The organism is Micromonospora siamensis, from assembly GCF_900090305.1.
Classification (GTDB): Bacteria; Actinomycetota; Actinomycetes; order Mycobacteriales; family Micromonosporaceae; genus Micromonospora; species Micromonospora siamensis.
The window spans coordinates 2263803-2376838 of record NZ_LT607751.1; the positions used below are offsets into that span (position 1 = coordinate 2263803).

Genomic DNA, 113036 nt, shown 5'->3' on the forward strand with positions numbered 1-113036 from the left:
TGGTTCGGCGGCCCGGTACCGGCCGAGGAGATCACCGCGCGGTTGCGCGGCGACGACGGCAACGGACGGGAGCGGGCGTGGGGTTGACGGATTCGCAGGCGGCGGTGTCGTTGGTGGCGGCGCTGGCCATCCTGGCCGGGCTGGCCGGGGTGCTGGTGCCGGGGCTGCCGGCGCTGCCGTTGTGCTGGGGCGGCGTGCTGGTCTGGGCGGTCTTCGGCGGCGCCGGGCCGGGCCGCTGGGCGGTGCTGGCCGCCGCGACGGTGGTTGCCGCCGGTGGCACGATCGTCAAGTACGCCTGGCCGGGCCGGAACCTGAAGCGGACCGGCGTGCCCACCTCGTCGCTGCTCGCCGGTGGCCTGCTGGGACTGGTCGGCTTCTTCGTGATCCCGGTGGTCGGTCTGATCCTCGGCTTCGTCGCCGGGGTGTGGGGCGCCGAGCGGCTGCGGCTGGGCAGCAACCAGCTGGCCTGGCCGGCGACCCGGCAGGCGCTGGGCGCGGCGGGACTGGCCCTGCTGGTCGAGTTCACCGCGGGCGTGGTGGTCGGCACCATCTGGGTCTTCGGCCTGCTCTTCACCTGAGCGGGACGGCGGCACGGGGTGTCCGGGTGGTACGGCGGACCGCCGTACCCGAGAGAGAGGTGGACGCCCCGCGCCGCCGCGCACCGGGCGGTGCCGAGCGCCCGGGGGAGGGCCCGTCGCGATCGGGCCTGGTCACGGCTTCAAGCATGCGTCCGACGGGACGTCGCGGCAACGCAATTAGCGAGCCCGGTACGGGCGACGGATTGACCATCGTCAGCGGCGGGAGCAGACTCGGGCCACTCGTACCGGGGACCACCTCCAGGAGGTGTGCAGTGGCCACGACGCCCGCGCCGACCGCCGAGCAACCGATGGACGACGACGCCCGACGGCTCGCCGAACTCGGTTACCGACAGGAGTTGCACCGCAAGTGGAGCGGCTTCTCCAACTTCGCCATCTCGTTCTCGATCATCTCGATCCTGGCCGGCTGCTTCACCACGTTCGGCCAGGCGTGGAACAACGGCGGCCCGGTCGCCATCTCCTGGGGCTGGCCGTTGATCTCACTGTTCATCCTGATCATCGGCTTCTGCCTGGCGGAGCTGGTGTCGGCGTACCCGACGGCGGGCGGGATCTACTGGTGGGCGGCGACCATGGGTCGCCCGGTGCACGGCTGGTTCACCGGCTGGCTCAACCTGATCGGCCTGGTGGCGGTCACCGCGTCGGTCGACTACGGCTGCGCCACCTTCCTCAACCTGACCCTGTCGGCGCTCTTCGACGGCTGGGCCGGGACACTCACCCAGACCTTCGGGCTCTTCGTCGTCATCCTGGCCCTGCACGGGCTGATCAACATCTTCGGGCACCGGATCATCGACGTACTCCAGAACGTCTCGGTCTGGTGGCACGTGGCCGGCGCGGCGGCCGTGGTGGCGATCCTGCTGCTGGTCCCGGACGACCACCAGAGCTTCCGCTTCGTGTTCACCGAGCGGTTCAACAACTCGGGCTTCGGCGACGGCGACACCGGCGGGCTGACCTTCTGGTTCTACGTCCTGCCGCTGGGCTTCCTGCTCACCCAGTACACGATCACCGGCTTCGACGCCTGCGCGCACGTCTCCGAGGAGACCCGGGGCGCCTCCAAGACCGCCGCCCAGGGGCTCTGGCGGTCGATCGCCTACTCCGCGGTCGGCGGCTGGATCCTGTTGCTGGCGTTCCTCTTCGCCGCCACCGACGTGGACGCGATCAACGACGCGGGCGGCTTCTCCGGGGCGATCTTCGAATCCGCGCTGACCCCGTTCTTCTTCAAGACGGTCATCATCATCTCGACGATCGGGCAGTTCTTCTGCGGGATGAGCTGCGTGACCTCGATGAGCCGGATGGCGTACGCGTTCAGCCGCGACCGGGCGGTGCCCGGCTGGCGGCTCTGGTCCAGGGTGGACCGCAACGGCACCCCGGTCAACGCCATCATCGGCGCGACCCTGGCCGGGCTGGTGCTCACTGTGCCCGCGCTGTACCAGTCCGGCGGCGTGCCGGTCGCCTTCTACGCGGTGGTCTCGGTGGCGGTGATCGGGCTCTACCTGTCCTTCCTGATCCCGATCTTCCTGCGGCTGCGGATGGGCGACCGGTTCGTCCCCGGGCCGTGGACGCTGGGCCGGCGCTACCAGTTGCTCGGCTGGATCGCGGTGATCGAGATTGTGGTCATCTCCGTCTACTTCGTGCTGCCGATCGTGCCGGCCGGGGTGCCCGGGCACGCCGACTTCAGCTGGACGGCGGTGAACTACGCGCCGCTGGCCGTGGGCGGGGTGCTGCTCGGGGTGGCGGTGTGGTGGTGGGCGTCGGCGCGGAGGTGGTTCACCGGACCGCGTCGTACCGTCGACGCCCCGCCGTCATGACGGGGTGTGCGGGAGCAGCCCACGCTCGGCCATGAAGGCGCGCAGCGTCTCGGCGTCCTCGGTGGACATCAGGTCGCGGGGGATCACGGTGGCCGGCATCCGGCCCACGTACACGATCCAGAAGCCGGGGGTGTCGCGGACCTCGGTGACCCCGTCCCAGGCGATGCCGCTGGACTCCGAGCCGCTGCGCATCATGATGTTGTGTTCGGTGATCTCGTAGCCGCCCTCGACGGCGTAGTCACCGGAGCGGCGCCGGGCGCGCCAGCGTACCCACGTCGGATAGAACATCGACAGCACGCCGGCCACGAGCAGCGTCGTCCACAGCGACGAGAACCGGCCGCCGGGCGCGAACGCGAAGCCGACGACGCCGGCCGCGGCCAGTGCCGCGCCGATCCGGGCGAACCGGCGCAACCGGACGGCGCTGAGAGCGGCGGCCACCCGGCCCGGATAGGCGGGATCGGCGGGTACGTCGAAACGGATCTGCACGCCGCAACGGTAGTGCCCGCGCCGCGCCCCGGGTGGCGAAGGTGCCGACTACGGCGTCTGTGCGGGTCGGGCCTTCTGCGGGTGGATGGTCTCCTGGCGGGCCAGCATGGCGACGAACTCGGCGATCTTCCGTTCCCGGGTCTCGGCCCGCTTGACGGCGTTGAGGCGGTGGATGAGGGAGAACCGGTTGGTCCTGGTGAGTACGTCGAACATGGCCTGGGCGGCCGGGTTCGCGGCGATGGCGGCCAGGAGATCCGCCGGCACCACCGCCTCCGACGGCGGCGCGTAGGCCGCCGCCCACCGCCCGTCCGCCTTGGCGGCCTCCACCGCGGCCCGGCCCGCCGGCCGCATCCGGCCCTGCTCCTCCAGCCGGGCCACGTGGGTGACGTTGCGCTGGGACCAGGAGCTGCCGGGCCGGCGGGGGGTGAACCGGATCCAGGAGGTCTCCTCGTCCCGCTTGCGGGCCTGCCCGTCGATCCAGCCGAAGCACAGCGCCTCGTCGACCGCCTGCTGCCAGGTCAGCGTGGTGACCGTGCCACCCTTCTTCGTCAGGGCCAGCCACACTCCGGGGGAGGTGGCGTGGTTGGCCGACAGCCAGTCGCGCAGCGCGGCGGCGTCCGCGACGATCAACTCATCCAGCTCGGCGCTCGGCATGACGGCAGGCTATCGCCACCCCACGACAGCGGAGCGACGGACGGGTGCGGGTGGTGTCAGCTGTGCTGGTCCACGACCTGGCGCAGCCTGGCCGCGAAGGCCTCCGGCTGGCCCGGGTAGCCCGAGTCGGCCCCGAGGAACCCGCCGTGGTGGCTGGGGAACACCGTCGTCTCCTGTCCGAGCAGCGCCGCCATGGCCGCCGCCGTACGCGCGGTGAAGGTGCCGGCGGACTCCTCACCGACGGCTATCACGATGCGGGTCGGCGCGGCGGTCAGGGCGTCGACCCAGGGGTGGTAACCGCTGACAGTCCGGGACCGGTCGGAGAGCAGCGGATCGTCCCGGGAGCCGTCGTCCTCGCGGGGCATGCCGAACTGGGTCGGGTCCGGCACGGGCGCGGCGAAGTACTCCTCGGTGAACTCGCCCGGCCACGACGTCATGGCGATGAAGGCGGCCATGCCGGCGTTTGCCCCGCCGGCCTGGTAGGCGCTCCGGACGCGGCCGAAGGCCCGCTCGGCGGCCTCGGCGTCCGGGAGCACGGGGATCAGTGGCGGCTCGTGCGCCACCAGGGTGCTCACGTCGTGCGGATGCGCCGTCACCAGCGCCAGTGCGGTCACCGCACCACCGCTGCTGGCGAACATCTCCACCGGTCCGCCGCCGAGCGCCTCGACGAGGGCGTGGACGTCGGTCGCCTGGACCTCGGGATCGTGGTCGTCCCGGCCGTCCTTGCGGACGCTGCGGCCGAGGCCGCGGGGGTCGTACGTGACCACAGTGCGGTCGGGCAGCTGCGCGGCCAGGGCGGCGAAGCCGTCGGCGGTCATCGGCTGCGCGATCAGGAACAGCGGTGGCCGCCCGTCGACGGTGGGCAGCGGGCCGCGCACGTCGTACACGATGTCGGCGCCGGCGGTCTCCAGGATGTGCGTCCTCGTCATGACCGGGTCGACTTCTCCGGGACGCGGAACTCATCGCCCTCATCCGAAAATCCGCGCAGGCTGGGGCGGCGGGATCGTCACGACCAGCTTGCCGGTGACCCGGCCGCTGTCCGAGTGGGCGTGCGCGGCCGCCAGGTCCGACAGCGGATAGGTCCGCTGCACGTGGACGGTGAGCCGGCCGGCGTCCACGAGGTCGCGCACCACGTCGAGGGGGCGGACGGTCCGCACCTCGCCCAGCCACCGGTACCGCCGGCCCCGCAGGTCGGCCTCCTCCCCGGTCACGCCCGGGTCGAGGGTCGCGCCGATCAGCAGGCCGCCCGGCCGCAGACAGTCCAGGGACCGCCGCCCGTACCCGCCGCCGACCAGGTCGAGCACGACGTCGACCTCCCCCGCCACGGTGCGGAAGTCCACCCTGGTGTAGTCGACCGGCTCGTGCACCCCGAGGCGGCGCAGGAACGCATGGTGCACGGCCCGGCCCGTGCCGATGACGTACGCGCCCCGGTGCCGGGCGAGCTGCACGGCGAGGTGGCCGACGCCGCCGGCCGCGGCGTGGACCAGGATCCGCTGGCCGGCGCGCAGGTCGGCGTACTCGACGACGGCGGCGAGCGCGGTACGCGCCGCGACCGGCAGTGCCGCCGCGGCCACGTGGTCCACGGATCGCGGTTTGGTGGCCAGGGCCGCCTCGGGCACCGAGACGTACTCGGCGTAGGTGCCGATGAAGTGGATGCCGTAGACCTCGTCGCCGGCGCGGAACCGGCCACCCGGATCGGCCTGCACGACGGTGCCGGAGAGGTCCGAGCCGAGCACCAGCGGCGGCGGCCCGAGCTCCGGTACGAGGCCGCGCCGGATCTTCGTCTCCCCGTGGTTGACCGACGCCGCGTGCACCCGCACCAGGACGTGGCCGGCCGCGCGCACCGGTCGGGGAATCCGGACGGTACGCAGCACCTCCGGGCCGCCGAACCGTTCGACGACACCGGCGCGGATCAGGTCGGGCAGGGGCGCGCTGGTCGTCACGGCCGTACCCCGCCGGCCGTGGCGGCGTCGGCGCGGCTGTCCCGGCGGCCGGTGACCAGGAGCCAGCCGGTGGCGACGGCGATGGTGGCGGCGGCGACGGCGGGCAGGGCTTGGGCCTGCCAACGGTCGAGCACCTCCCCGCCGAGCGTCGCCCCGCCCGCGATACCGAGGTTGAGCACGGTGATGCCGATCGCCCCGGAGACCGCTTCCCGGCCGGGTGGGGCGATCCGCAGCAGGTGGGTCTGGAAGACCGGTGGCAGCAGGCCGATGAGCACACCCCAGCCGGCGACGACGACGATCGCCACGGCGAGGTGCGCGGCGAGCAGCAGTAGCGCGGCGGCGGCAGCGGCCAGGCCGGCGCAGATCCAGCTGAGCGCCTGCCGTGGGTACCGGTCGGAGAGCGCCCCGGCCCCGGCGGTGCCGGCCACCCCGGCCACCCCGAAGACGAGCAGCAGCAGGCCGGTGGTGGTGACGTCGTAGCCACCGAACTGGCGCAACAGCGGCGCGATGTAGGTGTAGAGCAGGAAGTGTCCGGTGAGGACGAGACCGCCGGCGAGCGCCACGGCGAGCACGGCCCGCAGCGCCGGGTCCGGGCCGTCCCGTCGTACGGCCGGCCCGGTCGCGTCGGGCAGCGGCAGGCTCGCGATGCCCAGGGCCGCCACCGCGAGCAGACCGGCGAGCGCGGCGACGCAGACCCGCCAGCCGAGCGCGGCGCCGACGGTGGCGCCGGCCGGGATGCCGACGATTCCGGCCAGCGCCGGGCCGGCCAGCACCACGGAGACCGCCCGGCCGACCCGCGCCGGCGGGACGAGCATGGCCACCAGGGGCACGAGCAGGGACCAGAAGAGACCGTGCGCGACGGCGGCGGTGATCCGGCCGGTGAGGGCCCAGCCGTACGAGGGGGCGAGGGCGGTGCCGGCGGTCGCCAGGGCGAGCAGCAGCAGGACGCCGGGGACGAGCCGTCGGCGGGGCGTCCGGCTGGTCAGCCGGGTCAGCGGGACGCTGGCGACGGCGATCGTCAACGCCCACGCCCCGACCAGCCGCCCGGCGGCGGCAGGGGTGACGTCGAGGTCGTCGCCGATCTGGAGCAGCAGGCTCGCCGGCAGCAGTTCGGTGGTCACGGTGGCGAAGGCGGCGCCGGCGAGCAGCAGGAGCGTCCGCCAGGGCAGGCGGTACGCCACCTCCTCGACGGTCGCGGTGGGTTGAGGGCTCATGGCGGGAACCGTAAAGTCTCACACTGATGTGAGAGTCAAGGAGCGGCGGATGCGGATCGGTGAGCTGTCCCGGCGTACCCGGATCCCGGTACGGATGCTGAGGTACTACGAGGAGCGCGGGCTGCTGACGCCGCAGCGCACCGCGAGCGGCTACCGGACGTACCAGGAGTCGGATGTCGGGCGGGCGACGCTGGTCAGCAGCCTGGTCAGGTCGGGGCTGCCCACCAGGCTGATCCTGCCGCTGCTCGCCGACCTGCGGTCTGAGCCGGCGGAGGCGACCGACGCCGCCGACCGGGACGAGTTGGTCGACCTGTTCGCCGCCGAGTTCGCGCGGCTCGACAGCCAGGTCCGGTGTCTGAGCCTCAGCCGCGACGTCGTCGAGCGGCACCTGCGCCGGTTGCGCGCCGCCCGGGGCTGTCATACCCCTGTGTGAGGCTGCGGTGCATGGCCACTTTCGTTCTGATCCACGGAGGCGGGGGCAGCGCCTGGGACTGGCACCTGCTGGCCGCCGAGCTGACCGCCCGCGGGCACGACGTGGTCGTGCCGGAGCTGCCCATCGACGACGAGGCGGCGGGGTTGACCGAGTTCCGCGACACGGTCGTCGAGGCGATCGGCAACCGCCGCGACCTGGTGGTCGTCGGCCAGTCGTACGGCGCGTTCACCGCGCCTCTGGTCGCCGACCGGCTGCCGGTGCGGCTGCTGGTCCTGCTCACCCCGATGATCCCGCGACCGGGCGAGAAGCCGGGGGACTGGTGGGACGCCACCGGCTACCGCGGTCCGGAGGGGCTCAGCGAGGAGGAGCAGTTCTACACCGGCGTGCCGGCCGAGCTGGTCGCGCAGGCCCCGGCGCACGTCCGCCAGCAGGTCAGCGCGGAGTGGGACGAACCGTGGCCGCTGGCCGCCTGGCCGGACGTGCCGACGAAGGTGCTCATCGCCCGCGACGACAGGTTCTTCCCGGCCGACTTCCTGCGCGGGGTGGCCGCCGACCGGCTCGGCCTCGTGCCGGACGAGGTCGACGGCGGCCACACCGTGGCGCTCAGCCACCCGCGTCAGCTCGCCGACCGGCTCACCGGCTACCTGACCGGTGACTCCTAGGGGCGAGCGGCTGGGCCGGCCCGTCACTACGGTGCGGAGGATGGACGGTTCTCATCCGCCGGTGGCCGGCATCGTGCACGAGGTGCCCGGCTCGACCGGGCCGGCTTTCGGGACGCCGCCGCGCCGGCCCGCCGCAGGCCCTAGTCGAGGCAGAACTCGTTGCCCTCGACGTCCTGCATGACCAGGCAGGACTCGTTCTCCTCGTCGGCGAGCATGAGTCGTACGCGCCTCGCGCCGATGGCTTCCAGGCGGGCGGATTCGGACTCGAGCACGGCCAGGCGCTCCTCGCCCACCAACCCGGTGACCACCCGGACGTCAAGGTGCAGCCGGTTCTTGGTGACCTTGCTCTCCGGGACGCGCTGGAAGTACAGGCGGGGGCCGGCTCCGGTGGGGTCCTGGGCCACCGCCCAGGCCCCGCGCTGCTCCTGCGGCAGCGTGAGCTCGTAGTCGTCCCAGGAGTCGAACCCCTCCGGCGACGGCGGCGGGACGTACCCGAGCGCCGCACACCAGAAGCGGGCGACGCGCCGGGGGTCGGCGCAGTCGAAGGTGATCTGGACCTGCTTGATCGGGCTAGCCATGGCGCCACCGTAGGTGAAGATCCTTTGCCGTCGCCAGATCATTTCGGAGTGCCGGTCTCAGCCCGGCTGACTCAGCCGCTTCATCGGCTCGGCGCCGGCCCGGAGCGGCTCGACGGTCGGGATGACCCGGCGGCGGTAGCGGACCTCGACGTAGGGGAAGCCCCGGGAGTCGTCGGTCTTCCGCGAGCCGTCGGCGCGCCAGCCGTCGGCCTCGTAGAAGCGTCGGGCGCGGTCGTTCGTCTCCAGCACCCACAGGACGAGCTCCCGGTAGCCGGCGTTCGCCAGCCGGCGCACCCCGGCCGCCATCAGGAGCCGGCCGGCGCCCCGTCCCCAGTGCTCCGGCAGCAGATAGAGGGCCTGGATCTCGCCCACCAGGTCGGGATCCGTGTCGGGGTCGCGGCTCGGTGAGACGTTGACCAACCCGATCACGCCGTCGGTGTCGTGGACGAGCACCAGGGTGCCGGCCGGTGGACGGTCCTCGCGGATCCAGTCCCGCCAGCCCTGCCGGCGCTGGGTCGGGTCCAGCTGGTCGAGGTAGTCCTGCGGGACCTTGCCCCGGTACGCCTCCTGCCAGCTGCGGATGTGGACGACGGCCAGTGCCTCGGCGTCCCGCTCGGTGGCGGTTCGGACGATCATGCCCCGACACGATGCCAGGTCCTGCTCTCGTCGTCGTCCCGAAAAGCCGCTGGCTGGGCTTTCAACATTCTGGTTGACAGCGCCGGGCGGCGCGAATACGGTCCTTTTCAACCGAATGGTAGAAAGTGGGGGAGATGGCGGTGGACACCCTGTCGCGGGTCTTCGCGGCGCTCGCGGACCCGACCAGGCGGGACATGGTGGCCCGGCTCGCATCCGGGGACGCCACCGTGGGCCAGCTCGCCGAGCCCTACCCGATGACCCTCCAGGCGATCTACAAGCACCTCAAGGTGCTGGAGGACGCCGGCGTGGTGAGCCGACCGGCGGGGCCGCAGCCCCGACCGGTGCGGCTGGAGGCGGAGGTCTTCGACCTGATGGACACGTGGATCGAGCGCTACCGGCGCGAGGCCGAGGCACGCTACCGCCGCCTCGACGCCGTGCTGGCGCGGATGGACCAGGACCCGGCCAACGACCGGACCGAGGAGGAAGGCGCGGCATGAGCACCAGCAAACAGGCCACCATCGAGGCCGACCCCAAGCTGCCGATCATCCGGATCAGCCGGGAGTTCGACGCCACCCCCGCGCAGCTGTTCCGGGCGCACACCGACCCGCAGCTGTTCGCCCAGTGGATCGGCCCCGACCGGATGGCCAACCGGATCGAGGAGTGGGACGCCCGCCCGGGCGGCAGCTGGCGCTACGTCGCCACCCGCGACGGCCAGGAGTACGCGTTCCGCGGCTGCTTCCACGACGTACGACCGGACCGGATCGTGCAGACGTTCACCTTCGAGGGGCAACCCGACGGCGTGGCGCTGGAGACGCTCTGGTTCGACGACCTCGGCGACGGCCGTACGCTGCTGCGCACCCAGTCGCTGGTCGACAGCTTCGAGGCCCGGGACGCGTGGCTGGCCAGCGGCATGGAGACCGGGGTCGACCAGGGCTACGCCAAACTCGACGGGATGCTCGCCGATGGCACTGTCTGAACACCCCGCGCAGCGGCACCGGCAGGTCAGCGGCGCCTTCACCGACCGGGTCCGGGGCGTCCGGGCGTGGGACGTCCCCGCACCTGTCCCGGGGTGGACCGCCCGCGACGTCGTACGCCATCTGGTCGAGTGGTTGCCGCCGTTCCTGGCCGGCGGCGCCGGCGTGCGGCTGCCCGCCGGGCCGTCGGTCGACGACGACCCGGTGGCCGCGTGGCAGGTGCACTGCGAAGGCGTTCAGGCCCTGCTCGACGATCCGGCCACCGCCGGTCGCCTGCTGACGGACCGGCACGTCGGCGAACTGCCGCTGGACCGGGCGATCGACCAGTTCTACACCAGCGACGTGTTCATGCACACCTGGGACCTGGCCCGCGCCACCGGCCAGGACGAACGTCTCGACCAGGATTTCTGCGCGCAGCTGCTGGCCGGCATGGAGCCGATGGAGGAGCTGATCCGCTCCTCCGGGCAGTACGGTCCCCGGGTGCCGGTGAAGGAGGACGCCGACCCGCAGACCCGGCTGCTGGGCTTCATCGGCCGCGATCCGGCCGCCCGGGTCAGCTAGCCGGCGACCGCCGGCCACCGTGCGAGGCGACCAGGGCGTCGGCCACGATCGCGGCGTCCGCCTCGGCGACGTCGGCGGGATATTCCGGCAGCAGGTCGTCCCAGACGGGCAGCCACGAACCGAAGAACTGGGCCTGGCCCTCGGGCCGGGCGAAGAACCAGATGTGCAGGTGGGCCGCCCCGTCGCCGACGCGGTAGACGTGGGCGCGGGAGATGTGCGGCAGGGCCTGCACGTGGCGGGCGATGCGGGTGGTCAGCAGCCCCAGCTCGGCGGCGAGCTCGTCCGGCAGGTCCGCCAGGTCGTGGTGGTCCAGGGGGTAGAGCATCAGCACCAGCGGGACACCCACCCCCGCAACCCGCGCCAGCCGCCACCGGTCGTTGAACCAGATGCCCTTGTCGCGGCCCCGGCACGGCCCGCAGTCCGCCGGGTCCTCGCCGTGCCGGGCGCCCTCGGGCAGCACCGGCGGGCGCAGCGGCGTGACCCTCAGCCCCTGCTGCTCGAACGGGCTGATCTCCCAGGCCGTCATCCGGGCCAGGGGAAGCCGCCGCTCGTCGTCCGCGGCGGAGAGCGCGTGCTGGTGGAACTCTTCGGGACTCAAGGCCATGCCGGGCAGGCTAGTACGACCAAGATCTCTTCGTTGCCCCGCCGACTAGGGTGCGGTGCATGGGCGACCGTGACTGGCTCGACGACACCCGCACCTCCTACGACACCGTGGCGGCGAGCTACGCCGACCTGCTGCGCGACGCGCTCGCCGACGCACCGTTCGAGCGGGGCGTCCTCGGGCTCTTCGCCGAGCTGGTCCGGGCCCAGGGGATCGGGGAGGTGGCCGACGTCGGCTGCGGTCCGGGCCGGCTCACCGCGTACCTGCACGGCCTCGGACTGGACGCGTTCGGCGTGGACCTGTCGCCCGCGATGGTCGACGTGGCCCGGCGGGACCACCCGGACCTGCGGTTCGAGGTGGGCTCCATGACCCGCCTGGAGATCGCCGACGGGAGCCTGAGCGGGCTGCTGGCCTGGTTCTCGCTGATCCACGTCCCCGACGAGGAGGTGCCGGCGGTCCTCGCCGAGTTCCGCCGGGTGCTGCGACCCGGCGGGGTGGCGCTGCTCGGCTTCTTCGCCGGTGACGGCAGCAGGCTGAAGACGCAGGGCTACGGCGGCCACCCCATGCACGTGTACGTCCACCGCCGTCCGCCGGCCCGGGTGGCGGCCTGGCTGGAGGCCGCCGGGCTCACCGTCGACGCGGAGATGACGCACCGGCCGTCCCCGGACGTCGAGGGCGGGTTCGTCTTCGCCCACCGCTGACGCCCTCGGTCCCGCCCTGTCGCGGGACCACGGGCGAGGGGCGGTTGGGGAAGACTGGCGGCCATGGCAGACATGACCGATCCGAAGACCGCACTGCTCCACTACCTCCGTGGGAACCGCGACGACCTCATCGCCAAGCTGGACGGGCTGACCGAACGCGAGGCCCGGCTCCCCGGCACCCCGACGGGCACCAACCTGCTGGGCATCGTCAAGCACTGCCTGAACGTCGAGGCCGGCTACTTCGGACCGACCTTCGGGCGTCGCTTCCCCACGCCCGAGGAACTGGTCAGCGACGAGGAGTTCGAGGCCGACCCGCAGGCGGACTGGTACGCCCGGGAGGACGAGACCAAGGACGGGCTGATCGACCTGTACCGCCGGGTCGCGGCATTCGCGGACGAGACGATCGAGCAGCTGCCGCTGGACGCGCCGGGGCAGGTGCCGTGGTGGCGGCCGGGTTCACCGCCGGTGACCCTGCACCGGGTCATCGTCCACGTGATCACCGACGTCGCCCGGCACGCCGGTCACGCCGACATCGTGCGCGAGCAGCGCGACGGCGCGGTCGGCTGGCAGGGCGCGAACGGCAGCCTCCCGGACGGCTACGACTGGCCGGCGTACGTGGCGCGGCTGACGAAGCTCGCGGACCGGTTCAGCTGACGGCAGGGTGACGCGGGACCCTGGTGAAGGCACGGCGGCGACGAGGATGCGTCGGCGGTCGTGCCGACGGTGTTGAGCAGTGCACATCGCGCTCCTCCCCATCATGACCTGGCGCCTCCGTTGGCGCCCGACCCGTCTCGCCCGCTTGCCATCGACGAACATCAAGAGAAGAAGTGCGCGGCGTCGATCGGGTTTGCCGACGTGTCGACCAGGGGCATTGACGGTGATCGGGTCCGGCCAGTAGACCTTGGTGATGGAGGCGCACCCATGAGGAAAGCTCCGCTCACGCTGGAACAGCTCCGCGTCGCCGTCGCCGAGGGCGAGATCGACACGGTGGTGCTGGCCCTGACCGACATGCAGGGCCGTCTGCAGGGCAAACGCATCCACGCGCCGTACTTCCTCGACCAGGTGGTCGCCAACGGCAGCGAGGGCTGCAACTACCTGCTCGCCGTCGACGTCGACATGAACACCGTCGACGGGTACGCGATGTCCAGCTGGGAACGCGGCTACGGCGACTTCGCCATGAAGCCCGACTTCGCCACGCTGCGCCGCACGCCCTGGCAACCGGGCAGCGCGCTGGTCCTGGCCGACCTGGAGTGGCTGGACGGCTCCGGTCCGGTGGTCGCCTCGCCCCGGCAGATCCTGCGCCGGCAGCTCGACCGGCTCGCCGCCCACGGGCTGACCGCGTACGCGGGCACCGAGCTGGAGTTCGTCCTCTACCGCGACTCGTACGAGGACGCCTGGCGGCGCGGCTACCGGGACCTCACCCCGGCCAACCAGTACAACGTCGACTACTCGCTGCTCGGCACCGCCCGGGTGGAGCCGCTGCTGCGGCGCATTCGCACCGAGATGGCCGGCGCGGGGCTCACCCCGGAGAGCGCCAAGGGGGAGTGCAACCTCGGTCAGCACGAGATCGCCTTCCGGTACGACGAGGCGGTGGCCTGCGCCGACCACCACGTCATCTACAAGAACGGGGCCAAGGAGATCGCCGCCCAGGAGGGCATGTCGATCACCTTCATGGCCAAGCCGAACGCCCGCGAGGGCAACTCCTGCCACATCCACTTCTCGCTGCGCGACGCCGACGGCCGCTCGGCGATGCTCGGCGACGGGCCGGCGCACCTGTCGGTCACGGGGCAGCGGGTGCTGGCCGGGCTGCTCGCCTCGATGCGCGAGTTCAGCCTCCTGTTCGCGCCGAACATCAACTCCTACAAGCGCTACCAGCCGGGTTCCTTCGCGCCCACCGCGCTGCGCTGGGGCACCGACAACCGCACCTGCGCCCTGCGCCTGGTCGGCCACGGCCAGGGGATGCGGGTGGAGAACCGGGTGCCCGGGGCGGACGTGAATCCCTACCTGGCGATCGCGGCGCTGGTCGCCGGGGCGGTGCACGGCATCGAGGCGGAGCTGGAGCTGGCCGACGAGTGCACCGGCAACGCGTACGACGACCCGGCCGCCGAGCGGGTCCCGGCCACCCTGCGCGACGCCCTCACCCTCTGGGAGGGCTCGTCGGTGGCCCGGGAGGCGTTCGGCGACGAGGTGGCCGCCCACTACGCCAACCAGGCGAAGGTCGAGCTGGCCGCGTTCGACGCCGCCGTGACCGACTGGGAACTGGTCCGTGGCTTCGAACGCCTCTGACCGGCAGGCTGGGCACATGACGAACGTGGTGGACCCGGCGACGGGCACGGTGCTGACCGAGGTCGCGGCGACGTCGGCGGCCCAGACGGACGCGGCGATCGAGCGGGCGGCCCGGGCGTACGAGTCGTGGCGGCACGTCGCGCCGGGGGACCGGGCGCGACTGCTGCGACGGTTCGCCGCCGTGGTCGACGACCACCGGGAGGAGCTGGCCTGGCTGGAGGTGCGCAACTCCGGGCACACCATCGGCAACGCCCGGTGGGAGGCCGGCAACGTCCGGGACGTGCTCGACTACTACGCGGGCGCGCCGGAGCGGCTGACCGGCCGGCAGATCCCGGTGCCGGGCGGGCTGGACGTCACCTTCCACGAGCCGCTCGGCGTGGTCGGGGTGATCGTGCCGTGGAACTTCCCGATGCCGATCGCCGGCTGGGGGTTCGCCCCCGCGCTGGCCGCGGGCAACACGGTGGTGCTCAAGCCCGCCGAGCTGACCCCGCTCACCGCCCTGCGCCTGGCCGAGCTGGCCCTCGACGCGGGCCTGCCGGAGGGCGTGTTCACCGTGCTGCCCGGCAGTGGCAGCGTGGTCGGCGAGCGGTTCGTCACCCATCCGGCGGTGCGTAAGGTCTGCTTCACCGGCTCCACCGAGGTCGGGACCCGGATCATGGCCGGCTGCGCCGAGCAGGTGAAGCGGGTGACGCTGGAGCTGGGCGGCAAGTCGGCCAACCTGGTCTTCGCCGACGCCGACCTGGAGCGGGCCGCCGCCACCGCGCCGTACGCGGTCTTCGACAACGCCGGCCAGGACTGCTGCGCCCGCTCGCGGATCCTGGTGCAACGCCCGGTGTACGACCGCTTCCTGGAACTGCTCGAACCGGCCGTCCGCGCCTTCCGGGTGCAGGACCCGGCCACCGAGAACGCCGAGATGGGCCCGCTGATCTCCGCCGGCCACCGGGACCGGGTCGCCGGCTACGTCGACGGGTCGAAGGTCGCCTTCACCGGCAGCCGCCCCGACGGGCCCGGCTTCTGGTACCCGCCGACCGTGCTGCTCGCCGACTCCCCGGCCGACCGGCACTGGCGGGAGGAGGTCTTCGGCCCGGTGGTGTCGGTGCTGCCGTTCGACGACGAGGCCGACGCGGTCCGGCTGGCCAACGACACCGAGTACGGCCTCTCCGGCTCGATCTGGACCCGGGACGTCGGTCGGGCGCTGCGGCTGGCCCGGGCGGTGGAGTCGGGCAACCTCAGCGTCAACTCGCACTCCTCGGTGCGCTACTGGACGCCGTTCGGCGGGATGAAGCGCTCCGGCCTCGGCCGTGAGCTGGGCCCGGACGCGCTGCACGCCTTCACCGACGTCAAGAACGTGTTCATCAGCACCGAGGAGTGAACAGCATGCAGGGACGACTGACGGACCGGGTCGCCGTGGTCACCGGGGCGGGCAGCGGGATCGGCCTGGCGACCGTACGCCGGTTCGCCGCCGAGGGGGCGACGGTGGTCTGCGTCGACATCGACGCCGAGGCGGGGAAGCGGGCCGCCGACGAGGTGGCCGGCGACTTCGTCGCCTGCGACGTGGCCGACGAGGCGTCGGTCCGGGACCTCTTCGACGGGGTGGTCGACCGGCACGGGCGGGTGGACGTGGCGTTCAACAACGCCGGCATCTCCCCGCCGGACGACGACTCGATCCTGGAGACCGGGCTGGACGCCTGGGAGCGGGTGCTCCGGGTCAACACCACGAGCGTCTATCTCTGCTGCAAGCACGCCATCCCGCACATGCGGCGGCAGGGGAAGGGCTCGATCATCAACACCGCCTCGTTCGTGGCGTTGATGGGCGCGGCCACCTCGCAGATCGCGTACACGGCGAGCAAGGGCGGGGTGCTGGCGATGACCCGGGAGCTGGGCGTGCAGTTCGCTCGGGAGGGGATCCGGGTCAACGCGCTCTGTCCCGGTCCGGTCGCCACCCCGCTGCTGCTGGAGCTGTTCGCCAAGGACCCCGAGCGGGCCGCCCGCCGGCTGGTGCACGTGCCGATGGGCCGGTTCGGCCGGCCGGAGGAGATCGCCGCCGCGGTGGCCTTCCTGGCCAGCGACGACTCCTCCTTCATGACCGCCAGCCAGTTCGTGGTCGACGGCGGGATCACCGGGGCGTACGTGACCCCCCTATGACCAGGCCGGTGATCGGGGTCACCGCGTACGTCGAGCCGGCCGGCTGGGCGGTCTGGCGGGACGTGCCCGCGGTGCTGGTGCCGCAGGCGTACACCCGGGCGGTCACCGCAGCCGGCGGCCGGGCGGTGGTGCTGCCCCCGGACGACGTGGACGCCCACGTGGTGGAGCTGCTCGACGGGCTGCTCGTGGCCGGCGGCGCCGACGTCGGTCCGGAGCGGTACGGCCAGCCGCCCGACCCGCGCACCGAGTCCCGGCCGGACCGGGACGCCGGCGAGCTGACCCTGCTCACCGCGGCGCTCGCCGCCGACCTGCCGGTGCTCGGCGTGTGCCGGGGGATGCAACTGCTCGCCGTCGCGGCCGGCGGGGCGCTGCACCAGCACCTGCCCGACGTGGTGGGCCACGACCGGCACCGCCCGGCACCCGGCCGGTACGGCAGCCACGGCGTCCGGTTCGCTCCGGGCAGTCTCGCCGCCGCGGTGATGGGCGAGGTGGACCGGGTCAACTCCTACCACCACCAGGCGGTCGCCGACCCGGGCCGGCTCACCGTGACCGGCTGGGCGGACGACGGGGTGATCGAGGCGGTCGAGGATTCCGGCCGCCGGTTCGTCCTCGGGGTGCAGTGGCATCCGGAGAACGAGCCCGATCCACGCCCGGTGACCGCCCTGGTACGCGCCGCTCGCTCCGACGCGCTCTCACCACACCCGTTCCCACCTGCCCGGGAGCCGCCGGCCCGGCCGGTGACGCCGAAGTGAGGCGCAGGTAACCAGCGCGCACCCGACTGAATGCGTTACGTTGCTGGTCCGTCGGGGTACATGGGCGGACGCGGCGAGCGGATCATCCTTGCTCGCCGTCGACGAGGCCGGAGCGGGAGGCTGCATGAGCTCGGCCCTGGGGGGCGCGGACGGGGGACGACTGTCCCCGGAGGCCGGCCGGTCCGGCGCTGCCACGCTCCCGCCGCTGCTCACCGCCGCCTTCGCCGCCGGTGGCGAGATGGGGCGGCGGCTGGCCGACCTCGACTGGTCCGGCACCCCGATGGGTCACCCCGCCGACTGGTCCTCCGCGCTGCGGCACGCGGTGAGCATGATGCTCGGCTCGCGGGCGCAGATCGCCATGTTCTGGGGCGACGAGCACCGCGCCTTCTACAACGACGCCTACCTGCCCACGATCGGCACCAAGCACCCGCAGGCGATCGGGCAGCCCGCCCGCGAACACTGGCCGGAGACCTGGGACGTACTGGAGCCGCTGCTGGAGGGAGTGCACCGCACCGGCGAGCCCTACCGTGGCCAGGACCACCCCTTCGTCATCTACCGGCACGGCTTCCTGGAGGACGTCTTCTTCGACGTCTCCTACGACCCCGTCCGCGACGACGACGGCACCATCACCGGGGTCTTCTGCCTGGTGACGGAGACCACCGGTCGGGTCGTCGGCGAGCGCCGGCTGCGCGCCCTCGCCGAGCTCGGCTCCGAGCTCGGCGACGCGGTCAGCAGCGAGGAGCTGGGCCGGGCCGCCGCCCGGGTCCTCGACGGCCATCGCGCCGACGTGCCGTTCGCGCTGTTCTACCTGCGGGACGCCGACGGCGGGCTGACCCTGGCCGGTCGCAGCGGTGTCACCGACGGTCAGGTCGTTTCGCAGCCACCGGCCGTCGTGGACGACGTCGCCGCCGGCCGGGTCGACGGCGGCACCGTGGCGGTGGCCGACCTGGTCGGCGACCTCCCGCCGGACGCCGCCGCGCAGGCGGTCGTGGTGCCGGTCACCGCGACCAGTGCACCGGCCGGGGCACTGGTGCTCGGCGTCTCCCGCCGGCTGCCGTTCACCAACGAGTACCGCAACTTCCACGAGCTGGTCGCGGCACAGGTCTCCCGGGCCGTCGGCCGGCAGCAGGCGTACGAGCAGGAGATGGCCCGGGCCGCGGAACTGGCCGCCCTGGACCGGGCCAAGACCAACTTCTTCGCCAACGTCAGCCACGAGTTCCGCACCCCGCTGACCCTGGTCCTCGGCCCGCTGGAGGACATGCTGGCCGATCCGCAGCTCCCGCCGCAGCTGACCGACCGGTTGGCCATGATGCACCGCAACGCGCTGCGGCTGCTGAAGCTGGTCAACACCGTCCTCGACTTCTCCCGGCTGGAGTCGGGCCGGCTGGCCGCCCGCTACCGCCCGACCGACCTGGCCGACTACTCCGCCCGGCTGGCCAGCACCTTCCGCTCGGCCACCGAGCGGGCCGGGCTGCGCCTGGTGGTGGACTGCCCGCCGCTGCCCGCGCCCGTCTTCGTCGACCGGGACATGTGGGAGAAGATCGTCCTCAACCTGGTCTCCAACGCCGTGAAGTTCACCTTCGACGGCGAGATCCGGGTCCGGGTCCGGGCGGTGGACGGCACCGCCCGGCTGGAGGTCAGCGACACCGGCGTCGGCATCGCCGCCGACGAGCTGCCGCACGTCTTCGAACGGTTCCACCGGGTGGCGGGCGTCCGGTCGCGTACCCACGAGGGCACCGGCATCGGGCTGGCGCTGGTCCGTGAGCTGGTCGAGATGCACGGCGGCCGGGTCGAGGCGCACAGTCAGGTGGAGCGGGGCAGCACGTTCACGGTGACGGTGCCGTTCGGCTCCGGCCACCTGCCGCCCGACCGGGTGGAAGCCGGCGCCGAGGTGGCCCTGGCCGAGCCGGAGCAGGCCCGGCTCTGGGTCGCCGAGACGGCGCTGTGGACCGACGGCGACACCCACACCATGGAGTCCTCCCGGCCGGGGGACGCGGCCGGCGGGTCCGGCCGGATCCTGCTCGCCGACGACAACGCCGACCTGCGCGAGCACGTCACCCGGCTGCTCGCCCCCTCGTACGAGGTGGTCGCCGTACCGGACGGCCTGGAGGCGCTGCGGCTGGCCGTCGAGTCCCCGTTCGACCTGGTGCTGACCGACGTGATGATGCCCCGGCTGGACGGGTTCGGCCTGGTCACCGCGCTGCGCGCCGACCCGGGCACCCGGCACGTGCCGATCGTGCTGCTCTCCGCCCGGGCCGGTTCCGCCGAGGCGGTCGCCGGCCTGGCCGTGGGCGCCGACGACTACCTCACCAAGCCGTTCTCCGGGCAGGAGCTGATCGCCCGGGTCCGGGCCAACGTGGAGCTGGGCCAGCTGCGCGGGCAGATCATCCGCCGGCTCAGCGGGCTGGCCGACGCCGCCGTCGCGGTGAACACCGCCCGGTCCACGACCGAGGTGGTGCGGGTGGCCGCCCAGCACGCCCTGCACCTCGCCGAGGCCGCCCGGGTCGTGGTCACCGCGACCGGGGCGCGGCACGAGGCGGACGCCGGCGGCGACAGCGGCGCCGAACCGTCGTTCGTGCTGCCGCTGACCGGGACCACCGGCGAGCGGCTGGGCGAGCTGCGGGTGTGGCGCCGCGACGGTGACGGCACCGAGCAGGCCGCCCTCACCCAGCTCGCCCGCCTGGTCGGGGTGCGGCTGGAGAACGCCCAGCTCTACGAGGCCGAGCACCGCATCGCCACCACGTTGCAGCACAGCCTGCTGCCCCGCACACTCCCGCAGCTGCCCGGCGCGGTGGTCGCCAGCCGCTACCTCCCCGGCAGCGCCGACGTCGAGGTCGGCGGCGACTGGTACGACGTGATCGGCCTGGACGACGACGAGCTGGTGCTGGTCATCGGCGACGTGGTCGGCAAGGGCGTGCGCGCGGCCGCGGCCATGGGCCAGCTGCGCAACGCGCTGCGCGCGTACGTGATGGAGGGCTTCGACCCCGGCCTGTCGCTGACCCGGTTGAACCGGCTGGTCGGCTCCACCGAGAGCCGCTCCTTCGCCACCGTGGTCTGCCTGCACTTCAGCCCCCGCACCGGCCGGCTGCGCTACGCCAGCGCCGGGCATCCGTCCCCCCTGCTGATCCGAGGAGACGACGTGGTGTTCCTGCACGACCGTGCGCTCGGGCCGCCCGTCGGGGCGATTCCGGACGCGACGTACCGGACCGTGCAGGCGGAGCTGACTCCGGGCAGCCGGCTGCTGCTCTACACCGACGGCCTGATCGAGGACCGGCGGCTCGGCATCGACGCCGCCCTGGACCAGCTGCGGGTCGACGCCGCCATCCCCGCCGAGCACGTGGCGGACGTGGTCGACGCCGTCGTCGAGCGGGTCGCCGGGCGGCCCCGGCACGACGACGTGGCGGTGCTCGCCCTGGAGGCGGCCGAGCTCAACCGGTTCGCGCTGCGGCTGCCCGCCGACCCGACCCGGTTGAGCGTGCTGCGCAAGCGGCTGGAGGACTTCCTCACGGCTCACCACGTCGGTGAGACGGACCTGTTCGACCTCACCGTCGCGGTCTCCGAGGCGGCGGCGAACGCCATCGAGCATCCGGTCGAGCCGACCGAGCCGACCATCGACGTCGAGGTGCGGCTCGAGGACCGCACCGTGGTGGCCACCGTCACCGACAGCGGCCGGTGGCGGGAGTCGACCGGCGCCGGGTTCCGGGGACGCGGACTGTCGTTGATCCGGGCGCTGGGTGAGTTGTCCGTGACCCGCACCGGGCGGGGCACCGAGGTGACGTTGCGCCGGCGCCTGGCGGACTGAGCGGGGGCTAGAGCGGGCGCAGCCACTTCTGGTCGCCGAGACCGGAGATCTCCAGCACCCGGCCGACCTGGCGGGAGGGCAGGACGTCCAGCCGGTCCGGGAAGCGTTCGGCGAGCCGCACCACCGCGTGGATCGCGGCCGAGTCGAAGAAGGTCACCGCCCGCAGGTCGAGCAGGACGTGCCCGGCCGGCTCGCGCAGGGCGCTCTGAAGCATCGCGTCGGCAGTCGCCATGTCGACCTCGCCGGTCACCACCACCCGGAGCCGGTCGCCGTCCCGCTCCGAGCTGACGGAGAAGACGGGAGTTTCGCCCCCTAGATCCACGCTGAAACAATGGCACAGGCGTTCTGCCACGGCAACAACCCGGCCGGGTCGACGGTGGCGGGGGTCACGCGGGGCCCGGCGATAGGCTGTGGGCATGACCGTCCGTCCGCCGCTGACCCCGGGCACGCTGTCTGCGTGGCGACCGGTGCCCGCGCACATCCGCCGCCCCGAGTACGTGGGGAAGAAGAGCCCCCAGGAGTGGCGCGGCTCGCACGTGCAGACGCCCGGGACGATCGAGCGGATGCGGGTCGCCGGCCGCCTCGCGGCGCAGGCCACCCAGCTCGCCGGTGAGCACGCCAAGCCCGGGGTGACCACGGACGAGATCGACCGGGTGGTGCACGAGTTCCTCTGCGACCACGACGCCTACCCGTCGACGTTGGGTTACCGGGGCTTCCCGAAGTCCTGCTGCACCAGCCTCAACGAGGTCATCTGCCATGGCATCCCGGACTCGACGGTCCTGCAGGACGGCGACATCCTCAACGTGGACGTCACGGCGTACCTCGACGGGGTGCACGGGGACACCAACGCGACGTTCCTCGTTGGCGAGGTGGGCGAGGAGGCCCGGCTGCTGGTGGAGCGGACCCGCGAGGCCACCATGCGGGGGATCAGGGCGGTCCGGCCGGGCCGGCAGATCAACGTGATCGGTCGGGTCATCGAGTCGTACGCCAAGCGGTTCGGCTACGGGGTGGTACGCGACTTCACCGGTCACGGCATCGGCGAGTCCTTCCACAGCGGCCTCTACGTGCCGCACTACGACAGCCCGCGGCCGACCGACGTGATGGAGCCGGGCATGACGTTCACCATCGAGCCGATGATCACCCTCGGCACCTACCAGTACGACATGTGGGACGACGGCTGGACGGTCGTCACCAAGGACCGGCGCTGGACGGCCCAGTTCGAGCACACCGTCGTCGTGACCGACGACGGCCACGAGATCCTGACCCTGCCGTGAGCGCGAGGAACACAGCGAAGCGGAGTCCCGCAGTCGCGAACGAAAGGCAGGCCCCGTGACCGACACCCCGGCGGCGCTGCGCGAGGCGCACCACGCGGACGTGTCCGGCGGCTGGCTGCGGCCGGCCGTGTTCGGCGCGATGGACGGCCTGGTCACCAACATCGCCCTGATCGCCGGCGTGGGCGGCGGCGGGGTCTCGCCGCGCAGCGTCGTGCTGACCGGCGCGGCCGGCCTGGTCGCCGGCGCCATCTCGATGGGGCTGGGCGAGTACACCAGCGTCCGGTCGGCCAACGAGCAGGTGGCCGCCGAGGTGGCCAAGGAGCGCCGGGAGCTGGAACGGCACCCGGAGGCGGAGGCCCGCGAGCTGGCCGACGCGTGGGTGGCCCGGGGCCTGCCCCGGGACCTGGCCATGCAGGTCGCCGACGCGGTCCGGCGCAACCCCGAGGAGGCGCTGCGGGTGCACGTCCGCGAGGAGTTGGGCGTCGACCCGGACGAGCAGCCCAGCCCCTGGGCCGCGGCGGTGTCGTCGTTCGTCTGCTTCTCCATCGGGGCGCTGGTGCCGCTGCTGACCTACCTGCTCGGCTTCACCAGCCTCTGGCTGGCGCTCGCCGTGGGCGGGGTCGGGCTCTTCCTGGCCGGGGCGATCGTCGCCCGCTTCACCTACCGGCCCTGGTGGTCCAGCGGCCTGCGGCAGCTGCTGCTGGGCGCGGCCGCGGCCGGCGCGACGTATCTGGTGGGCTCCCTGATCGGCATCCAGGGCGGGCTGGGCTGACGAGGCCGCCCGGCCGGCGCGCGCCGGCCGGACCCCGGTCACCGGTCCGGGGCGCCGCCGTCCGGGGGGCCGCCGGGCACCGGCACCAGCCGGAAGATGCGGATCTCCCGGCCGCCGGCCCGCTCGACGTACGTCCGGTACGCCGGCCACTCGGTCACCAGCAGCTGCCACAGCCGGTCCCGCTCGGCGCCGGTGGCCACCTCGGCGCGCACCCTCGTCCGGCGGCCCTTGACGTCGACCTCGGCGGCCGGGTCGGCGAGCAGGTTCATCGCCCAGCCGGGCTGGTGCTGCTGCCCCCAGTTCGATCCGATCACCACGTACGCGTCGCCGTCCGGCACGTACAGCAGGGGGTTGCTGCGGGGTTTGCCGGAGCGCCGGCCGGTGGTGGTGATGACCAGGGAGGGAATCAGCCCGAGCGCGACCACCCGCCCCCGGGTGAGCCGGCCGACCAGCCGGTCGGCGGGCACGAGCAGGCGGGCGGCGGCGCCGAACCAGCGGTGGTGGCCGACCCGGCGGGTGAGGCTTCCCAACACGGACACGCCCTCCAGTCTGCCCGTTCCCGGCCCGCCGCGGCACCCCCCGATCGATCGATGCCGGTCAGTCGAGTCGCCGTTCGACGGGCAGCCGGGAGCGGGTGAACAAGCCGGCGCCGAGCATCGCCACCAGGGGCACCACCACCGCGACGGCGGCGACCGAGCCCGGCACCACCAGCGGATACGGCGGCTCCACCGGCCACGACTCGGCGTACCGGCGGTTGACGGCGGTGAGGATGATCACGGCGGTGCCGAGGCCGGCCGCGATGCCCAGCACCGAGCCGGTTCCGGCGATCACCCCGGCCTGGCAGAGCGAGAGCAGCCGGCGTACGCCTGGGCTGGCCCCGACCGCGGCCAGGGTGGACAGGTCGGCGCGGCCCTCGGCGGCGGCGAGCCCGGTGGCGATCGCCGACGCGCCCACGGTGACCACCCCGGCGGCCAGGGCCAGCAGGAGCAGCTGCGGGGAGCGGTCCTCTTCGGACGGTCCGCGCTCCACGTCCACCTGGACCCGCAGGTGCGCCCGCAGCGCCCGGGTGAACCGGTCCTGCTCGCCCCGGTTCGGTGTGCGGTCGGTGGCGACGACCCAGCCGGACTGCCGACCGACCAGCCCCACCCGGGCGGCCGCGGCGGGGGAGAGGATCAGCCGGTCGGCCGGGACGCCGTTGGTCAGCGCGTACCCGGGCACCGTGGCGGTGGTCGTGGCGACCGGTTCCGGCCGGTCGTCGGTCCGGTTCGCGACCAGGGTGACCCGCCCGGCCACGACCTGGCGCGGGTCCCCGACCACCACCCCGCCGGCCCGCAGCACCGCGGTGGCCGCCGCCACCGCCTCCGGGCCGGCCCCGGTGAGGCCGGGCAGGGCGCTCCCGTCGTCGACGACGGCCGTCCCCGCCGACGGCCCGGAGTAGTAACCGTCGGACCGGTCGCAGCGCGGGTCGGCCAGGGCGGCGTGCTGCTCGGCCCGGCTCAGCGGCGGGCCCAGGGCGTACGGGCAGGCCCGGCCCGGCGGCAGCGGCGCGGAGACGTAGCAGTTGCCGGTGCCGTCGGCGCAGACCGGGTAGGCGAGCGGGGCCGGGTGGCCGCCCGGCAGCTCGGTGCGGGCCAGCTCGGCGACCAGGGACAGCGGCGGTAGCGGGCCGGTGTCGTCGATCCGGGTGACCAGGACGTGCCCGGGCGGCAGCGCGGGCCGGTACCGGCCCGCGTCCCGCTCGACGCCACCGGCCAGGTAGACCCCGACGGCGACGCTCCCGGCCACGGCGGCCATCACCGCGGAGATGGCCGGCGCCGCCGACGAGCGGTTGCGGCTGGCGTCGCGCAGCGCGATCCGGGGTGCCAGCGGAAGGAGCCGGCCGGCCCGGGCCAGCGCGCCGAGCAGGGCCGGGGTGGCGAAGACCAGGCCCAGCTCGCCGAGAACGAGGCCGGCCAGGACTCCGGTCGAATTGATCCGGGCCGCGCCGAGCGCGGCCAGGCCGGTGCCGGCGAGGGTGAGGGCCGCCCCGATCAGCAACCACCGGCGGCGGTGCGGCGGCGCCGACCGGCGACCGGCCAGCCCCGCCACCACGTCGTGGCGGGCCGCCGTCCAGGCCGGGGCCAGTGCCGCCAGCACGCCGGCCACCACCGCCACCAGCGCGATGGTGGCCAGCGCCGCCGGGAAGCAGCGGTACCCGCCGGATCGGGCCTGCATCAGGTACTGCTCGACCAGTGGCCGCCCGGCGAAGGCCGCCGTCACACCCAGCGCCAGGCCGGCCGCGGCCCCGAGGGCGCCCAGCACCACGCCGTCGGCGAGCACCACCCGGCGTAGCTGGGCGGCGTCCCCGCCGGCGACCGCCACCAGCGCCAGGTCCCGGCGTCGACGCCGGACGCCGACGGCGAAGGCGGGCCCGACCAGCAGCACCACCTCCAGCAGTCCCAACCCGCCGACCAGCACTCCGTTGCCCCAGTCGGTGGCGTCCGATCCGGCGTCGGTACGCGGCAGCGGGGCGCCCGGCACCGGGGCCCGGGCGGCGACCAGGACGCCGTGGGCGTTGAGCCGCCGGACCAGGTCGTCGTCGACGCCGCCGGGCAGGTCGACCAGCCAGCCGGCCTCGCCGTCGAGCCCGACCCGGCCGACGGCCGACGGGTGCAGCGCGATCACCACGCCCAGGTCGTCGGGGAACTCGACGGTGCCCACCACCCGGTAGGAGCGGGAGCCGTCGGCCACCGTCACCCGGCCGCCGATCCGGGTGGGCAGGTCGGTCAGGGCGGCCCGGCTGACCGCGATCTCGTCGGCGCCGGCCGGCGCGCGACCGGACAGCAGCCGGGCGTGCGCCCGGGCGAGCGGGTCGGTCAGGTCCAGGGCCCGGGCGCGGATCGTCTCGTCGCGGTCGCCGCGGCGGACGTCGAACGGCACCCACCGGTGCACCGGCACCGCACGGCTCCCCGGCGGGAGCAGCGCGGTCACCTCCTCGACGGTGCCGGGCCGATCGACCCGCCGCTCCCGGTCGCCGATGTCCGCCGGGCCGGTGCCCCAGGCGTCCTGTCGGATCGCCCGGTCGGCGATCGGCCGCAGCTCCACGTCGGCGACCCCCAGCCGGCGATCCAGCTCCTCGTCCCGGGTCAGCCGGGCCATGTCGTAGCTGACCGCGACGAAGGTCAGCGCCAGCACCGGCAACGCGATCATCGCGAGCACCAGCGCGGTCCGTCCCCGCGCCCGGTGGGCCTCCCGGCGGGCGATCCGCAACGCGGCCCGCCAGGAGCCGAACCACGCGGCGAGGCGCGGCCTCCGGCGGCCCTCGACGAGCCGCCGGCTCGCGGCGGACGGGCGGTCCACCGGGGAACGCGCGGCTGCCGGTCGGCTCACCGGTGGCTGCCGGACAGCAGCTGCTCGACGCTGCCCAGCGGGGCGGTCGAGTCGACCAGCACCCCGTCCCGCAGGAAGACCACCCGGTCGGCCCAGCCGGCGTGCCGCGCCTCGTGGGTGACCAGCACGCCGGCCGCCCCGGCGTCGACCCGTCGCCGCAGCAGGTGCAGCACCGCCTCCCCGGTACGCGAGTCCAGCGCGCCGGTCGGCTCGTCGGCCAGCACCAACCGGCGCTCACCGACCAGCGCCCGGGCGATCGCCACCCGCTGCTGCTGGCCGCCGGAGAGCTGGTCGGGGAAGCGGTCGCCCAGCCCGTCCAGCTCCACCTCGGCCAGGGCGACCCGGGCCTGCCGCCGGGCCGTCCGGACGCCCACGCCGTCCAGCTCCAGGGGAAGGGCCACGTTCTCCGCCGCGGTCAGGCTGCCCAGCAGGTTCAGCTCCTGGAAGATGTAGCCGATCCGGCGGCGGCGGACCCGGGCCAGCTGCCGGCGGTCCAGCGCGCCGAGGCACTCGCCCTCGACGCGTACCTCGCCGGCCGTCGGGCCGTCCAGGCCGCCGGCCAGCGCCAGCAGCGTCGACTTGCCGGAGCCGGAGGGCCCCATCACGGCGACCAGCTCACCGGGTGCGACGGTGAGACTCACCCCACGCAGCGCGCGTACCGCCGCCGGGCCGGCGCCGTGGGTGCGGTGCACGTCGCGGACGTCGAGCACCGGTTCGGCCGTACCGCTCACCGTCGGGCCTCCTGGTCTGCGCGGTCCACCGCCTCGTCCACCCCGGGGCCGGGCGCCGGACGCCCCGGAGCCGGCCGGTACCGGACCAGGCTCGTCTCGCAGTGGTCCAGCCAGCGGATCTCGGCCTCCGACTGGAACACCATCGCGTCCAGCACCAGCCGCCAGGGCAGGTCCTCCGGGCGGTCGCTGGCGAACTTCAACCGGGTCAACTCCTGCAGGGTCCGCATGGTGGCGGTGCGCTGCGCCTGGACCACCGAGCGCACGTCGACACCCGGGGTGGTCAGCGCGAGGGCCAGCTTGATCGCCAGCTCGTCGCGGGGCCGGTCGGTACGGCTGATCGGGGTCGCGAACCAGAGCGCGAGGTCGGCCCGGCCGGCGTCGGTGATCTCGTACGGCCGCTGGCCGCCCTCGCCCTCGGGCAGCGGTCGGACCAGGCCGTCGCGCTCCAGCCGGGCGAGGGTGGTGTAGACCTGCCCGATGTTCAGCGGCCAGGTCGAGCCGGTGGACTCCTCGAACGCGGCGCGGAGCTGGTAGCCGTACATGTGGCCGCGTTCGAGCAGGGCGAGCAGGCCGTGTCGGATGGACATGGCCCGGAGTATGCATACCTGGTATGGGACCCGCAACCGGGCCGGCGACAGTCCGGCCCGGCCGGCGTCAGGTGGAGCGGCCGGGGAACGGCACCGTGAGCGGGGTCACCCCCGCGACCCGGCGCCAGCGGGTGGCCCGCAACGCGCAGTCGGTGAGGGCGGCCAGCGCCCGGTTCCGGTCGGCGCCCTCCGTCTCGGCCAACGCCGCCCGCCAGAACCCGGCCGTCCGGTCCTCGATCTCGACGGCCAGCCGCAGGGCGCTCGCCCGGTCGGTCACCGGGAAGGGCAGGGCGTAGCCGGCGTGGTCCGCCGGCACCTCGGCCCCGCCGGCGCTGAGCTGGAGGACCAGGGCGTCGCGGCGGTTGCGGTGGGCCGCCTCGGCGGCGCGGGCGGCGGACCGGGCGGCGTCGCTGAGGCGTACCCCGATCGGGCCGTAGGCGTAGATGGCCGCGTACTCGGCGGTCAGCGCGGCGGTCAGCGCCGGCGTGGGCCCGGCGGCGGGCGCGCGGCGGGTCATGCCAGCACCTCCACGTGGGTGGCCCGGGCGGCGGTGATCGAGCCGAGCAGCGCGGCCCGCTCGCCGGGCGCGGCGGCGCACGCCTTCGCGGCCGCGACCTGCCCGGCGCGCTCGGCCGCGCGCAGCTCGGCGACCAGGGCCGCGCCGGTTGCGGTCGGCGCGCTCGCGCCGGGTGTGGGGGACGGCGACCCCGACGGCGGGGTACGCCCGATCACCCGGCGCAGCTCGGCGGCGTGCGCCTCGTGGGCCTCGGCGATCGGGGTGAGCCGTTCGGTCAGGCTCGGATCGGCGGCGAGCGCCGCGCGATGCCGGCCGGCCAGCTCCTCCGCCCCGGCGGCGAGCGGTTCCAGCGGGTCCGGCGGGGGTGGCGGGTCGTCGCCCCGGTCGAAAAGATCACAACCGGCCAGCGGCGCGGTCGCCCCGCCGAGCGCCAGCAGGGCGCCGGCCCGGAGCAGGTTTCGTCGGGAATGACTGGTTGTCTCGTCGCGCTGTGTCGTTCTGCCCGTCGCCACCGGACAAGTCAACACCATCCGTGCCGGCCGGTGGGCCACCACCGTCCGGTGCGCCGCCGGGTACGCCGACCGGTAGGCGCGTTACGCTCTGCGCAGCCACCGGGCGCGTCCGCCCCGGTGGCGTGCCGGCATGGCGGCCGACCGGGCCGCCGCCGATCGCAGAAGGGTTACGCCAGATGACGCAGCGTGGCCGTGCCACCAGGTCGACCGGCCCGTCGGGTCGACCCCGGCGCGCCGACGCCCCCCGCACCGACGCCCCCCGCACCGACGCCCCCCGGGCCGGCGGCCCGCGCGGTGGCGACCTCGGCGCCCGACGCGCCAAGTTGCGCGAGGTGGTCGAGCCGGTGGTGACCGAGGCCGGCTACGTCCTGGAGGACCTCTCCGTCTCCCGCGCCGGCCGCCGGCACGTCGTACGCGTGATCGTCGACGCCGACGGCGGGATCAACCTGGACGCCGTCGCGGACGTCTCCCGGGCGGTCTCCGCGGCCCTGGACGCGGCCGAGGAGGCCGGTGGCGACCTGGTCGCCGGCGAGTACCAGCTCGAGGTCAGCTCTCCCGGGGTGGACCGGCCGCTGACCCTGCCCCGGCACTGGCGGCGCAACGTCGGCCGGCTGGTCAAGGTGACCGTGCGCGGCGCGGCGGGGGTGCCCGGGCAGCGGGCCGCCGGCGACCGGCAGCTCACCGGCCGGGTGGTCGAGGCCGACGACGAGCGGGTGACGCTGGAGACCGACTCCGGCCGCGTGGAGCATTCCTACGCCGAGCTCGGCCCCGGCCGGGTGCAGGTGGAGTTCAGCCGGCTCGACGAGATCGACGAGACCGAAGAGACCGGCGACATTGACGACATCGACGACGAAGATGATGTGGAGGACGAGGAGAGGTGAACATCGACCTCGCGGCGCTGCGCGCACTCGAGCGCGAGCGGGAGATCCCGTTCGACACGATCCTCGCGGCGATCGAGACCGCGCTGCTGACCGCCTACCGGCACACCGAGGGCTCCGAGCCGCACGCCCGGGTGGAGATCGACCGCAGGTCGGGCGCCGCCTCGGTGTACGCCCAGGAGTTGGACGACGACGGCTCGGTGGCGCGGGAGTGGGACGACACCCCGCACGACTTCGGCCGGATCGCCGCGATGACCGCCAAGCAGGTGATCCTCCAGCGGCTGCGGGAGGCCACCGACGAGGTGCACTTCGGCGAGTACGTGGGCCGCGACGGTGACCTGGTCACCGGCGTCGTGCAGGCGCACGAGACCCGGCGCGAGAAGGGCATCGTCAGCGTCGACCTGGGCAAGCTGGAGGGCGTGCTGCCCCAGTCCGAGCAGGTCCCCGGCGAGCGCTACGAGCACGGCGAGCGGATCCGCTGCGTGGTGGTGCACGTCGCCAAGGGAATGCGCGGGCCGCAGATCACGTTGTCCCGCTCGCACCCGGGGCTGGTGAAGAAGCTCTTCGCGCTGGAGGTGCCCGAGATCGCCGACGGCACCGTGGAGATCGGCGCCATCGCCCGCGAGGCCGGGCACCGCACCAAGATCGCCGTACGCTCGACCACCCAGGGCGTCAACGCCAAGGGCGCCTGCATCGGCCCGATGGGCCAGCGGGTGCGCGCGGTGATGAGCGAGCTGCACGGTGAGAAGATCGACATCATCGACTGGTCGGACGACCCGGCCACCTTCGTCGGCAACGCGCTGTCGCCGGCCAAGGCGCTGCGGGTCGAGGTGGTCGACCTGGCCACCCGGACCGCCCGGGTGACCGTTCCGGATTTCCAGCTCTCGCTGGCGATCGGGCGCGAGGGGCAGAACGCCCGACTGGCCGCCCGGTTGACCGGTTGGCGGATCGACATCCGGTCCGACGCCGAGCAGGCTGCGCCGGCCGCGCGGGGCGGGGCTGATCACGTCAAGGAGCCGGGCGGCGCGATCTCGGGCAGCTAGGGGTAGACTTCCTCCGGTGGTACGACGCGCGCTGCCGGAGCGCACCTGTGTGGGTTGCCGGCGTCGTGCGCCGGCCAACGAACTGCTGCGGATCGTCGCGGTCGGCGACGAGGCTGGTCACAGCCTCAAACCCGATCCGACCCGCAGGCTGCCGGGTCGGGGAGCGAACATGCACCCGGATCCGGCCTGCTTCGCGCAGGCGGTGCGGCGCCGCGCCTTCGGGCGGGCACTGCGCATCACCGGGATCGTCGATCACGGGGAGCTGGCGGAGCACGTTGACGCGCCAACCTCTACGTCCGGTCAGCCCGACCGGACGAGGGATCGCTAGCAAGGTAGGACGACCAACATGAGCACACGATGAAGTCCCTGAAATGACCAGGCTTCAAGTGCACGAGTGAGGTCGCTGCGGGTGCTGCCCGCACGACCTCGGAGTGAGGAGTGCAGTGGCAGGAAAGGCCCGCGTACACGAGCTTGCCAAGGAGCTCGGGGTCGAAAGCAAGACCGTGCTCGCCAAGCTGAAGGAAATGGGCGAGTTCGTCAAGTCCGCGTCCAGCACCGTCGAGGCGCCCGTCGCCCGTCGGCTGCGTAACGCGTTCGTCGCCTCCGCCGGGTCCGCCCCGGCACCGGCGGCTCCTCCGGTGGCTCCGGCGCCGACCCCGACGCCGACCCCGACCCCGGGCGCCCCCCGGATCTCGGCCAAGCCGATGCCGCCTCGGCGGCCGGCCGCGCCGGCTCCCGGCCCCGGTCCCCGTCCGAAGCCGCCGGTTCCCGGCCCGCCGACCCCGTCGGCCCCGGTCGCCAAGCCGGCGAGCGCACACGACATCGAGGTGGCCGCCGCCGAGGCGCGTGCCGCCGCGCTGAAGGCTGAGCAGGAGGCCGCGGTCAAGGCCGCGCAGGCCGCCCGCCAGCAGCAGCGTGAGAACGTCCGCCGGGAGCCCCCGGCCGAGGGCGGTCCCCGCCCCGGTCCGCGTCCCGGCCCGAACGCCGTGCCGCCGCGGCCCGGTCCGGCAGCCGGTCGTCCCGGCGCGCCGACCCCGGGTCCGGGTGCCCGTCCGGGCGGCCGTCCGCCGGCGCGCGGCGCCGGTAACAACCCGTTCGGCATCCAGGGTGGCCAGCAGCAGCGGCCCCCGGCCGCCGGTGGCGCGGGTGGCCCGCGGCCGAGCCCGGCGGGCATGCCGCCGCGGCCCAGCCCGGCCTCCATGCCGCCGCGGCCCAGCCCGGCGTCCATGCCGAGCCAGCGTCCGACCACGGGTCGCCCCGGCGGCCCCGGTGCCGGTCGTGGTGGCCCCGGTGGCGGCGCCGGTCGTCCCGGTGGTGGCGGCGGCTTCCGTGGCGGTCCCGGTGGCGGCGGCGGTGGCGGTGGCTACCGCGGCGGTCCCGGTGGCGGTGGCGGTGGCTACCGTGGCGGCCCCGGTGGCGGCGGCGGTGCTCCCGGTGCCGGTGCGCCCGGTGGCGGTTTCCGCCCGGGTGGTGGCGGCGGTCGTCCCGGTGGCGGCGGTCGTGGCCGTGGCGGCGGCGCCGCGGGTGCCTTCGGGCGTCCGGGTGGTCGGCCGACCCGTGGCCGCAAGTCCAAGAAGCAGCGCAGACAGGAGTTCGACAACCTGTCGGCCCCGACCATGTCCTCGGGTGCCCCCCGGGGCCAGGGTCAGGTCGTCCGGCTCTCCCGTGGCGCCTCGCTGTCGGACTTCGCCGACAAGATCAACGCCAACCCGGGTTCGCTGGTCCAGGAGATGTTCAACCTGGGCGAGATGGTGACGGCGACGCAGTCCTGCTCCGACGAGACGCTGCTGCTCCTGGGTGAGCACCTCGGCTTCGACGTGCAGATCGTCAGCCCGGAGGACGAGGACCGTGAGCTGCTCGCGCAGTTCAACATCGACCTCGACGCCGAGGTCGCGGAGGACCGCCTGGTCAGCCGTGCGCCGGTCGTGACCGTCATGGGTCACGTCGACCACGGTAAGACCAAGCTGCTCGACGCGATCCGTAAGGCGAACGTGGTCGCCGGTGAGGCGGGTGGCATCACCCAGCACATCGGTGCGTACCAGGTCCACGTCCCGCACGAGGGCAACGACCGGGCGGTCACCTTCATCGACACCCCGGGTCACGAGGCGTTCACCGCCATGCGTGCCCGTGGTGCCCAGGTGACCGACATCGTCATCCTGGTGGTGGCGGCCGACGACGGCGTGATGCCGCAGACGATCGAGGCGCTCAACCACGCCAAGGCGGCGGACGTCCCGATCGTGGTCGCGGTCAACAAGGTCGACAAGCCGGACGCCAACCCGGACAAGGTCCGCCAGCAACTGACCGAGTACGGCCTGGTCGCCGAGGAGTACGGCGGCGAAACCATGTTCGTCAACGTGGCGGCCAAGCCGGGCACCGGCATCGAGGAACTGCTCGAGGCCGTCCTGCTGACCGCCGACGCGTCGCTGGAGCTGACCGCTCCGATCGACGGGCCGGCGCAGGGTGTGGCCATCGAGGCGCACCTGGACAAGGGCCGTGGTGCGGTCGCGACGGTGCTGGTGCAGAAGGGCACCCTGCGGGCGGGCGACTCGATCGTCGCCGGTGGGGCGCACGGCCGGGTCCGGGCGATGCTCGACGAGAACGGCAACCAGGTCGCCGAGGCCGGGCCGGCGCGTCCGGTCATGGTGCTCGGTCTGACCACGGTGCCGGGTGCGGGTGACACCTTCCTGGCGGCCGAGGACGACCGGACCGTTCGGCAGATCGCCGAGCAGCGGCAGGCACGGCGGCGGGCGGCGTCCTTCGCCAACTCCCGTGGCCGGGCCACTCTCGAGACGCTCATGGAGCAGCTCAAGGAGGGCGAGAAGACCTCGCTCAACCTGGTGCTCAAGGGCGACGGCTCCGGTTCCGTGGAGGCGCTCGAGGACGCGCTGTTCAACCTCGACATCCCCGAGGAGGTCCAGCTGCGGATCATCCACCGGGGTGTGGGTGCGATCACCGAGAGCGACGTCATGCTCGCGAGCGCCTCGTCCGAGGCGGTCACGATCATCGGCTTCAACGTGCGGGCCGCGAACAAGGTCCGCGAGATCGCCGACCGCGAGGGCGTGGAGATCCGGTACTACACCGTCATCTACCAGGCCATCGAGGAGATCGACGCCGCGCTCAAGGGTCTGCTCAAGCCGGAGTACGAGGAGGTCGAGCTGGGCAGCGCGGAGATCCGCGACGTGTTCCGCTCGTCCAAGATCGGCAACATCTCCGGCTGTATCGTCCGGTCCGGCATCATCCGCCGCAACGCCAAGGCGCGGCTGCTGCGGGACGGGGCGGTCGTGGCGGACAACCTCACGATCAGCTCTCTGAAGCGGTTCAAGGACGACGCGACGGAGGTCCGCGAGGGCTTCGAGTGTGGTCTGACGCTGGGCGGTTTCAACAACGTCCAGGTCGGCGACATCATCGAGACCTTCGAGATGCGGGAGAAGCCGCGCGCCTGAGCGGTGTGAAGCGGTGAGTACGGCGGCGGCCGGGGCCCTGGTGGGTCCCGGCCGTCGCCGTCCGCGCAGGCTGCGACAATTTCCGGCGTGCTCAGGTACGCGCTGCTCCTCGCCCCGTCCGCCAACCGGGTCTACGCCGACGCCGCCGGCCGGCTGGCCCGCGCCGAGCTGGAGATCTTCGCCGGTTCGGGGGTGCTCGACTCAGCCCCGGTCGCCCCGGCGACGGAGCGGATCGCCGGGGTGGACTACCTGACCTTCGCCGCGACGGCGGACGGGCTCTCCACCCGGGACCTGGCCCACCTGGCGAACCTGTCGGCCGCGTACGCGCTCTTCGAGCGGGTGGGCGACGACCTGCTCCGGCCGGTGCCGCTGCACCCGCTGGCCCGGTACGACTCCGACCTGATCACCATCCCCAAGTACGCCGGCAAGACCAACGAGCAGTTCACCCGGCTGCTGCTGAACGCCACCGTGCTCGCCTCCGCCTCCGCGCCGGGGATGCTCGACCGGCAGCTGGTGGTGCTCGATCCGCTCTGCGGCCGGGGCACCACCCTCAACCAGGCCCTGATGTACGGCTACGACGGCATCGGCGTGGAGCACGACGGCAAGGACGTCGACGCGTACGCGGCCTTCCTGCGTACCTGGCTGCGGCGCAAGCGGCTCAAGCACACCGCCGAGCTGGTGCCGGTACGCAAGGACCGCAAGCTGGTGGCCCGCCGCTTCGAGGCGGTGCTGGCGCCGTCGCGCGACGAGCACCGGGCCGGCGCCACCCAGCGGGTCACCGTGCTGCACACCGACACCACCCGGGCCCGCGAGGTGCTCCGACCCGGCTGCGCCGACGTGATCGTCACCGACGCCCCGTACGGCGTGGCGCACGGCGCGCGGACCGCCGAGCGGGGGCTGTCCCGCAGCCCGCTGGACCTGCTGACCGCCGCGGTCCCGGTCTGGCGGGCGTTGCTTCGCCCGGGCGGCGCGCTCGGCCTGTCCTGGAACACGCAGGTGACGCCGCGGGCGGCGGCCGAGGCGGTGCTGGTGGACGCGGGCCTGCGGGTGATGGACGGGCCCGGCTACCGGGACCTGGCGCACCGGGTGGACCAGGCCATCGAGCGGGACGTCCTGGTCGCCGTCGCCCCGGCCTGAGCGGCGCCGCCGGCGGAAAACAGGTGATCGAGCCGGGTGCCGTGGCGTACCGTTTCCCGCCGTGTACACCGGAACCGCGCTCTTCGACCTGTTGCTGCCCGGGGACTCCCGTTCCCTGAAGGCCAAGCGTTCCTACGTCCGCCCGATCATCGCCGCGCTGCGCCGCTTCGAGGTCTCGGTGGCCGAGACCGGCGCGCTGGACCTGACCGGCCGGGCCGAGATCGGGGTGGCCGTGGTGGCCGCCGAGGCGTCCCACGTCCGTGAGGTGCTGGACTCGTGCGAGCGCCTGGTCGCCGGCCGGCCCGAGGCCGAACTGCTGTCGGTGCGCCGCCGCCTGCACACCGAGGAGGACTGAGCCGGCCGCCGGGAGGGTGCCCCTGCTCGCACCCCCGGCGGTGGTGCGCGAGGGGCGCGGCGGCGCGGGTAGTGTTCGAGGGGTTGGGCGGTCGGGCCCGGTGGCGTTCGCGCCGCGGCGATCCGACCGGGAGCAGAACGCCCTGGAGGTGGGGGAGATGTCGGATCCGGCCAAGGTACGCCGGCACGCGGAGCGCATCCGTGAACTGGTTGCTTCGGTGGTGCGGAGCCAGATCAAGGACCCCCGGCTGGGCATGATCACGATCACCGACGCCCGGATCACCGCCGACCTGCGGGACGCCACGGTCTTCTACACGGTGCTCGGCGACGCCGCCGCCCAGGCCAGCACGGCCGCCGCGCTGGAGAGCGCGAAGGGCATGCTGCGCAGCACCGTCGGCAAGGCCCTCGGGCTGCGCCACTCGCCGACCCTGACCTTCGTCCTGGACGACGTGCAGGACCAGGTCAAGCACATCGACGACCTGCTCACGGCCGCGCGCAACGCTGACGCCGAGGTGCAGCGGCTGGCCGCCGGCGCCGCGTACGCGGGGGAGGCCCAGCCGTACCGGGTCGACGAGGACGACGACGAGGCCGACGAGGACGAGGACGAGGCCGACACCCCGCCCACCACGGACCGGCGGTGACCGACTCGCCGGCGTCGACAGCGGTGGCCGGCCCGGGTGAGGCCGACTGGGCGGCCGCCGTGGCGGCGGTACGCGCCCTGGACGGCGATCCCGACGCGCGGGTCCTGCTGATCTGCCACGTCAACCCGGACGGCGACGCACTGGGCAGCATGCTCGGCTTCGGACTGGGTCTGCGCCGGCTCGGCGTACGGCACCTCCAGGCGACCTTTCCCGGTCCGCCGGAGGTGCCGGAACCGTTCCGCTGGCTGCCGGGGCTGGAGCTGCTGGTCCCGGCCGACGAGGCGTACCGGGAGCCCGACCTGGTGATCTGCTTCGACGCGGCCAGTGAGTCGCGCCTCGGGGAGCTGGCCGACCGGTTGGCCGGCCCGGGGCGGGCGCTGGTGCTCGACCACCACGGCTCGAACACCCGGTTCGGTGACGTGCAGTTGGTGGATCCGGCCGCCGCGGCCACCTCGGTGGTCGCCGAGGAGCTGCTGGCCCGGCTGGAGGTGCCGCTGGACGCGGAGATCGCGGCCTGCCTCTACGTGGCGCTCACCACGGACACCGGCTCGTTCCGCTTCGAGGCCACCACCCCCGCCGTGCACCGGCTGGCCGCGCGGCTGCTGGCCACCGGCATCCGGCCGGGCGACATCTCCCGCGAGGTCTTCGACACCCGCCCGTTCGGGGCGGTCCGGCTCTTCGGCGAGGTGCTCGGCCGGGCCCGCCTGGAACCGGCCGCCGCGGCCGGGCACGGTCTGGTCTGGACGTACGCCACGCAGGACGACCTGGCCCGGTACGACCAGCGACCGTACGTGCTGGAGGCGCTGATCGACTCGGTGCGCTGCACGGCCGAGGCGGACGTGGCGTGCGTGCTGAAGCAGGTCGGCGCTGCCGAGTGGGCGGTGTCGATGCGCAGCAAGGGCGCGGTGGACGTCAGCCGGGTCGCGGTGGCGCTGGGCGGCGGTGGGCACCGGTTCGCCGCCGGGTTCACCGGTGTGGGCGACGTGGACGCCGTGGTCGGGCTGATCCGGGCCGAGCTCGACGGGGCGTTGCTGCCGGCCTGATCGGGCGACGACTCCGGGGCGTGCCGGTCTTCCTGCGCTGCGTGACGGCGGGGAGAATCGTCGGATGGAGCATTCCCACGAACGTTTCACCGCGGCGTCCCGGTCGTGGGACCGGCCGCTGGTCACCGTGCCCGCGCTGGTGGGCGTCGCGCTGGTGGGCGGGCAGTTGCCCTCCTTCTCCACGCCGGCCACCCTGTGGACCCTCGGTGCCGGTGCCGTACTGATCTGGCTCGGTCTGGACCGCCGGGTGTCCCGCCGGCCCGCCGCCCCGCGGCTGCCCGCCGGGGCGGGCTGGTGGCTGCTGCCGGTCGCGGTGTTCGCCCTGTTCGAGGCCGTGACGTTCGTTGCCGACGCGGGCCACGAGTTTCCGACCTTCTCCCGCCTGATGGACCCGGTGCTGGAGCATCCGACGGCCCGGTCGGCGGCCTGGCTCGCCTGGCTGGTCGCGTTCTGGGGGCTGGCGCGGCGATGATGCGGGCGCTCGCCGCGGGTGGTTTCCTGCTCGCCCTGGCGCTCTTCGTGGCGCTGGCGCTGCTCGCCCGGCGGCCCGGGTCGCGGATCCCGCCGCTCGGGGTGGTGTGCGGCTGTCTCATGCGCTACGACGTAGGGCCGGTGCCGGTGGGCAGGATCGGTCTGCTCGGCTTCTGGTGGTGGGTGGGCTGGCACTTCCTGGCCCGCTGAGCGTGTCCAGATAGCGGGAAGCCTGGGCAGCATGTGGAACTGAACGTTAACTTGGGAATTGGCCGGCGTCCCCGTGGGGACGCAGGTCGCGGGCGGTGGCGCCACACCCGGCGTCGCCCCCCTCCAGGGTCTGACCGACCCGGGCTCACGCTGCCAGGCGAGCCGCTCCGGTGATCCCGGACCGCCCGCCCGGCGCTCAGCAGGACCGCCCGTAGGGCCGCCGCGTGCGGCGGCTCGACACCCTGGAAGGAATCACCCCATGGCCAGCAAGCCCACCAAGACCGAGACCACCGACGAGGCCCGCGAGCAGATGCGGCGCGCGCTGCAGACCTCGATGGACACCCGCCAGTGACGCAACCGGACCGGCGGTGACGCTGCCGACCGCACCTGGGGTCGTCAGCGCCACCGCCCGCCCGTGCCCGCCGCCGGCCGCGGTGCTGCCGCCGCCCCGGTAACCTCCGGTCGGTGCGACGGATCCTGATCGTCGGCAGCGCCGGCGCCGGCAAGAGCACCCTGGCCCGCGAGGTCGCCCGCCGCCTCGGCCTTCCCTTGATCCACCTCGACCGGCACTACTGGCGGGCCGGCTGGATCCCCGCCGCCGACGGCGACTTCCGCTCCGAGGTCGCCGCGCTGGCCGCCCGCCCGTGCTGGGTGATGGACGGCAACTACGGCGGCACCCTGGACCTCCGGCTGCCCCGGGCCGATCTGCTCGTCCTCTGCGACCCGCCGCGGCTGCTCTGCCTGGCCCGGGTGCTGCGCCGGCGCTGGGTCCACCGGGCGACGCCCCGGCCCGACCTCCCCGCCGGTTGCCCCGAGCGGATCGACCTGCAGTTCCTCCGGTACGTCTGGCGCTATCCCGCCCGGTCCCGCCCGCGGATCATCGCCGCGCTGGCCGCCGCCGAACCCCGCCCAGCCTTCCTGCGCCTGCGTACCCGTGCGGACATCCGCGCCTTCCTGGCCACCCTGCCGGCGGAGCCGCCGCCCGCGCGACGTCCTCGCCCCTGAGGCCGTCGCCCGAGCCGCGACGGTGCGAGGTGGTCGCCCCTGAGGCCGTCGCCCGGGCCCTCGGCCGCACAGGGGCGTCACCCCTGAGGCCGTCGCCCGCGCCGGTGGCCGCGCCCGCCCCTTCAGGCCACCACCCGGCCTCCGGCCGGCTCGCATCCGTAAGTGATGACGGGGGTTGCGGGCCTTACCTGCCGCGTGCCAGGATCAGCGGCGATGAGCCAGCCCGCCACCGCCGCCACCGCGGCCGACGCCTCCCCGCGCCGGATCGCCGGGCTCGCCCTGCCCGCGCTCGTGGTGCTCGCCGCCGAGCCGCTCTACGTGCTGGTGGACACGGCCGTGGTGGGCCACCTGGGCCGGGTGCCGCTCGCCGCCCTCGCGGTCGGCGGCACGGTGCTGACCCTGATCGCCTGGCTGGGCGCGGTCGTCGCGTACGGCACCACCGGGCGGTCGGCCCGCCGGTTCGGCTCCGGCGACCGGGCCGCCGCGGTGGCCGAGGGCGTCCAGGCATCCTGGCTTGCCCTCGCACTGGGCGTGCTGGTGGCGGCCGGCATGCAGCTCGGCGGCGGGGCGCTGGCGCGTACCCTCGTCGGCGAGTCCGGCGCGGTGGCCGACGCCGCCGCGCACTGGCTGCGGATCGCGGCGCTGGGCGCCCCCGGCCTGCTGCTCGCCGCGGCCGGCAACGGCTGGCTGCGCGGCATCCAGGACACCCGCCGGCCGCTCTGGTTCGTGCTCGCGCCGAACCTGCTCTCCGCGCTGCTCTGCCCGCTGCTGGTCTATCCGGCAGGGCTCGGCCTGGTCGGCTCGGCGGTGGCCAACGCGATCGCCCAGAGCATCTCCGGCGCGCTCTTCGCCACCGCGCTGGTCCGCGAGCGGATCTCCCTGCGGCCCCGTCCGCACCTCATCCGCCAGCAACTGGTGCTCAGCCGCGACCTGCTCGTCCGCGGCGTCGCCTTCCAGGCCAGCTTCCTGTCGGCGACCGCCGTCGCGGCCCGGTTCGGCGCCGCGGCGGTCGGCGCCCACCAGGTCGCCGTGCAGCTCTGGTTCTTCACCGCGCTGGTGCTCGACGCGCTCGCCATCGCCGCCCAGTCCCTGATCGGCGCGGCGCTCGGCGCGGGCGACGACACCGGGGCCCGGGCGCTGGCCCGCCGGCTCGCGCTGATCGGTGGGGCCTGCGGCGTCGTCTTCGCCGCGCTGATCGCGGCGGGCGCCGGCGTCGTGCCCTCCTGGTTCAGTTCCGACCCGGGGGTACGCGAGCAGGCCATGGTGGCCTGGCCCTGGTTCGTGGCCCTCCAGCCGGTCGGCGGCGTGGTGTTCGCCCTCGACGGGGTGCTGATCGGCGCCGGAGACGTCCGTTACCTGCGCAACCTCACCATCGTGGCGGCGCTGGGCGGCTTCCTGCCGGCGATCTGGCTGGCCTGGGCGTTCGACCTCGGGCTGGGCGGCATCTGGGCCGGTCTGCTGCTCTTCGTGCTGCTGCGCCTGGTCGCCCTGCTGCTGCGGCTGCGCTCCGGCGGCTGGGCGGTGGTCGGCGCGGTCCGCTGAGGTCAGCGCCGGTCACCTGGCGACGCACCCGAGCGTCGTGTGGCGCGCCCGGTAGTCGGACGTGTTCCGATAATCCTGCTCGAGGACACCCTGCTTCACCCCGAGGCAGGTCGCGTTCTGCACGCCGGCCCCGTAGGAGTCGATCCAGAGACCCCTCGAGGTGGGCCTGACGTCGTCCGGGTGTGGGAGGTGCCAGACCACCTCGTCCCGCACCGTCACCAGCTCGGCGCCCGCCGGATAGAGCTGCGCCTGGAACAGGAGGAGCGGATAGACCCAGGTGAACCTGGTGGTGACGGCCAGCACCCGCACCCCCTCGGAGTCGGTGGTCGACGCGTATTCGATGGTCCCCCGGGCCCGGATGCCGGTCTTCTTCAGCCACGGGCCGGCGATCCGGGTGGCGAAGCCGGGGGTCCCGCCCCGCTTCAGCTCCGCCCGGGCCGTGTCCCGGGTGTCGGGAGCGAGCCGGGCGAGGAGACCCGCGGGCTCGCCCTGGAGCATCCTCGGGTCCAGTCGGCCGGCGATCAGGGCGGCGCGTACCTGGGTCAGCGCGTCGGCGACCTGTGCCTGGGTGAACGGCCCGGTCGGCCGTGCCGGCGGCAGGACGATCGCCGCCGGGCCGGTGGGGAAGTCCTGCGCCTCGGTGCCGAGGAAGACGTCCAGCGTGTCGCCGTCGGCGTCGGTGGGCCGAGGCTCGGCCGCCGCGTCGGGCCGAGCCGGCAGGATCGCCTCGCCCCGCTCGACCTTGCCGACGAAGCCGTAGCCGGCGGCGCCGACGAACCCGATCAGGGCCAGCGCCACCGCCCCGATCAGCGCGATCAGCGCCTTGCCGCCGTACCGGTGGAACCGGAGCCGGAGCCGCTCGCCCCGGGTGAGTTCGTGCTCCACCTCCGGCTGGCGCATCCAGTCCGGCACCCGGACCGGCGCGTCCGCGCGCGCGAACAGCTCCGCGAGTTGGCGCGGCGACGGCCGCTGCCCGTTCTCGCCGGGCGGGGTGGGCGCCTCGCCGCTGGACGGACCTGCCGGATCACCGGCGGCCGGGGCTGGCTGCTCCGACGCGGACGGCTGCTCCGACAGGGGTGGCCGTTCCGAAGTGGGCGCGGAGGAGGGGGCGTGCGGATCGGTGCTCATGGCCTGTCCAGGGTCCGGCGGGGCGCGGCGCCGTGGATCTTCGCACGCCGCCGTCGTACGCCGCTGTCCGGTTTCCCGGCCATCCGGCGGCAGTCCGGTCCCGGATCAGAGCGCGCGGTGTGTGATCTGGTGGAACAGGTACAGGGTGCCGGTGATCAGGAGGGTGGCGGTCAGGGCGACGACGGCGAACGAGACGATCGCCGAGATCACCGGATGCCGTTCGCTGTACCGGGTGCGGTCCCGCCACAGCCAGAGGCGGCGCCGGGCGTCGCGCAGCGCCGGGACGGCGTCCACCAGCGTCGAGAGCCGGCGGCCCAGGGTACGGCGGGGCGGCTCGGGATTGCGCATCCAGTCGGGCAGGTCCACTCGGGCGCGGTGGCCGCCGGTCCGTGGGGTGGGATCGCTCATCGCTGCTCCTGGGAACGGGTGTGGCGGCTGCCACCGGTGGTGCGCATTCTGCCCTGCGGTGACGGCCCGCAGGAGCCCGTCTGGCAGGCTTGGCGGTCGTGAGCACAGACGGTCTGATCGTGGTGGACAAGCCGGGCGGCATGACGTCGCACGACGTGGTGGCGCGGATCCGCCGCCTTGCCAGGACGCGCCGGGTCGGGCACGGCGGCACCCTCGACCCGATGGCCACCGGCGTGCTGGTGATCGGGGTGGGACGGGCCACCCGGCTGCTGACGTACGTGATCGGAGCCGGCAAGAGCTACGCCGCCACGGTCCGGCTCGGCCAGGCCACCGTCACCGACGACGCCGAGGGTGACGTGATCGCCACCACCCCGGCCGGTGCGGTCACCGACGACGCGATCCGGGCCGCCTTCGCCGCCCTGACCGGCGAGATCGACCAGGTTCCGAGCGCGGTCAGCGCCATCAAGATCGACGGTCAGCGGGCGTACAAGCGGGTGCGCGACGGGGAGAGCGTGGAGCTGCCGGCCCGGCGGGTCACCGTCTCCCGGCTCGACGTGCTGGCGATCCGGCGGGACGGCCCGGACGTGGTCGACGTGGACGTGGACGTGACCTGCTCGTCCGGGACGTACATCCGGGCACTGGCCCGGGACGCGGGCCTGGCGCTCGGCGTGGGTGGGCACCTGACGGCGCTGCGGCGCACCGCGGTGGGTGGGTTCGCGCTGGCCGAGGCGGCCACCCTGGAGGAGTTGGAGCAGCGGGCGCCCGAGGTGGTGAACCTGCCGCTGGACGCGGCCGCCGACCGGTTCTTCCCGCGCCGGGACGCCACCGCGGACGAGGCGAAGGTGCTCTCCCACGGGGGGCCGCTGGACCCGGCCGGCATCGACGGCCCGTACGCCGTCTTCGGTCCGGACGGTGGTCTGATCGCTATCGTCAGCGAGCGGGGCGGGCGGGCCCGCGCGGAGATCGTGCTGGCCCCGGCCTGACGCCGGGACCGGACCGTCAGGAAGCGGCACAGGGGAGGAGCGGCATGCAGCGGTGGCGGGGCTACGAGGCGGCGCCCGGCGGGTGGGGGCGCTCGGTGGTCACCATCGGTGTCTTCGACGGCGTGCACAAGGGCCACCAGGCGACCATCGGGCACACCGTGGCGCGGGCCCGCGAGCTGGGCGTGAAGTCGGTGGTGGTGACCTTCGACCCGCACCCGGCCGAGGTGGTCCGCCCCGGTTCGCACCCGGCGGTGCTCACCGAGCCGGCCCGCAAGGCCGAGCTGATCGAGGCGCTCGGCGTGGACGTGCTCTGCGTGGTGCCGTTCACCCCGGAGTTCTCCCGGCTGCCGGCCGAGCAGTTCGTGCACGACGTCCTGGTGGAGCACCTGCACGCCGCGCTGGTGGTGGTGGGGGACAACTTCCGTTTCGGCCACCGGGCCGCCGGGGACGTGCCGCTGCTCACCCGGCTCGGCCGGACCTTCGGCTTCGGCGTCGAGGGCGCACCGCTGGTCGCCGAGGCCGGCACCGTCTTCTCCTCCACGTACATCCGCTCATGCGTCGACGCGGGGGACGTGGGCGCGGCGGCCGCCGCGCTGGGCCGCCCGCACCGGCTGGAGGGGGTGGTGGTCCGCGGCGACCAGCGCGGCCGTGAGCTGGGTTACCCCACCGCCAACCTGCTCTGCCACCGGTACGCGGCGGTGCCCGCCGACGGCGTGTACGCCGCCCGGCTGATCCGGCGCGGGCACCGGGACCCGCTGGCCGCGGCCGTCTCCGTCGGCACCAATCCGACCTTCTCCGGTCGGGAGCGCCGGGTGGAGGCGTACGCGCTGGACTTCAGCGGTGACCTGTACGGCGAGCGGCTCGCCCTGGACTTCGTCGCCCACCTGCGCGAGCAGCGCCGGTACGACGCGATCGAGCCGCTGGTCGCGCAGATCGCCGAGGACGTGGAACGCACCCGCCGGGTGCTGGGTTGACCGCTCCGACGACCCGTCGACACCGCCCTTGACCGGGCGCCCCCGGTGTGTGCTGGTAGTCTGGCGGGGACGTCGGCTGACCGACGTGGGGCCTCGCGTGCCTGCACGACGCCGCGGGTGCGAGGTGCCGGTCCGGATCCGGTCTCCTGACCGATCGGGACAACCAACGATCAACCCACCGAAACAGGGAGAACATGGCGCTCGACCAGGAAGCCAAGGCCAAGATCCGCTCGGAGTACGCGACCGCCGAGGGCGACACCGGTTCGCCGGAGGTCCAGGTCGCGGTCCTCACCAAGCGGATCGCCGAGCTCACCGAGCACCTGAAGGTGCACAAGCACGACCACCACAGCCGCCGCGGGCTGCTGCTGCTGGTCGGCCGTCGCCGCCGGCTGCTCAACTACGTCCAGAAGAAGGACATCAACCGCTACCGGTCGCTCATCGAGCGGCTCGGCCTGCGCCGATGACATGACGGGGGAGTGGCCGCACCGGCCGCTCCCCCGTTCCGGTGCACCGTCCGTACGGGCGGGGCGCCCCACAGAAGAAGACCGGGCCGCGCGACCAATCCGACAGGGAGCCGGTCAGCGTACCGGTCTCCGGTAGTGGCCCCCGGGACCACCGGCACCTCGCCGACCACCCGGGCGCTTCGATCGAAGACCGGCCGTCTGAGCAGCTCCCCGTGTCGTGGGTCCACCGACGCGAAGGAGTACCACCGCACATGACCGAGAGCAACCTCGGCACCGAATCCCGCACCGCCGTGATCGACAACGGGTCCTTCGGCACCCGTGAGATCACCTTCTCCACCGGCCGGCTGGCCCGTCAGGCCGCCGGGTCCGTCGTCGCCCAGCTGGGCGAGACGGTCGTCCTCTCCGCCACCACCGCCGGCAAGCAGCCGAAGGAGCAGTTCGACTTCTTCCCGCTGACCGTCGACGTCGAGGAGCGGATGTACGCCGCGGGCCGCATCCCCGGCTCGTTCTTCCGCCGCGAGGGCCGGCCCAGCGAGGACGCCATCCTCACCTGCCGGCTGATCGACCGGCCGCTGCGCCCGTCGTTCGTCAAGGGCCTGCGCAACGAGGTCCAGGTCGTCGAGACCGTCCTCGCGCTCGACCCGCAGCACCCGTACGACGTGGTGGCGATCAACGCCGCCTCGATGTCGACCAAGCTCTCCGGCCTGCCGTTCTCCGGCCCGATCGGGGCGACCCGGGTCGCGCACATCGACGGCCAGTGGGTGGCCTTCCCGACCCTGGAGGAGCTGGCCCGGGCCACCTTCGACATGGTCGTGGCCGGCCGCACCCTGCCGGACGGCGACGTCGCGATCATGATGGTCGAGGCCGAGGCCACCCCGAACGCGGTGACCCTGATCGCCGGCGGCGCCACCGCGCCGACGGAGGAGATCGTGGCCAGCGGCCTGGAGGCCGCCAAGCCGGCCATCCGTGAGCTGTGCCGGGCGCAGAGCGAGCTGGCCGAGGTGGCCGCCAAGCCGGTCGCCGAGTTCCCGGTCTTCCTGGACTACTCCGACGACGCGTACGACGCGGTCGCCGACCTGGTCCGCGCCGAGGTCGCCGAGGCCCTCAAGATCGCCGGCAAGGCCGACCGCGAGGAGGCCCTGGACCGGGTCAAGGCCAAGGTCGCCGAGGAGCTGGGTGGTCGCTTCGAGGGCCGCGAGAAGGAGCTCTCCGCCGCCTTCCGGTCGCTGACCAAGTCCGAGGTCCGCAACCGGGTGCTGCGCGAGCAGGTCCGCATCGACGGCCGTGGGCCGCGCGACATCCGGCCGCTGACCGCCGAGGTCGGCGTGCTGCCGCGGGTGCACGGTTCGGCGCTGTTCGAGCGGGGCGAGACCCAGATCCTGGGCGTCACCACGCTGAACATGCTCCGCATGGAGCAGATGGTGGACACCCTGTCCCCGGAGAACCGCAAGCGCTACATGCACAACTACAACTTCCCGCCGTACTCGACCGGTGAGACCGGCCGGGTCGGTTCGCCGAAGCGGCGCGAGATCGGCCACGGCGCGCTGGCCGAGCGGGCGCTGATCCCGGTGCTGCCGTCGCGCGAGGAGTTCCCGTACGCCATCCGGCAGGTCTCCGAGGCGCTCGGCTCCAACGGCTCCACCTCGATGGGCTCGGTCTGCGCCTCGACGCTGGGCCTGCTCAGCGCCGGTGTGCCGCTGAAGGCGCCGGTGGCGGGTATCGCCATGGGCCTCATCTCCGACGAGGTGGACGGCAAGACCCAGTACGTGACGCTGACCGACATCCTCGGCGCCGAGGACGCGTTCGGTGACATGGACTTCAAGGTCGCCGGCACGCCGGAGTTCGTCACTGCGCTCCAGCTGGACACCAAGCTCAACGGCATCCCGTCGGACGTGCTGGCCGCCGCGCTGCAGCAGGCGAACGAGGCCCGGCAGACCATCCTCGAGGTGATGCAGCGGGCCATCGAGGCGCCGGCCGAGATGTCGGACTACGCCCCGCGGGTCACCACCGTGAAGATCCCGGTCGACAAGATCGGCATGGTGATCGGCCCGAAGGGCCAGACCATCAACGCCATCCAGGACGAGACCGGCGCCGAGATCTCCATCGAGGACGACGGCACGATCTACGTCGGCGCGACCAACGGCCCGTCGGCCCAGGCCGCGGTCGAGCGGATCAACGGGATCGCCAACCCGACGCTGCCGAAGCAGGGTGACCGGTTCCTCGGCACCGTGGTGAAGACCGCCGCGTTCGGCGCCTTCATCTCGCTGCTCCCGGGCCGCGACGGTCTGCTGCACATCTCCAAGGTGGGCGACGGCAAGCGGGTCGAGAGGGTCGAGGACTTCCTCAACGTCGGCGACCGGGTCGAGGTCGAGATCGCCGACATCGACGCCCGCGGCAAGATCTACCTGGACAAGGTCCGGCCGGAGGGCGCCGAGGCGCCGGCCGCCGGTGAGTCCGCGGGTGAGTCCGCCGGTGGCGAGCGTCCGCGCGGCGGCGACCGCGGTGGCGACCGGGCTCCGCGGGAGCGCGGCGGCGACCGTGCCCCGCGCGGCGAGGGTGGCGACCGTGCCCCGCGCGGTGAGGGTGGCGAGGGCGGCGAGCGTCCGCGTCGCCGGACCCGGCACAGCTGAGCTACGACCCGGCCGGGTGGCGACCACGTCGCCACCCGGCCGGTTTCTCATCGCACCACCCACCCCTCGTCAAACTGGGAGCAGGTTTCCGTGAGTCGGGCCCAGCGTTCGTCTTTTCCTGCCGGTCGACGGGGGGCGGCGCCGTCCGGCGACGCCCGGCACGCGACCGGCTCCGGCCGGTCCGCCGGCGGCTCGACCCGGGCGGTCACCCGTACCCTCAGTGACGACCCGCTCGGCGGCACCGTCCGTCGGACGGTCCTCCCCAACGGCCTGCGCGTGCTCACCGAGGCGATCCCGGCGATGCGCAGCGTGTCGTTCGGCATCTGGGTGGCGGTCGGCTCCCGGGACGAGAACGGGCCGCAGGCCGGCGCCGCGCACTTCCTGGAACACCTGCTCTTCAAGGGCACCAAGAAGCGCAGCGCGCTGGACATCTCCTCGGAGATCGAGGCGGTGGGCGGCGAGACGAACGCCTTCACCACCAAGGAATACACCTGCTACTACGCCCGGGTGCTCGACGAGGACCTGCCGCTGGCCATCGACGTCATGTGCGACGCGGTCGCCGACTCGGTGCTGGAGCCGGCGGACGTGGAGACCGAGCGGGGCGTCATCCTCGAAGAGATCGCCATGCACGACGACGAGCCCGGCGACGAGGTGCACGACCTGTTCGCCCGGGCCGTCTACGGCGACCACCCCCTCGGCCGGCTGATCTCCGGCACCGAGGAGACGGTCACCCCGATGACCCGCCGGCAGATCCAGGGCTTCTACCGGCGCCGGTACACCCCGCCGCAGATCGTCGTGGCCGCCGCCGGCAACCTCGACCACGCCGCCGTGGTCAGGCTGGTCCGCCAGGCGCTGCGCGGCACCCCGCTGGACACCGACCCGGCGGCGCCGGCGCCGCACCGGTCGGCCACCCCGGCGGTACGCGTACAGCCGGCCACCACGGTGGTCGAGCCGAAGGAGACCGAGCAGGCGCACGTCATCCTCGGCTGCCCCGGTATCGACCGCACCGACGAGCGGCGGTTCGCCCTGGGAGTGCTGAACAACGTCCTCGGCGGCGGCATGTCCAGCCGGCTGTTCCAGGAGATCCGCGAGCGGCGCGGCCTGGCCTACTCGGTCTACTCCTACGCCAGCCAGTACGCCGACAGCGGCCTGTTCGCCGTCTACGCCGGCTGTGCCCCGGGCAAGGTCGACGAGGTGCTCCAGCTGACCCGGGCGGAACTCGCCCGGGTGGCCGCCGACGGGCTCACCGAGGCGGAGGTGGCCCGCGGCAAGGGGATGAGCAAGGGCTCCTTCGTGCTCGGCCTGGAGGACACCGGTTCCCGGATGAGCCGGCTGGCCAAGGGGGAGCTGCTCTACGGCGACCTGGTGCCGGTCGACGAGCTGCTGGCCCGGGTCGACGCGGTCACCGTCGACGAGGTGAACACCCTCGCCGCCGAGCTGCTGGCCCGGCCCATGTCGCTGGCGGTGGTCGGCCCGTTCAAGGCCACCGACTTCTCCGCCTGAGCGTCGCCGTCCGGCCGTCGTGGTGGTCTCCGCGCGTACCGGCGTCCGGGTTGGGATAGGTTGTGCCCCGTGACTGACGAGCAGGAGAAGACGGCGGCGGAGCCGATCCGGGTCGGTGTGCTGGGTGCCCGGGGCCGGATGGGCCTCGAGGTGTGCAAGGCGGTCGACGCGGCCACCGACATGGACCTGGTGGCGATGGTCGACCAGGGCGACTGGCTGTTCAACGCCTCCGACGCCGGTGCCGAGGTGGTCGTCGACTTCACCACGCCGGACGTCGTCATGGACAACCTGCACTGGTGCATCGACCAGGGCATCAGCGCGGTGGTCGGCACCACCGGCTTCACCGAGCAGCGACTCGACCGGGTGCGCGGCTGGCTGGAGCGCAAGCCGGGCGTCGGCGTGGTGATCGCCCCCAACTTCGGCATCGGCGCGGTGCTGATGATGCAGTTCGCCGCCCGGGCCGCCCGGCACTTCGAGAGCGTCGAGATCGTCGAGCAGCACCACCCGCGCAAGCTGGACGCCCCGAGCGGCACGGCCACCCACACCGCGCGACTGATCGCCCAGGCCCGCGCCGAGGCCGGTCTCGGTCCGGTGCCGGACGCCACCAAGGACGAGGTGGCCGGCGCGCGTGGCGCCGACATCGACGGGGTACGCGTGCACGCCGTCCGCGCCACCGGCCTGGTCGCCCACCAGGAGGTGCTCTTCGGCACCGTCGGCGAGACGCTCACCATCCGGCACGACTCGTACGATCGGGCCTCGTTCATGCCCGGCGTGCTGCTGGCGGTCCGCGCGGTGCGCAACCGGCCCGGCCTGACCATCGGCCTGGACGCCCTGCTCGACTGACGGTTCCCGCGTCCCGCGGCCCGGGTGGCCGCGGGGGCTGCCGGGGCACCGCCGACCCCTTGCCGCCCGCGCCGCTTCGCGGCCCGGTGGACCGGCCGCCTAGGCTGGCCCGCATGATCGACTCAGGACTGCGGGACCGCGCCGGGCGGCACGTGACGCTGCGCCCGGTGGACGACGACAACTGGCGGGCGGTCGCCGACGTGGCACCCCGGGACGACCAGCGGGCCTGGGTGGCGGCGCTGGCGGCCCGCTACCTGCTGCTGTCCGACCGCTCCGAGGTCTGGACGTCGCTGGCGGTGTACGCCGACGAGACCGTCGTCGGCCACGTCATGTGGGGCGTGGACGACGACGCTTCGCGCTGGATCGGCGGCATGGTGATCGACGCGGCCGAGCAGGACCGCGGCGTCGGCCGCGCCACTGTCCGCACCCTCGCCACCTGGCTGGCGACCCAGGACGGCGGCCCCCACCCGGTCCGCCTCTCCTACCACCCGGACAACACCGCCGCCGTCCGCCTCTACACCACCCTCGGCTTCCACCCCACTGGTGCCGAGGAGGACGGCGAACACATCGCCGAACTCACCCCGACGCGTTGATCATGAAGTTAGCGGCGAAGTGGATCGCGGAAACTGCCGCTAACTTCATGATCAACCGCAGCTGGGCCCGGGTCAGTGGGGGGTGGGGGTGGGGGCCGTGGGGTGGCGGGGGGTGGGGACGCTGGGGGTGGTCACGGTGATGCCTTGGGGGAGGCCGGTGGCGGTTGCGTGGCCGGTGTGGTCGACCTCGACGGTGACGTCGGTGTCGGCGACGCGGAGGCCGTTGACCCGTAGGGCGCCCAGTTCCGGGCCGGCGAGCGGGCGCAGGGCGACCCGACCGTTCGGCACGTCGGGCTGCAGTCCGGCGGCGGCCTGGAGCAGCAGCACCGCCGACGCCGCCGACCAGGCCTGCGGGCGGCAGGCCGCCGGGTAGGGCACCGGCCGGCCGAGCAGGCCGCGGTCGTCGCCGCCGTACAGCTCGGGGAGGCGGTAGTCGAACGCCTCGGCCGCGCCGAGCAGCCCGTCGGCCAGGCCGAGCGCGGCGTCCCGGAAGCCGGCCCGGGCCAGCCCGGCCAGCACGATCGCGGTGTCGTGCGCCCAGATCGACCCGCAGTGGTACGACAGCGGGGCGAAACCGGCGTCGTCGGTGGACATGGTGCGCAGCCCGAAGCCGCCGCTGAGCGCCGCCGAGGCGAGCAGGTCGGCCACCCGGGTCTCCTCCGCGCCGTCGAGCAGGCCGGTGCCGAGCAGGTGACCGATGTTGCTGGTCAGCGAGTCGACGGGGCGCTTGTCCCGGTCGAGGGCCAGCGCCGGGCGGGGGCCGCCCGCGCCGCCGTCGACCCAGAACCGGTCCCGGAAGGCGGTGGCGAGGCGGTCGGCGTACCCGCGCCAGCGGTCGGCGCCGGGCCGGCCGAACGCGTCGAGCAGGTCGGCGCCGTTCACCGCCGCCTGGTACGCGTACCCCTGCACCTCTGCCAGCACGATGGGCGGCGCGGCCAGGCCGCCGTCGCGGAACCGGATCGAGTCGCCGGAGTCCTTCCAGCCCTGGTTGGCCAGGCCGTGGCCGGTGGTGTCGACGTACTCGACCAGGCCGTCGCCGTCGGCGTCGGCGTGGTCGCCGAGCCAGCCCAGCGCCGCCTCCAGGTGCGGCAGCAGCGGTTCGACCTGGTCGGCCGGCAGGCCCCAGCGCCAGGCGTCGTGCAGCAGCGCCACCCAGAGCATGGTGGCGTCGACGGTGCCGTAGTACGCGGGTGGCAGGCGCAGGCTGCCGCCCGGGCTGAACTCGCCGCGGCGCAGCTCGTGCAGGATCTTGCCGGGGGCCTCGCCGCTGGCCGGGTCGACCCGGGCGCCCTGCCGGCGGGCCAGGACGCGCAGCGTCCCGGCGGCCAGCCCGGTGCCGAGCGGCAGCATCATCCGGGCGGCCCAGAGGCTGTCCCGGCCGAACAGGGTGAGGAACCAGGGCACCCCGGCGCCCAGGAAGACGTCCCGTCCGTCGACGGTGTCGACCAGCCGCAGCCCGCGCAGGTCGTCCAGGGAGCGGTCGAGGAGCCGGACCAGCCGCCGGTCGTCGGCGCGCAGCTCGGGGCGGGACCAGTCCGGCTCGCCGGCCGCGGCGGCCACCACGGCCCGCGGGTCGTCGACCCGCAGCCGCCAGCGCAGCGTCACCTCGCACCCGGCGGGCAGCTCGACCGGCCAGGCCAGCCGGGGCGCGGTGGCGCGGTCCCGGTCGGCGTCGACCCGGGCGCCGTCGGCGGTGACGGTGACGGTGGTGCCGTCGGCGGTCCAGCTCAGCTCCCCGGGCCGGCCCAGCTTCGCCTCGACCGGGGTGGTCTGCGCGCCGGACTTGACCCGTTCGACCGGGGCGAGGTCGCAGCCGAGGTCGACGGTGACCGTGGCGGCCACCGGGACGGTCGCGGTGGAGACGAGGCGTACCTCCTCGTCGAGGCCGTGCGGGCCGACCCGGCGGGTCCGCTCGACCCGCACGGTGGGGTCGGGGCCGGGGTCGCCCAGCCAGCGGGCCAGGCCGACGAAGCGGACGCCGTGCGGGCCGTGCGGCCCGTGGGCGATCGCCTCCGGCTCCCGGTCGTCGACGCGCAGCTGGGCGCGGGAGAGCACCCGGGCGTCGGCGTGGAAGACGCCCTGGACGCCGGTCGGGTTGATCTGCCCGGCCCGGTCACCCAGCGCGCTGGTGGGGGCGAGGAGCACCCCGACCAGCTCGTGCAGCAGGGGTTGCAGGTGGCGTTCGGTCACGACGTCGGCTCCAGATCCTGTGGGGTGCGGACGACCTCTTGACAAGGCGTCCTCCGGCGGTGCAGAGTGCGAAACATTCCAGAAACTTGAACGATCCAATCCTGCCCTATCCAAATTGGATCGTTCAAGACCGCGAGAGGGATAATGTGGCCGAAAAGGTGACCATCGCAACGGTGGCCCGGCACGCCCAGGTCAGCCGGCAGACGGTGTCCAACGTGCTCAACTCGCCGCACATCGTGCGCGAGGAGACCCGCCAGCGCGTGCAGGAGGCCATCGTCGCCCTCGGCTACCGGGCCAACCAGGCCGCCCGCCAGATGCGTACCGGCCGGTCCCGGCTCATCGCCGTACGCATCGAACCCACCCGCGACGGCATCAACGGCTCGGTCCTCGACCGCTTCCTGCACGGCCTCACCGAGACCGCCGAGGCGGCCGGCTACCGGACCATGCTCTACACCGCCACCGACCCGCAGCGGGAGATCGCCACCTACGACGACCTGCTCGGCTCGTACGACCTCGACGGCTTCGTGCTCACCGGCACCGACCACGGCGACCCGCGTACCGCCTGGCTGGCCGCCCGGGGCGTGCCGTTCGTGACGTTCGGCCGCCCCTGGGACGACCTGGACGCGCACTGCTGGGTCGACGTGGACGGCGCGGCCGGCACCGCCGCCGCCACCGCGCACCTGCTCGCCGCCGGCCACCGGCGGATCGGCTGGATCGGCTGGCCGGCCGGCTCCGGCGTCGGCGACGACCGGCGCGCCGGCTGGCACCGGACCCTGCGCGCGGCCGGGGTGGACCCGGCCGGGCTGGAGCGGGAGACCGCCGACGGCATCGCCGAGGGGGAACGCCACGCCCGCGACCTGCTGGCCGACCCCACCCCGCCGACCGCCCTGATCTGCGCCAGCGACTCCCTGGCGCTCGGCGCCCTCCAGGCGGCCCGCACCACCGGGCCGGCGATCCCGGTGATCGGCTTCGACGACACCCCGGTCGCCGCGGCGATCGGGCTGACCAGCGTCGGCCAACCCCTCGGCGACGCCGCCGCCCGCTGCGTCGACCTGCTCACCGCCGTGCTCGACGAGCCGCGGCGGGCGTTGTCTCCCGTGCTGCTCCAACCGGAGCTGGTGCTCCGGCACACCGCGTGACACCCGTTCCCCCAACCGCATCCCCACCAGGAGAACCGATGGCACCTCGACACCTCACCCGGGCGGCGGTGGCCGGCCTGGCCACCCTCGCGCTGCTCGGCTCCGCGGCCTGCGGCAGCGGCTTCGACGACGACTCGTCCGGCACTGCCCAGCAGTCCAGCGGGCCGGCCAACCTCCAGATCCTGATCGGCTCCTCCGGCGACGCCGAGACCAAGGCGGTGCAGGACGCGGCGGCCAAGTGGGCGTCCGGCTCCGGCAACCAGGCCACCGTCACCCCCGCCCAGGACCTCACCCAGCAGCTCGGCCAGGCCCTCGCCGGCGGCAACCCGCCGGACGTGTTCTACGTCGACGCCGCCCGGTTCGCCGACTACGCCAGCGTCGGGGCGCTGGAGCCCTACGGCGACAAGGTCAGCAACCCGGACGACTTCTACGAGAGCCTGCGCACCGCCTTCACCTACGAGGGCAAGCTCTACTGCGCGCCGAAGGACTTCTCCACCCTCGCCCTCGAGATCAACACCGATCTGTGGACGAAGGCCGGGCTGACCGACGCCGACGTGCCGACCACCTGGGACCAGCTCACCGCCACCAGCCAGAAGATCAAGGCCAAGGGCCTGGTGCCGCTCGCCCTCGGTGACACCCGGGACCGGATCGGCGCCTTCATGGTGCAGAACGGCGGTTGGCTGATCAGCGACGACGGCAAGCAGCCCACCGCCGACAGCCCGGAGAACGTCCAGGCCCTCACGTACGTCAAGAAGCTGCTCACCGACGGCTACGCCCGCTACCCCAAGCAGCTCGACGCCGGCTGGTCCGGTGAGGCGTTCGGCAAGGGCAAGGCCGTGATGACCATCGAGGGCAACTGGATCAAGGGCGCCCTGCAGAACGACTTCCCCAACGTGAAGTACAAGGTCGTCGAGCTGCCCGCCGGTCCGAAGGGCAAGGGCACGCTCTCCTTCACCCAGTGCTGGGGGATCGCCGCCAAGAGCAAGTTCAAGGACCAGGCGATCAAGTTCGTCGAGGCGATGACCGCCGGTGACCAGCAGATGGCCTTCGCCAAGGCGTTCGGCGTGATGCCGTCCCGGCAGTCGGTTCGCGACCAGTACACCTCCCAGTTCCCGGCGGACAAGCCGTTCATCGACGGCGCCGAGTACGCACAGGGCCCGGTGAACGCCCCGAAGATGGACAGCGTGCTGGCCGACCTGGACACCGGCCTGCAGAAGCTGAGCAGCACCGACCCGAAGTCGATCCTCGGCAGCTTCGACAAGAACGCCAAGGCCGCGCTCGGCGGCTGACCCGGAGCGTGGGGCGTCGCCGGGAACGGCGGCGCCCCGCACCGGCTCCGCGTGAGTCGAAGGAGAGACAGATGGCAACCGACGCAATGGCAGCGCCGACCACCGCGACAGGTCGTCCGCGGCGCCGCCCCGGACACGGCATCCGCCGCAACGAGAACGTCGCCGGCTGGCTCTTCGTGGCCCCGGTGATCCTGATCCTCGGGCTGTTCCTGCTGCTGCCGATCCTGATGGCGCTCTGGGTGAGCCTCACCGACTGGAACGGCCAGGGCAGCCCCTTCACCGGCAAGGTGCCGTTCGTCGGCGCCGACAACTACACCCGGCTGTTCACCGAGGAGGGGCTGGCCCGCCGGGACTTCATGACCAGCATCCGGAACAACATCTACTACGTGGCGATCGTGGTGCCGGTGCAGACCGTGCTGGCGCTCGGCCTCGCGCTGATCGTCAACAACCGGATGTTGAAGGGCAAGGGCTTCTTCCGCAGCGCCTTCTACTTCCCGTCGGTCACCAGCTCGGTGGCGATCAGCGTGGTCTTCCTCTTCCTGTTCGCGAACTCCGGCGCGGTCAACCAGCTGCTCGGCTTCTTCGGCATCACCGGGCCGCAGTGGTTCGCCGACTCCCGCGGCGTCCTGCACGTGCTGCTCGGCGCGGTGGGGGTGGACAGCCCGCCGACCGCGCTCACCGAGGGCGGTCCGTTCGGGCTGAGCTGGTGGGACTGGTTCTCCGGGCCGAGCGTGGCGATGATGACGATCATCTCGCTGGTGGTCTGGACGACCTCCGGCACCTTCATGCTGATGTACCTCGCCGCGCTGCAGAACGTCCCCGAGGTGCTGGACGAGGCGAGCGCCCTGGACGGCGCGTCCCGCTGGCAGCGGTTCCGCTACGTCACCCTTCCGCTGCTCAAGCCGACCACCTTCCTGGTGCTAACCCTCGGGCTGATCGGCTCCTGGCAGGTGTTCGACCAGGTGTACGTGATGAGCCAGGGCCAGCCGGCCAAGACCACGCTCACCCCGGCCTACCTGTCGTACCGGACCGCGTTCCGGGAGTTCGACTACGGCTCCGGGGCGGCCATCTCGTTCGTGCTGTTCCTCATCATCATCGTCCTCACGCTGGTGCAGCGGCGGGTGATGGCCGACCGGGACGGTGCACCGGCCGGACGCCGCTGGTGGCGTCGACGCGGATCGGAGGGAGCCTCGTCATGACCGCGCTCACCGACCGCCCGCCGGTGGCGGCGCCCGGGCGCCGCGACGGTCGCGGCGCCCGCACCCTGGTCAACCGCTTCCTCGGGTACGCCGTCCTGGTCTTCTTCGGGCTGGTGTTCCTCTACCCCTTCGTGATCCAGCTCGGCAACGCGCTCAAGACCGAGCCGGACGCGGCGGCCAACCCGCTGTCACCGTTCCCCGACCCGCTCACCACGGCCGGCTTCGAGCGGATCTTCGCGGGCACCAACTTCCCGCTCTGGCTCGGCAATTCGCTGCTGGTCACGGTGCTGGTCACGCTGGGCCGGGTGTTCTTCGACTCGCTCGCCGGCTACGCCCTCGCCCGGCTGCGGTTCAGGGGTCGCGCCGGGCTGTTCGCCGCGGTCATCGCGGTGATGGCCGTGCCCGGCGTGGTGCTGCTGATCCCGAAGTTCCTGGTGCTCAACCAGCTCGGCATCTACAACAGCTACGCCGGGCTGATCGTGCCGCTGCTCGCCGACGCGGCCGGGGTCTTCATCATGAAGCAGTTCTTCGAGTCGATCCCGGTGAGCGTGGAGGAGGCGGCCCGGATCGACGGCGCCGGCGTGTTCCGTACCTTCTGGTCGGTGGTGCTGCCGATGGCCCGGCCGGCACTGATCACCCTGACCATCCTGTCGTTCCAGGGCTCCTGGAACGAGTTTCCGCACAGCCTGGTGGCGGTGCAGGACCCAGGACTGTTCACCCTGCCGCGCGGGCTGGCCGACCTGGTCAGCGGCTCGCTCGGCTCGGGCACCCAGTATCCGTTGAAGCTCGGCGCCGCGCTGCTGGCCACCATCCCGGTCGCGCTGCTCTTCGTGATCTTCCAGCGGTACTTCGTCCGGGGCGCCAACGAGGGCGCCGACAAGGGCTGACCACCGTCCGGGGCGGTCACGGACTGGCCGTGACCGCCCCGCCTCAGCCCTGGGCGACGGGCTCGGTGGGGACCGCGACGTGCAGGCGCAACTGGGGAACCAGCATGTCCTCGACGTCCAGCGCCCGGCCCGCGCCGTCCGGCTCCCAGCCGGTGGCGGTGAGGAACTTCCGCGTCGCCTCGTCGCCGTCGAAGGTCCAGGCCACCGCTCGGGTGAAACCGTCGGTACGCCAGTGCTCCACCATGGCTGCGAGCAGCCGGCTGCCGTGCCCGCGCCGGCCCCAGCGCGGCTCGACCAGCAGGTCGGTCACGGCGGCCACCCCGTCGGACAGCGCGTCGGCCGGCTCGCCCGGCGCGAGGGCCTCCGCGTCGACCGGACCTGATGCCGCGAACCCCACCAGATAGGATTGCTCGGCCTGCTCGACGGCGACCAGCACCCGGTGGGCGTCCGAGGGCGGCTCCTGCACCGCGGCGCTCCACCGCCGGGCGAGCCACTGCTCGTCCAGGTTGTCGAGCACGTGCCGGGGCAGGATCCGGCGATAGGCGACCCGCCAGGTCGCGAGCTGGATTCGTGCGATCTCGCCGGCGTCCCCGGGACGCGCCGGGCGGACGTACCCCGTAGCCATGGCACGTGAGCCTACGCAGGGCGGTGGAGACGATGGTGTCGCAGGGGGCCGCACGGACGGCACGGCAGGTCGCCGTGGTCGCCGTGCTCGCCGCGGCGGTGGCCGGTTTCCTCGCCTTCGCCGCCGTACGCCACGGCTTCTTCGACCTGAAGGTCTACTACGGCGCGCTGAACTTCTGGGTGCACGACGGCGGCGAGATCTACGACTACCTCAAGCCCGGCACCCAGTACGGCTTCACCTACCCGCCCTTCGCGGCCCTGGTGATGCTCCCGATGGCCTACCTGCCCTGGCCGGCGGCGATCACGGTGAGCGTGGCCGCCACCGTGGTGGTCAGCGCGGTGCTGATCGGTTGGCTGATCGACCCGATCGTCCGGCGGCAGGGCTGGAACCGCTGGTTCGTGCTGGCGGTGGCGCTCTGCCTGGCCGCCGCGTTCGAGCCGATGCGCGAGACGGTCAACTTCGGCCAGGTCAACATGCTGCTGCTCTTCCTGGTCGGGGTGGACCTGCTGCGGCTGCTGCCGCGCGGCAACCGGTGGGCCGGGGTGGGGATCGGGCTGGCCACCGCGATCAAGCTGACCCCGGGCATCTTCATCGTCTACCTGCTGGTGACCCGCCGCTGGCGGGCCGCGGCCACCGCCGTCGGCACCGCCGCCGCGGCCAGCCTGCTGGCCGGCGCGCTCTTCCCGAACGCCTCCCGGGAGTTCTGGACCACCGCCCTGTGGAACACCGACCGGGTGGGCGAGCTGGCGTTCGTCTCCAACCAGTCGCTGCGCGGGGTGGTGGCCCGGCTCGACCCGGAACGCCCCAGCACGCTGCTCTGGCTGGCGCTGGTGCTCGTCGCGCTGGCGGTCTGGGCGTGGCGGGCCCGGGCCGCCGCCGCGGCCGGCGACGAGACCGCCGGCCTGGCGCTGACCGGCGTGGTGATGTGCCTGGTCAGCCCGGTCACCTGGGTGCACCACCTGGTCTGGCTGATCCCGGCGCTGATCCTGCTGGTGGACGACGCCACGGCGGCGCCGGCCCGCAGCCGCCGGCGCCGCGCCCTGCTTGCCTTCGCCGGCATCGCGTACGCGCTGCTGTGCAGCCGGATCGTCTGGCTGTGGGAGAAGGACTTCAGCGGGGTCGACGGGTTCCTGGGCAGCAACGTCTACGTCTGGATCAGCATCGCCCTGCTGGTGCTGCTGCCGACGTCGAGCCGGCCGGCGTACCGCAGTTCCACCAGCTCGACCGGGGGCCGGCCGCCGGCCAGCGGCACCGGATAGGTCGAGAGCGCGCCGTCGGGGAGCAGGCCGGCGCGCTCGGCGAACCGGCGCCCCCGGTGGTTGCCCGCCAGCACCCAGGCCCGGTACTCGGTCCAGCCGCGCCCGGCCAGCCCCGCCCGGGCGGCGGCCAGCAGCTCCCGCGCCGGCCCGGCCCCCCAGTACGCCGGCTCGACGTAGAGGCCGACGACCTCGCCGAGGGTCGGGTCCAGGTCGTCACGGTCCTGGTCGTTGCGGTACGGCCCGAACGTGGTGAAGCCGACCACCGCCTCGTCGACGCAGGCGAGCAGCGTGGTGAACGGGTGCTCCGGGTCGGCGGTGCCGAGGTCCCGCCGCCGGGACGCCCAGGCCACCGGATTGAGCCGGCGCAGCACCTCGGCGGGCATGAGCTCCGCGTACCCGGCCTGCCAACCGTGGATGTGCACGCGGGCGATCGCCTCCGCGTCCTCGGGCTCTTCGCGGCGGATGGTGAACATCTGTCCGTTCTATGCCCCGCTGGGCGGGAGGTCCAGCATCCCGCGTCCGCGTCGTACCGATGATTTAAGGTGCCGACGATGGCCGCACCGGAATCGCTCTCGCTCGCCCAGGCCCGCCGGGTGGCGCTGGCCGCCCAGGGCTTCACCGACCCCGCGCCCACCGGGGTGCCCACGCGCCGCCACCTGCGCCGGGTGCTGGACCGGGTCGGGCTGATCCAGATGGACTCGGTCAACGTCCTGCAACGGGCGCACTACCTGCCGCTCTACAGCCGGCTCGGGCCCTACCCGACCACCCTGCTGGACAGCGCCGCCTACCGGCGCCCCCGGGAGCTCTTCGAGTACTGGGGCCACGAGGCGTCGCTGGTCCCGGTCGCGCTGCAGCCGGTGCTGCGCTGGCGGATGGCCAAGGCCCGCGACGAGGCGTGGGGCCGGATGCGGCAGATCGCCCGGGAGCAGCCCGAGCTGGTCACCTGGGTACGCGACGAGGTCGCCGCCCGCGGCCCGCTGACCGCCGCCGAGATCGAGCACGACGCGCCCCGGGAGACCGGCCACTGGGGGTGGAACTGGTCGACCGTCAAGCGGGCGCTGGAGTTCCTGTTCTGGGCCGGTGAGGTGACCGCCGCCGACCGCACCCCCTCCTTCGCCCGCCGCTACGACCTGCCCGAGCGGGTGCTGCCGGCCGCCGTGCTGGACGCGCCCACCCCGATCGACGCCGACGCGTGGCGCACCCTGGTCTCGGTCGCCGCCCGGTCGCTCGGGGTGGCCGCCGAGCCGGAGCTGCGCGACTACTTCCGGCTGCCGCTGCACGGCGCGCGGCGGGCCGTGGCCGAGCTGGTCGAGGCCGGCGAGCTGACCCCGGTCACCGTGCCGGGCTGGCGGCAGCCGGCCTACCTGCACGCCGACGCCCGACTGCCCCGCTGGGTGCGCGGCAACACCCTGGTCAGCCCGTTCGACCCGCTGGTGTGGGAGCGGGGGCGCACCGAGCGCCTCTTCGGCTTCTCCTACCGGATCGAGATCTACGTGCCGGCCCCGCAGCGGGTGCACGGCTACTACGTGCTGCCCTTCCTTCAGGGCGAGCGGTTCACCGCCCGGGTCGACCTGAAGGCCGACCGGAAGGCCGGGGTGCTGCTGGTGCCGGCCGCCTGGGCCGAGCCGGGCGTGGACGTGGGGGAGACCGCGCTGGCGCTCGCCGCCGAGCTGTACCGGCTCGCCGGCTGGCTGGGCCTTTCCGCGGTCGCCCCGCCCGTCGCCGGCGACCTGGCTGTTCCGTTGGCCGCCGCGCTGGCCGGCGTGGCGGGTGTACGGTGAGCGCGTGACCAGCGTCGACCGGCAGGCCGAGCAGGCCCCACCCGCCGCCACGGACGGTCAGCCCCCGGTGGGCCCGGCCGCCTGGCCGCACCCGCCGTACCCGTACCCCGCCCCGCAGCCGGACCGGTTCAGCCGCTTCGTGCTCCGGGTGCACGACCGGTCGCCGCGCTGGGCGCTGCCGCTGGCCGCGCTCGGCTGCGTCGGCATGGGCATGGCGTACGCGCTGCTCAGCGACCCCACCCGCAGCGATCCGGACGCCGCCCCGAGCTGCCTGCTCAAGCTCACCACCGGCCTGGACTGTCCGGGCTGCGGCGGCACCCGCGCGCTGTGGTACGTGCTGCACGGCGACCTGCCCGCCGCCGCCCGGCACCATTTCCTCTTCGTCTTCGCCCTGCCGTTCCTGGCCTACCTCTTCGTCAGCTGGGCCGGCAACCGGGCGTTCGGCTGGCGCCTGCCGGAGCTGCGCCTCAGCTCCCGGGTGCTGGCCGGCTTCCTGGTCGCCTGGCTGGTCTTCTCGGTGGCCCGCAACCTGCCCTGGGCCCCGTTCACCGCCCTCTACGTCTGACCCGGCCGACCCTGCCGATCCTTCGCCCACGGGCTCTACAGCCCGCGGCGCGGCTCGACCCGGTGCGGCTCGGCCGGGTGGGGTCGGCGTGGCCGTGGGTCGGCGCGGGTCGGCCAGGGCCGGTGGGTGGCTGTGGCGGTACCTACAGACTTGAGAGCGTGGCCGACTCACCCGGGTCGACGGCACGCCGACCCCCGACCGCCACCCCCGGTGGACCACCCCCGCGGCTGCCGGACCGCCATCGACCGCTGCTGCGGCCAGCGCCGGCGGCGAGTCGTTCATGCTCTCAAGTCTGTAGCGACCGACGGCACGTACCGGGACTGCCCGTGGCGGCCGTGTGGTGCCCGCGGAACGTCGCCGGGTGGGGGCTCTCACGTCGGCGCGCCCAGCTTTCGCGGCCGGGCATACGGCCACTACAGTCCCAGGAATGCCGGAGATGGTGCAGCCCCAGGTCAAGCTGATCGCGTGGACGCAGTTCCAGGCCCCCGACGAGGTGCCCTGGTCGACCGACGCCGACGGTGGCCAGGCGCTGGCCGAGTTCGCCGGCCGGGCCTGCTACCAGTCGTGGAAGAAGCCGAACCCGGTGACCGCGACGAACGCCGGCTACCTGGCGCACATCCTGGAGGTCGGGCACCTGTCCGTGCTGGAGCACGGCTCGGTGAGCTTCTACTTCACCGGGGTCTCCCGCTCCTTCACCCACGAGCTGATCCGGCACCGGCACTTCTCGTACTCCCAGCTCTCCCAGCGCTACGTCCCGGAGCGGGACGCGGCGATGGTCGAGCCCGCGGTGATCGCCGACGACCCGGAGCTGCACAAGAAGTTCGTCGAGGCGTCCGAGGCGGCCGTGCGGGCGTACACCGAGCTGCTGGAGGGCCTGGAGGCCCGGTTCACCGACGAGCCCAACCCGACGCTGCGCCGCAAGCAGGCCCGGCAGGCGGCCCGGGCGGTGCTGCCCAACGCCACCGAGACCCGGATCGTGGTGACCGGCAACTACCGGGCCTGGCGGCACTTCATCAAGATGCGCGCCACCGAGCACGCCGACGTGGAGATCCGCGAGCTGGCGGTGGAGTGCCTGCGGCAGCTCAAGGGTGTCGCGCCGAACGTCTTCGCCGACTTCGCGATCGCCACGCTGCCCGACGGCACCGAGGTGGCGGCCAGCCCGCACGCCGAGTGACCCGAAGAACCCTTCCCCGCCGGGCCCCCGGTGGTCGTCCGCTAGGTTGTTGACATGACGCACGACCACCCTGCCGCCCCGGACCGGGCCGCGGCGCGCCCGTTCGGCCGAGTGCTCACGGCCATGGCGACCCCGTTCACGGCCGACGGCTCGCTCGACCTCGACGGCGCGGCCCGACTGGCCGCCCACCTCGTCGACGAGCAGGGCAACGACGCGCTGGTGGTCAACGGCACCACCGGCGAGTCGCCCACCACCAGTGACGCGGAGAAGGAAGCCCTGATCCGGGCCGTGGTGGAGGCGGTCGGGGACCGCGCCCAAGTGGTCGCCGGCGTCGGCACCAACAACACCCCGCACACCATCGAGCTGGCCGCGACCGCCGAGAAGGCCGGCGCGGACGGCCTGCTGGTGGTCACGCCGTACTACAACAAGCCGCCGCAGGCCGGCCTGCTGCGGCACTTCACGGCGGTCGCCGACGCCACCGCCCTGCCGGTGATGCTCTACGACATCCCCGGCCGGGCCGGAGTGGCGATCGCCACCGACACCCTGGTGCGCCTCGCCGAGCACGACCGGATCGTCGCGCTGAAGGACGCCAAGGGCGACCAGACCGCCACCGCGTGGGTGACCGCCCGCAGCGACCTGGCGGTCTACAGCGGCGAGGACTCGCTGACCCTGCCGCTGCTGGCGGTCGGCGCGGTCGGCGTGGTGGGCACCTCGACCCACTTCACCGGCGCGCTCACCAAGCGGATGATCGAGGCGTACGAGGCCGGCGACGCCGCCGGGGCGCTCGCCCTGCACCGGCGGCTGCTGCCGCTCTACACCGGCATCTTCCGTACCCAGGGGATCATCCTGGTGAAGGCGGGACTGGCGGCCCACGGGTTGCCGGCCGGCCCGGTGCGTCCGCCGCTGGTGGACGCCACCGACGACGAACTGGCCCAGCTGCGCGCCGACTGCGCGGCGGCGGGCCTGGCACTTCCTGAATGACCAAACGACACGACGGGCGCCGGGTGACGGCGCCGCAGAATGAGGTGGACGCGTGACCGAGGCGCACATCGAAGCGGAACTGCCCCCGCCGCTGCCGGAGGGCGGTCTGCGGATCATTCCCCTGGGCGGGCTCGGCGCCATCGGTCGGAACATGACCGTCTTCGAGTACGACGGCAAGTTGCTGATCGTGGACTGCGGGGTGCTCTTCCCCGACGTCGAGCAGCCGGGCGTGGACCTGATCCTCCCCGACTTCGGCCCGATCCTGGACCGGCTCGCCGACGTGCAGGCCATCGTGCTGACCCACGGGCACGAGGACCACATCGGCGCCGTGCCCTACCTGCTCGCCCACAAGCCGGACATCCCGCTGGTCGGCTCCCAGTTCACCCTCGCCCTGGTCGAGGCGAAGCTGGCCGAGCGGCGGATCCAGCCGTACACGCTGACCGTCCGGGAGGGCGGCCGGGAGCGGCTCGGCCCGTTCGAGTGCGAGTTCTTCGCGGTCAACCACTCGATCCCGGACGCCCTGGCGGTGGCCATCCGCACCCCGGCCGGGCTGGTGCTGCACACCGGCGACTTCAAGATGGACCAGCTGCCGCTCGACGGCCGGATCACCGACCTGGCCGGCTTCGCCCGGCTCGGCGCCGAGGGCGTCGACCTGCTGCTGTCGGACTCCACCAACGCGGAGATCCCCGGCTTCGTCACCCCCGAGCGGGAGATCGGGCCGGTCCTCGACTCGATCTTCGCCAAGGCCAAGGGGCGGATCATCGTCGCCTCGTTCGCCTCGCACGTGCACCGGGTGCAGCAGGTCTTCGACTCGGCGATCGAGCACGGCCGCAAGGTCGCCCTGATCGGCCGCTCGATGGTCCGCAACATGGGCATCGCCCGCGACCTGGGCCTGCTGAACATCCCCGCCGGCCTGGTGATCGGGATCGAGGAGGCCACCACCCTCCCGCCCGAGCAGATCGTGCTGATGTCCACCGGCTCGCAGGGCGAACCGATGAGCGCGCTGGGCCGGATGGCCAGCGGCGACCACCGGCACATCACCATCGCCCCCGGCGACACGGTGGTGCTGGCCTCCTCGCTGGTCCCCGGCAACGAGACCTCGGTCTACCGGGTGATCAACCGGCTGGCCCGGGCCGGCGCGGTGGTCGTCCACAAGGACGTCGCGAAGGTGCACGTCTCCGGCCACGCCCCCGCCGGTGAGCTGCTCTACCTGCTCAACGTGACCCGGCCGAGCAACCTGATGCCGGTGCACGGCGAGTGGCGCCATCTGCGCGCCCACGCCCGGCTCGGCATCGAGTCCGGCGTCGCGCCGGACCGGGTGGTGCTCTGCGAGGACGGCGACGTCGTCGACCTGGTCGAGGGCCGGGCCAGTCTCGTCGGGCACGTGAAGAGCCGCTACGTCTACGTCGACGGGCTCGCCGTCGGCGACGTCAGCGAGTCGCTGCTCACCGAGCGGCGGATCCTCGGCGACGGCGGGTTCATCGCCACCACCGTGGTGGTCGACTCGGTCACCGGCAAGGTCGTCGCCGGCCCCACCCTGTCGGCGAAGGGCTTCTCCGAGGACCCGGAGGCGTTCAACCCGGTCGTCCCGCTGGTCACCGAGGCGCTCAACCGGGCCGCCGCGGACGGCATCACCGACCCGCACCAGCTCCAGCAGATCGTCCGGCGCACCGTGGGGCGCTGGGTCAACGACAAGTACCGCCGCCGGCCGATGATCGTCCCGACGGTCGTCGAGGTCTGACCGCACCGCGACCGACGCCCGCCCGCACCCCGCGTGCCGGCGGGCGTCGCCGCGTCCGGGTGGAAACCGTCCGGCGGGTTTCGGACCTCGCCGGCGCCGTCGCTCTCCGGACCCGCCGGGTCACGTCGAGTCGATGTTGCCCGGGTCGGTTCATCCGATCGACGGTCGTACCCGTACTCCGGTCCGGCGGGCGTGCCCCGCGCCGGCCGGGAGGAGCATCGCGGATGGACCGCAGACGGATGACAGCCATCGGTGTCGTGGTGGCGGCGGCGGGATTGACGGCGGCGGTGACCCTGCCGTCGTTCGCCGGGGAGAACGCCGCGCCCCGGCCCGCCGACCGCGCCGCGGCGGTGGCCCCGGACGGTGTCGCCCCCGAGGTGGTGGCGGCGCTGAGCCGGGACCTGTCGCTGACCCGGGAGCAGGCGGTACGGCGGCTGCGTACCGAGCGGTGGGCGGCCGGCACGGTCGGGAAGCTGCGCGCCGAACTCGGCGCCGGCTACGGCGGCAGCTGGCTGGGCGCCGACGGCAGCACGCTCACCGTAGCGGTGGCCGACCCGGACCGGGCCGCGGCGGTGCGGGCCGCCGGCGCGGTGCCGAAGCAGGTGGCCCGTGGCGTGGGCGAGCTGGACGCGATCAAGAGCCGGCTCGACACGGCCGCCGCGACGGCCGGCCGGGACGTGGCCGGCTGGTACGTCGACCTGGCCAGCAACTCGGTGACCGTGCTGGTCCGGCCCGGCGCCGAGGCGGCCGGCCGCCGGTTCGCCGCTGCCGGCGGGGCGCCGGGCGGGGCGCTGCGGGTGGCCACCTCCACCGAGTCGCCCCGGCTGCTGTTCGACGTACGCGGCGGCGACCCGTACTTCATCAACGACGCCGGCCGCTGCTCGGTCGGCTTCTCCGTGGTCGGCGGTTTCGTCACCGCCGGGCACTGCGGCCGGCCGGGGGACCGCACCACCGGCGCGAACCGGGCGGCGCAGGGCACCTTCGCGGCGTCCTCGTTCCCCGGCGACGACTGGGCGTTCGTGCGGGTCAACGGCGACTGGACGCCGCAGGGCGTGGTGAACGACTTCAACGGCGGCACGGTGCCGGTCAACGGGGCCACCGAGGCGCCGGTCGGCGCGTCGGTCTGCCGGTCCGGCTCGACCACCGGCACCCACTGCGGGGTGATCCGGGCCAAGAACGCCACCGTGAACTATCCGGAGGGGACGGTCACCGGGCTGACCCGTACCGACGTCTGCGCCGAGCCCGGCGACTCGGGCGGCGCCTGGCTCTCCGGCGACCAGGCGCAGGGCGTCACCTCCGGCGGCTCGGGCGACTGCACCCGGGGTGGCGTGACGTTCTTCCAGCCGGTCACCGAGATCCTGCAACGCAACCGCCTGACACTGGTCACCGCGAACGGCGGGTCCGCGCCGCCGGCCGGGGATGGCACCGGCACACCGCCCGCTCCCGGCACTCCGCCCGCTGCGGGCGACCCCGGCACCCCGCCGGCGACCGCCGCTCCGGGTACGCCACCGGGGGACACCGGGGACTGCACCGGCCAGGTGACCCGGACCGGACGGATCGCCGCCGGGCGGACCCAGCTCCAACCCGACGGGCGGGCCTTCCGGGCGCCGGCCGGCACCCAGGAGGCCTGCCTCGCCGCACCGGCGGGCACCCTGGCGGCGGTGCAGCTGCAACGCCTCACCGGCGCGGCGTTCACCACCGTGGCCAGCGCCGACACCTCCGCCGGGGTGGCCCGGCTGAGCGCCGCAACGCCGGCCGGCACCTACCGCTACCGGGTGGTCGGGCTGGACGGCGCCGGGGCGTACACCCTGGGCTTCTCCATCCGCTGACCCGGCGGCCCCGGACGCGGCCCCGTCCCCACCGCCCGGGGGCGGGGCCGTTCAGCCCTCGCGCATCGGCTCCAGGCCCTCGGCGACCCGGCCGGCGATGAACTCGACCACCTCGTACGCCGCGATGCCCTGTTCGGCGAACGGGTCGGTGGCCAGCCGGCGGTCCAGTTCGGCGCGGTCCAGCCCGGCGGCGAGGATCACCCCGCCGGTGCGGGGCACCCGCCGCCCGGAGGCGAGGAAGACCCCGTCGGCGTACTGTCGGTCCACCCAGGCCAGATGGTCGGGCAGGACGGCGTCGGCGCGGTCCAGGTCGGTCAGATAGGTCAGCGTCACCACGAACACGCCGCCGATGCTAGTCCGGCCCCCGGACGCGGGCGGACCCCCGACCGCCGGTGGCGGTCGGGGGTCCGGGTGGCGAGCGGTCAGGCCACGAAGCGGCGCCGGCGGCGCAGCAGCACGAGCGCGCCGCCTAGGGCGACGAGGCCGCCGCCGACCAGGGCGAACGTGGTGGCGTCGGCGCCCGTCTTCGGCAGCTCGGCCCCGGTGCCGCCGGCCCCCTGGCCGGGAGCGGCGGTGCCGGTGGGGCTCGGGCCGGCCGAGGGGGTGGCGGGCGACGCGGTCGCCGACGGCGCGGGATCGGTGATGACCGGCAGGTGCAGGGTCAGGTTGATGTCCTGGTTGGTGTAGCGCTGTTGGGGGGCGAGGATGAGGCGCAGGGTGCCCAGGCCCGGCGAGGGGCCGAAGCGCAGCTGGAACGTGTCGGTGGCACCGGCGGCCAGCTTGACGTCACGGTAGATCTCGCAGCTGTCGCCCTCCCGGCTGGGCTCGCGGTAGGTCGGCGAGAGCAGCTCCGCGTTGGTGCGCAACATCAGCGAGTAGGCGCCGACGGTGAAGCTGCTGGCGTTGGTGACCTTGATGGTCACGGTGGAGGTGCCGTCGGCGTGCGGGGCCACTGAGCCGCGCAGCCGCAGCGCCGCCCGGGACGGCCAGTTGACCTTGATGCTCTCCGTGCGCCCCGACACCCCGTCCTCGGTGCGTCCGGTGACCGAGCCGAACTCGGTGTGGTCGAAGATCGGCGGCGTCACCATCGAGCGGACCCTCAGGTGGTAGGTCCGCGAGCCGCCGGCCGGCAGCACCGCCGTGCGGCACAGCACCTGCTCCTTGTCACGGCCGCCCTCGGCCATGCAGTCAGCGTCACCCTTGCCGATGATGAGTTTCGTCGGCACGTCGACCAGGAAGAAGCCCCGGCCCGGCGTCGAGCCGGTGTTGCGGACGGTCACGTTGAGGTCGCCCATCGGGCTCCACGGGTCGCCGTTGAGGAAGACCAGGTAATCCGGCTTGGCCTTGAACGGGGCGTCGTGGGGGGTCGGGGTGGCGGCGACGGTCGGGGCGGTGGTCGGGCTCGCCGACGCGGTGGGGGTGGGCTGCGGGGTGACAGGGGTGGGCGCGGCCATCGCCGGGGTGGCGAGGGCGAGCGCCGAAGCGGCGACGGCGCCGGTCAGCATCGAGCGGAACATCGGGGGCTCCCCGTGGGTCGTGGATCGCGTTGACTGGAACACCACTTCTGAGTGCGCCCACGGGTTGCAGGGTTGCCGTCGAACAGGTGTCGGCTAGCCGACACCTCCGTCTCAGGGCAGCGCGGCGACCGCCGCCGCGTACGCCACACCGGTGTTCACCGTGGCGGCGACCAGCACCGCCAGCTGGGCCGGGGCCACCCCGTGCGCCAGGTCGACGGTCACGTCGCCGGCCAGCACCAGCTCCCCGTCGCGCTGGTGCACGTACGCCTTCGGCATCAGCCGGTCGTGGTTCCAGGCGTTGCAGAACGCGTACGCCTCGGCGAGCCGGCGGGCGGGCAGCCGGCGGTCGGCGACCACCCGGGCGTGCAGGATGTCGCCGCCCCCGCCGGCCGGGCGGAACCGGATCACCGCCCCGCCCCAGCGGCCGGTCACCGTGTCCCCCTCCACCGTGTACCCGTCCCCCCGCCCGTCCAGCGCGGCGGCGATCACCGGCACCCGCAGCGGCACCGGGCCGCCGTCGTCCTGCGGTTCCTCCGCCGGAGCGGGATCGTCGTCCGGGTCGTCGGGCGGCAGCGGCACCGGCGCGGCGAGGGGCCGTTCGGCCAGCCAGGAGGCGATCCGTCCGGACTGGTGACCGGTGCCGTTGCGGGCGTCGAAGCTGCCGGCCAGCCGGTGCGCCCGGGCCAGCAGCTCCGCGCCGAGCGTGGCGACGTCCACCTCGGCGCCGCGCCGGCCGGTCGCGTCCGGACGGTGGATCCGCCGGTCACCCCGGCCGGCCGCCACCGCCGACCCGCAGAGCAGCGCGCCCGCGGCGGCGAACTCCATCGCCGCCAGGTCGTCGGGGCAGCCGACGAGCCGGGGCAGCTGTTCGGTGAGGATGTCCAGCCCTCGGTCGAGGTGCCCGCCGAGCGCGCAGAACCGCAGGTGGGCCGCGAGGTACGGCAGGCCGGCCGGCTCGCGCCGGTGCCGCCGGTACGCCCGGACATGGGCCCGCGCCGCCCGGTCCGGCTCGCCGAGCCGTAGCCAGGGCAGCTGCGCCACCGCCAGCGCCCGCTCGGGCTGGTCGGTGCAGTCGACGTCGCCGTCCAGCACCGGCGTCAGCGCCTCCAACGCCCCCCGGGTGTCGCCCCAACCGGCCAGCAGCTCGGCCTGCCGGACCAGGCCGCAGGCGGGGCAGCCGGCCGCCGGGTCGCCGACGGCCGCCCGCCAGCGGGCGTACTCGTGGCGGGCGGTCGGCTCGTCGCCGAGGTGGTCGGCCAGCCGGCAGCGCAGCTGGGCGACGAGCTCCGCGTCCGGGCCACCCCGGTCCGCCAGGTCGGCCAGGAGGGACCGGGCCTGCTCCAGGCCGGCCCGCGGGGTGCCGAACACCGCCTCCACCGCGTACCCCTGGTAGCGGCGCAGCGCCTCCGCGTCGACGGGCCGGTCGTCGAGCAGGTGCGGCGCCCGGTCCAGGGCGTCCCGGCAGCGGCGGACCGGATCGGCCAGCCGCCAGCGCTCCCCGAGGTGCAGGTACGCCTCGACCAGCGCGAGCCGGGCGTCGACCCCGCAGCGCAGGTCGCCCCGGGCGTCGGCCTGCCCGGCGACCCGTTCCAGCGCGGCCACCCGGGCCGGACCGTCGGGCAGGTCGCACGCGTCGGCCAGGGCCTGCGCCAGGGACCGGTCCCGGGCCGGTCTCACCGGACGGTCCCGCCGGGCAACGCGCGGACCGCCGCCGCGAGCTGGCAACCGGTGGTGATGCCGCAGTCCAACAACTGGTCCAGCTGGTGCGGGGTCACCCCGGCCTCCAGGTCGGTGATGGTCTCGCCGCACACCAGCGCCCGCCCGTCGTCGTCCACGTGCACGTACGCCTTCGGCCAGAGCCGGTCGTGGTTCCAGGCGTTGCAGAACGCGTACAGGTCGGGGACCTGTTCGATGCCGAAGGTGGGGGCGGCGACGGTGCGGATCTGGAGCACCTCCCCGGCCCGGCCCAGCCGCAGGAACCAGACCAGGCTGTCGTCCCAGCGGCCCACCAGGTCGCCGTCGGCGTCGGCCGACACGACGTACCCCCGGGCGCCGAGCACCGCGGCGACCAGTTCCCCGGTCAGCGGGCGCGGCGTGCGCGGGTGCCCGGCCAGGGGGCCGTCCGGACCGTCCTCGATCTCCGGCGACGCCATCCGGGATCCCTTCTGCGGCGAATAACACAACGGACGGCGCGGACCGTGCTGCGACGCGCGGACGAAAAGCGGCGATCCACCGGGTCCCACCGTTACGGTGACTGTATGGCGGGCCGTACCTCTCAAGCGAGCCGGCGGCGCGGCGCGTCGTCGCGCAACACGACGAACAGTCGTGCCCGCCAACCGGCGAAGAAGGCGACCCGGGCGACCGCGCGGCGGCGTCCACCGGCCCGCACGGGGCTGGCCGTCTACGTCGGACGTGGTGTCGGCGCGGTGTGGATGGGGCTGGCGCACGGCGTCGGCTGGGCGGTGCGTGGCGCCGGCCGGCAGGTCGCCTCCGCCCGTGACCTGGACCCGGAGCACCGCCGGGACGGCGGCGGGCTGCTCCTGTTCGGCCTGGCCATCCTCAGCGCGGTGGCGATCTGGTTCTCCGGCGCCGGGCCGTTGGGGGCCCGGCTGGCCGACACGGTACGCCTCTTCCTCGGTTCCATCGCCGTGATCGTCCCGGTGCTGCTGATGATCGGCGCGTGGCGACTCATGCGGACCGACCCGGACCCGGAGCACCGGGGCCGTGGGCTGGTCGGCTGGTCCTCGATGCTGGTCGCCACCGCGGCGATGCTCCACATCGGGCAAAACCCGGTGGACCAGGTCCAGCGCGACTACGCCGGCGGCCTGGTCGGCGCCGGGATCGGCGACCTGCTCGAACGTGCCGTCACCGCCTGGGTGGCGGTGCCGCTGCTGATCCTGCTGCTGCTCTTCGGGCTGCTGGTGGTCACCGCCACGCCGATCAACAAGATCCCGGAACGGCTCGGCCTGCTCGCCGGCACGCTGGTCGCCCCGTCCGACGAGGACGACGTCGATGCCGTCGAGGTGGTCGAGAAGCCGGCCCGTCGCCGCCCGGCCAAGCGGCTGCCGCCGCCGGTGGACCTGGACGACCTGGAGGAGCCCGGCGAGGGCGTGGACCTCCAGGACACCATCGTGCTGCCCCGCAAGCCGCCGTCCAAGGTGCCGGCCAGCCGCAAGCCGGTCGAGCCGCCGGAGCACTCGCCGCTGCCCACCCGCGCCGAGCAGTTGGAGATAAACGGGCTGGCCGGCGACTACACGCTGCCCCCGGCCAACATGCTCGGCAGCGGTGCCGCGCCGAAGACCCGCAGCAAGGCCAACGACGAGGTGATCGCCGCGCTGACCGGCGTCTTCGACCAGTTCGACGTGGACGCCGCGGTCACCGGCTTCACCCGCGGCCCGACCGTCACCCGCTACGAGGTCGAGCTGGGGCACGGGGTCAAGGTCGAGCGGATCACCCAGCTCTCCCGCAACATCGCGTACGCGGTGAAGTCGCCGGACGTGCGGATCCTCAGCCCGATCCCGGGCAAGAGCGCGGTCGGCGTGGAGATCCCGAACACCGACCCGGAGAACGTCGCGCTCGGCGACGTGCTGCGCTCCCGGGCCGCCACCAGCGACCACCACCCGATGGTGGTCGCCCTCGGCAAGGACATCGAGGGCGGCTTCGTGGTGGCCAACCTCGCGAAGATGCCGCACATCCTGATCGCCGGCGCCACCGGGGCTGGCAAGTCGTCCTGCCTGAACTCGCTGCTGGTCTCCATCCTCACCCGGGCCACGCCGGACGAGGTGCGGCTGCTGCTGATCGACCCGAAGCGGGTCGAGATGACCGGTTACGAGGGCATCCCGCACCTGGTCACCCCGATCGTGACCAACGCGAAGAAGGCGGCCGACTCGCTGGAGTGGGTCGTCCGCGAGATGGACATGCGCTACGACGACCTCGCCGCCAACGGGGTCCGGCACATCGACGACTTCAACCGCAAGGTCCGCAACGGCGAGATCAAGGCCCCGCCGGGCGTCGAACGGGAGCTGCGGCCGTACCCGTACCTCCTGGTGATCGTGGACGAGCTGGCCGACCTGATGATGGTCGCCCCGCGCGACGTCGAGGACTCCATCGTCCGGATCACCCAGCTCGCCCGGGCCGCCGGCATCCACCTGGTGCTGGCCACCCAGCGCCCCTCGGTCGACGTGGTGACCGGCCTGATCAAGGCGAACGTGCCGTCCCGGCTGGCCTTCGCCACCTCGTCGCTGGCCGACTCGCGGGTCATCCTCGACCAGCCCGGCGCGGAGAAGCTGCTCGGTCGCGGCGACGGGCTCTTCCTGCCGATGGGCGCGTCGAAGCCGATCCGGATCCAGGGCGCCTGGGTGACCGAGCGCGAGATCACCGATGTGGTGAAGTTCTGCAAGGACCAGCGTGAGCCGGAGTTCCGCTCGGATGTGCTGACCGTCGCGCAGGACAGCAAGAAGAAGATCGACGAGGACATCGGCGACGACCTGGACCTGCTGGTGCAGGCCGTGGAGCTGGTGGTCACCTCGCAGTTCGGCTCGACCTCGATGCTCCAGCGCAAGCTGCGGGTCGGCTTCGCCAAGGCCGGCCGGCTGATGGACCTGATGGAGACCCGCGGCGTGGTCGGCCCGTCGGAGGGTTCCAAGGCGCGCGACGTGCTGGTCAAGCCGGACGAGCTGGAGGACGTGCTGGGCGGGCTGCGCGGCGAGGGCGAATAGCCGCCGTCGACCCGCCGGGGCGGGATCCGAGCACGACGAAGGCCCGCCGGTGACCGGCGGGCCTTCGTGGTCCGGGTGGATCAGGCGTTCAGGATGATGGCCGCGATCACCAGGCCGAGGACGGCGCCGGCCACGCTGGCGGCGGCGGCGTACCAGCCCAGCGGCTTGTCGCCCAGCACCGCGCCGACGATGCCGAGCACCACGCCGATCACGCCGAAGATGATCGGGTTGAGCAGCAGCGCGAGCGCGGCGAAGACGAAGCCGAGGATCGTGCAGATGCGGGCGGCGTTGCTGCGCGGGCGGGCGGGCGTGTGCATGTCGGCCATGACGTCCTCCGTGGTGAGTGCCGGTGTGGTGGTGGCCCGATCTCTACCCAGTCGGCGCTCGCGCTACGCATCAATGCCGATACCGCCCGACAGCGGTCTTTCCCGGCGGGTCAGTGGAAGAGCTTCAGGCCGACCACCCCGGCCACCACCAGCGCCAGGCAGGCGATCCGGGGCAGGCTGGCCGACTCACCCAGGGCCAGCATGCCGACCAGGGCGGTGCCCACCGCGCCGATGCCCACCCAGACCGCGTAGCCGGTGCCGACCGGGATGTCGCGCAACGCGTACGCCAGGCCGGCCATGCTGCCGATCAGGGTGACCGCGAAGACGGCCGTGGGGAGGGGACGGGTGAAGCCGGAACTGCGGTCCAGGGCGATCGCCCACGCGGTCTCCAGCAGACCGGAGAGCACCAGCACGGTCCAGGCCATGACGGTCACCTTCTACAGGTACGGGCCCGGCCGCCGGGGCCGGGACGAGTCGGGTGGTCACGGGGCGTCTTGCTTCACCGGGTACGCCCACGACTCGTCCGGGGCGGCCCGGCCGAGTCGCCCGGTGCCGCCGGATCCGACGCTAGCACCGCCTCCGGTGACCCGGCTGCCGCTGTGGTGACGAGGGCCACGACGGGTGGATCTCAACCTGACTTCAGGTTGCAGGATGGGGGCATGGCCCTGCTCTTCTCCGACGCCGACGTCGCCGCCGCGCTGGACGCCCCGGGCGCCGTCGCCGCCATGCGGGACGCCCTGCTCGCCGCGTACCAGGGGCGGCTGATCGCCCCGCCCCGCGCCGCCGCCCCGCTGGGCGGCGGGCGGATGGTGCTCACCGCCGGCCATCTCACCGGCGAGTGGTACGGCTTCCGCTCCTACGACACCTTCGGCCACCCCGAGGCGGAGCAGGTGGTGGTGCTGCACGACGGCCGTACCGGCGCGGTGCGGGCCGTCGCGGTCGGTGAGGAGCTGGGCTCCCGGCGTACCGGGGGACTGGGCGGGGCCGCCGTCGCCGCGCTGGCGAGGCCGGACGCCGCCACGCTCGGCGTGATCGGCTCCGGCCGGCAGGCCTGGACCCAGGTCTGGGCCGCCGCCGCCGTACGCCCGCTGCGCGAGGTGCTGGTGCACAGCCGCTCGGCAGCCCGGCGGGAGGCGTTCGCCGCCCGGGTCCGCGCCGAGCTGGGCGTGCCCGCCCGGGCGGTGGGCAGCGCCCGCGAGGCGGTCACCGACGCCGCGATCGTGGTACTCGCCACCACCAGCGTCACGCCGGTGCTCGACGCCACCGACCTCGCCCCGGGCGCCCACGTCAACACCGTCGGCTTCAAGCAGGTCGACCGGCACGAGTTCGGCCCCGACCTGCTGGACCGCGCCGACGTGCTGGTCACCGACTCGCCGGCCCAGGCCGCCGCGTACGCCCCGCCGATGCTCGCCGCCGTCGCGCCGTACGCCGGGCGGCTGGGCGACCTGGGCGCGGTGCTGGCCGGCGCCGCCCCCGGCCGGACCGGCGCGGACCAGGTCACGGTCTTCTGCTCGACCGGACTGGCCGGCACGGAGGTCTTCCTGCTCGACCGGTTGGTCCGGGTCGGCGCCCCGGCGGTGTGATCGTCGCCGCATCCGCCGCCGCCGCACGTGGGCCGGGGGCCCTCCTTCGCCGAGGCTGCCCGCTCGGACCGGTACCCTCGATTGGTGTCTGCCACGCCCCCTTCCCCGTCCGACGGCCGCCGGGTCGCCCTGCTGACCCTGGGCTGCGCCCGTAACGAGGTCGACTCGGAGGAACTCGCCGCCCGGCTGCACGCCGACGGTTGGCAGGTCACCACCGACGGCGAAGGCGCCGACGTGGTGGTCGTCAACACCTGCGGCTTCGTGGAGAAGGCCAAGCAGGACTCGATCCAGACGCTGCTCGCCGCCGCCGACACCGGCGCCAAGGTGGTCGCCGCCGGCTGCATGGCCGAGCGGTACGGCCGGGAACTCGCCGACAGCCTCCCCGAGGCGCAGGCGGTGCTGAGCTTCGACGACTACCCGGACATCGCCGCCCGGCTCGACGCCGTGGTGGCCGGCGAGTCGATCGACGCGCACATCCCGCGCGACCGGCGTGAGCTGCTGCCGCTGACCCCGGTGAAGCGGCGCGACGCGGCGGTGTCGCTGCCCGGGCACGGCACCCCGACCCGGGTGAGTCCGGAGACCGACGAGCACACCCCGGCACACCTGCGGCAGGTGCTGCGGCACCGGCTCGACACCGGGCCGGTCGCCTCGCTGAAGCTGGCCAGCGGCTGCGACCGGCGCTGCGCGTTCTGCGCCATCCCGGCCTTCCGCGGGGCGTTCGTCTCGCGTACCCCCGACGAGCTGCTCGCCGAGGCCGAGTGGCTGGCCAAGACCGGCGTCCGGGAGCTGGTGCTGGTCAGCGAGAACTCCACCTCGTACGGCAAGGACCTCGGCGACCCGCGGGCGCTGGAGAAGCTGCTGCCGCAGCTCGCCGCGATCGACGGGATCGTCCGGGTCCGGGCCAGCTACCTCCAGCCGGCCGAGACCCGGCCGGGCCTGGTCGAGGTGATCGCCACCACGCCGGGCGTGGCCGCGTACTTCGACCTGTCGTTCCAGCACTCCAGCGAGCCGGTGCTGCGCCGGATGCGGCGGTTCGGCTCCACCGACCGGTTCCTGGAGCTGCTGGCCTCGGCCCGCGCTCTGGCTCCGGAGGCGGGCGCGCGGAGCAACTTCATCGTCGGCTTCCCGGGCGAGACGAAGCAGGACGTCGCCGAGCTGGTCCGGTTCCTGACCGAGGCGCGGCTCGACGCGATCGGCATGTTCGACTACAGCGACGAGGACGGCACCGAGGCCGCCGGCCTGCCCGGCAAGGTCTCCGCCGCCACCGTCAAGCGCCGGTACGACCGGCTCAGCGCGCTCGCCGACGAGCTCTGCTCGCAGCGGGCCGAGGAGCGGCTCGGCTCCACCGTCGAGGTCCTGGTCGACACCGTCGCCGACGGGGTGGTGGAGGGTCGGGCGGCGCACCAGGCGCCCGAGGTGGACGGCTCGACCACCCTGGTCGCCCCGAGCGGCGGCGGTGTCGACCTGGCGGCCCTGCGCCCGGGCGACCTGGTCCGCGCCACGGTGACCGCTACCGAGGGCGTCGACCTCGTCGCGGTGCCGGATGAGATGATCTCGGCGGCGCCCGGCGCGACCCGGTGACGGCGGGCCCGAGCGGAGCGGGGGAACCACGTGGCGCGGTGCCGGATCCACCAGGACCGCCGGAGCGGGGTGCCCGCGTGACCGGGGCGGCGGAGTCCACCCCGGCGGCGGTGTCCCAGGTGCCGGTGCTCAACGCGGCCAACGGGCTCACCCTGCTGCGGCTCGTGCTGGTGCCCGTCTTCGTGGTGCTGGTCGCCGCCTCGGGGATGACCCACGCCGGCTGGCGCGTCGCGGCCAGCCTCGTCTTCGCCTTCGCCTCGGTCACCGACCTGGTCGACGGCTGGATCGCCCGCCGGTTCGGCCTGGTCACCTCGGTCGGCAAGGTGGCCGACCCGATCGCCGACAAGGCGCTCACCGGCGCGGCGCTGGTGCTGCTCTCCGTCTACGACCGGCTGCCCTGGTGGGTGACCGTGGTGATCCTCGCCCGCGAGCTGGGCATCACCGTGCTGCGGTTCTGGGTGATCCGGCACGGCGTGATCGCGGCCAGCCGCGGCGGCAAGCTCAAGACCGCGCTGCAGATCCTCGCCATCGCCTGGTACCTGTGGCCGATGCCGGCGGCCCTGGCCCCGGTGGGCCCCTGGATCATGGGCGCGGCGGTGGTGGTCACCGTGGCCACCGGCTTCGACTACATCGTCCAGGCCGTACGCCTGCGCCGCCCCACCCGCCCCTGACGGCCCCGACGTCCCGCGGGCCGTCGTCCCGCGCTGCATGACGCTCGACGGCGCTCCGGCCGTGGGAGACGAACGTCGTTCCGAGCGTGATGACTCTCAGGAATATTGATACCCGAGAGTCATCACGCTCGTCGGACATCCGTCCGCCCGCCGCCCGTGGATCTTCGGGGGTGGGCCTGCGGGGGTGGGTGGGCTGGGAGGATGAGTAGGTCGACGGGGTCTGGGAAGGGTGTCACGCCATGGAGACGGAGACGGATGCGCAACACCGGCGGCCGGCGGGCAGTCCCGCGGCCGGCGCGGTGCACAGCCTGAGCGAACGGCACCAGACCCTGGCGACCGTCGAGTCGCTGACCGGTGGCCTGCTGGCCGCCTCGATCGTCGAGATCGCCGGGGTCAGCGCCGTCTACCGGGGTGGCCTGGTCACCTACGCCACCGACCTGAAGGCCCAGCTCGCCGGGGTGCCGCAGGGCCTGCTGGACGAGCGGGGGCCGGTCGACCCGGACGTCGCCAAGGCCCTCGCCGAGGGCGGCCGGCGGCGGTGCGGCGCCGACTGGGGGCTGGCCACCACCGGGGTGGCCGGGCCCGAGCCGCAGGACGGCAAGCCGGTCGGCCTGGTCTACGTGGCCGTGGCCGGGCCGGACGGCGCCACCGTACGCCGGCTCGACCTGGACGGCGGCCGGGACCACATCCGCTCCGCGGCGGTGATCGAGGCGCTGCGGCTGCTCGGCGAGGAGCTGCGCGGCGAACCGTTCGCCCCGACGTCCAGCGACGACGGCGCCTCGACGGCCCCGGCCCCCGGCTCCCGGGCCGCGTCGGCGGTCCCCCGGGACGGCGCCTCCGTCCCGCGGGGCGGCGCCGCGGCCACCGGCGCCGGGCGACGGTAGGCGCCGCATGATGTGGGACGGCGGGAAGTCGGAGGGGCGGGGTGGGATGTCGGCGGGCCCCGCACCGGGTACGGTTGCGGGAAGGCTCCGACGATCAGTTCGGCGCCGGAGCGGTCCGCCGCGTCCGGCCCGGCCCCGGCGGAGCGGTGACACCCGTCAGGGGGAGGTGCGATGGTCCTGCTACGCCGCGTGATCGGGGACGCGCTGCGGGCCCGCCGGCAGGGGCAGCACCGCACCCTGCGCGAGGTCTCCTCCGCCGCCAACGTGAGCCTCGGCTACCTCTCCGAGATCGAGCGTGGCCAGAAGGAACCCTCCAGCGAGTTGCTCGCCGCGATCTGCGACGCCCTCGGCGCCCGCCTGTCGGAGCTGCTGCGCGAGGTCAGCGACACCGTCGCGCTCGCCGAGCAGATGCCCGGCGTGCTGGTCCCGGTCCAGGACGAGCCCACCACCGTGGCCCCGGCCGCGGTGCGGAAGTCGACCAACCGGGGTGTGCGGCAGGTCACCTCGGACGGCAAGGTCTCGGTCGCCGTGCGACAGGACTCGCCGCTCAAGGCCACCCTGCGCACCAGCCGGGTCCGACCCGCCGAGCGGGACGTGGTCTACGCCGCCTGACTCCGGCCGACCGCGTCGTGGTCGGGGTGGTTGTCGCCGCGTACGGTTGATCGGGAGCCGCTTCGACGTTTCCGCTCCCGGCGTACGGATGCCGCCCTGGCGTCCGCCTGGGACGATGGAGGCATCGCCGTGTGGCCGGGCCGACCGGCCGGCCGAGGCGGAGCGACGCTACTGAGGGGATACCGCGGAGATGGCCAACCCGTTCGTCAAGGGCTGGAAATACCTGATGGCGCTCTTCGGCGCCCGGATCGACGAGCACGCCGATCCCAAGGTGCAGATCCAACAGGCCGTCGAGGAGGCGCAGCGCCAGCACCAGGCGCTCGTCCAGCAGGCGGCGGCGGTGATCGGCAACCAGCGCCAGCTCGAGATGAAGCTGTCCCGCCAGATGTCCGAGGTCGAACGGCTGCAGTCGATGGCCCGGCAGGCGCTGGTCCTCGCCGACCAGGCCCGGGCCAAGGGCGACGAGGCCGAGGCCGGGCGCTACGAGCAGTCCGCGCAGACCCTGGCCACCCAGCTGGTCTCCGCCGAGCAGGCCACCGAGGACCTGAAGACCCTGCACGACCAGGCCCTGGGCGCGGCGGCGCAGGCGCGGCGCGCGGTGGAGAACAACTCGATGATCCTCCAGCAGAAGCTGGCCGAGCGCACCAAGCTGCTCAGCCAGCTCGAGCAGGCCAAGATGCAGGAGAGCGTCGCCCACTCGCTGGAGTCGATGTCGGCGCTCACCGCCCCGGCCAACACCCCGTCCCTGGACGAGGTGCGCGACCGCATCGAGCGCCGCTACGCGACCGCGATGGGCCGGGCCGAGCTGGCCGGCAACTCCGTCGAGGGCCGGATGTTGGAGATCCAGAAGGCGAGCCTGGACTCGGCCGGGTCGTCCCGGCTGGAGCAGATCCGGTCCAGCATGGCCGGCGAGCAGCTCGCCGGCCGGCAGGACCGGCCGGCCGTGGAGCAGCGCACCGAGTCCGCCGCGCCGGCCGCCGACCCGGCCGCCGCCGCCCGCCTCGACGAGCTGCGGGCCAGCATGTCGCGTGAGCGCGGCACCGGGGACACCACCGCCGCAGGCTGAGCGGCCGGCCCGAGGAGGTACGCATGGCGGACGAGCGGGCGAGACACTTCCGCCGGCTGCGGCGGCTGCGCCGGTCGGCCCGGCGGTGGAGCGTGCTCGCCGGTGGACTGGGCGGGGCCGCCGCCGTGCTCACCCCGTACGCGGGGATCGGGCTGCCGGACGCGGTCTGGGCCGGTGCCGCGGGCGGTGCCCTCGCGCTGGCCGCCTGGCGCTGGACCGACCTGCGGGCCCTCGCCGCCCAGCCGGCCCCGCCGGCGCTCGACCCGGCCGACGTCGCGGCCCGCAACCGGGCCCGGCTGGTGGCCGCCGTGGAGCGGCTGCCGGTCGGCCCGGGGGTGCTCGCCGAGGCGCGTCGCCTCCGGTCCCGCCTGGCGCTGCGCGGCACCGGCGCGGCCGAGCCGTGGCACCGGCTGGACCGGGCTGCGCTGACCCTGGCCGGGATGGCCGGCCGGCTGACCGGTCTCGCCGAGCCGGCGGTCCGCGAGGCGGCCGCCGCCGACCGTTCGCTGCGCGACCTGGCGGCCCGGCTGGCCAGCGTGGAACGCGCGCTGCGGCTCGCCCCGGCCGACGCCCGATCCTCGTTGACCGAGGCGCACCGTGCCCTGGCCGGGCAGCTGGAGAGCGGGGTGACCGCGTACGAGGGGCTGGTCGTCGCGGCGGCCGGCTACGTCGCCGAGGATGCCCGCCCCAGCACCACTCATCCGGCGGCGGACCGGCTGGTGGAGGCCACCGACATGCTGCACGGGGTGACCTCCGCGCTGGCCGAGCTGCGGGCCGTCGGCGAACCGGCGGGCGCGCCGGCCGCCGACCCGTGGAGCGCCACCGACCCGCTGGCCGGCCCGGCCGCCGACCCGCTGGCCGAGCCGGTGACCGACCGGTGGGGGCGGGGCGGCCCGATGCGGGCCACCGGCTGACGGCTCACGGTGGGGTGGTCACCGGGACCGGACCGGTGAACGGCGAGCTGCCCACCACGTTGTACGCCCGGATCCGGTAGTGGTAGGTCACGCCGCGGGCCAGCCCGCTGTTGGTGAACCCCCGCCCGGTCACCGTGAAGGTGGCCAGTTCCCGGCTGAACGCCGGGTCGGCGGCCCGCTGCACGACGAACCCGGCGCCGGGCCCGGGCGGCAGACCGGACGCCCAGCTCAGCGTCACCGTCGCGGTGTCCGGGCCGGGCGTGCCGGCGGTCGCCGTCACCGAGGTCGGTACGCCGGGCACCGGTGGGGTGCAGACCGTGGCGACCGTCGACCACGGTGACGCGGCGCCCAGGTACGTGGTGCGTACCCGGTAGTAGTAGGTGGTGTCCGGGGCGGCGGTCGGGTCGAGGTGGTTGTCGCCCACCGGGATCGCGGTGGTGCCCGGCCCGCTGGTGAACGTCGGATTGGTGGCCCGCTGCACGTCGATGCCGGTGGCGAACGAGCGGTTCGACCAGCGCAACGCGACCCGCAGCGGCGCCGCCGCCGGGATCGCGGCGGTCAGTCCGGCCGGGGCGGTCAGCCGCACCGACGCCGGGACGCTGTTCGACCAGGCCGAGCAGCTCACCGCGTTCTCCGCGCGGATCCGGTAGTGGTAGGTGACGCCCGGGGTGACGGTGGCGTCGGTGTAGCGGGTCGCGGTGGCCGCCACCGTGATCGTGGTGACCCCGGTGGTGAACGCCGCGTCGGTGGCCCGCTGGAGCTGGTGGCTGGTGGCCACCGGTCGGCCCCCGTTGCCCGTCCAGGCCAGGGTGATGGCGGGCAGGGCGGTGGCCGAGCCCGGCGCCGGGGTGGCGGTGAGTCCGGTCGGCGCCCCGGGTGACACCCGCAGCACCAGCGGCCGGCTCATCCCCAGGTCGCGGTGGCCGCCGGACTGGCCCTGCCAGCGGTACTCCCAGCCCAGGTTGACCAGCTGGTTGGTGACCACCGCCGGTCGACCGTCCACCGGGCTGATCGGGGTGGAACCGGTGCGGGCGCCCGCCGGGCGGGTCGGGTCCAGCAGCCGTACGCTGTCGCCGATCTTGAACGGCAGGGTGGGCACCACCGGCCGCAGCGCCACCACCACGTCCTCGCGCGGGTTGACCCGCAGCGTCTCCTTCCAGCCCAGCTCCGCCGGCGCGGCCGGCCGGGTGGTGCCGTCCCAGCCGACCCGGTTGACCACCTGCACGTCGCAGCCGGCCAGGTGCACCACCTCGGTCTGCCGGCTGTTGCCGCTGATCCGCCAGAGCTGGGTGCCGTCGCCGGGGGCGCCCACGCCCACCGCCGGGTCCGCCACGAAGAGCACCTCGGTCGCCGGGTCCGTCGGGCCCAGCGGCAGGGTGGCCGGGGCCAGCGGGCCGGCGTACGGGTGGCCCACCCCGAGCCGCCCGGCCAGCCGGCCGTGACCCGGTTCGAAGACCTGCTCGACCGCCTTCACCGAAAGCGGCAGGGTCACCGGGCCGACCGCCCCGGTCGGGGTGAAGCTCACCGTGGTGGCGTGCGCCGTCACCACCGTCTCCCGGGCGGTCCGGCTCCCGAACGCCGCGTCGTACGCCGGCTGCGGCACGATCGGCGGGCGCTGGCTGGCCGCGTACGCCGCCGGCAGCCGCTCGGCGAGCCGGGTCAGGTCGTACGGCTGACCGGGCGGACCGTCGGCGACCCGGAACTGGAGCAGGGTGCGGGTGTTCGGGCCGTACCCGGGGCGGGTGCCGGGGGAGCCCCCGACGGCGGTCCGGTCCGGGGCGCCGGTGTGGTGGTCGTACCGGGGGTCGAAGCGGGGCAGCGGCGCGGGGCAGTCGTTGTGGAGGATCAGCGTGCTGCCCGGCGGCACGCCGGCGAAGTCGACCACCACGTCGGCCCGCTCGCCGGGGGAGAGCAGCAGGGCGTGCCCGTCGACGTTGAGCACCGTCGGGTCGGTCCGGTCGTACCGGTAGCCGACCGGGCGGCTGGTCACCACCACGGGGGCCGGCAGCAGCCCGCACTCGTTGCCGATCTGCACCAGCGCCGGGCCGGCCGCCCGGGGATCGGGCACCCCCTCCTCCCGGCCGTCGGTGGGCCAGCCGGTGGGGCGGTCCGGCGCGCGGACCGCCTCGACCATCGGCACCTCGCCGGCGTCCGGGTCGGCGAGCCCGCCGTCCGGGTCCCACATCGGCCCGTCCGAGCGGGCCCGGTAGAGCGCGAGGTTGAGGCTGCGGTCCGGGCAGGCGTTGAGGATCCGGAACCGGTACGCCCGCGGCTGCACCGTCAGGTACGGGTAGGCCACCCCGTTCACCAGCGGGGTGTCCCCGTACGCCCCGGGCACCACCGACGGGTGCGGCAGGTCCGGGGCCAGCGGCGGTTCGTCCGGCTCGGCCACCGGGTCGTGGTACGGGTTCGGCACGGCGGCCGCGTCGTCGACCCGGCCGGCGGTGTCCGGGCCGGGTGGGGCGTCCCCGCCGGCTCGCCAGCCGGCGCCCGGTGTCGGGCCGGCGTCCGGCCGGCGCCCGCCCGACCACGGCCCGTACTCCCAGCGCCCGGTCGGGTTGGCGCCGCCGGCCCGCCACGGGTTCTGCCGTGGCTGGTAGACGTGCGGCCACCAGAGGCTGCCCTTGGCGCCCCACCGGTCCCGGTCCCAGGTCGGGTCCTGGGCGGCCAGCTGCGCGTCGTCCGGCACGAAGGTGACGTCCTGGATCACCAGCGGCACCTGCTCGGCCGGCAGCACCCCGTCATCGACCAGCCGTTGCTCCGCCGGGTCGGTGAGCAGGTAGAGGGCGAGCTGGCCGGCGTAGGTGGTGAGCCGGGACAGCCCCAGGGTGTTGTCGTGCAGCCACATCAGCCGGCCGCTCTGCTCGTTCGGCCAGTACAGGGTGGTGGCGCCCGCGCCGGGCGGCGGCATGTCCGGCACCGGGGTCAGTCCGGGCCCGACCGGGTACGGGGTGATCTCGCCGGCCGGGGTGACCCACTGGGTCGGGTTGCCGGCGCTGATCCAGCCGGTCTGCGCCCCGTACAGGTGGGGGGTGGCGCGGTTCTGCGGCAGCGGCGCCGGTCCGTCCAGCGGCCCACCGGCCGCGCCGTCCGCGGTCGGGTCCACCGGCAGGAAGAGTTCCCCCGCACGTCCGGTGGGGAGCCGGTTGATCAGCTTGACCCGGACCGGGCGGCCCCGCCGCGCCACGATCAGCGGCCCGGTCGGGCACGGCCGCGCCGGTGGGTGCACCGTGTTGTGTCCGGCGGGGTCGGTGCCCAGGTTCAACTGCCGGTAGCCGCGCAGCCGGGTGGCGGGCAGGTCGGTGTGCAGGCGGTGCGCGTACTCCTGGAGGGCGATCTCGTAGTAGTCGCAGCCGGGCCAGGTGATGGTGTCCGGCACGGCCACCGGCAGCCGGGCGCCGCTGGTGGTGTCGGCCGGGCCGTCGGGGTCCGGCGGCGGGGCCGGGACGGGCAGCGGGTCGACGAACTTGCGGATGCCGGTGCCGGGCCGCACCCCGCCGGCGCCGTCGGGCGCCGGCAGTGGGCTGAGCGCCCAGTTCGGCACCGGCCCGAACAGTCGGGGCACGGCCGCCGGGTCGAGGCTGGCCGGTGCGGGACCGTCGGGGGTGCGGGCGGTGGGCACGGTGGGCGTCTGCTGCTCGCCGGCCCGGAGCGCCTGGTCGGTGCGGCTGGGCCGGAGTCTGCGGAACAGGACCATGGCTCTCCCCGGGTACCGGGGCACGCCGGCCACCACCCCGACGTGGCGGACGCGTCGTGCTGCTGACGATCGGTGAGCACTCAAGCGCAGCATGCGGGGTGGACGGGCCGGGAGGGAACTACCCATTCGTCCGTATCTCGGGGAGATCTTGCCGGTTCGTGGAATTTCCACGCCCCTGACGGGGTCGGGCGGCCCGGGTTCAGGCCGCGCCGGCCGGCTGCGGCCCCGGCTGACAGACCGGGCACCAGTAGGTCACCCGCTCGCCGAGCTCCGCCTTGCGGATCGCCGTCCCGCAGCGTCGGCACGGCTGCGCCCGCCGGCCGTACACGTAGCTGGTGCCGCCCCGGTGCAGCGAGCCGGTGGTGCTCTGGGTCCACCGGCCCCGGTTCGCCGCCAGCAGCCGCTGCGCCAGGCTCACCGTGCCGGCCAGGTCCGGCACGTCACCCACCGGCGTCCACGGCGACAGCCCGCGCAGGAAGAGCACCTCGCACTTGTAGAGGTTGCCCACCCCGGCCAGGTTGCGCTGGTCCAGCAGCGCGTCGGCGATGGTGGCCCCCGGATGGCCGGCGAGCCGGCGGACCGCCTCCGCCGGGTCCCAGTCCGGGCCGAGCAGATCCGGCCCGAGGTGCCCGACCAGGGACTCCTCCTCGGCCGTCGGCACCAGCGCCAGCTCGTGCAGGTGGTAGCCGACCGCGACCGCGCCGGCGCTGCGCAGCACCACCCGGATCAGGTGCGCCGGCCGCGCCGTCCAGCGCTCACCCGGGGCGTACGCCCGCCAGGCGCCCTCCATCCGCAGGTGGGAGTGGAGCGTACGCAGGTCGCCGTCCCGGCCGGCGAGCCGCAGCAGCAGGTGCTTGCCCCGGCTGGCCGACTCGCGCACCGTCCAGCCCGTCAGGTCGGTGGTCGCCAGCTGCGGCACCCGGAAGTCGGAACCGGTCAGGGTGGCTCCGGCCAACGCGCGGTGCAGCACGCGGGCCGTGTTCCAGACGGTGTCACCTTCGGGCACCCACCCATCCTGCCTCGCGCCGGCGGCGCCGGCACGGACTCCCCGGGGCGCCGGTCAGGCGCGGGGCCGGGGCCGCTCGTCGGGGCGGGCCGGCCGGACCGCGTCCTGGTAGCGGGGGTGGCTGGCGCCGTAGACGGCGAAGTTGAGCCGGGCGTGGGTCAGGCTCAGGTCCCCGTTCGGGCCGCCCCGGACCACGTCGGCGTCGGTGTCGCCCTGCCCGTCGTCGGTCCAGAAACAGATCGGGCAGGTGCCGCCCCCGGTCAGCGACGCACAGCACGGACAGACGACGGGAACCTCGAGCTCACCCACCCGAGCAGCATTCCATACCGGACGCCCCCGGTCAGCGCCGGAAGCGAGGCCGTCCCAGGTGCTCAGTCGCCGGTGGGCGCCGTGACGGTGAGCACCTGACCGGGGCCGGCGGCCAGCAGGTCCACCGCCCGGCCGCCGTTGACCGCCACCGCCACCAGCCCGGCGGAGTCGGCGTACACCACCAGCCCGCCGGCGGGGGCGTCGCCGAAGGTGCGTCCGTGTGTCGCGTCCCGCCCGGCCACCCGTACGGTGCCGGGCAGGCCGGCCAGCCGGTCGGCGGGCGCGGCGAGCTGCACGTTGCCGAAGTGGTCCACGGTCAGCACCTCGGCGGCGAAACCGCCCGCCACCGGCCGGAGCGCCGGCTCCGGCAGCCGGACCAGGTCCGCCGGTGGCACCGGCGGACCGGCCTCGGCCAGCGGCGCGCCCGCCGCCAGCCGGGCCGCCACCGGGGCGAAGACGTCCCGGCCGTGGAAGGTGGAGGAGACCGCCGGCCCGCACCACGCCGGGTTGGTCAGCTCCACGGCGGCGGTGATCCCACCCAGCGCCCCGGCCGCGGCGACCAGCAGGCCGTTGTCCGGCCCGACCAGCATGCCGCCCGGGGTGGCCAGGGCCACGCCCCGGCGGGACGTGCCCACCCCGGGGTCCACCACGGCGACGTGCACCGCCACCGGCAGGTGCGGCACGGTCTGGGCCAGCACCGCCGCGCCCCGGCGCACGTCGGCCGGAGGCACCAGATGGGTCACGTCGATCACCCGGACGGCGGGCGCGATCCGGGCGATCACCCCGTGACAGGCGGCCACGAACCCGTCGGCCAGGCCGTAGTCGGTGGTGAGCGAGATCCATCCGGTGGGGGACATGCCCGAAGGCTAACCGGCCACCCGACCCGACCGGGGCGGTGTGGACGGTGCCGGGCGGTGCGCCCGGCCGGATCCGGGTGACCGACCGGCCGGTCGCGCCCGAACCTGGCTTCGGGAAGACTGCCAGGGTGACGAATCGCCTTCGCGTCCTCCCGCTCGCCGCCGCCCTGCTGACCACCCTCGCGCTCGCCGGCTGCGGTGACGACTCCGCAGCCGGGCCGGACGCCACCTGGGCCAACGGTTCGCCGAGCCCGAAGGCCGCGGCCAGCGCCCGGCCGGTGCCCGCGGCCAGCACGTCGAGCCGCCCGGCACCCGCCCCCTCCGTGCAGCGCACCACCGAACGCCGGCCCAGCAGCGAGCCCAAGGTGGTGCTCCCGCCCCGCCCGACCGACGCTCCCGCCGCCCGCAAGGTGGTGGACGCGTTCCGGGCCGCCGGGCTGCCCACGGCGAACGTCCGCAACAAGTCGGTCGACTGCGGACCCGACGGGCTCGGCCTCGGCTGCTCCGAGGTGGTCGCCACGGACGCCGTGACCGTGTACGTCTTCCCGGACAGGACCAGCGCCTCCGACATGGCCGACACCTGGGGTGCCGAGGCGTACCACAAGGGCGACGTGGTGTTGAACTACGTCGGCACCGGCACGGCCGCCGCGCAGCGCAAGAAGTACGACGCCGTCCTCGACAAGCTCGGCTGAGCGGGTCGCGGCCGCGCGGTCGGCCCGGGACCGCCGGGTCAGCCGCGCAGCCGCAGGCCCCGCGGGGTGGCCCGGAAACCGGCGGCGGTGAGCGCGTCACGCAACGGCGACGAGCCGACCGCCTCGCCGTCGGCCCGTTCCACCGACATCGCCCCCAGCGCCCCGGAGTGCACCGCGTCGGCGAGCGCCTTGCCGGCGGCGGCCAACGCGTCCGGGTCGTCGGTGAACGACAGCAGGGTCCGCCCGCCCCGCTCGACGTAGAGCGCCAGCTCGCCCTCGACCAGCACCACCAGCGCGCCCGCCTTGCGGCCGGCCCGGTGCCCGGTCGCCGGGGCGGCGCCGTCACCGGAGTCCACCACCCGCTCCGGCCAGGGCAGCGCCGCGCCGTACGGGTTGGCCGGGTCGGTGGCGGCCAGCACCAGGGTCGGGCCGCCCCGACCGCGGCCACGGTCCGTCGGGTCGGCCAGCGACCGCAGCCGGTCCACCGCGCCGGGAACGGCGAACTGGGCCGCGCCCAGCCCCTCGACGAAGTAGCCGCGGCGGGCCGCGCCCCGTTCCTCCAGTGCGGACAGCACCGGGTAGACCGCGGCGAAGCCGCCCACCACCTGCTCGGCCACCACCGCGCCCCGGGTGACCACGCCGTGTCGTTCCAGCAGCAGGTCGGCCAGCGCGGCGGCCCGCCGGGTCGGGTCCAGGTCCCGGTCCGGCAGGCGCGACCAGCGGCCCGCCACGGTGGGCGGGCCACCGCGGCTGGGCAGCGCCACCCGGCCGGGCCGGCGGTAGCGGGTGCGGGGCGCGGACGGGCGGGACCGGTGCGCGCCCCCGCCGCCGATCGCGGCGCGCAGCGGGGCCAGCGTGTCGTTGGTGAGGTGCCCGGCCCAGACCAGGTCCCAGATCGCCGCGGTCAGCGCCGGATCGTCGGTCGAGCCGACCCGGTCGGACAGCGAGCGGAAGAAGAGCGCCTGCCCGTCGGCGAGCGCCGCCAGCACCGCCTCGTGCAGCGGGGTGACGGCGAGGTCGGGGTCCGGCGGGGGGAGCAGCAGGGGCGCCGCGTCGGCGTACGCCAGGGTGACCCAGCCGTCGCCGCCGGAGATCGCCCCGGACCCGGCCCAGAGCACCTCGCCGCTGGCGCAGAGCTCGTCGAGTTGGGCGGGGGAGTAGTCGGCCACCCGGGCCGGCAGCACCAGGCGTTCCAGCGCGGACGCGGGCACCGACGCGCCCTGCAACTGCTCCACGGTGGCGGCGACCGCCTCGACGCCGCGCGCCGACGCCCCGACCTGCTGCCAGCGGGGCAGGAACGCGGCCAGCGCCTTCGGCGGGACCGGTTCGATCTCCCGGCGCAGCGCGGCGAGGGACCGCCGGCGCAGCAGCCGCAGCACCTCGGCGTCGCACCACTGGGTGCCGACGCTGTCCGGGGCGAACTCGCCGGAGACCACCCGCCCGGTGGCGGCGAGCCGCCGCAGCGCCTGCTCGACGACGAACACGCCGAGGCCGAAGCGGGCGGCGCAGGTGGCCGCGGCGAACGGGCCGTGGGTGCGGGCGTACCGGGCGACCAGGTCGCCGAGCGGGTCGGCCACCGGGGCGAGGTACGCCTCGGCCACCCCCACCGGCAGCGCCACGCCGAGCGCGTCGCGCAGCCGGCCGGCGTCCTCGACGCCCACCCAGCGTTCCTGCCCGGCGATCCGCACCCGCAGCGCCCGGCGGGCCGCCTCCAGCTCGGTCAGCCAGGCGACGGGCGCCCCCCGTTCGGCCAGTTCCGCCTCGGTGAGGTCACCGACGACCCGGAGCAGCTCCACCACGTCCTCGGCGTCGCGGGCGCGGCGCTGCTCGGTGCGCCAGCGCAGCTGCCGTTCGGTCTCGGCGAGCACCGCCGGGTCGAGCAGTTCGCGCAGGTCGACCCGGCCGAGCAGCTCGCCCAGCAGGGCGGAGTCCAGGGCCAGGGCGGCGGCCCGGCGCTCGGCCAACGGGGCGTCACCCTCGTAGAGGAAGGCGCCGACGTAGCCGAAGAGCAGCGAGCGGGCGAACGGCGACGGGCGTTCCGACTCCACTTCGACCAGGCGGACCTTGCGGCTGCCCAGGTCGCGCATCAGCCCGGCGAGCGCGGGCTGGTCGAAGACGTCCTGGAGGCATTCCCGGGCGGCCTCCAGGGTGACCGGGAAGTCGGCGTACTCGCGGGCCACGTCGAGCAGTTGGGCGGCGCGCTGGCGCTGCTGCCAGAGCGGCTGGCGGCGGCGCGGGTCGCGGCGGGGCAGCAGCAGCGACCGGGCGGCGCACTCGCGGAACCGGGAGGCGAACAGCGCGGAGGTGCCGACCGACTCCTCGACCAGTTGGGCCACCTCGTCGGGCTCGAAGACCACCACGTCGGCGCCGGGCGGCGAGTCGGCGGTGTCCGGCAGCCGCACCACGATCCCGTCGTCGGAGGGCATGACCTGGGCGTCCACGCCGTAGCGTTCGGCGAGCCGGCGGCCGATGGCCAGCGCCCACGGGCCGTTGACCCGGGCGCCGAGCACCGAGTGCACGGCCATCCGCCAGTCGCCCAGCTCGTCGCGGAAGCGTTCGACCACCACCGTCCGGTCGTCGGGGAGCGAGCGGGTGGCGGCCTGCTGCTCCCGCAGGTAGGCCAGCAGGTTGCCGGCGGCCCAGTCGTCCAGCCCGCCGGCTCGTAGGGCGGCCGACGCGTCGGCGTCGTCCTGCCGCAGCAGCGCCCGCACCCGGGCGCCGATCGCCCGGCCCAGCTCGACCGGCCGGCCCAGCTGGTCGCCCTTCCAGAACGGCATCCGGGCGGCCTGGCCGGGGGCGGGGGAGACCAGCACCCGGTCGGGGGTGATCTCCTCGATCCGCCAGGACGACGAGCCGAGCAGGAAGACGTCGCCCACCCGGGACTCGTAGACCATCTCCTCGTCCAGCTCGCCGACCCGGGCGGCCCGTTCGGCGCCGGCCAGGAAGACCCCGAACAGGCCCCGGTCGGGGATGGTGCCGCCGCTGGTGACGGCGAGCCGCTGCGCGCCGGGACGGCCGGTGAGCACGTCGGCGGCCCGGTCCCAGACGAGCCGCGGCCGCAGCTCGGCGAAGGCGGTCGACGGGTAGCGCCCGGAGAGCATGTCCAGCACGGCGTGCAGCGCCGAGTCGGGCAGCTCGGCGAAGGGCGCGGCGCGGCGGACCAGCACCGCCAGGTCACCCACCCGCCACGGTTCGAGGGCTACCATCGCCACGATCTGCTGGGCCAGCACGTCGAGCGGGTTGCGCGGGTAGTGCAGCTCCTCGATGGCGCCGGTGGCCATCCGCTCGGCGACGACCGTGCAGGAGAGCAGGTCGCCGCGGTGCTTCGGGAAGACCACGCCGCGGGAGACCGCGCCGACCTGGTGTCCGGCGCGGCCGACCCGTTGCAGGCCGGCGGCGACGCTGGGCGGGGCCTCGATCTGCACCACCAGGTCGACCGCGCCCATGTCGATGCCGAGCTCCAGGCTGGAGGTGGCCACGACGGCGGGCAGCTGGCCGGACTTGAGCGCCTCCTCGATGTGCTTGCGCTCCTCCCGGGAGACGCTGCCGTGGTGGGCGCGGGCGATCACCGGTGGCGCCCCGGCCGCCGCGCCGGCCTGCGCCATCACCTCGGCCGGCTGCCGTGGCGCCCGCAGCGGCCCGACCGGGCCGCCCCACGCCTGCGCCCCGCTGCGCCCGCCCCGGGCCGGTCCGCCCGGGAGACCACCGTCGCCGGCCATCGGGCCGTCGTCGTCCGGCGTCGCCCCGGGTACGCCCACCGCCTCCCCGCCGTCGGCGGTGCGACTGCCGTCCGGCCCTTCGTCGGCCGCGGCCTGCAGTTCCTCGGCGGCCAGCTCGTTGAGGCGGGCGCAGAGCCGTTCGGCGCTGCGCCGGGAGTTGGTGAACACGATCGTCGAGCGGTGCGACCTGATCAGCGAGAAGACCCGTTCCTCGACGGCCGGCCAGATCGAGGCCCGGCGCGGGCCGGGGCCGCCGAGGTCGTCCTGCGGGGGCTCCTCCTCGCCCAGCCGGGTCATGTCCTCCACCGGCACCTGCACGCTGACCTCGATGGTCTTCGCGCTGGCCGGCTGGACGACGTCGACCGGGCGGGCGCCGCCGAGGAACCGGGCGCAGGAGTCGATCGGTCGGACCGTGGCGGAGAGGCCGATCCGCTGGGCGGGCCGCTCCAGCAGCTCGTCGAGGCGTTCCAGGGAGAGGGCGAGGTGGGCGCCGCGTTTGGTGCCGGCGACCGCGTGCACCTCGTCGACGATCACCGTCTCGACCCCGCGCAGGGAGTCCCGGGCCGCCGAGGTGAGCAGCAGGAAGAGCGACTCCGGCGTGGTGATCAGGATGTCCGGCGGGGTGCGGGCGAAGGCCCGGCGTTCGTCGGCCGGGGTGTCGCCGGTACGCATGCCGACGGTGATCTCCGGCGGGGCGATGCCCAGCCGGGTCGCCGCCTGGCGGATGCCGGCGAGCGGGGCGCGCAGGTTGCGCTCGACGTCGACGGCGAGCGCCTTGAGCGGGCTGACGTAGAGCACCCGGCAGCGACGCCGGGCGTCGGCCGGCGGCGGCTCCTTGGCGAGCCGGTCCAGCGACCACAGGAAGGCGGCCAGGGTCTTGCCGGAGCCGGTGGGCGCCACCACCAGCGCGTTGCGTCCGGCGGCCACCGACCGCCACGCACCGGTCTGGGCCGGGGTGGGCGCGGCGAAGGCGGCGGCGAACCACTCCCGGGTCGCCGGGCCGAAGCCCGCCGTCACCGCGGTGGGGTCGCCCGCCGGGGCCCGCCGCCCACCGCGGCCCCCGGCCGCGCCCGCCTCGTCAGTCACGGCTCCCATCCTGCCTCGCGGGTCCGACATTCGACCGGCGGCGGACAGCGCCTTGTCCGGCTCCGGGGCCATACGTGGCGGATGCGGTGGTTGACGTGTTAAGTCTTACTTAACTGCTTGCTTGTGACGTGCAACATAAAGTAACTTCACTCGCAACGTGGCGGCGGGTGGAGGGAAGCGGATGGCGGTCGACGAGGCTGGCTTCACGCCCGGCACCGACGTGCTCATCCGCAAGGTCGACAGTCATCTCGTGGCGCTCCGGGCCAGCCTGCGCGGTCCCGAGCTGGAGCTGGCCGAGCAGCTCGCCGCCGGCCTCAAGGAGCTGGTGGTGGCCACCGCCCAGGCCAGCGCCGCCGACCGGGGCCAGGTCCGGGCCGCCGTGCACTACTTCGTGCTCCGCCGGGAGAGCCGTGGCCGGCTGCTCTCGGTGCGGTCGCTGGCCGCCGCCCAGCGGGTGGTCAACAAGGTCGCCCGGCAACTCGGCCGTCCCGACCTCGCGGTGGAGCCGCGGGCGACCCGCGAGGCGGCCCTCTCCACGGCGGACCCGGCCACCCGCTGACCCCGGCCGCCCGGGCGGTCAGGCCGCCCGCACCCGGCGAGTCGCCCGGCGAATCTCGCGAAAACGGCCCGTGGCGGCCGGGAACTGACGTCTGATCGTTCCTGGCCGGGGCGTTTCCTCCCGGCGCCCCACCGGCCGACGGGGGAGGGACGGGTGCTCGTACTGCTGCTCCTCCACCTCGTCGCGGCCCTGGTCGCGCCGCTGCTGGTGCACCGGTGGGGACCCCGGGCCTGCTATCCGCTGGCGCTGGCGCCGGCCACCGCGTTCGGCTGGGCGCTCACCCGCACCCCGGCGGTACGCGACGGCGGCGCGGTCGTCGAGACGTACGACTGGATCGCGCAGCTGCACCTCGACGTGGCGCTGCGGATGACGACGCTCTCCTGGTTGATGACCCTGCTGGTCGGCGGGGTCGGCGCGCTGGTGCTGGTCTACTGCGGACGGTACTTCGAGCCGGGCTCGGTCGGGCTGGCCCGGTTCGTGGCGGTGCTGGTGGCGTTCGCCGGGGCGATGCTCGGCCTGGTGCTCGCCGACGACCTGCTGCTGCTCTACGTCTTCTGGGAGCTCACCACCGTCTTCTCGTACCTGCTGATCGGGCACAGCACGGAACGCCGGTCCAGCCGCTGGGCCGCCGCCCAGGCGTTGACCGTGACCACCCTCGGCGGCCTGGCCATGCTGCTCGGCTTCCTGATCCTCGGCGCGCACGCCGGCAGCTACCGCTGGTCGGCGATCTCCGGCGCGCCCCTGCCGGGCGGCACCACGGTCGCGGTGGCGGTGCTGCTGATCCTCACCGGCGCGCTGGCCAAGTCGGCGATCGTGCCGTTCAACGCCTGGCTGCCGGTGGCCATGGCGGCGCCCACCCCGGTCAGCGCGTACCTGCACGCGGCGGCGATGGTGAAGGCGGGCGTCTACCTGATCGGGTTGCTCGGCCCGGTGCTCGCCGGCGTCGGCCCGTGGCGGCCCGTCCTGCTCACCCTCGGTCTGGTCACCATGCTCGCCGGCGGCTGGGCGGCGCTGCGCCAGTGCGACCTGAAGCTCCTGCTCGCGTACGGGACGGTCAGCCAGTTGGGCCTGCTCGCCGTGGTGATCGGCGCCGGCACCCCCGACGCGGCGCTCGCCGGGGTGGCGATGCTGCTGGCGCACGCGCTGTTCAAGGCCGCGCTCTTCCTCGTCGTCGGCATCATCGACCATGACGTCGGCACCCGCGACCTGCGGGAACTGTGCGGGGTGGGACGGCGGGCGCCGGTGCTGGCCACGGTGGCCGCGCTCGCCGCCGCCTCGATGGCCGGGGTGCCGCCGCTGATCGGCTTCGTGGCCAAGGAGGCGGTCCTCGCCGCGTCGACCGAGCGGCCGCTGCTGCTCGCCGGGCTGGTGGTCGGCTCCGCGCTCACCGTCGCCTACAGCGTCCGGTTCCTGTGGGGCGCGTTCGGCAGCCGGCCCGGGATCGCGCCGACCCAGGTGACGCCGGCCCCGTTGGCGATGCTGCTGCCCCCGGCCCTGCTCGCCCTGGCCGGGTTGGCCGCCGGTCCGGCCGCCGCCGCACTGGACGGCCTGCTCCGCCCGTACGCGGAACTCTTCGGCGTCCCGCACGAGAAGCTGGCGCTCTGGCACGGCCTGACCCCGGCCCTCGGCCTGTCGGCCCTGGTCCTCGCGGGCGGCTTCGGCCTGCACGCGGTCCGCGGCCCGCTCGCCCCGGCGCTGGCCCGGCTGCGCTCACCGGTGGGCGGCAACCAGGGGTACGAGTGGGTCACCCACCGCTTCGACCGGCTGGCGATCGAGGTGACCAGCGTGACCCAGCGCGGCTCCCTGCCGCAGTACCTGGGGGTGATCCTGCTGACCCTGATCCTGGTGCCCGGCGGGGCGCTGTTCACCGCCCGGCCGTGGCGGTCCCGGATCGCCCTCTGGGACACCCCGTTGCAGCTGGTCGTCGGCCTGGTGATCACGGTGGCGGCGGTGCTGGCCGTCGGCGCCCGCCGCCGGCTCACCGCGATGCTGCTGGTCGGCGTGACCGGCTACGGCGCGGCGATGATGTTCGTGCTGTACGGCGCGCCGGACCTCGCGCTGACCCAGTTCCTGGTGGAGACCGCGACCATCGCGGTGTTCGTGCTGGTGCTGCGCCGGCTGCCGGAGCGCTTCTCGGCCCGGCCGCTGCGCCGCAGCCGCTGGGTACGCCGGCTGATCGGCGTCGGCGTGGGCGTGGTGCTGGCCGGGTTCGCGCTGGTGGCGGCCGACTCCCGGACGGCCGTGCCGATCTCCACCGCCTTCCCGGACCTGGCGGTGGCGCAGGGCTACGGCCGCAACGTGGTCAACGTGATCCTGGTCGACATCCGGGCCTGGGACACCATGGGGGAGATCTCGGTGCTGGTGGTGGCCGCGACCGGGGTGGCCAGCCTGATCTTCGAACGGTCCCGGACCGGGCCCCGGCCGCGCCGGGCCGAGCCGGTCGCGCCCCACCCGGACGACCGGCCGGTCTGGCTGCGCGGTGGGGCGACCCTGCACGAGCGCCGCCGGTCGATCGTCTTCGAGGTGGTCACCCGGCTGATCTTCCACACGGTCGTGCTCTTCTCCCTGTTTCTGCTCTTCTCCGGTCACAACGCCCCCGGCGGTGGGTTCTCCGGCGGCCTGGTGGCGGGCCTCGCGCTGACCGTGCGCTACCTGGCCGGCGGCCGGTACGAGCTGGCCGAGGCGGCGCCGGTGAGCGCCGGCACGGTGCTCGGCGCCGGCCTGGCCGTCTCGGTGGGCAGCGGCGTGGTGGCCCTGCTGACCACCGGCACCGTGCTGGAGAGCACCAAGGTCGACCTGCCGCTGTCCTGGCTGGGCGGGCCCTATCTGGTGACGTCGCTCTTCTTCGACATCGGGGTCTACCTGATCGTGGTCGGCTTGGTGCTGGACATCCTGCGCAGTCTCGGCGCCGAGGTAGACCGGCACGTCGAGGCGGCCGGCAAGTCGGAGCGGGGGCTGGTGGTCGACCACGAGGGGGACCCGACGTGACGCGCAGCGGGGCCGGGCCGACGCTGGTGCTCGTGCTGGCCGTCGGCGTGCTCGCCGCCACCGGCGTGACGCTGCTGCTGGAGCGCAGCCTGACCCGGATCCTGCTCGGGGTGATCCTGCTCGGCAACGGGGTGAACCTGCTCATCCTGCTGGCCGGCCGGTCCGGTGAGGCGCCGCTGGTGGACGGCGTCGACGGCGGCCGGATGAGCGACCCGCTGTCGCAGGCCATGGTGCTCACCGCCATCGTGATCACGTTCGGGCTGACCGCCTTCCTCGCCGCGGTCGCCTACCGCAGCTGGTACCTCACCGGCGACGACGAGGTGCAGGACGACCTGGAGGACCGGCAGGTCGTCCAGCTCGCCGAGCGCAACGAGGTGGCCAACCGCGACCTCGGGGGCGAGGGCCCCGGCGACGACCCGGAGCAGGTGGACCCCGGCCCCGCCCGGCGCCGGCTCAGACGGGCGACCGAGCAGTGAGCATGAGCGAGCTCGTCCCGCTGCCGGTGGTGGTGCCGTTGCTGGGCGCCGCGCTGACCCTGCTGCTCGACCGGTGGCCCCGGGTCCAGCGGACGGTCAGCGTGGTCGCGCTCGGCACCAACCTGGTCGTCGCGCTGGTGCTGCTGACGTGGGCGTACCGGCACGGGCCGGTGGTGACGCAGGTGGGCGGCTGGCCGGCGCCGGTGGGCATCGTGCTGGTCGCCGACCAGTTGGCGGCGCTGATGCTGGTGGTCTCCTCGGCGGTCACCCTCTGCGTGCTGCTCTACTCCATCGGGCAGGGCCGCGGGGAGACCAGCGAGTCCGCGCCGGTGAGCATCTACCACCCCACCTACCTGGTGCTGACCGCCGGCATCACCAACGCGTTCCTCGCCGGGGACCTGTTCAACCTCTTCGTCGGCTTCGAGATCCTGCTCGCGGCGAGCTTCGTGCTGATCACCCTGGGCGGCACCGAGTCCCGGATCCGCACCGGCTCCACGTACGTCGTGGTCAGCCTCCTGTCCTCGATGCTCTTCCTCACCGCGGTGGGCCTGGTGTACGCGGCCACCGGCACCCTCAACCTGGCCCAGCTCGCCACCCGGCTCGACGCGCTGCCGCCCGCCGTACGCCTGGGGTTGCAGTTGATGCTGCTGCTGGCCTTCGGCGTCAAGGCGGCGGTCTTCCCGGTCTCCGCCTGGTTGCCGGACAGCTACCCGACGGCGCCGGCCCCGGTGACCGCGGTCTTCGCCGGCCTGCTCACCAAGGTCGGCGTGTACGCGATCATCCGGACCGAGACGCTGCTCTTCCCCGGCGGCGAGGTCGCCGGGCTGCTGATGGTGGTGGCCGGGCTGACCATGCTGGTCGGAGTGCTCGGCGCGGTGGCCCAGTCGGACCTGAAGCGGCTCTTCTCGTTCACCCTGGTCAGCCACATCGGCTACATGATCTTCGGGGTGGCGTTGAGCACCACCGCCGCGCTCTCCGGAGCGATCTTCTACGTGGTGCACCACATCACCATCCAGACCACCCTGTTCCTGGTCGCCGGCCTGGTCGAGGAGCGGGCCGGCAGCACCGACCTGCGCCGGCTCGGCGGCCTGGCCCGGGTCGCGCCGCTGCTGGCGGTGCTCTTCTTCGTGCCGGCCATGAACCTGGCCGGCATCCCACCCTTCTCCGGCTTCCTCGGCAAGCTGGGACTGCTCCAGGCCGGCGTGGCCGTCGGCGGCGGGCTCGCCTGGGTGCTGGTCGTCGCGGGTACGGTGACCAGCCTGCTCACCCTCTACGCCGCCTCCCGGGTGTGGAACATCGCGTTCTGGCGGGCACCCCAGATCGCCACCGCCGAACCGGTGACCCGGCTGCCCAACCTGATGGTCGGCGCCACCGCCGCCCTGGTGGTGCTCGGCTTGACCCTGACCGTGGCCGCCGGGCCGCTGTTCCGGGTCACCGCGGACGCCGCCGCCGACCTGCGCCAACGCACCCCGTACGTGCGGGCCGTGCTGCCCGCGGGCACCCCGTGACCGCCGCCGGCCGGTCCGGCCGGTACGGGCGCCGCCGCGACCAGCTGGCCGCGCTCGGCTGGCTGGTGCTGGTGTGGAACCTGCTCTGGGGGAAGTTCTCGGTGGGCAACCTGGTGGGCGGGGTGCTGGTGGGCGGGGCGGTGCTGCTCTTCTTCCCGCTGCCGCCGGTCTCCTTCGCCGGCCGGCTGCGCCCCCGGGCGCTGCTGGTGCTGGCCGGGACGTTCGTCGTCGAACTGGTCAGCGCCAGCGCCCACGTCGCCGCCATCGCCGTCCGCCCCGGCTACCGGCCGCGCGGGGCGATCATCGGGGTCCGGCTGCGGGTACGCACCGACCTCAACCTGGCGCTCACCGCCGAACTGCTCTCACTGGTCCCCGGCACGCTGATCCTGGAGGTGGACCGGGACGCCGGGATCCTCTACGTCCACGTCCTCGACGTGCGCGGACCGGCCGACCTGACCGGCTCCCGGGACCGGGTCCTCGCCGTCGAGGAACGCATCGTCCGGGCGGTCGGCTCGGACGCCGAGCTGCGCCAACTCACCGGAGGCACCCCGTGACCGTCGTCCTGGCCGTCGTGCTGACCGTGCTGCTGTCGGTCACCGCCCTGCTCGCCCTGGCCCGCATCTACCGGGGGCCGTCGCTGCTGGACCGGGTGATCGCCGCCGACCTGCTGCTGGCCACCATGCTCGGCTCCGTCGGCGCGGAGGCCGCCGTGACCCGGCACGCCACCACCCTGCCGGTGCTGGTGGTGCTCTCGCTGCTGGGCTTCGTGGGGTCGGTGGCGCTGGTCCGCTTCGCCGCGAGGGAGGAAGCATGAGCGTCGTCCTCGACGCCCTCGGCGCGGTGGCGCTGGTGGCCGGCGCGCTGCTCAGCCTCGCCGCGGGGATCGGGGTGCTGCGCTTCCCCGACGTGCTGGACCGGATGCACGCCGCCACCAAACCGCAGGTGCTGGGCGTGCTGTTCCTCCTGCTCGGGCTGGCGCTGCGGCTGCGTACCCCGGCGGACCTGGGCATGATCGCGTTGGTCGGGATCTTCCAGCTGGCCACCGCGCCGGTGGCGGCCCAGATGATCGGCCGGGCGGCGTACCGGTCGGGGCGGGTCGACCGGGACCTGCTCGACGTCGACGAGCTGGCCGAGCACGAGCCACCCCGAGCGACCCGATAGGGGACGGCGGGGCACTTTGTCCCACCTTCAGCGGGCGTTCAGCGGACGCCGATAGAATTGCTGGCATGATCGACTCCTCTGCCCCGGAGGGCAGCAGTAGCCAGCCGGGTCGTGCCCGGCGATTCCCCGCCCCGACGTCCCCGGGAGCCCTGAGCGTCCCGTGTTGATCGTCGTCGGCCTCGTCCTCATCATCGTCCTCACCGCGGCCACGGGATACTTCGTGGCCCAGGAGTTCGGCTACGTCGCGGTGGACCGCGGCAAGCTCAAGCAGCTGGCCGACGGCGGTGACCAGAAGGCCGCCAAGGCCCTCGAGGTCACCGGCCGCCTCTCCTTCATGCTCTCCGGCGCCCAGCTCGGCATCACGGTGACCGCCCTGCTGGTCGGTTACGCCGCCGAGCCGTACCTCGGCGCCGGGCTGGCCGAGCTCTTCGACTCGGCCGGCGTCTCCACCGCGGTCAGCCTCACCCTGTCGGTGGCGCTGGCCCTGATCATCGCCACGGTCGTGCAGATGGTCCTCGGCGAGCTGGCCCCGAAGAACCTGGCCATCGCCCGCGCCGAGCCGCTCGCCCGGGCCCTGGCCGGCTCCACGCTGATGTACATGAAGATCGCCGGCCCGCTGATCACCCTCTTCGACCGGGCCGCCGTGCGGCTGCTCCGCCGGGTCGGCATCGAGCCGATCGAGGAGCTGCCCAGCGGGGCCACCCCGGAGGACCTGGAACAGATCATCGCCGAGTCCCGCGAGGAGGGGCACCTCGACGCCGAGATGTCCGACCTGCTCGACCGGGGTCTCGACTTCCGGGAACTGACCGCCGGGGAGGCCATGGTGCCCCGGGTCGACGTGCACACCGTACGGGCGGAGGACCCGGTCAGCCGGGTGGTGGACCTGCTCGACACCGGCCACTCCCGCTTCCCGGTCCGCGGCACCGAAGGCGTCGACGACCTCGTCGGCGTGGTCGGCATCGCCGACGTGCTCGGCGTGCCGCCGGCGCAGCGGGCCACCACCGCCATCAGCGCAGTGGCCACGCCGCCGCTGCTGGTGCCGGAGACCCTGCCGCTGCCCACCGTCCTGGACCGGCTGCGCTCCGGGCACCGCCAGCTCGCCTGCGTCGTCGACGAGTACGGCGGCTTCGCCGGCGTGATCACGCTGGAGGACATCGCCGAGGAACTGGTCGGCCCGATCCGCGACGAGGACGACCCGCCCGAGCGTGCCCCCGCCCGCCAGGACGACGGCTCCTGGGTGGTGCCCGCGCGCTGGCGGATCGACGAGGTGGCGGACAGCACCGGCATCGCGCTGCCCGAGGCCCCCGAGTACGACACCCTCTCCGGGCTGGTCATGCGGGAGCTGGGCCGGGTACCGGAGGTCGGCGACCGGCTGGAGATCGAGCTGGCCGCCGACGGTGACGAGGCCGGCAGGGCGCTGGTCGAGGTGCTCGCCGTGGACCGGCACGTGGCCGACTCCGTACGGCTGCGGACCACCGCCGGCGCCCGCCGCGGTGAGGAGGAGGCGGCATGAGCCCCGGTGTGGCACTGCTGGTCTCCGTCCTGCTGCTCGCCCTCAACGGCTTCTTCGTGGCCGCCGAGTTCGCCCTCGTCGCGTCCAAGCGCTACCGCCTGGAACAGGCGGCGGCCGGTGGCGGCCGGGCGGCGCGGGCCGCGCTGGACGGCGTACGCGAGCTGTCCCTGATGCTGGCCGGCGCGCAGCTCGGCATCACGCTCTGCACGCTGGGCCTGGGTGCGCTGGCCGAGCCGGCGATCGAACACCTGCTCAGCCCGGTGCTGCACGCGGTCGGGCTGCCCACCGCGGCCAGTCACGTGGTGGCGCTGGTGTTCGCGCTCGGCCTGGTGACCTTCCTGCACCTGGTGGTCGGCGAGATGGCCCCGAAGTCGTGGGCGATCACCGACGCGGAACGGTCGGCGACCCTGCTGGCGCTGCCCTTCCGGGCCTTCGCCCGGGTGGCCCGGCCGGTGCTGTCCGCGCTCAACGCCCTGGCCAACGGCATGCTGCGACTGGTCGGCGTGCAGCAGCAGGACCAGCTCGCCCAGGTGCACGGCCCGAGCGAGCTGCGCATCCTGCTGGAACAGTCCCGCGAGCACGGCCTGCTCGAGGCCGGGCAGCACCAGATGCTGACCAGCATGCTGGAGTTGCAGGGCACCACCGTCGCCCAGGTGATGGAGCCGTTCGACCGGATCGTCACGGTCGGCCGGCACGACCCGGCCGAACGGGTCGAGCAGGTGTCCCGGGACAGCGGCCGGTCCCGGCTCGCGGTCCTCGACCCCAGCGGCGAGGTCTGCGGCCTGGTGCACGTACGCGAGGCGGTCCGGGCGGTCACCACCGGCCGGGCGGCCACCGCGGGCGAGCTGATGTCCCCGTCGTTCACCCTCCCGGCGACCTCCTCGGTCACCGAGGCGGTGGCCGCGATGCGGGCCCGGCAGTCCCAGCTGGCGCTGGTCCGTAACGGCGGCGGCCCGACCCGTCCGATCGGGTTCGTCGCGCTGGAGGACCTGCTGGAGGAGGTCATCGGCGAGTTCGACGACGAGACCGACCCGGTGCCGCGCGGCCGACGCCTCCGCTGACCCGATCCGCGTCCGAACTGACCCGTACCGCCCGCCGCCTGCCGCACCGATCACCCCGTGTGCGGCAGGCGGCGGTGTCGGTATGGTCCCGCCGGCGGTGGCTCTGCGACGGCCTGACCAGCCCGTCCGCCGGCAGGTCGGGCCGCCGCGTGAGGGCGGCGGGGCGGGTTCGGAACCGGCGCGGCCGGGAAAGCGGCCCGTCGACGACCGGACCGGGGCGACGGGGACGGGGGAGCGGCGGATGCGGCTGACCGGGGTGGACCGCGGGGCCGGCTGGTCCGGGCTCACCGTGCAAACCACCCTGACCAATCCGAGCACCCGGCCGGGGCTGCGCCTGCCGGGCCGGGTGATCCTCGCCGCCGGGCCCGACGACGTCCCGATCCAGGATCTGCTGTTGGGGCTGGTCACCCAGGTCGAGCCGGCCGACCCGGGCAAGCCGAAGCAGCTGGTCCAGTTCCACCAGGTGCCGATCGGCGGCCGGTTCGTGGTGCCGGCCGGCCGGCGGCGGGCCGTGGACTTCGCGATCCCGCTGCCCTGGGAGACTCCGGTGACCATCTTCGGCGGGGTGCCGTTGCTGAGCCTGCGGATGGGGCTGCGGACCGTGGTCCGGGTCGACCCGGAGCGGGAACAGGGCGCGATGGTGCCGGTCTTCGTCCATCCCCTCCCCACCCAGCAGCACATCCTGGCGGCCCTGGACACCCTCGGCTTCGTCATGCGGCAGGCCGGGTTCCAGCAGGGGCGGCTCCCCGGCGTGCAGCAGACCCTGCCGATGCACCAACGGTTGGGCTACTGGGTGGCGCCGCTCTACGCCGGTCCGATCACCGAGCTGGAGGTGATCTTCGTGACGAACTCGGCCGGCCTGGAGGTGCTCCTCTGGTGTGACCGGCGGCAGTCCCTCGCCGGGATCAGCCACCAGAGCGTCAGCCGGTTCCGGGTCTGGCACGCCGGCGCCGACCAGCGGGACTGGGTCGCCGTGCTGGACGGCTGGCTCCGCGAGACGATCAACCGGCACGCGGCCGCCGCCGCGCACGCCGACTGGTCCGCCCGGATCACCGAATCCGCGCACGTCAGCCGGCGCCCCGACGAGCCGGTCCGGCCCGGCTACGGGCTGGGCGGCACGGCCGGTGGAGGCGGCATCGGCGGCGGAGGCGGCGGCGACGGCACCTGAGCGCCGCCCGCGCCGCCGCCCGCCGGGGTCAGATCGAGGCGGTGGCCAGTTTGATGCTGAACCCGAGGAAGAGCGCGGCGATCGCCGTGGTGCCACCGGCGGCGAGCCGGCGACGTTGGCGGAACTGGGCGGCCAGGAACGTTCCGGCGAAGATCAGCGCGGTCAGGTAGAGCGCGCTGGTCACCTGCACGATCAACCCGAGCAGCAGGAACGACAGCGCCGGCCAGGCGTAACCGGGGTCGACGAACTGGATGAAGAACGAGATGAAGAACAGGATCGCCTTGGGGTTGAGCAGACTGATCACCAGCGCCTTGCGGAACGGGCTGCGCATCGCCGCCGGCTCCGCGGCGTCGATCAGGCGCGGCGCCGCCGGGTCGTTCCGGTCCCGCCAGCGCCGCCACGCGCCGCGCAGCATGGTCAACCCCACATAGCCGAGGTACGCCGCACCGGCGTACTTGACCACCAGGAACAGCGGAGGGTACGCCCGCAGCAGCGAGGCCACCCCGACGGCGGAGAGGAACATCAGCACCCCGTCGCCGACGAAGACGCCGCAGGCCGCCCGGTAGCCCGTGCCCACCCCCCGCTTCGCGGCCGTGGAGAGCACGAAGAGGGAGTTCGGACCGGGCAGCAGCACGATGGCCACGGTCCCCAGCAGGTACGTCCAGATGTCGGTGATGCCCAGCACGCCGGCCATCATGACCCGACCGGGGCCGCCGGGCGAAGTCGTTCCCGCAGCGTGGCCTGTGCTTCTGGCCACTCGTCGGCGAGCATCGAATAGAGCGCCGACTCCCGCCAGGTGCCGTCGGCCCGCCGGCGGTTGGCCCGCAGCGTCCCCTCCCGAGTGGCGCCGAGCCGCTCGATGGCCCGCCGGGACTGCTCGTTGTGCACGTTGGTCTGCCAGGTCACCCGGACCGCGTCCAGCTCGTCGAAGGCGCGGGTGAGCAGCAGCAGCTTGGCCTCGGTGTTGATGCCGCTGCGCCACCAGGGCCGGCCGAGCTGGGTGTAGCCGATCTCCACCGTGCGCAGGTCGTCGTCGGGTTGGTAGTAGGAGGTGGTGCCCACGACCGCCCCGGTCGTCGCGCAGCGCTGCACCCACGGCATCCGGACACCGCGCTGCTGGGCGTCCAGGGCGGCGCGGATGTTGCCTGCCGTCTCCTCGACGCTGCGCGGGCGGGGACTGCCGACGTACCGCCACACCTCCTCGTCGTCGAGGGCGGCGTACAGCTCCTCGGCGTGGTGCTCCGCCAGCGGTTCCAGCAGCACGTGCTCGCCGCGCAGCACCACCGGCTCCAGCCAGGGCGAGCGGACCGGTCGCAGGTACGCCGGCACCGGCGCGGTGACCCCGGTGTCCGACTCGGGCGCCCCGGCGGTCACCCGCAACGGCAGCACCCCCGCCCAGTAGGGCAGGTCGAGATCGGCCGGCTCGTCGCGGACGCCGCCGGTGCGGGCGCGCACCGACACCTCGCGCAGCGGCAGCGCCAGCACGGCCGTCTCGGCGAGTTCCCGCCGGCTGGGCGGCCGGCTGTCGGCGGCCCGTCCGACGGCGGCCTTCTCCACCAGCGCGGTCAGCACGGCCAGCTTCTCGCGTTCGTCGGTGACCAGCCGGGCGGTGCCGTGCGCGACCACCGACCGGTAGTTGGCGCTGTGGTGGAACTGGGACCGGCCGAAGATCAGGCCGTCGAGATGGGTCACGGCCACGCAGACCGGCAGCCCGGCGTCGCCCCGGGCGGCCAACAGCGGCCGGCTGCCGGTGGAGCCGTGCAGGTAGAGGGTGTCGTCGACGCGGACGTGCAGGGTGGGGAGCACCCGCGGCTCGCCGTCCACCACGAACCCGAGGGCACAGTGGTACGCCTCGTCGAGCACCGCGTGGGCGGCGGCCCGGTCGTAGCTCATCCGGTCGCGGGTGCGGGTGGCGGTGGTCCGTTCGGTGCGGGGGTACATGCGACATCCCACCTTTGTTCTAGTACAATCCTCGAACTGTGGCAGCACATTATCAGATCGTCGGGGCGACGTCGGCCCAGATTTCGGCCAGCGTGGAGACGGGCATCCGCACCGGCGCCCTGCCGCCCGGGGCCGCCCTGCCGGCCGTTCGCGCCCTCGCGGCCGAGCTGGCGGTCAGCCCTGCCACGGTCGCGAAGGCGTACCAGGAACTGCGGCTGCGGGGTCTGGTCGCCACCGCCGGCCGGCACGGCACCCGGGTGCGGCCCCGACCGCCGGTGGCCGCCACCCGCTCGGCGCTGCGCCCGGCGCCCGCGCCCGGGGCCCGCGACCTGTCCCGGGGCGAACCCGACGCGCGGCTGCTGCCACCGCTCGGCCCGCACCTGGCCGCCCTGGCCACCGAGATCGGCCCGCCGGCCGGCTACGCCGCCACCGCGGTGCTGCCGGCGTTCGCCGCGACGGCCCGGGAGCGCCTCGCCGCCGACGGCGTTCCGGCCACCGAGCTGACCGTGACCGCTGGCGCGCTGGACGGCATCGAACGGCTGCTCACCGCCCACCTGCGCCCCGGCGACCCGGTCGCCCTCGAGGATCCGGGCTGGGCCAACCTGCTCGACCTGGTCGCCGCGTTGGGGTTGCGCCCGATCGCCGTGCCCGTCGACGAGCAGGGGCCGACCGAGAACGGGGTGCGCGACGCCCTCTCCCTCGGCGCCCGGGCGCTGATCGTGACCGCCCGGGCCCAGAATCCGACCGGCGCCAGCGTCTCCGCCGACCGGGCCGCGGCGCTGCGCTCCCTGCTCACCGGCCGGGACCTGCTGCTGATCGAGGACGACCACGCCGCCGAGCTGGCCCGCGTACCGTTGCACCCGCTCGCCGGGGTGACCACGGCCTGGGCGTTCGTCCGGTCGGTGAGCAAGCCCTACGGGCCCGACCTCCGGCTGGCCGTGCTGGCCGGCGACGAGGCGACGGTCGCCCGGGTCGCCGGCCGGGCCCGGGCCGGCGCCGGCTGGGTCTCCACCGTGCTGCAACGCCTGGTCCTCGCCCTCTGGCAGGACCCGGCCGTCACGGAACTGGTCGGTCGGGCGGGGGAGAGCTACGAGCGGCGACGGTCGGCGCTGCTGGCCGCGCTCGACACACGGGGGCTGCCCGCCCTGGGTCGCTCGGGGATCAACGTCTGGCTGCCGGTGCCGGACGAGACCAGCGCCGTCACCGCCCTGCGGGACGCCGGCTGGGCGGTCGCCCCCGGCGCGTTGTTCCGGTTCGGCGCCCCGCCCGGCCTGCGGATCACCGTGAGCGCCCTGGACGACGCTGATGTCGCGCCGCTGGCCGACGCGCTGGCCCGCGCGGTGCGGCCCGCCGCGCACGACGGCTTCACCGCCTGACGGGCGCGGCGCGGTCGCGTGAGAGCCGCCACGCGGGGTAGAACCTTGCGCATGGCCGAGACCGAGAGCGCACCCGGTGCCCAGCAGTTCATCCCGCCGCAGGCCGACACGATCGACGAGCTGCGCGCCGCGGCCACCGGCTGCCAGGGTTGTGAGCTCTACCGGGACGCCTCACAGACCGTCTTCGGTCGGGGCGACGAGAGCGCCCGGCTGGTCCTCGTCGGCGAGCAGCCCGGCGACATGGAGGACCAGAAGGGACTGCCGTTCGTCGGGCCGGCCGGCCGGCTGCTGCGCCGGGCGGTGGACGACGCCGGCATCGACCCCGGCCACATCTATCTGACCAACGCCGTCAAGCACTTCCGCTTCGAGTTGCGCGGCAAGCGCCGCATCCACCAGACCCCGGACCGGGTGCACATCACCGCCTGCCGGCCCTGGCTGGTCGCCGAGTTCGCCCGGCTGCACCCCGAGGTGGTGGTCGTGCTCGGGGCCACCGCGGCGAAGGCGCTGCTCGGCCCGGCGTTCCGGGTGACGAAGCAGCGCGGCGAACTGCTGCCCTGGCCGGCGTCGGCCCAGCACCCCGAGGACTTCGCGCGGGTGCCGGTGGACAGCGCGGGCAAGGTCGCCGACGCCCAGGCCGCCCAACTGCTCGCCACCATCCACCCGTCGGCCGTGCTGCGCGCCGACGACCAGGACAAGGCGTACGAGGGGTTGGTCGCCGACCTGACCGTGGTGGCTCGGGCCCTGGCCGGATAGCCGACCCTGGTCGACCGTCCACACGGGATTGCCGGGTGCGCGCGTGGGGTAACTGGCCGTCCATGCCCGAGGACCGTGCCACCCGCCGCCAGGCGTTCGACCGGCTGCCCGGCCTGGCGATGTTCGCCGTGCTCTGGCCGGTGCTGACCGTGCTCGTCGCGTTGCCGATGCGGTGGCTCTTCGACCGTTCCGAGCCGTTCGACGAGGCGCTGCTCAGCGCCGCCCAGAGCGTCGTCTGGCTCGGCCCGGTGCTGGTCCTGACCCGCAACGTGGGCCCCGATCGGCGGGGTGCGATGGACCCGGACGGCGCGGCCCTGCGGGACGCCCTGCGGCAGGGCGAGCCCCCGGCCGACGAGCGGCTGCGGGCTGCGCTGCCGGCGTACCTGCGGCGGCAGCGGCGGGCCACCGTGGCGGGCCTGGCGGTGGTCGTGGCATGCTGCGCCGCGCTGATCCTGCTGGCCGCCGGCCAGAAGATCGACTGGTACTGGGCCGTCGTCTACGGCCTGGTCGCGGTCGTCTCGGCCGTCGTCGCCGCGATCACCCTGACCCGGGTACGCCGGTTGGCGCAGTACCGCACCGACCGGCTCGTGGCCTGACGTGGTCGGTGACCAGGTGGGTCCGGTCCGGATGCGCCGGATTCCGCCGCTGCTGCGGTTCGTGGTCGCCTGGGTGTTCGCCACGGTGGTCGCCCTGCCGGTGCGGCTGCTGATCATCCGGGACGAGGGCCTCGTCGAGCAGGTGCTGGGCGCATCGATGTTCGCGCTGGCGATGGCCCCCGGGGCGTTCGGCGGTGCGCCATGGCTGCCAACTGCTCCCGACGAGAAGGCGATGCGCAGGGCCGTACGCGACGGGGTGCCGCCGGACGACGACCGGCTGCGGGCGGCGTTGCCCGCGCGGCTGGCGTGGTTGCGTCGGGGCGCCCGCTACGGCCTTCTCGCCGGCCTGGTGTGGCTGGTCCTCCTGGCCGCGGTCGGAACGCGGGACCCCGACCGGACCCTCTGGGTGGCCACCTTCGCCCTGATCGGCCTGGTTCTTACCGTCCTGGCGGCGCGCACCCTGGCCCGGGTTCGCCGATTGGCACGACAGCGCCCCAACCGGCCCTGATCGCCCCTGGGCAGCGCGACTGAGCGGTGCCACACTGGCCCGCATGGAACAGCATCTCTACGAGCCCGTGCACGAGGAGTTCCGCGACCTGTGCCGGGAGTTCCTGGCCCGCGAGGCGGTCCCGCACCACCAGCGCTGGGAGGCCGACGGGATCGTCGACCGGGGGGTGTGGCGCAAGGCCGGCGCCGCCGGACTGCTGGGCATGGATGTCGACACCGACCACGGCGGCGGTGGGCAGCGCGACTTCCGGTTCAACGCGGTGCTCGACGAGGAGATCGTCGGCTCGGGGTGCTCGGGGCTCGGCTTCGGCCTGCACAACGACGTGGTGGCGCCGTACCTCACCGAGCTGGCCAGCGACGAGCAGCGCAAGCGTTGGCTGCCCGGGTTCTGCTCCGGCGACCTGGTCACCGCGATCGCGATGAGCGAGCCGGGGGCCGGCAGCGACCTGGCCGGCATCCGCACCAGCGCGGTCCGCGACGGCGACTCGCTGGTGCTCAACGGCCAGAAGACGTTCATCACCAACGGCGAGCTGGCCGACCTGGTGATCGTGGTGGTCCGCACGTCCGACCAGGGCGCGCACGGGGTCAGCCTGGTCGTGGTGGAGACCGGCACCCCCGGCTTCACCCGGGGTCGACGGCTGGCGAAGGTGGGGCTGAAGGCCAACGACACCGCTGAGCTGTTCTTCGACGACTGCCGCGTGCCGGCGGAGAACCTGATCGGGACCGAGAACCACGGCTTCTACCACCTGATGGCGAACCTGCCCCGGGAGCGGCTGAGCATCGCCGTCGCCGCGGTCGCCGCCGCGGAGAAGCTGCTCGCGATCACCCTGGACTACGCCCGCTCCCGGGAGGCGTTCGGCCGGCCGATCGGGAAGTTCCAGCACAACCGCTTCCTCCTGGCGGAGCTGGACACCGAGGTCACCATCGCGCGGACCTTCGTCAACCACTGCGTCGCCGAGTTCAACGCCGGTCGGCTCTCGGTCACCGACGCCGCCAAGGCCAAGTGGTGGACCACCGAGTTGCAGAACAAGGTCGCCGACCGGTGCCTCCAGCTGCACGGCGGTTACGGCTTCATGCTGGAGTACCCGGTGGCCAAGGCGTGGCTGGACGGCCGGGTGCAGACGATCTACGGCGGCACCACCGAGATCATGAAGGAGATCATCGGGCGCGGGTTGGGCCTCTGACGGTTCGGCCGGGGTGGCGGGGCGCGATTCGCGGTAGGTCGGCCCGGGGCAGAACCGGGGTGCAGGCGGCCGGGCGGTTGCGCAAGGATGAGGCGGCGTACCGCCCCTTACCGAGGAGCCCCCGATGGCCACCGACCTGACCGCTGCGGCACCGACCCGCCCCGACGTCGCGTCGATCCAGCGTCGCACCCTGCGACTGCTCTTCGGCACCCAGATCATCGGCGGCATCGGGGTGACCATCGGCATCGCCGTCGGCGCGCTGCTGGCCGCCCGGATCGCCGGCACCGCGGTGGCCGGCCTGGCGCAGAGTGCCGGGGTGGTCGGCGCGGCGCTGCTCGCCGTCCCGGTCACCCGGATCATGACCGGGCACGGCCGCCGGCCGGGCCTGGTGTTCGCGTACCTGGTGGGGGCGGCCGGCGGGGTGCTGGTGGTGGCCGCGGCGGCCACCGGGTGGGTGCCGTTGCTCTTTCTCGGCATGCTGCTCTTCGGCGGCGGCACCGCGGCCAACCTTCAGGCCCGCTACACGGCGGTGGACCTGGCCGAGCCGGCCCGCCGGGGGCGGCAGCTCTCGATGATCGTCTGGGCCACCACGATCGGCGCGGTGGCCGCCCCGAACTTCGCCGCGCTCGCCGACCGCACCACCCACCGGTGGGGGCTGCCCACCCTGGCCGGCCCGTTCGCCTTCAGTGCCGCGGCGTTCGTGCTGGCCGCGGTCGTAATCCTGGTTCTGCTGCGGCCGGACCCGCTGCTCACGGCGCGCCGACTGGCGGCGGCCGGCCCGGTCGCCGAGCCGGCCGCGTCCGCCGGGCGCGGCGCGGGCATGCGCGCGGCCTGGCAGGTGGTACGCGAGCGCCCGGCCGCCCGGCTCGGCATCGCCGCCGTGGCCGTCGGTCACCTGGTGATGGTCGCGGTGATGTCGATGACCCCGGTACGCCTCGGCGAGTACCACGCCGACGCCGACGTGCTGCGGGTGGTCGGCATCGTGCTCAGCGTGCACATCGCCGGCATGTACGCGTTCTCCCCGGTGGTGGGCTGGCTGACCGACCGGCTCGGCCGGCGGGCGGTGATCCTCGGCGGGGTGGGTGTGCTGCTGGCCGCCTGCGCGGTCGCCGGCACGGCCGGGCACCACACGCCGGGGCTCTCGGTCGGGCTGGCCCTGCTCGGCCTGGGCTGGTCGGGAACCATGGTGGCCGGCTCGACGCTGCTGTCCGAGTCGGTGCCGACCGACGTGCGGCCGAGCGTGCAGGGCCTCTCCGACCTGACCATGGGGCTGGCCGGGGCGGGTGCGGCGGCGCTGAGCGGCTTTGTGATGCGGGTGACCGACTATCCGACCCTGACCCTGCTCGCCGCGATCGCGACGGTGCCGCTGGTGGCGCTAGCGTTGCGTCGGGTGCCCGTCCGGGTGCCCGACGAGGAGGAGTGATCACGTGCGGCTGACCGACTTCTGGGCTCGCCTGGAGGAGGCGTTCGGGCCGGGCTACGCGGCCAGCATCGCCCGTGACCAGGTTCTCTCCCAGCTGGGCGGACGGACCATCGAACAGGCGCTGAGCTCGGGTGAGCAGACCCACGTCGTCTGGCGGGCGGTGGTCGCCGCCTATCCCGACCGGGTGCCCGCCCGGCTGCGCTGAGCAGCCTTTCCGGCCCGTCCGCGTGTCGCTTGCCGAGTCGTACAGGTGTTCGGCTATTGTCCACAGCGGGGTGCTCGTCCACAGCTCGCGGCCCGTCGGCTGGTTTTCTGTCGGACCCAGCGCCTAGCGTGTCCCGCGTGACGCGAAGCTCAGGAAAGACGCCGGCGAAGGCAGGGGTGGCAAACATGGCCGCAGGGCCCGACCGGGAGAAGGCACTCGACCTTGCTCTCGCACAGATCGACAAGCAGTTCGGCAAGGGTTCGGTGATGCGGCTGGGCGAGCGCCCGGTCGTCCAGACGTCGGTCATCCCGACCGGCTCCATCGCCCTCGACGTGGCGCTGGGCGTGGGCGGGCTGCCCCGCGGCCGGGTCGTCGAGATCTACGGCCCCGAGTCCAGCGGTAAGACCACGGTCGCCCTGCACGCGGTGGCCAACGCGCAGCGGGCCGGCGGCATCGCGGCCTTCGTCGACGCCGAGCACGCGCTCGACCCGGAGTACGCGAAGGCCCTCGGTGTCGACACCGACGCCCTGCTGGTCTCCCAGCCGGACACCGGCGAGCAGGCGCTGGAGATCACCGACATGCTGGTCCGCTCCGGCGCGATCGACATCATCGTGATCGACTCGGTCGCCGCGCTGGTGCCGCGCGCCGAGATCGAGGGTGAGATGGGCGACAGCCACGTCGGCCTCCAGGCCCGGCTGATGAGCCAGGCGCTGCGGAAGATCACCGGTGTGCTCAACAACACCGGCACCACGGCGATCTTCATCAACCAGCTCCGCGAGAAGATCGGCGTGATGTTCGGCAGCCCGGAGACCACCACCGGTGGTCGGGCGCTGAAGTTCTACGCCTCGGTCCGGCTCGACGTGCGCCGCATCGAGAGCCTCAAGGACGGCACCGACGTGGTCGGTAACCGCACCCGGGTCAAGGTCGTGAAGAACAAGGTCGCCGCGCCGTTCAAGCAGGCCGAGTTCGACATCATGTATGGCAAGGGCATCTCCCGCGAGGGCTCGCTGATCGACGTCGGCGTCGAGCAGGCGATCATCCGCAAGTCCGGCGCCTGGTACACCTACGACGGCGACCAGCTGGGCCAGGGCAAGGAGAAGGCCCGCGAGTTCCTCAAGGAGAACCCGGACGTCGCGGCCGAGATCGAGAAGAAGATCCTCGAGAAGCTCGGTGTCGGGGTCGGTGCGGGCGACGCCGCCGGTGGCCCGGAGCTGCCGCCGGTCGACTTCTGATCCGCTGAGTCGTGGCAGGACGACGCGCCCGTACGGGGCGGGGCTGGGATGCCAGCCCGCCCCGCACGGGTGACGCCAACGACACGCCCCGCCCCCGACGCGGACGCCGTGCCCGGTCCGGGGAGGCCGACCCGGAGGTGACTCCGGCTCCGCCCCGGGACGAGGCCGAGGTGGCCCGGGAGATCTGCCTGCGGCAGCTGGCGGTCCGCCCGCGTACCCGGGCGGAGCTGGCCGGGGCGCTGACCAAGCGGGGCATCTCCGACGAGGTGGCCGCGCAGGTCCTCGACCGGTACGACGAGGTCGGCATCATCGACGACGCTGCCTTCGCCCGGGCCTGGGTCTCCAGTCGGCACAACGGTCGCGGGCTGGCTCGGCGAGCGCTGGCCAACGAGTTGCGCCAGCGCGGGGTGGACGGCGAGGTGGCCAGCGAGGCGCTGGGCGAGCTGGACGAGGAGACCGAGGCCGAGACCGCCCGCGCGTTGGTCGAGCGGAAGCTGCGCTCCGCCCGGGGTGAGCCGGACGCGGTCTTCCGGCGGCTGGTCGGCATGCTGGCCCGCAAGGGTTACCCGCCGGGTGTGGCGATCCGCGCGGTGAAGGACGCCCTCGCCGCGCAGAGCGCCGAGGCGGCCGAGTTCGCCGACCGGATCGACGCCGACGCGCTCGCCGACGCGGAGGGCGAACTGGACCGCGACACCCGCTCCCTCGACTGAGGCGGTCTCCGCCGACCGCCGGGCGGTCCGGGTGATGATGGGCCGGTGCTGAAAGCCTGTCTCAACGGCGGCCGTGGCCGCGACGAACATCCCGCGGTGCCGCTCACCCCGACGGAACTGGCTGCCGACGCCGCCAGGTGCGCCGCGGCCGGTGTCGCGGCGGTGCACATCCATCCGCGCGACGACACCGGCGCCGAGTCCCTCGACGCGGAGCCGGTGGCCGCCGCGGTCACCGCGATCCGCGCCGCCCGGCCCGGCCTGCCCGTCGGGGTGAGCACCGGCGCGTGGATCGAGAAGGATCCCGCCGACCGCGTCGCCGCGGTGCACGCCTGGACGGTGCTGCCCGACTTCGCCTCGGTCAACGCCCACGAGGAGGGTGCGGAGATCGTCGCCGAGGCCCTGCACGAGCGTGGTGTCGAAGTCGAGGCGGGGCTCTGGACACCGGCCGCGGTCGAGGCGTACCGAGGTTGGCGGGTGCCGGCCCTTCGCCTGCTGATCGAGTGCATGACCCAGGATCGGGAGCGGGCGCTGGCCGATGCGGCGGCGATGCTCGACCTGGTCCCGTCCGGGGTGCAGGTACTGCTGCACGCCGAGGGCGCGGCCGTCTGGCCGGTGCTCGCCGAGGCGGTGCGCCGGGGACTGGCCACCCGGATCGGCCTGGAGGACACCGTGGAGCTGCCCGACGGGTCGCCCGCCCCCGACAACGCAGCCCTGGTGCGCGCCGCCCGCGACCTCGGCGCCCACTGACCGCCGCACCCGGTCGACCCGGCCCGGTCGTCACCGCGTCCGGCCGGGTGCCACCGCGTCCGGCCCGGTGTTTTCACTGAGCCCGGCCCGGTGTTTCACTGAGCCCGGGCCCGGCGGTCACCGGGCGGGGGCGACGGGCGTGGCGGG

106 protein-coding genes and 3 pseudogenes (1 of these 109 only partly in view) are annotated in these 113036 nt (G+C 74.3%); 76 read left to right on the forward strand and 33 right to left on the reverse strand.

What is annotated here, in order from left to right; all coding sequences use genetic code 11:
* From GA0074704_RS10415 to GA0074704_RS10425, 3 genes are all read left to right on the forward strand, one after another.
* Positions 1 to 87, forward strand: partial view of a putative bifunctional diguanylate cyclase/phosphodiesterase gene (locus GA0074704_RS10415; RefSeq protein ID WP_088970315.1) — the final stretch only. The gene continues 2088 nt to the left of window position 1, outside the view; only the last 87 of its 2175 coding nucleotides appear in the window; its start codon lies beyond the left edge, outside the window; it ends in the stop codon at positions 85 to 87.
* A complete protein-coding gene (locus GA0074704_RS10420; RefSeq protein ID WP_088970316.1) occupies positions 78 to 578 on the forward strand; it encodes a DUF456 domain-containing protein in 501 nt (166 codons plus the stop codon). The genes GA0074704_RS10415 and GA0074704_RS10420 overlap by 10 nt, the downstream gene beginning before the upstream one ends.
* A gap of 272 nt (positions 579 to 850) precedes the next feature.
* The gene (locus tag GA0074704_RS10425) at positions 851 to 2401 is read left to right on the forward strand and encodes an amino acid permease (protein WP_088970317.1); all 1551 of its coding nucleotides are present in this window, start codon (positions 851 to 853) and stop codon (positions 2399 to 2401) included.
* Here GA0074704_RS10425 and GA0074704_RS10430 read toward each other — a convergent pair.
* Genes GA0074704_RS10430 through GA0074704_RS10450 form a run of 5 tightly spaced genes read right to left on the reverse strand, consistent with a single transcriptional unit; the run spans position 2396 to position 6698 of the window.
* On the reverse strand, positions 2396 to 2887 hold the full coding sequence (locus tag GA0074704_RS10430) for a YcxB family protein (protein ID WP_088970318.1): 492 nt from the start codon (positions 2885 to 2887) through the stop codon (positions 2396 to 2398). The two genes, GA0074704_RS10425 and GA0074704_RS10430, sit on opposite strands and share 6 nt — an antisense overlap.
* Positions 2888 to 2935: 48 nt before the next feature.
* A complete protein-coding gene (locus tag GA0074704_RS10435) occupies positions 2936 to 3541 on the reverse strand; it encodes a YdeI/OmpD-associated family protein (RefSeq protein WP_088970319.1) in 606 nt (201 codons plus the stop codon).
* Positions 3542 to 3597: 56 nt separating this feature from the next.
* Positions 3598 to 4470, reverse strand: a complete 873-nt coding sequence (locus tag GA0074704_RS10440) for an alpha/beta fold hydrolase (protein WP_088970320.1) — start codon at positions 4468 to 4470, stop codon at positions 3598 to 3600.
* A gap of 39 nt (positions 4471 to 4509) precedes the next feature.
* Positions 4510 to 5484 (reverse strand): NADP-dependent oxidoreductase, encoded by a 975-nt coding sequence (locus GA0074704_RS10445; protein ID WP_231926810.1) that lies wholly within the window; start codon positions 5482 to 5484, stop codon positions 4510 to 4512.
* On the reverse strand, positions 5481 to 6698 hold the full coding sequence (locus tag GA0074704_RS10450) for an MFS transporter (RefSeq protein WP_088970321.1): 1218 nt from the start codon (positions 6696 to 6698) through the stop codon (positions 5481 to 5483). Before GA0074704_RS10450 ends, GA0074704_RS10445 begins: the two co-directional genes overlap by 4 nt.
* Positions 6699 to 6747: 49 nt before the next feature.
* On the opposite strand from GA0074704_RS10450, the gene GA0074704_RS10455 reads away from it, so the two are divergent.
* Both GA0074704_RS10455 and GA0074704_RS10460 read left to right on the forward strand, forming a co-directional pair.
* Entirely contained in the window at positions 6748 to 7131 is a 384-nt protein-coding gene (locus GA0074704_RS10455) for a MerR family transcriptional regulator (protein WP_088973584.1), read from the forward strand.
* Between the two features lie 11 nt (positions 7132 to 7142).
* Positions 7143 to 7793, forward strand: a complete 651-nt coding sequence (locus tag GA0074704_RS10460) for an alpha/beta fold hydrolase (RefSeq protein ID WP_088973585.1) — start codon at positions 7143 to 7145, stop codon at positions 7791 to 7793.
* Between the two features lie 140 nt (positions 7794 to 7933).
* Here the strand turns inward: GA0074704_RS10460 and GA0074704_RS10465 are convergent, their stop codons facing one another.
* On the reverse strand, positions 7934 to 8371 hold the full coding sequence (locus tag GA0074704_RS10465) for a VOC family protein (RefSeq protein ID WP_088973586.1): 438 nt from the start codon (positions 8369 to 8371) through the stop codon (positions 7934 to 7936).
* A 57-nt stretch (positions 8372 to 8428) separates the two neighbouring features.
* Positions 8429 to 9007, reverse strand: a complete 579-nt coding sequence (locus tag GA0074704_RS10470; RefSeq protein WP_088970322.1) for a GNAT family N-acetyltransferase — start codon at positions 9005 to 9007, stop codon at positions 8429 to 8431.
* Positions 9008 to 9141: 134 nt separating this feature from the next.
* On the opposite strand from GA0074704_RS10470, the gene GA0074704_RS10475 reads away from it, so the two are divergent.
* Genes GA0074704_RS10475 through GA0074704_RS10485 form a run of 3 tightly spaced genes read left to right on the forward strand, consistent with a single transcriptional unit; the run spans position 9142 to position 10542 of the window.
* Positions 9142 to 9504 (forward strand): ArsR/SmtB family transcription factor, encoded by a 363-nt coding sequence (locus tag GA0074704_RS10475; protein WP_088970323.1) that lies wholly within the window; start codon positions 9142 to 9144, stop codon positions 9502 to 9504.
* Positions 9501 to 9983, forward strand: coding sequence for an SRPBCC family protein (locus GA0074704_RS10480; RefSeq protein WP_088970324.1), 483 nt, complete (start codon positions 9501 to 9503; stop codon positions 9981 to 9983). Before GA0074704_RS10475 ends, GA0074704_RS10480 begins: the two co-directional genes overlap by 4 nt.
* Positions 9970 to 10542 (forward strand): TIGR03086 family metal-binding protein, encoded by a 573-nt coding sequence (locus GA0074704_RS10485; RefSeq protein ID WP_088970325.1) that lies wholly within the window; start codon positions 9970 to 9972, stop codon positions 10540 to 10542. The genes GA0074704_RS10480 and GA0074704_RS10485 overlap by 14 nt, the downstream gene beginning before the upstream one ends.
* Here GA0074704_RS10485 and GA0074704_RS10490 read toward each other — a convergent pair.
* Complete coding sequence (locus GA0074704_RS10490) at positions 10535 to 11146, reverse strand: HIT family protein (protein ID WP_088970326.1); 612 nt, start codon at positions 11144 to 11146, stop codon at positions 10535 to 10537. The genes GA0074704_RS10485 and GA0074704_RS10490 overlap by 8 nt on opposite strands.
* A 59-nt stretch (positions 11147 to 11205) precedes the next feature.
* Between GA0074704_RS10490 and GA0074704_RS10495 the strand changes: the two genes are divergently transcribed.
* The 7 genes from GA0074704_RS10495 (at position 11206) to GA0074704_RS10525 (ending at position 20829) form a co-directional block, all read left to right on the forward strand.
* A complete protein-coding gene (locus GA0074704_RS10495) occupies positions 11206 to 11844 on the forward strand; it encodes a class I SAM-dependent methyltransferase (protein WP_088970327.1) in 639 nt (212 codons plus the stop codon).
* Between the two features lie 63 nt (positions 11845 to 11907).
* Positions 11908 to 12498 carry a DinB family protein gene (locus GA0074704_RS10500; RefSeq protein ID WP_088970328.1) on the forward strand — a complete coding sequence of 197 codons (591 nt, stop codon included), beginning with the start codon at positions 11908 to 11910 and terminating at the stop codon, positions 12496 to 12498.
* Between the two features lie 267 nt (positions 12499 to 12765).
* Positions 12766 to 14130, forward strand: a complete 1365-nt coding sequence (locus GA0074704_RS10505; RefSeq protein ID WP_088970329.1) for a glutamine synthetase family protein — start codon at positions 12766 to 12768, stop codon at positions 14128 to 14130.
* 16 nt (positions 14131 to 14146) lie between these two features.
* On the forward strand, positions 14147 to 15502 hold the full coding sequence (locus GA0074704_RS10510; RefSeq protein WP_088970330.1) for an aldehyde dehydrogenase family protein: 1356 nt from the start codon (positions 14147 to 14149) through the stop codon (positions 15500 to 15502).
* Between the two features lie 5 nt (positions 15503 to 15507).
* A complete protein-coding gene (locus tag GA0074704_RS10515) occupies positions 15508 to 16275 on the forward strand; it encodes a 3-oxoacyl-ACP reductase (RefSeq protein WP_088973587.1) in 768 nt (255 codons plus the stop codon).
* A complete protein-coding gene (locus GA0074704_RS10520) occupies positions 16272 to 17027 on the forward strand; it encodes a gamma-glutamyl-gamma-aminobutyrate hydrolase family protein (RefSeq protein ID WP_088970331.1) in 756 nt (251 codons plus the stop codon). The genes GA0074704_RS10515 and GA0074704_RS10520 overlap by 4 nt, the downstream gene beginning before the upstream one ends.
* Positions 17028 to 17151: 124 nt before the next feature.
* A complete protein-coding gene (locus tag GA0074704_RS10525; RefSeq protein WP_088970332.1) occupies positions 17152 to 20829 on the forward strand; it encodes a SpoIIE family protein phosphatase in 3678 nt (1225 codons plus the stop codon).
* A gap of 7 nt (positions 20830 to 20836) precedes the next feature.
* Here GA0074704_RS10525 and GA0074704_RS10530 read toward each other — a convergent pair whose 3' ends face one another.
* Positions 20837 to 21181 carry an STAS domain-containing protein gene (locus GA0074704_RS10530; protein WP_088970333.1) on the reverse strand — a complete coding sequence of 115 codons (345 nt, stop codon included), beginning with the start codon at positions 21179 to 21181 and terminating at the stop codon, positions 20837 to 20839.
* A 64-nt stretch (positions 21182 to 21245) separates the two neighbouring features.
* On the opposite strand from GA0074704_RS10530, the gene map reads away from it, so the two are divergent.
* Complete coding sequence (gene map, locus GA0074704_RS10535) at positions 21246 to 22103, forward strand: type I methionyl aminopeptidase (RefSeq protein WP_088973588.1); 858 nt, start codon at positions 21246 to 21248, stop codon at positions 22101 to 22103.
* Between the two features lie 55 nt (positions 22104 to 22158).
* Complete coding sequence (locus GA0074704_RS10540; protein WP_088970334.1) at positions 22159 to 22875, forward strand: VIT1/CCC1 transporter family protein; 717 nt, start codon at positions 22159 to 22161, stop codon at positions 22873 to 22875.
* A 38-nt stretch (positions 22876 to 22913) separates the two neighbouring features.
* On the opposite strand, the gene GA0074704_RS10545 is transcribed toward GA0074704_RS10540, so the two are convergent.
* From GA0074704_RS10545 to GA0074704_RS10570, 6 genes are all read right to left on the reverse strand, one after another.
* Positions 22914 to 23414: a nitroreductase family deazaflavin-dependent oxidoreductase gene (locus GA0074704_RS10545; protein ID WP_088970335.1), complete on the reverse strand. Its 501-nt coding sequence runs from the start codon at positions 23412 to 23414 to the stop codon at positions 22914 to 22916.
* Positions 23415 to 23472: 58 nt separating this feature from the next.
* On the reverse strand, positions 23473 to 26244 hold the full coding sequence (locus tag GA0074704_RS10550; protein WP_231926811.1) for an FtsX-like permease family protein: 2772 nt from the start codon (positions 26242 to 26244) through the stop codon (positions 23473 to 23475).
* The gene (locus GA0074704_RS10555) at positions 26241 to 26975 is read right to left on the reverse strand and encodes an ABC transporter ATP-binding protein (RefSeq protein ID WP_088970337.1); all 735 of its coding nucleotides are present in this window, start codon (positions 26973 to 26975) and stop codon (positions 26241 to 26243) included. The genes GA0074704_RS10550 and GA0074704_RS10555 overlap by 4 nt, the downstream gene beginning before the upstream one ends.
* Positions 26972 to 27562, reverse strand: coding sequence for a PadR family transcriptional regulator (locus GA0074704_RS10560; protein ID WP_088970338.1), 591 nt, complete (start codon positions 27560 to 27562; stop codon positions 26972 to 26974). Before GA0074704_RS10560 ends, GA0074704_RS10555 begins: the two co-directional genes overlap by 4 nt.
* A gap of 67 nt (positions 27563 to 27629) precedes the next feature.
* A complete protein-coding gene (locus tag GA0074704_RS10565) occupies positions 27630 to 28079 on the reverse strand; it encodes a ferritin-like domain-containing protein (protein WP_088970339.1) in 450 nt (149 codons plus the stop codon).
* Complete coding sequence (locus tag GA0074704_RS10570; RefSeq protein WP_377471672.1) at positions 28076 to 28591, reverse strand: hypothetical protein; 516 nt, start codon at positions 28589 to 28591, stop codon at positions 28076 to 28078. The genes GA0074704_RS10565 and GA0074704_RS10570 overlap by 4 nt, the downstream gene beginning before the upstream one ends.
* A 176-nt stretch (positions 28592 to 28767) precedes the next feature.
* Here GA0074704_RS10570 and rimP point away from each other — a divergent pair, with 176 nt between their 5' ends.
* The 12 genes and pseudogenes from rimP (at position 28768) to GA0074704_RS10635 (ending at position 40358) form a co-directional block, all read left to right on the forward strand.
* On the forward strand, positions 28768 to 29472 hold the full coding sequence (gene rimP, locus GA0074704_RS10575; protein WP_088970340.1) for a ribosome maturation factor RimP: 705 nt from the start codon (positions 28768 to 28770) through the stop codon (positions 29470 to 29472).
* Positions 29469 to 30512 (forward strand): transcription termination factor NusA, encoded by a 1044-nt coding sequence (gene nusA, locus GA0074704_RS10580; RefSeq protein WP_088970341.1) that lies wholly within the window; start codon positions 29469 to 29471, stop codon positions 30510 to 30512. Before rimP ends, nusA begins: the two co-directional genes overlap by 4 nt.
* 16 nt (positions 30513 to 30528) lie before the next feature.
* Positions 30529 to 30862 (forward strand): annotated as a pseudogene (locus tag GA0074704_RS10585) (YlxR family protein).
* 93 nt (positions 30863 to 30955) lie between these two features.
* On the forward strand, positions 30956 to 33955 hold the full coding sequence (gene infB / locus GA0074704_RS10590) for a translation initiation factor IF-2 (RefSeq protein ID WP_088970343.1): 3000 nt from the start codon (positions 30956 to 30958) through the stop codon (positions 33953 to 33955).
* An 87-nt stretch (positions 33956 to 34042) separates the two neighbouring features.
* Positions 34043 to 35092, forward strand: a complete 1050-nt coding sequence (locus GA0074704_RS10595; protein WP_088970344.1) for a TRM11 family SAM-dependent methyltransferase — start codon at positions 34043 to 34045, stop codon at positions 35090 to 35092.
* Positions 35093 to 35153: 61 nt separating this feature from the next.
* Positions 35154 to 35447 (forward strand): DUF503 domain-containing protein, encoded by a 294-nt coding sequence (locus GA0074704_RS10600; RefSeq protein ID WP_088970345.1) that lies wholly within the window; start codon positions 35154 to 35156, stop codon positions 35445 to 35447.
* Positions 35448 to 35604: 157 nt separating this feature from the next.
* On the forward strand, positions 35605 to 36087 hold the full coding sequence (gene rbfA / locus GA0074704_RS10605) for a 30S ribosome-binding factor RbfA (RefSeq protein ID WP_088973590.1): 483 nt from the start codon (positions 35605 to 35607) through the stop codon (positions 36085 to 36087).
* Positions 36084 to 37130, forward strand: a complete 1047-nt coding sequence (locus GA0074704_RS10610) for a DHH family phosphoesterase (RefSeq protein WP_088970346.1) — start codon at positions 36084 to 36086, stop codon at positions 37128 to 37130. Before rbfA ends, GA0074704_RS10610 begins: the two co-directional genes overlap by 4 nt.
* Before the next feature lie 64 nt (positions 37131 to 37194).
* Positions 37195 to 37602 carry a hypothetical protein gene (locus tag GA0074704_RS10615; protein ID WP_088970347.1) on the forward strand — a complete coding sequence of 136 codons (408 nt, stop codon included), beginning with the start codon at positions 37195 to 37197 and terminating at the stop codon, positions 37600 to 37602.
* The gene (locus tag GA0074704_RS10620; protein WP_172880893.1) at positions 37602 to 37811 is read left to right on the forward strand and encodes a DUF6186 family protein; all 210 of its coding nucleotides are present in this window, start codon (positions 37602 to 37604) and stop codon (positions 37809 to 37811) included. Before GA0074704_RS10615 ends, GA0074704_RS10620 begins: the two co-directional genes overlap by 1 nt.
* 465 nt (positions 37812 to 38276) lie before the next feature.
* On the forward strand, positions 38277 to 38816 hold the full coding sequence (locus GA0074704_RS10630) for an AAA family ATPase (RefSeq protein ID WP_231926812.1): 540 nt from the start codon (positions 38277 to 38279) through the stop codon (positions 38814 to 38816).
* A 213-nt stretch (positions 38817 to 39029) separates the two neighbouring features.
* Entirely contained in the window at positions 39030 to 40358 is a 1329-nt protein-coding gene (locus GA0074704_RS10635) for an MATE family efflux transporter (RefSeq protein ID WP_088970350.1), read from the forward strand.
* Positions 40359 to 40370: 12 nt separating this feature from the next.
* Here GA0074704_RS10635 and GA0074704_RS10640 read toward each other — a convergent pair whose 3' ends face one another.
* On the reverse strand, positions 40371 to 41486 hold the full coding sequence (locus GA0074704_RS10640; protein WP_088970351.1) for a hypothetical protein: 1116 nt from the start codon (positions 41484 to 41486) through the stop codon (positions 40371 to 40373).
* A gap of 105 nt (positions 41487 to 41591) precedes the next feature.
* Positions 41592 to 41894, reverse strand: coding sequence for a hypothetical protein (locus GA0074704_RS10645; RefSeq protein ID WP_088970352.1), 303 nt, complete (start codon positions 41892 to 41894; stop codon positions 41592 to 41594).
* A 98-nt stretch (positions 41895 to 41992) separates the two neighbouring features.
* Here GA0074704_RS10645 and truB point away from each other — a divergent pair, with 98 nt between their 5' ends.
* The 7 genes from truB (at position 41993) to GA0074704_RS10680 (ending at position 49884) form a co-directional block, all read left to right on the forward strand.
* A complete protein-coding gene (gene truB / locus GA0074704_RS10650) occupies positions 41993 to 42877 on the forward strand; it encodes a tRNA pseudouridine(55) synthase TruB (RefSeq protein ID WP_088973592.1) in 885 nt (294 codons plus the stop codon).
* Positions 42878 to 42921: 44 nt separating this feature from the next.
* Entirely contained in the window at positions 42922 to 43851 is a 930-nt protein-coding gene (locus GA0074704_RS10655; RefSeq protein WP_088970353.1) for a bifunctional riboflavin kinase/FAD synthetase, read from the forward strand.
* A 194-nt stretch (positions 43852 to 44045) separates the two neighbouring features.
* A complete protein-coding gene (rpsO, locus tag GA0074704_RS10660) occupies positions 44046 to 44315 on the forward strand; it encodes a 30S ribosomal protein S15 (protein WP_067302624.1) in 270 nt (89 codons plus the stop codon).
* Between the two features lie 251 nt (positions 44316 to 44566).
* Positions 44567 to 46945 (forward strand): polyribonucleotide nucleotidyltransferase, encoded by a 2379-nt coding sequence (locus GA0074704_RS10665; RefSeq protein ID WP_088970354.1) that lies wholly within the window; start codon positions 44567 to 44569, stop codon positions 46943 to 46945.
* 90 nt (positions 46946 to 47035) lie between these two features.
* The gene (locus tag GA0074704_RS10670) at positions 47036 to 48448 is read left to right on the forward strand and encodes a M16 family metallopeptidase (RefSeq protein ID WP_088970355.1); all 1413 of its coding nucleotides are present in this window, start codon (positions 47036 to 47038) and stop codon (positions 48446 to 48448) included.
* A gap of 69 nt (positions 48449 to 48517) precedes the next feature.
* Positions 48518 to 49291: a 4-hydroxy-tetrahydrodipicolinate reductase gene (gene dapB, locus GA0074704_RS10675; protein ID WP_088970356.1), complete on the forward strand. Its 774-nt coding sequence runs from the start codon at positions 48518 to 48520 to the stop codon at positions 49289 to 49291.
* Between the two features lie 113 nt (positions 49292 to 49404).
* A complete protein-coding gene (locus GA0074704_RS10680; RefSeq protein ID WP_088970357.1) occupies positions 49405 to 49884 on the forward strand; it encodes a GNAT family N-acetyltransferase in 480 nt (159 codons plus the stop codon).
* 72 nt (positions 49885 to 49956) lie between these two features.
* On the opposite strand, the gene GA0074704_RS10685 is transcribed toward GA0074704_RS10680, so the two are convergent.
* Positions 49957 to 52074 (reverse strand): amylo-alpha-1,6-glucosidase, encoded by a 2118-nt coding sequence (locus GA0074704_RS10685; protein WP_088970358.1) that lies wholly within the window; start codon positions 52072 to 52074, stop codon positions 49957 to 49959.
* A 158-nt stretch (positions 52075 to 52232) separates the two neighbouring features.
* On the opposite strand from GA0074704_RS10685, the gene GA0074704_RS10690 reads away from it, so the two are divergent.
* From GA0074704_RS10690 to GA0074704_RS10705, 4 genes are all read left to right on the forward strand, one after another.
* Positions 52233 to 53213 (forward strand): LacI family DNA-binding transcriptional regulator, encoded by a 981-nt coding sequence (locus GA0074704_RS10690; RefSeq protein ID WP_231926813.1) that lies wholly within the window; start codon positions 52233 to 52235, stop codon positions 53211 to 53213.
* A gap of 38 nt (positions 53214 to 53251) precedes the next feature.
* Positions 53252 to 54502 (forward strand): sugar ABC transporter substrate-binding protein, encoded by a 1251-nt coding sequence (locus tag GA0074704_RS10695; protein WP_088970360.1) that lies wholly within the window; start codon positions 53252 to 53254, stop codon positions 54500 to 54502.
* 71 nt (positions 54503 to 54573) lie between these two features.
* Entirely contained in the window at positions 54574 to 55701 is a 1128-nt protein-coding gene (locus GA0074704_RS10700; RefSeq protein WP_088970361.1) for a carbohydrate ABC transporter permease, read from the forward strand.
* Positions 55698 to 56588, forward strand: coding sequence for a carbohydrate ABC transporter permease (locus tag GA0074704_RS10705; RefSeq protein ID WP_088970362.1), 891 nt, complete (start codon positions 55698 to 55700; stop codon positions 56586 to 56588). The genes GA0074704_RS10700 and GA0074704_RS10705 overlap by 4 nt, the downstream gene beginning before the upstream one ends.
* Before the next feature lie 43 nt (positions 56589 to 56631).
* Here the strand turns inward: GA0074704_RS10705 and GA0074704_RS10710 are convergent, their stop codons facing one another.
* The gene (locus GA0074704_RS10710; RefSeq protein WP_088970363.1) at positions 56632 to 57213 is read right to left on the reverse strand and encodes a GNAT family N-acetyltransferase; all 582 of its coding nucleotides are present in this window, start codon (positions 57211 to 57213) and stop codon (positions 56632 to 56634) included.
* Positions 57214 to 57248: 35 nt separating this feature from the next.
* On the opposite strand from GA0074704_RS10710, the gene GA0074704_RS10715 reads away from it, so the two are divergent.
* Positions 57249 to 58472, forward strand: coding sequence for a glycosyltransferase family 87 protein (locus GA0074704_RS10715; RefSeq protein WP_088973593.1), 1224 nt, complete (start codon positions 57249 to 57251; stop codon positions 58470 to 58472).
* Here GA0074704_RS10715 and GA0074704_RS10720 read toward each other — a convergent pair.
* On the reverse strand, positions 58358 to 58945 hold the full coding sequence (locus GA0074704_RS10720) for a GNAT family N-acetyltransferase (protein WP_157743640.1): 588 nt from the start codon (positions 58943 to 58945) through the stop codon (positions 58358 to 58360). The genes GA0074704_RS10715 and GA0074704_RS10720 overlap by 115 nt on opposite strands.
* A 78-nt stretch (positions 58946 to 59023) precedes the next feature.
* Here GA0074704_RS10720 and GA0074704_RS10725 point away from each other — a divergent pair, with 78 nt between their 5' ends.
* The 6 genes from GA0074704_RS10725 (at position 59024) to GA0074704_RS10750 (ending at position 66543) form a co-directional block, all read left to right on the forward strand.
* On the forward strand, positions 59024 to 60253 hold the full coding sequence (locus GA0074704_RS10725) for a winged helix-turn-helix domain-containing protein (RefSeq protein ID WP_088970364.1): 1230 nt from the start codon (positions 59024 to 59026) through the stop codon (positions 60251 to 60253).
* A 4-nt stretch (positions 60254 to 60257) separates the two neighbouring features.
* Entirely contained in the window at positions 60258 to 60818 is a 561-nt protein-coding gene (locus GA0074704_RS10730) for a DUF2752 domain-containing protein (protein WP_377471681.1), read from the forward strand.
* Between the two features lie 436 nt (positions 60819 to 61254).
* Positions 61255 to 61992 carry an FAD-dependent thymidylate synthase gene (thyX, locus tag GA0074704_RS10735; protein ID WP_088973594.1) on the forward strand — a complete coding sequence of 246 codons (738 nt, stop codon included), beginning with the start codon at positions 61255 to 61257 and terminating at the stop codon, positions 61990 to 61992.
* Between the two features lie 54 nt (positions 61993 to 62046).
* The gene (gene dapA, locus GA0074704_RS10740; protein ID WP_088970366.1) at positions 62047 to 62973 is read left to right on the forward strand and encodes a 4-hydroxy-tetrahydrodipicolinate synthase; all 927 of its coding nucleotides are present in this window, start codon (positions 62047 to 62049) and stop codon (positions 62971 to 62973) included.
* 52 nt (positions 62974 to 63025) lie between these two features.
* Positions 63026 to 64714: a ribonuclease J gene (locus GA0074704_RS10745; protein ID WP_088970367.1), complete on the forward strand. Its 1689-nt coding sequence runs from the start codon at positions 63026 to 63028 to the stop codon at positions 64712 to 64714.
* 224 nt (positions 64715 to 64938) lie between these two features.
* Positions 64939 to 66543 (forward strand): S1 family peptidase, encoded by a 1605-nt coding sequence (locus GA0074704_RS10750; protein WP_088970368.1) that lies wholly within the window; start codon positions 64939 to 64941, stop codon positions 66541 to 66543.
* 51 nt (positions 66544 to 66594) lie between these two features.
* Here GA0074704_RS10750 and GA0074704_RS10755 read toward each other — a convergent pair whose 3' ends face one another.
* From GA0074704_RS10755 to GA0074704_RS10770, 4 genes are all read right to left on the reverse strand, one after another.
* Positions 66595 to 66885: a YciI family protein gene (locus GA0074704_RS10755; RefSeq protein WP_088970369.1), complete on the reverse strand. Its 291-nt coding sequence runs from the start codon at positions 66883 to 66885 to the stop codon at positions 66595 to 66597.
* An 80-nt stretch (positions 66886 to 66965) separates the two neighbouring features.
* Entirely contained in the window at positions 66966 to 68060 is a 1095-nt protein-coding gene (locus tag GA0074704_RS10760) for an LPXTG cell wall anchor domain-containing protein (protein WP_088970370.1), read from the reverse strand.
* A 111-nt stretch (positions 68061 to 68171) separates the two neighbouring features.
* On the reverse strand, positions 68172 to 69737 hold the full coding sequence (locus GA0074704_RS10765) for a type III secretion system chaperone family protein (protein WP_088970371.1): 1566 nt from the start codon (positions 69735 to 69737) through the stop codon (positions 68172 to 68174).
* The gene (locus GA0074704_RS10770; protein WP_088970372.1) at positions 69734 to 70213 is read right to left on the reverse strand and encodes a type III secretion system chaperone family protein; all 480 of its coding nucleotides are present in this window, start codon (positions 70211 to 70213) and stop codon (positions 69734 to 69736) included. The genes GA0074704_RS10765 and GA0074704_RS10770 overlap by 4 nt, the downstream gene beginning before the upstream one ends.
* A gap of 105 nt (positions 70214 to 70318) precedes the next feature.
* Here GA0074704_RS10770 and GA0074704_RS10775 point away from each other — a divergent pair, with 105 nt between their 5' ends.
* The gene (locus tag GA0074704_RS10775; protein WP_088970373.1) at positions 70319 to 72778 is read left to right on the forward strand and encodes an FtsK/SpoIIIE family DNA translocase; all 2460 of its coding nucleotides are present in this window, start codon (positions 70319 to 70321) and stop codon (positions 72776 to 72778) included.
* Positions 72779 to 72858: 80 nt separating this feature from the next.
* Here GA0074704_RS10775 and GA0074704_RS10780 read toward each other — a convergent pair whose 3' ends face one another.
* Both GA0074704_RS10780 and GA0074704_RS10785 read right to left on the reverse strand, forming a co-directional pair.
* Positions 72859 to 73104, reverse strand: coding sequence for a hypothetical protein (locus GA0074704_RS10780; protein ID WP_088970374.1), 246 nt, complete (start codon positions 73102 to 73104; stop codon positions 72859 to 72861).
* Positions 73105 to 73214: 110 nt separating this feature from the next.
* Positions 73215 to 73529 (reverse strand): DMT family transporter, encoded by a 315-nt coding sequence (locus GA0074704_RS10785; protein WP_088970375.1) that lies wholly within the window; start codon positions 73527 to 73529, stop codon positions 73215 to 73217.
* Between the two features lie 234 nt (positions 73530 to 73763).
* Between GA0074704_RS10785 and GA0074704_RS10790 the strand changes: the two genes are divergently transcribed.
* From GA0074704_RS10790 to pspM, 7 genes and pseudogenes are all read left to right on the forward strand, one after another.
* Positions 73764 to 74687: an ornithine cyclodeaminase family protein gene (locus tag GA0074704_RS10790; protein WP_088970376.1), complete on the forward strand. Its 924-nt coding sequence runs from the start codon at positions 73764 to 73766 to the stop codon at positions 74685 to 74687.
* Positions 74688 to 74768: 81 nt separating this feature from the next.
* Positions 74769 to 76268: a 30S ribosomal protein S12 methylthiotransferase RimO gene (gene rimO, locus GA0074704_RS10795; protein WP_088970377.1), complete on the forward strand. Its 1500-nt coding sequence runs from the start codon at positions 74769 to 74771 to the stop codon at positions 76266 to 76268.
* A 77-nt stretch (positions 76269 to 76345) separates the two neighbouring features.
* Positions 76346 to 76939: a CDP-diacylglycerol--glycerol-3-phosphate 3-phosphatidyltransferase gene (gene pgsA, locus GA0074704_RS10800; protein ID WP_088970378.1), complete on the forward strand. Its 594-nt coding sequence runs from the start codon at positions 76346 to 76348 to the stop codon at positions 76937 to 76939.
* A gap of 239 nt (positions 76940 to 77178) precedes the next feature.
* Positions 77179 to 77694, forward strand: a pseudogene (locus GA0074704_RS10805) (CinA family protein); the annotation flags it as partial.
* A 300-nt stretch (positions 77695 to 77994) separates the two neighbouring features.
* Complete coding sequence (locus GA0074704_RS10810; protein WP_088970380.1) at positions 77995 to 78435, forward strand: helix-turn-helix domain-containing protein; 441 nt, start codon at positions 77995 to 77997, stop codon at positions 78433 to 78435.
* A 190-nt stretch (positions 78436 to 78625) separates the two neighbouring features.
* Positions 78626 to 79501, forward strand: coding sequence for a PspA/IM30 family protein (locus tag GA0074704_RS10815; RefSeq protein WP_088970381.1), 876 nt, complete (start codon positions 78626 to 78628; stop codon positions 79499 to 79501).
* Between the two features lie 23 nt (positions 79502 to 79524).
* Positions 79525 to 80277, forward strand: a pseudogene (gene pspM, locus GA0074704_RS10820) (phage shock envelope stress response protein PspM); the annotation flags it as partial.
* 142 nt (positions 80278 to 80419) lie between these two features.
* On the opposite strand, the gene GA0074704_RS10825 reads toward pspM, so the two are convergent.
* From GA0074704_RS10825 to GA0074704_RS10840, 4 genes are all read right to left on the reverse strand, one after another.
* Positions 80420 to 84112, reverse strand: coding sequence for a hypothetical protein (locus GA0074704_RS10825; RefSeq protein WP_377471687.1), 3693 nt, complete (start codon positions 84110 to 84112; stop codon positions 80420 to 80422).
* A 199-nt stretch (positions 84113 to 84311) separates the two neighbouring features.
* Entirely contained in the window at positions 84312 to 85118 is an 807-nt protein-coding gene (locus tag GA0074704_RS10830) for a DNA-formamidopyrimidine glycosylase family protein (protein ID WP_088970383.1), read from the reverse strand.
* Between the two features lie 54 nt (positions 85119 to 85172).
* Complete coding sequence (locus tag GA0074704_RS10835) at positions 85173 to 85427, reverse strand: CPCC family cysteine-rich protein (RefSeq protein WP_088970384.1); 255 nt, start codon at positions 85425 to 85427, stop codon at positions 85173 to 85175.
* Between the two features lie 62 nt (positions 85428 to 85489).
* Positions 85490 to 86284, reverse strand: coding sequence for an SAM hydrolase/SAM-dependent halogenase family protein (locus GA0074704_RS10840; protein ID WP_088970385.1), 795 nt, complete (start codon positions 86282 to 86284; stop codon positions 85490 to 85492).
* A 128-nt stretch (positions 86285 to 86412) separates the two neighbouring features.
* Between GA0074704_RS10840 and GA0074704_RS10845 the strand changes: the two genes are divergently transcribed.
* Positions 86413 to 86976: a hypothetical protein gene (locus GA0074704_RS10845; protein WP_157743641.1), complete on the forward strand. Its 564-nt coding sequence runs from the start codon at positions 86413 to 86415 to the stop codon at positions 86974 to 86976.
* Positions 86977 to 87014: 38 nt separating this feature from the next.
* On the opposite strand, the gene GA0074704_RS10850 is transcribed toward GA0074704_RS10845, so the two are convergent.
* The gene (locus GA0074704_RS10850; RefSeq protein WP_377471690.1) at positions 87015 to 91790 is read right to left on the reverse strand and encodes an Lhr family helicase; all 4776 of its coding nucleotides are present in this window, start codon (positions 91788 to 91790) and stop codon (positions 87015 to 87017) included.
* A 172-nt stretch (positions 91791 to 91962) separates the two neighbouring features.
* Between GA0074704_RS10850 and GA0074704_RS10855 the strand changes: the two genes are divergently transcribed.
* The 10 genes from GA0074704_RS10855 (at position 91963) to GA0074704_RS10900 (ending at position 102215) form a co-directional block, all read left to right on the forward strand.
* The gene (locus tag GA0074704_RS10855; RefSeq protein WP_088970387.1) at positions 91963 to 92340 is read left to right on the forward strand and encodes a hypothetical protein; all 378 of its coding nucleotides are present in this window, start codon (positions 91963 to 91965) and stop codon (positions 92338 to 92340) included.
* Positions 92341 to 92493: 153 nt separating this feature from the next.
* Positions 92494 to 95328 carry a Na+/H+ antiporter subunit A gene (locus GA0074704_RS10860; RefSeq protein WP_088970388.1) on the forward strand — a complete coding sequence of 945 codons (2835 nt, stop codon included), beginning with the start codon at positions 92494 to 92496 and terminating at the stop codon, positions 95326 to 95328.
* The gene (locus GA0074704_RS10865; protein WP_088970389.1) at positions 95325 to 95804 is read left to right on the forward strand and encodes a Na(+)/H(+) antiporter subunit C; all 480 of its coding nucleotides are present in this window, start codon (positions 95325 to 95327) and stop codon (positions 95802 to 95804) included. Before GA0074704_RS10860 ends, GA0074704_RS10865 begins: the two co-directional genes overlap by 4 nt.
* A 2-nt stretch (positions 95805 to 95806) precedes the next feature.
* Positions 95807 to 97312 (forward strand): Na+/H+ antiporter subunit D, encoded by a 1506-nt coding sequence (locus GA0074704_RS10870; protein WP_088970390.1) that lies wholly within the window; start codon positions 95807 to 95809, stop codon positions 97310 to 97312.
* Positions 97309 to 97866 (forward strand): Na+/H+ antiporter subunit E, encoded by a 558-nt coding sequence (locus GA0074704_RS10875; RefSeq protein WP_088970391.1) that lies wholly within the window; start codon positions 97309 to 97311, stop codon positions 97864 to 97866. The genes GA0074704_RS10870 and GA0074704_RS10875 overlap by 4 nt, the downstream gene beginning before the upstream one ends.
* A complete protein-coding gene (locus GA0074704_RS10880) occupies positions 97863 to 98126 on the forward strand; it encodes a monovalent cation/H+ antiporter complex subunit F (RefSeq protein WP_088970392.1) in 264 nt (87 codons plus the stop codon). Before GA0074704_RS10875 ends, GA0074704_RS10880 begins: the two co-directional genes overlap by 4 nt.
* Positions 98123 to 98473 (forward strand): monovalent cation/H(+) antiporter subunit G, encoded by a 351-nt coding sequence (gene mnhG / locus GA0074704_RS10885; protein ID WP_088970393.1) that lies wholly within the window; start codon positions 98123 to 98125, stop codon positions 98471 to 98473. The genes GA0074704_RS10880 and mnhG overlap by 4 nt, the downstream gene beginning before the upstream one ends.
* A gap of 160 nt (positions 98474 to 98633) precedes the next feature.
* A complete protein-coding gene (locus GA0074704_RS10890; RefSeq protein WP_088970394.1) occupies positions 98634 to 99986 on the forward strand; it encodes a hemolysin family protein in 1353 nt (450 codons plus the stop codon).
* Entirely contained in the window at positions 99983 to 101047 is a 1065-nt protein-coding gene (locus GA0074704_RS10895; RefSeq protein WP_088970395.1) for a hemolysin family protein, read from the forward strand. Before GA0074704_RS10890 ends, GA0074704_RS10895 begins: the two co-directional genes overlap by 4 nt.
* Positions 101048 to 101288: 241 nt before the next feature.
* Entirely contained in the window at positions 101289 to 102215 is a 927-nt protein-coding gene (locus GA0074704_RS10900; RefSeq protein WP_088970396.1) for a sporulation protein, read from the forward strand.
* A gap of 28 nt (positions 102216 to 102243) precedes the next feature.
* Here GA0074704_RS10900 and leuE read toward each other — a convergent pair whose 3' ends face one another.
* The gene (leuE, locus tag GA0074704_RS10905; protein ID WP_088970397.1) at positions 102244 to 102912 is read right to left on the reverse strand and encodes a leucine efflux protein LeuE; all 669 of its coding nucleotides are present in this window, start codon (positions 102910 to 102912) and stop codon (positions 102244 to 102246) included.
* Complete coding sequence (locus GA0074704_RS10910) at positions 102909 to 104156, reverse strand: bifunctional pyridoxamine 5'-phosphate oxidase family protein/GNAT family N-acetyltransferase (RefSeq protein WP_088970398.1); 1248 nt, start codon at positions 104154 to 104156, stop codon at positions 102909 to 102911. Before GA0074704_RS10910 ends, leuE begins: the two co-directional genes overlap by 4 nt.
* A 38-nt stretch (positions 104157 to 104194) precedes the next feature.
* Here GA0074704_RS10910 and GA0074704_RS10915 point away from each other — a divergent pair, with 38 nt between their 5' ends.
* The 10 genes from GA0074704_RS10915 to GA0074704_RS10960 all read left to right on the forward strand — a co-directional run bounded on the left by GA0074704_RS10915 (position 104195) and on the right by GA0074704_RS10960 (position 112889).
* Entirely contained in the window at positions 104195 to 105532 is a 1338-nt protein-coding gene (locus tag GA0074704_RS10915; protein WP_088970399.1) for an aminotransferase class I/II-fold pyridoxal phosphate-dependent enzyme, read from the forward strand.
* Positions 105533 to 105583: 51 nt separating this feature from the next.
* The gene (locus GA0074704_RS10920; RefSeq protein ID WP_088970400.1) at positions 105584 to 106285 is read left to right on the forward strand and encodes a UdgX family uracil-DNA binding protein; all 702 of its coding nucleotides are present in this window, start codon (positions 105584 to 105586) and stop codon (positions 106283 to 106285) included.
* Positions 106286 to 106347: 62 nt separating this feature from the next.
* Positions 106348 to 106881, forward strand: a complete 534-nt coding sequence (locus tag GA0074704_RS10925; protein ID WP_088970401.1) for a hypothetical protein — start codon at positions 106348 to 106350, stop codon at positions 106879 to 106881.
* Positions 106882 to 106912: 31 nt separating this feature from the next.
* The gene (locus GA0074704_RS10930) at positions 106913 to 107389 is read left to right on the forward strand and encodes a hypothetical protein (protein ID WP_157743642.1); all 477 of its coding nucleotides are present in this window, start codon (positions 106913 to 106915) and stop codon (positions 107387 to 107389) included.
* Between the two features lie 43 nt (positions 107390 to 107432).
* Positions 107433 to 108572 carry an acyl-CoA dehydrogenase family protein gene (locus GA0074704_RS10935; RefSeq protein ID WP_088970403.1) on the forward strand — a complete coding sequence of 380 codons (1140 nt, stop codon included), beginning with the start codon at positions 107433 to 107435 and terminating at the stop codon, positions 108570 to 108572.
* Positions 108573 to 108696: 124 nt separating this feature from the next.
* Entirely contained in the window at positions 108697 to 109995 is a 1299-nt protein-coding gene (locus tag GA0074704_RS10940) for an MFS transporter (protein WP_088970404.1), read from the forward strand.
* Between the two features lie 4 nt (positions 109996 to 109999).
* Positions 110000 to 110200 carry a DUF3046 domain-containing protein gene (locus tag GA0074704_RS10945; RefSeq protein WP_088970405.1) on the forward strand — a complete coding sequence of 67 codons (201 nt, stop codon included), beginning with the start codon at positions 110000 to 110002 and terminating at the stop codon, positions 110198 to 110200.
* Positions 110201 to 110385: 185 nt separating this feature from the next.
* Positions 110386 to 111432, forward strand: coding sequence for a recombinase RecA (gene recA, locus GA0074704_RS10950; RefSeq protein ID WP_088970406.1), 1047 nt, complete (start codon positions 110386 to 110388; stop codon positions 111430 to 111432).
* Positions 111433 to 111443: 11 nt separating this feature from the next.
* Positions 111444 to 112142, forward strand: a complete 699-nt coding sequence (locus GA0074704_RS10955) for a regulatory protein RecX (protein ID WP_088970407.1) — start codon at positions 111444 to 111446, stop codon at positions 112140 to 112142.
* 45 nt (positions 112143 to 112187) lie between these two features.
* Positions 112188 to 112889 carry a 3-keto-5-aminohexanoate cleavage protein gene (locus GA0074704_RS10960; protein WP_088970408.1) on the forward strand — a complete coding sequence of 234 codons (702 nt, stop codon included), beginning with the start codon at positions 112188 to 112190 and terminating at the stop codon, positions 112887 to 112889.
* Positions 112890 to 113036: the final 147 nt, after the last annotated feature.

Bases quoted from the DNA above. Each gene is read 5' to 3' on its own strand.
- GA0074704_RS10895 (WP_088970395.1), top strand. From the start codon at position 99,983: ATGAGCCCCGGTGTGGCACTGCTGGTCTCCGTCCTGCTGCTCGCCCTC.
- GA0074704_RS10525 (WP_088970332.1), top strand. From the start codon at position 17,152: ATGAGCTCGGCCCTGGGGGGCGCGGACGGGGGACGACTGTCCCCGGAG.
- GA0074704_RS10655 (WP_088970353.1), top strand. From the start codon at position 42,922: ATGCAGCGGTGGCGGGGCTACGAGGCGGCGCCCGGCGGGTGGGGGCGC.
- GA0074704_RS10810 (WP_088970380.1), top strand. From the start codon at position 77,995: ATGGTCCTGCTACGCCGCGTGATCGGGGACGCGCTGCGGGCCCGCCGG.
- mnhG (WP_088970393.1), top strand. From the start codon at position 98,123: ATGAGCGTCGTCCTCGACGCCCTCGGCGCGGTGGCGCTGGTGGCCGGC.
- GA0074704_RS10785 (WP_088970375.1), bottom strand. From the start codon at position 73,529: ATGGCCTGGACCGTGCTGGTGCTCTCCGGTCTGCTGGAGACCGCGTGG.
- GA0074704_RS10475 (WP_088970323.1), top strand. From the start codon at position 9,142: ATGGCGGTGGACACCCTGTCGCGGGTCTTCGCGGCGCTCGCGGACCCG.
- GA0074704_RS10465 (WP_088973586.1), bottom strand. From the start codon at position 8,371: ATGGCTAGCCCGATCAAGCAGGTCCAGATCACCTTCGACTGCGCCGAC.
- GA0074704_RS10710 (WP_088970363.1), bottom strand. From the start codon at position 57,213: ATGGCTACGGGGTACGTCCGCCCGGCGCGTCCCGGGGACGCCGGCGAG.
- GA0074704_RS10940 (WP_088970404.1), top strand. From the start codon at position 108,697: ATGGCCACCGACCTGACCGCTGCGGCACCGACCCGCCCCGACGTCGCG.
- GA0074704_RS10760 (WP_088970370.1), bottom strand. From the start codon at position 68,060: ATGTTCCGCTCGATGCTGACCGGCGCCGTCGCCGCTTCGGCGCTCGCC.
- rpsO (WP_067302624.1), top strand. From the start codon at position 44,046: ATGGCGCTCGACCAGGAAGCCAAGGCCAAGATCCGCTCGGAGTACGCG.
- GA0074704_RS10520 (WP_088970331.1), top strand. From the start codon at position 16,272: ATGACCAGGCCGGTGATCGGGGTCACCGCGTACGTCGAGCCGGCCGGC.
- GA0074704_RS10825 (WP_377471687.1), bottom strand. From the start codon at position 84,112: ATGGTCCTGTTCCGCAGACTCCGGCCCAGCCGCACCGACCAGGCGCTC.
- GA0074704_RS10515 (WP_088973587.1), top strand. From the start codon at position 15,508: ATGCAGGGACGACTGACGGACCGGGTCGCCGTGGTCACCGGGGCGGGC.
- GA0074704_RS10505 (WP_088970329.1), top strand. From the start codon at position 12,766: ATGAGGAAAGCTCCGCTCACGCTGGAACAGCTCCGCGTCGCCGTCGCC.
- GA0074704_RS10750 (WP_088970368.1), top strand. From the start codon at position 64,939: ATGGACCGCAGACGGATGACAGCCATCGGTGTCGTGGTGGCGGCGGCG.
- GA0074704_RS10615 (WP_088970347.1), top strand. From the start codon at position 37,195: ATGGAGCATTCCCACGAACGTTTCACCGCGGCGTCCCGGTCGTGGGAC.
- GA0074704_RS10935 (WP_088970403.1), top strand. From the start codon at position 107,433: ATGGAACAGCATCTCTACGAGCCCGTGCACGAGGAGTTCCGCGACCTG.
- GA0074704_RS10640 (WP_088970351.1), bottom strand. From the start codon at position 41,486: ATGAGCACCGATCCGCACGCCCCCTCCTCCGCGCCCACTTCGGAACGG.
- GA0074704_RS10620 (WP_172880893.1), top strand. From the start codon at position 37,602: ATGCGGGCGCTCGCCGCGGGTGGTTTCCTGCTCGCCCTGGCGCTCTTC.
- GA0074704_RS10700 (WP_088970361.1), top strand. From the start codon at position 54,574: ATGGCAACCGACGCAATGGCAGCGCCGACCACCGCGACAGGTCGTCCG.
- recA (WP_088970406.1), top strand. From the start codon at position 110,386: ATGGCCGCAGGGCCCGACCGGGAGAAGGCACTCGACCTTGCTCTCGCA.
- thyX (WP_088973594.1), top strand. From the start codon at position 61,255: ATGGTGCAGCCCCAGGTCAAGCTGATCGCGTGGACGCAGTTCCAGGCC.
- GA0074704_RS10775 (WP_088970373.1), top strand. From the start codon at position 70,319: ATGGCGGGCCGTACCTCTCAAGCGAGCCGGCGGCGCGGCGCGTCGTCG.
- GA0074704_RS10840 (WP_088970385.1), bottom strand. From the start codon at position 86,284: ATGTCCCCCACCGGATGGATCTCGCTCACCACCGACTACGGCCTGGCC.
- GA0074704_RS10790 (WP_088970376.1), top strand. From the start codon at position 73,764: ATGGCCCTGCTCTTCTCCGACGCCGACGTCGCCGCCGCGCTGGACGCC.
- GA0074704_RS10435 (WP_088970319.1), bottom strand. From the start codon at position 3,541: ATGCCGAGCGCCGAGCTGGATGAGTTGATCGTCGCGGACGCCGCCGCG.
- GA0074704_RS10815 (WP_088970381.1), top strand. From the start codon at position 78,626: ATGGCCAACCCGTTCGTCAAGGGCTGGAAATACCTGATGGCGCTCTTC.
- GA0074704_RS10705 (WP_088970362.1), top strand. From the start codon at position 55,698: ATGACCGCGCTCACCGACCGCCCGCCGGTGGCGGCGCCCGGGCGCCGC.
- GA0074704_RS10695 (WP_088970360.1), top strand. From the start codon at position 53,252: ATGGCACCTCGACACCTCACCCGGGCGGCGGTGGCCGGCCTGGCCACC.
- GA0074704_RS10725 (WP_088970364.1), top strand. From the start codon at position 59,024: ATGGCCGCACCGGAATCGCTCTCGCTCGCCCAGGCCCGCCGGGTGGCG.
- GA0074704_RS10490 (WP_088970326.1), bottom strand. From the start codon at position 11,146: ATGGCCTTGAGTCCCGAAGAGTTCCACCAGCACGCGCTCTCCGCCGCG.
- GA0074704_RS10930 (WP_157743642.1), top strand. From the start codon at position 106,913: ATGCGCCGGATTCCGCCGCTGCTGCGGTTCGTGGTCGCCTGGGTGTTC.
- GA0074704_RS10780 (WP_088970374.1), bottom strand. From the start codon at position 73,104: ATGGCCGACATGCACACGCCCGCCCGCCCGCGCAGCAACGCCGCCCGC.
- GA0074704_RS10480 (WP_088970324.1), top strand. From the start codon at position 9,501: ATGAGCACCAGCAAACAGGCCACCATCGAGGCCGACCCCAAGCTGCCG.
- GA0074704_RS10900 (WP_088970396.1), top strand. From the start codon at position 101,289: ATGCGGCTGACCGGGGTGGACCGCGGGGCCGGCTGGTCCGGGCTCACC.
- rbfA (WP_088973590.1), top strand. From the start codon at position 35,605: ATGTCGGATCCGGCCAAGGTACGCCGGCACGCGGAGCGCATCCGTGAA.
- GA0074704_RS10920 (WP_088970400.1), top strand. From the start codon at position 105,584: ATGGCCGAGACCGAGAGCGCACCCGGTGCCCAGCAGTTCATCCCGCCG.
- GA0074704_RS10635 (WP_088970350.1), top strand. From the start codon at position 39,030: ATGAGCCAGCCCGCCACCGCCGCCACCGCGGCCGACGCCTCCCCGCGC.
- GA0074704_RS10565 (WP_088970339.1), bottom strand. From the start codon at position 28,079: ATGACCCGCCGCGCGCCCGCCGCCGGGCCCACGCCGGCGCTGACCGCC.
- GA0074704_RS10770 (WP_088970372.1), bottom strand. From the start codon at position 70,213: ATGGCGTCGCCGGAGATCGAGGACGGTCCGGACGGCCCCCTGGCCGGG.
- GA0074704_RS10560 (WP_088970338.1), bottom strand. From the start codon at position 27,562: ATGTCCATCCGACACGGCCTGCTCGCCCTGCTCGAACGCGGCCACATG.
- GA0074704_RS10870 (WP_088970390.1), top strand. From the start codon at position 95,807: ATGAGCGAGCTCGTCCCGCTGCCGGTGGTGGTGCCGTTGCTGGGCGCC.
- GA0074704_RS10500 (WP_088970328.1), top strand. From the start codon at position 11,908: ATGGCAGACATGACCGATCCGAAGACCGCACTGCTCCACTACCTCCGT.
- GA0074704_RS10495 (WP_088970327.1), top strand. From the start codon at position 11,206: ATGGGCGACCGTGACTGGCTCGACGACACCCGCACCTCCTACGACACC.
- GA0074704_RS10665 (WP_088970354.1), top strand. From the start codon at position 44,567: ATGACCGAGAGCAACCTCGGCACCGAATCCCGCACCGCCGTGATCGAC.
- GA0074704_RS10455 (WP_088973584.1), top strand. From the start codon at position 6,748: ATGCGGATCGGTGAGCTGTCCCGGCGTACCCGGATCCCGGTACGGATG.
- leuE (WP_088970397.1), bottom strand. From the start codon at position 102,912: ATGATGGCCGGCGTGCTGGGCATCACCGACATCTGGACGTACCTGCTG.
- GA0074704_RS10720 (WP_157743640.1), bottom strand. From the start codon at position 58,945: ATGTTCACCATCCGCCGCGAAGAGCCCGAGGACGCGGAGGCGATCGCC.
- GA0074704_RS10680 (WP_088970357.1), top strand. From the start codon at position 49,405: ATGATCGACTCAGGACTGCGGGACCGCGCCGGGCGGCACGTGACGCTG.
- GA0074704_RS10440 (WP_088970320.1), bottom strand. From the start codon at position 4,470: ATGACGAGGACGCACATCCTGGAGACCGCCGGCGCCGACATCGTGTAC.
- GA0074704_RS10510 (WP_088970330.1), top strand. From the start codon at position 14,147: ATGACGAACGTGGTGGACCCGGCGACGGGCACGGTGCTGACCGAGGTC.
- GA0074704_RS10855 (WP_088970387.1), top strand. From the start codon at position 91,963: ATGGCGGTCGACGAGGCTGGCTTCACGCCCGGCACCGACGTGCTCATC.
- GA0074704_RS10910 (WP_088970398.1), bottom strand. From the start codon at position 104,156: ATGTACCCCCGCACCGAACGGACCACCGCCACCCGCACCCGCGACCGG.
- GA0074704_RS10925 (WP_088970401.1), top strand. From the start codon at position 106,348: ATGCCCGAGGACCGTGCCACCCGCCGCCAGGCGTTCGACCGGCTGCCC.
- GA0074704_RS10450 (WP_088970321.1), bottom strand. From the start codon at position 6,698: ATGAGCCCTCAACCCACCGCGACCGTCGAGGAGGTGGCGTACCGCCTG.
- GA0074704_RS10485 (WP_088970325.1), top strand. From the start codon at position 9,970: ATGGCACTGTCTGAACACCCCGCGCAGCGGCACCGGCAGGTCAGCGGC.
- map (WP_088973588.1), top strand. From the start codon at position 21,246: ATGACCGTCCGTCCGCCGCTGACCCCGGGCACGCTGTCTGCGTGGCGA.
- GA0074704_RS10850 (WP_377471690.1), bottom strand. From the start codon at position 91,790: ATGGGAGCCGTGACTGACGAGGCGGGCGCGGCCGGGGGCCGCGGTGGG.
- GA0074704_RS10645 (WP_088970352.1), bottom strand. From the start codon at position 41,894: ATGAGCGATCCCACCCCACGGACCGGCGGCCACCGCGCCCGAGTGGAC.
- dapA (WP_088970366.1), top strand. From the start codon at position 62,047: ATGACGCACGACCACCCTGCCGCCCCGGACCGGGCCGCGGCGCGCCCG.
- GA0074704_RS10460 (WP_088973585.1), top strand. From the start codon at position 7,143: ATGGCCACTTTCGTTCTGATCCACGGAGGCGGGGGCAGCGCCTGGGAC.
- rimP (WP_088970340.1), top strand. From the start codon at position 28,768: ATGACGCAGCGTGGCCGTGCCACCAGGTCGACCGGCCCGTCGGGTCGA.
- GA0074704_RS10470 (WP_088970322.1), bottom strand. From the start codon at position 9,007: ATGATCGTCCGAACCGCCACCGAGCGGGACGCCGAGGCACTGGCCGTC.